The sequence below is a fragment of the Reyranella sp. genome (assembly GCF_017305915.1).
Lineage (GTDB): Bacteria > Pseudomonadota > Alphaproteobacteria > Reyranellales > Reyranellaceae > Reyranella.
Window position 1 is genome coordinate 1 of record NZ_JAFKJN010000016.1, and the last position, 111,446, is coordinate 111,446.

Consider the following 111,446-nt stretch of genomic DNA (forward strand, 5'->3'; position numbering starts at 1 on the left):
TCGACCCTGGGGCCGACGAAGTCGTAGCCGATCATGCCGCCGGCCGCCCAGCCGATGTCGGGATAGATCGTTCCGTTGCCCAGCGGGGTGCCCGTGCTGGTTTGGAACATCCAGGTCCCGCCGCCCTCGGCGCCGATGTAGAAGCCCGGGTACTGCAGGGTCTGGGCCTGCGTCACCACCGGCAAAGCCACCAGAACGGCCGCAGCCGCAAAAGCTTTCTTGATCACCGTCGTGTTCTCCCTCTTTCTGAGCAAGCCCTGCCTGCCCCGCGGTCGCGACTATAGGCGATTCCGTGGCGGACTTGTGAAACTTCAGGTGGTTAAAACCTCTGTTTGATCTCAAGTGTGGCATACAAGCCACAAAAAGGGCGGCCAGAGCCGCCCTTTAGTTTCTTCATAGGACTAGCATATTACTGGATGACGATCTCGACACGGCGGTTCTGCGGCTCGCGCACGCCGTCGGCGGTCGGGACCAGCGGCTGGCTCTCGCCCTTGCCGACCACCGAGATCGCCGTCGCCGGCACGCCGTTGCGCACCAGGGCATCCTTGACCGCGTTGGCACGGCGCAGCGACAGCGCCATCATTGCCGGTCGCCTTGAACTGGTCCGAGGCCTGCTTGATCGTGTTCAGGGCCTGCTGCGACAGGTTCGAGCGGTCCCAATCGAAGAACACCATGAACGACTTGACGTCGGCCGGACGGCTCGGCGGCACCGGCAGCGGGGCCGCCGGGGCGCCGAAGCGGACCTGGAGGCTCGCCAGCAGGCTGATGTTGTTGTTCTGCGGCGAGCCGGTCACGTTGAACGGCGTGCCGCCGACGTTGCCGTTGTAGGTGAAATTCGGGGTCGACGTGCCGTAGTAGCGGCCCTCGAGGTTGATGCGGAACATCGGATCGATGTTGTAGCCGACGCCCAGGATCGCCTGGTAAGCGAACTGGGTGCTGTTGGCCGAGACGTTCAGCAGGTTAGTGTTCAGGAACGCAATACCCGCACCGGCGCCGATATACGGCACGATCGTGCCGCCGGCGTTGAAGTCGTACAGCAGGTTGGCCATCACGGAAATCTGGTTGAAGTCGACGCCGACGCGGCCGATCGTGCCGGTGTTGTCGCGGTAGATGCCTTCGAGCTCGACGCGCGGCCCGAGGAAATCGTAGCCGATCATGCCGCCCGCGGCCCAGCCGGTGTTCCAGTTGGAATTGGCCGTGCCCGACACGAAGGCACCCGGGACCGCGGCCGACAGGTTGAACGAGTTGTTGAACATCCAGTTCACGCCGCCGATCGCGCCGACGTAGAAGCCGGGGTACTGCACCCCCTGGGCCTGCGCCGCCATCGGCAGGGCCACCAGAACGGCGGCCGCCGCAAAAGCTTTCCTGATCACCGTGCTCTCCCTGATTCCATGGGCAAAAGCTCTCGCACCCCGTGCGGGGATTATAGGCGATAACGCCCAGTTTGGTGCCATTTCAGACAGTTAAGCGCCTTGATTCGCCCAGCCTGTGACTTCGTCGCCACAGTTGGCTCCGCCTGACCGCTCGTTGCGCGAAGGGGCGTGAACGCCGGATCAGCGGGGCAAGGTCGAACTGCCCATGAGGCTTTCGTCGATCGACCGGGCGCACTGGCGGCCCTCGCGGATCGCCCAGACCACCAGGGACTGGCCGCGCCGCATGTCACCGGCGGCGAACAGCTTGGGCACCGAGGTCCGGTAATCCTTCACGTTCGCTGCAACGTTGCCCCGCGGATCGAGCGCGACTCCGGCCTCCTCGAGCATGCCCGGCTGGCGGGGGCCAACGAATCCCATGGCGAGCAGGACCAGGTCGGCCTTCAGCGGGAAGGCGCTGTTCGGCACCTCCACCATCTGCCCGCCAGCCCAGGTGACGCGCACGCACTCCAGCGCCTCGACCTTGCCGTTGCTGCCGACCGCCCGCCTGGTCAGGACGGCGAAGTCGCGGTCGGCGCCCTCCTCATGGCTCGACGAGGTCCGCATCTTGAGCGGCCAGTCGGGCCAGGTCAGGGCCTTGTTCTCCTTCTCGGGCGGCTCGGGCATGACCTCGAGCTGGGTGACCGAGGCGGCGCCCATACGGTTGGAGGTGCCGACGCAGTCCGAGCCGGTGTCGCCGCCGCCAATCACCACGACGTGCTTGCCGTTGGCGCTGATCGTGCCCTTGGGGGCGGCGCGCGCCTCGTCGTCGCCGGCGACGCGCTTGTTCTGCGGCACCAGGAAATCCATCGCGAAGTGGATGCCGTCGAGCTCGCGGCCCGGCACCTGCAGGTTGCGCGCCGCCTCGGCGCCGCCGGTCAGCGCCACGGCGTCGTAGCCTTCGAGCAGCGACTTGACCGACAGGGTCGCGCCGACCTCGACTCCGGTGCGGAACTCGACGCCTTCCTGCGCCATCTGGCGCATGCGGCGGTCGATCAGGTGCTTCTCCATCTTGAAGTCGGGGATGCCGTAGCGCAGCAGGCCGCCGACGCGGTCGGCCTTCTCGAACAGGGTCACCGCATGGCCGGCGCGCGCGAGCTGCTGGGCGCAGGCGAGGCCGGCCGGCCCCGAGCCCACGACCGCGACGCGCTTGCCGGTCTTCTTCGCCGGCAGCAGCGGCTGGATCCAGCCCTCCTCCCAACCGCGATCGACGATGGCGCATTCGATCGATTTGATGGTCACCGGGTTGTCGTCGATGTTGAGCGTGCACGACGCCTCGCACGGGGCGGGGCAGATCCGGCCGGTGAACTCGGGGAAGTTGTTGGTCGAGTGCAGCACCTCGAGCGCGTCGCGCCAGCGGTCGCGGCGCACCAGCTCGTTCCATTCGGGGATGATGTTGTTGACCGGACAGCCGCTGTGACAGAACGGGATGCCGCAATCCATGCAGCGCGCACCCTGCTTGCTCACCTCGGCCGGCGGCAGCGGATGGACGAATTCCTTCCAGGTCTTCAGGCGCGCCTCGACCTTGTCGTACGGCCGTTCCTTGCGCTCGATCTCAAGAAAGCCCTTTACGAGGCCCATAACGTCGACAACTCCCCTTATTTGTCATCCTGAGCGTAGCGAGGGATCTTTCCTGCGGCAGATCCCTCGCAAAAGCTCGGGATGACGGCCACGGGCCGTCACTCTGCCGCGACCGCCTTCGCCGTCGCTCGCTCGCGAGCCTGCAGCAGCGCGCGCTTGTAATCCTTCGGCATCACCTTGACGAAGCACGACACCGCGCGATCCCAGTCCTCGAGCAGCTCGCGCGCCCGCGCGCTGCCGGTGTGCAGATGGTGGCGCTCGACCAGGATGCGCAGCCGCTCGGCGTCGAAGCGCAGCAGGTCGCCCATGCCGTTGTCCTCGACGTCCACGCTGCGCTGGCGCGGCCGGCTCGGATCGCTGCCAGCATCGTCGAGCGGCTCGCTCGACAGGCCGCCGACCTTCTCCATCTCGACCATCGCCGGATTGCACAGGTCCTTGAAGCGTCCGCGCGGGTCGTAGACGTAGGCGACGCCGCCCGACATCCCGGCCGCGAAGTTGCGGCCGGTATCGCCCAGCACCACGACCACGCCGCCGGTCATGTACTCGCAACCGTGATCGCCGGTGCCCTCGACGACGCAGACCGCGCCCGAGTTGCGCACGGCGAAGCGCTCGCCGGCCACGCCCTCGAAGTAGGCCTCGCCGCCGATCGCGCCGTACAGCACGGTGTTGCCGACGATGATGTTCTCCAGCGGATCGCGATGCGCGCCGGACGGCTGGCGCACCACGACGCGGCCGCCCGACAGGCCCTTGCCGACATAGTCGTTGGCGTCGCCCGACAGCTCGAGCGACACGCCGTGCGCCAGGAAAGCGCCGAAGCTCTGGCCGGCGGTGCCGGTGAGCCGCACCGAGATCGTGTCCTCGGGCAGGCCGGTATGGCCGTAGCGCCTGGCGACCTCGCCCGACAGCATGGCGCCGACGGTGCGGTTGACGTTACTGACCGGCAGCTCGACCTGCACCGGCTGCCGGCTGTCGAGCGCGGGCTGCGCCGCCTCGATCAGCTTGTGGTCGAGCGCCTTGTCGAGACCGTGGTCCTGCCGCTCGCTGTTCCAGATCGCCACGCCCGGCTTGGCCGGCGCCTGGTAGAGCAGCCTGGAGAGATCGACGCCGCCCGCCTTCCAGTGGTCGACGGCACGGCGCATGTCGAGCCGGTCGACCCGGCCGATCATCTCGTTGAGCGTGCGGAACCCCAGCCGCGCCATGATCTCGCGCAGCTCCTCGGCGACGAAGAAGAAGTAGTTGATGACGTGCTCGGGCTGGCCGGTGAAGCGCTTGCGCAGCACCGGATCCTGGGTCGCCACGCCGACCGGGCAGGTGTTGAGGTGACACTTGCGCATCATGATGCAGCCGGCGGCGATCAGCGGCGCGGTGGCGAAGCCGAACTCGTCGGCGCCGAGCAGCGCGCCGATCGCGACGTCGCGGCCGGTGCGCAGGCCGCCGTCGACCTGAACGGCGATGCGGCCGCGCAGGCCGTTCAGCACCAGCGTCTGCTGCGTCTCAGCCAAGCCGATTTCCCACGGCGAGCCGGCATGCGTCAGCGACGTGAGCGGCGATGCGCCGGTGCCGCCCTCGAAGCCCGAGATCGTGACGTGATCGGCGCGCGCCTTGCTGACGCCGGCGGCGACCGTGCCGACGCCGACCTCGGAGACGAGCTTCACCGACACGCGTGCGCGCGGGTTGGCGTTCTTGAGATCGTGGATGAGCTGCGCCAGGTCCTCGATCGAATAGATGTCGTGATGCGGTGGTGGCGAGATCAGGCCGACGCCGGGCGTCGAGCGCCGCACACGGGCGATGTTCTCGTCGACCTTGTGGCCGGGAAGCTGGCCGCCCTCACCCGGCTTGGCGCCCTGCGCCATCTTGATCTGCAGGTCGTCGGCATTGACCAGGTACTCGGCGGTGACGCCGAAGCGGCCCGAGGCGACCTGCTTGATCGCCGAGCGCATCGAATCGCCGTTGGGCAGCGGCTTGAAGCGGTCCGCTTCCTCGCCGCCCTCGCCGGTGTTCGACTTGCCGCCGATGCGGTTCATGGCGATGGCGAGCGTGGTATGCGCCTCGCGGCTGATCGAGCCGAACGACATCGCGCCGGTCGCGAAGCGCCTGACGATGCTGGCGGCGGGCTCGACCTCCTCGATCGGCAGCGACGCATCGGCCCACTTGAGCTCCAGCAGGCCGCGGATGGTGAGCAGCCGCTCGTTCTGCTCGTTGATCGTCTGGGCGAACGCCTTGTACTCGTTGGAGTTGTTGCCGCGCACGGCGTGCTGCAGCTTGGCCACGCTCTCCGGCGTCCAGGCATGGTCCTCGCCGCGCAGCCGGAAGGCGTAGTCGCCGCCCGGGTCGAGCATGTTGCGATAGATCGGATTGTCGCCGTAGGCGTCGCGATGGCGGCGCACCGTCTCCTCGGCGATCTCCTGCCAGCCCGCGCCCTCGATGGTGGTGGCGGTGCCGGTGAAATACTTCTCGACGAAGCCGGAATGCAGGCCGACGGCGTCGAAGATCTGGGCGCCGCAATAGGACTGGTAGGTCGAGATGCCCATCTTGGACATGACCTTCAGCAGTCCCTTGCCGACCGCCTTGATGTAGTTCTTCTGGACCTCGTAGGCCTTGAGCGGCAGGCCGTTCTGGACCCGCAGCCCCTCCAGCGTCTCGAAGGCGAGATAGGGGTTCACCGCCTCGGCGCCGTAGCCCGCCAGGCAGCAGAAGTGATGGACCTCGCGCACCTCGCCGGATTCGACCACCAGGCCGGTCTGGGTGCGCAGGCCGCGGCGGATCAGGTGATGATGCACCGCCGCCGTCGCCAGCAGCGCCGGGATCGGCACGCGGTCGGCCGATACCGCGCGATCGGACAGGATCAGGATGTTGCGGTCGGCGAGCACGCAGTCGGTCGCCTCGGCGCAGACCCGGTCGAGCGCCTCCTCGAGGCCCGCCGCACCTTCCGACGCCGGCCAGGTGCAATCGATGGTTGCAGTGCGGAAGGCGCCGTCGAGCAGCTCCTCGATCGAGCGGATCTTCTCCAGCTCGGCGTTGGTCAGCACCGGCTGGCTGACCTCGAGCCGCTTGTGGGTGCCGGCATGCTGGCCGAGCAGGTTGGGCCGCGGGCCGATCATCGACACCAGCGACATCACCAGCTCCTCGCGGATCGGATCGATCGGCGGGTTGGTGACCTGGGCGAAGTTCTGCTTGAAGTAGTTGTAGAGCAGCTTCGACTTCTTCGAGAGCACGGCGATCGGCGTGTCGGTGCCCATCGAGCCGACCGGATCGTCGGCCTCGCTGCTCATCGGCTCGAGGAAGAACTGGATGTCCTCCTGGGTGTAGCCGAACGCCTGCTGACGATCGAGCAGGGTCGAGGGATCGTTCGACGGCGCCGGCGTCGGCGCCTCGGGCATCTCGCTCAGCTCCTCGAGCTTGTACTGCGTCTCGCGCAGCCATTCCTCGTAGGGCTCGGCCTCGGCCAGCGTGCGCTTCAGCTCCTCGTCCTCGACGATGCGGCCCTGCTCGAGGTCGATCAGCAGCATCTTGCCGGGCTGCAGGCGCCACTTGCGCACGATCTTCTCTTCGGGGATCGGCAGCACGCCCGCTTCCGAGGCCATCACCACCATGTCGTCGCTGGTCACCAGGAAGCGCGCCGGACGCAGGCCGTTGCGGTCGAGCGTAGCGCCGATCTGGCGGCCGTCGGTGAAGGCGATCGAGGCCGGGCCGTCCCACGGCTCCATCAGCGCGGCGTGATACTCGTAGAAGGCCTTGCGCTTGGCATCCATCAGCGGATTGCCGGCCCACGCCTCCGGGATCAGCATCATCATCGCATGGCTGAGCGAGTAGCCGCCGGCTAGCAGCAGCTCGAGCGCGTTGTCGACGCAGGCGGTGTCCGACTGGCCGTGCGGGATGATCGGCCACATCTTGTCGAGATCGGCGCCGATCAGGTCGGATTCCATGGTGCGGCGGCGGGCATACATCCAGTTGACGTTGCCGCGGACGGTATTGATCTCGCCGTTGTGGGCGATGAAGCGGTAGGGATGCGCCAGCTTCCACGACGGGAAGGTGTTGGTCGAGAAGCGCTGATGGACCAGGCAGAGCGCCGACTGGGTCAGCGGGTTCTGCAGGTCGGTGTAGAAGCTCTCGACCTGGCCGGCGAGCAGCAAGCCCTTGTAGACCACGGTGCGCGTCGAGAAGGACGGCATGTAGAGCTGCGACAGGCCGGGCAGCTTGTGCTTCTTCTCGAGATCGACCAGCGGGTTCTGGGTCTGCTTGCGGATCGCCAGGATCTTGCGCTCGAAGGCGTCCTGATCGGCGAGCTTGGGGCTGCGGCCGACGATCGCCATCTTGATCACCGGCATGCGCTCGATGACCGCGGTACCGAGACCGGTGGTGTCGGTCGGCACGTCGCGCCAGCCGACCAGCTTCTGGCCCTCGACCTTGATGAAATGCTCCAGCCGCTTGACCGCGAAGGCGCGCGCCTTCTCGTTCTGCGGCAGGAAGCACATGGCGACGGCGTAGTGGCCGGGTTCTGGCAGGTCGACACCGGTCTTGCGCGCCCAGTCGCGCAGCAGGGCATCGGGCGTCTGGATCATGCAACCGGCGCCGTCGCCGACCAGCGGATCGGCGCCGACCGCGCCGCGATGGTCGAGGTTCAGGAGAATCTGCAGGCCCTGGCGGATGATGTCGTGCGACTTGCGGCCCTTGATGTTGGCCACGAAGCCGACGCCGCAGGAATCGTGCTCGTTGCGGGGGTCGTATAGTCCCTGTTTCGGCGGCAAATCGGTCAAATTCACAGGCTGCCCGCTGCCGGACAGCTCCCCCCAACGAAGCTTCGGTATGGGCCTTATTAGCCCGGCTGTTCGGCCGGGGCAAAAGCGATTGTTGCTCCGCAGGAGGCCCTGTAGGGTGCCCCCGCAAAGCGTCCGTTCGGGGGTTTTCGATGGTGAGATGGTCGGTTTTGGCAGGTCTTGGCCTGATCGTGGCCGCGGGTGGCTGCGCCAGCCGGACCGGGCAAGTCGCCTACACCACGCCGGGCTGGTACCTGGAGCGGCCGCGCTTCATGCTGGTGACCGGCCCCGAGGTCTTCGCCGGCCCCTTCACCTACGAGCAGTGCGAGGCCGAACGGGTCAAATTCCCGGACGAGACCGCCAAAAGCCTGCTGTGCATCCAGGAGAAAACCCGGCCCGGACCGTATGGCCCATTCGACAAGATCCAGGCGGACAAAAAACCTAGCCAATCGTCATAAGGCTGGCGTTGCCGCCGGCCGCCGCCGTGTTGACGCTGAGCGAGATCTCGTCGACCAGAGCCTCGCGGCGCCAAGGCGCGAGATGCAGCGGCACGATCGGACCTTCGCGTTCGGCCAGATGGCGGGCGAGCGCCAGCAGCGCTTCGCGGCTGCCGGCGAACAGCGCAGCGCCGATATGCGGGTCGTCGACATCCTGGGTGACGCGATTGCCGGTCGCGCGGACGGTCTCGACCTGGGCCTGCAATTCCGCCGGATCGTCGGCGACGCAGAGGATCGTGCCCTTGGGCCGCAGCCGGTAGCTGTTGCGCTCACCGACCGACCCCGGCAGCTCGCGCGCCAGCCCCTCCAGCGGTAGCGGCGGCACCTCGGCCAGCAGGCGACGCACATAGAGCGGCCCGCCGGCTTTCGGTCCGGTGCCGCTGAGGCCGTGGCCGCCGAACGGCTGCACGCCGACCACGGCGCCGATCACCGTGCGATTGACGTACTGGTTGCCGGCGGCGTTTGTCTCGGTCGCGCGGTCGATCGTCTCGTCGATGCGGCTGTGCACGCCGAAAGTCAGACCGAAGCCGGTGGCGTTGGCCTCGCGGATCACGCGGTCGAGGCCCTCGCGCGGATAGCGCAGCACGTGCATCACCGGCCCGAACACCTCGCCCGGCAGCTCGGCGATCGAGTCGATCTCGATCAGGGTCGGCGGCACGAACAATCCGGCCGGCGCCGGCGTCTGCGTCACCCGGCGGCCCTTGGCGCGCATCGCCGCGATATGGTCGAGCAGCCGTTGCTGCGCCTCGGCGGTGATCACCGGGCCGACATCGGTCGACAGCAGCGCCGGATCGCCGACGCTGAGCTCGGCCATCGCCTCCTTGAGCATCGGCAGGACGTGGCCGGCGATGTCCTCCTGCAGGGCCAATACGCGCAGCGCCGAGCAGCGCTGGCCCGCCGAATCGAACGCCGAGGTCAGCGCGTCGTTCACGAGCTGCTCGGGCAGCGCCGAGGAATCGACCACCATCACGTTCTGGCCGCCGGTCTCGGCGATGAACGGCACGACCGGCCGCTTCGCCAGCGTGCGATTGATCGACTGCGCCGCCTGCGTCGAGCCGGTGAAGACCACGCCCTCGATCGCCGGGTTGGCGACCAGCGTCGCGCCAACTTCGCCGTCGCCGATCACCAGCTGCAGCACCTCGGCTGGCAGCCCGGCGCCGCGGAACAGCGCGACCGCCTGGACGGCGATCTTCGGCGTCTCCTCGGCCGGCTTGGCGACGACGCCGTTGCCGGCCGCCAGCGCGCCCGCGATCTGACCGGTGAAGATCGACAGCGGGAAGTTCCACGGGCTGATGCAGGCGACGATGCCCAGCGGCACGTGCGTGTCGTTGCGCCAATCGCGCACCTGCGCTGCGTAATAGCGCAGGAAGTCGGCCGCCTCCCTCACCTCGCCGACGGCATTCGCATAGGTCTTGCCCGCCTCATGCACGATGGTCGGGATCAGCTCCAGGCGGCGTGCCTCGAGCACATCCGCGATCCGCGTCAGGCAGGCTGCGCGTTCCGCCGGTGACGCTGTCCACGGCCGCGCGTTCCGGCAGGCATCATCGACCTCGACGCCAGCAACCTCGACCGTGGGCACAGCCGCCATCGCGGCCGACAGCTCGGCGAGGCGATGCTCGTTGCTGATGTCGAAGCCCGTCGAGTTCACGCGCTCCTCGAACAGGGCGCGCGGCAGGGCGATGCGGTCGTGCGGCCGGCCGACCGGCTGCAGCATCCTGGCGCGCTCGACCGGATCGGCCAGCAGCTTGTCGATCGGGACGTCCGGATCGGCGATCTGGTTGACGAACGAGGTGTTGGCGCCGTTCTCCAGCAGGCGGCGCACGAGATAGGCCAGCAGCGTCTCATGCGTGCCGACCGGCGCGTAGATGCGGCACGGCACGTCGAGCCTGTCGCGGCCGACCACCTCCTCGTAGAGGCTCTCGCCCATGCCGTGCAGGCACTGGAACTCGTATTGGCCTTTCGGCGCGATGCCGTAGAGCGTCGCGAGCGTCAGGGCGTTGTGCGTCGCGAATTGCGGAAACACCCGATCGGTCGCGGCGAGCAGCTTGGCTGCGCAGGCGATGTAGGAAACGTCGGTGTGGATCTTGCGGGTGAAGACCGGGAAGCCCTCCAGGCCATCGAGCTGCGCGCGCTTGATCTCGCCGTCCCAGTAGGCGCCCTTGACCAGCCGCACCATCAGGCGATGACCGCTGCGCCCGGCCAGATCCACCAGCCAGTCGATCACGTGGGGGCAGCGCTTCTGGTAGGCCTGGACCACGAAGCCGATGCCGTGCCAGCCGGCGAGCTCCGGCTCGAAGCACAGCCGCTCCAGCAGGTCGAGCGAGATCTCCAGCCGATCGGCTTCCTCGGCATCGATGTTCAGGCCGATATCGACCGAGCGCGCCAGCACCGCCAGCACCTTCAGCCGCGGATAGAGCTCGGCCTGCACGCGCTCGAGCTGGCTGCGCGTGTAGCGCGGATGCAGCGCCGACAGCTTGATCGAAATGCCGGGCCCTTCGTAGATGCCGCAGCCCGCCGACTCCGCGCCGATCGCTCGAATGGCCTTCTCGTACTCCGCGACGTAGCGGTCGGCCTGCGCCATCGTCACCGCCGCCTCGCCCAGCATGTCGTAGGAATAGCGGAAGCCTTTGCGTACCCACGGCCGGCCGTTGGCGAGCGCCTCGCCGATCGTCTGGCCCGACACGAACTGCTCGCCCATCAGGCGCATGGCGATGTTGACGCCGGCGCGGATCAAGGGCTCGCCGCCCTTGGCGACCAGCCGGGTCAACGCCGAGGTGAGGCCGCGCTCGCTGTGCGTGCTGGTCAGCCGGCCGGTCAGCAGCAGGCCCCAGGTCGCGGCATTCACGAACAGCGACGGGCTGTGGCCGAGATGCGCCTGCCAATCGCCGCCGCCGATCTTGTCGCGGATCAGCGCATCGCGCGTCTCGTCATCGGGAATGCGCAGCAGCGCCTCGGCGAGGCACATCAGCGCCACGCCCTCCTCGCTCGCGAGCGAGTATTCGTGGATCAGCCCCTCGACGCCGTAGCCCGGTCCCTTGGCACGCTGCCGCTCGACCAGCCGCCGCGCCAGCGCCGTCGCACGCGCCATGGTCTCGGCCGGCAAGGCGGCGGCGGCGAGCAGCGGCGGCAGGCACTCGGGCTCGGGCCGCCGATAGGCCGCGGTGATCGCGTGGCGCAGGGACATGCCCTAACATAGGGGCATGACAGCCCGTTTGCGCCTGCTGATCGCGGCGCTCCTGCTGGCAGCACTGCCGGCACAGGCCCAGACCTGGCCGCAGAAGGGCGTGCGCATCATCGTGCCCTTCCCGGCCGGCGGCTCGAACGACACGCTGTGCCGCATCGTCGCCGACAAGCTTTCGAGCGAGTGGAAGCAGCCGGTGATCGTCGACAACAAGGCCGGCGCCGGCGGCAATATCGGCGCGGAGATCGCCTACCACGCCCCGGGCGACGGCTTCACGCTGCTGTGCGCTCCGCCGCCACCCCTGGCGATCAATCACAATCTTTACAAGACGCTGCCCTACGACTGGTCGAAGTTCGTGCCCATCACCGTGCTGGCGCTGACGCCCAACGTCATCACCGCGCGCAAGGACCTGCCGGCCGACACGGCGCAGGAGCTGATCGCCTACGCCAAGGCCAATCCCGGCAAGGTGACCTATGCCAGCCAGGGCAACGGCTCGACCTCGCACCTGTCGGCGGCGATGCTGGCGAGCCAGACCGGCATCCAGATGGTCCATGTGCCCTACAAGGGCGAGGGACCGGCGCTGGTCGACATCACCGCCGGCCGGGTCGACATCTTCATCGGCAACATCTCGGCGGCGCTGCGCTTCGAGAAGGCCGGCCAGGTGAAGTTCCTCGGCCTCGCCGCCACCAGCCGCAGCCCGGTGGCGCCGAACGTGCCGGCGGCGGCCGAGATCGGCCTGCCCGACCTGATCGCCTCGGCCTGGTTCGCCATCGTGGCGCCTCCCGGCACACCCAATGCAGTCGTGCAGAAAATCAACCGGGACGCCGCCGCCGCGCTGACCCTGGGCGACGTGCGGGCGAAGTTCCTCGACCAGGGCGCCGAGCCGGTCGGCAGCACACCGGCCGGCACCGCCGCCTTCATCAAGGACGAGGAAATGCGCTGGCGCGACGTGATCAAATCGGCCAACGTCGCCTTGGAGTAAGGAGGTCGCCATGGACGTCCGTTACGAAGAACAATCGACGACGGTATGGCCAGAGGACTCGCTCGCGCGGGTGCCCTACTGGGTCTACCAGGACACGCCCAACTACAAGCGCGAGATGGAGCGGCTGTTCGAGGGCGCGACCTGGAACTTCGTCTGCCTCGAGGCCGACATCCCGAACAAGGGCGACTACCGCACCAACCAGCTCGGCGACATGCCGGTCATCGTGGTGCGCGACGCCAACGGCGCGATCAACTGCTTCGAGAACCGCTGCGCCCATCGCGGCGCCCTGATCGCCTTCGACGACGGCGGCAACGTCCAGAACAACTTCAAGTGCATCTATCACGCCTGGAGCTACGACCTCTGCGGCAACCTGAAAGGCATCGCCTTCGAGCGCGGCATCAACGGCCCTGATGGCGTAATGAGGGGTGGCATGCCGGCGGGCTTCGAGCGCGACCGCTTCAGCCCGCGCAAGCTGCGCACCACCACATTGTGCGGCCTGGTGTTCGCGACCTTGTCGCCCGAGACGCCGCCGATCGAGGACTATATCGGCGCCGATGTTCTCGGCCGCATCAAGCGCGTGCTCAACCGGCCGATCCGGGTGATGGGCCGCTTCGTGCAGCCGCTGCCCAACAACTGGAAGCTCTACGTCGAGAACGTCAAGGACACCTATCACGCGAGCCTGCTGCACACCTTCCTGACGACCTTCCGCATCTCGCGCCTGACCCAGGGCGGCGGCGTGCTGGTCAGCCCCGACGGCGGCAATCATTCGAGCTACACCATCGGCATCCCCGAGGGCGCCAATGCCGACGCCTACAAGCAGCAGCAGATCCGCACCGACCAGGACGGCAAGTTCGCGCTGGCCGATCCCAGCGTGCTCGATTCGGTCGAGGAGTTCGGCGACCACATCCAGCTCCAGATCCTGTCGGTGTTCCCGGGCTTCATCCTGCAGCAGATCCACAATTGCCTGGCGGTGCGCCACGTCGTGCCGCGCGGCGTCGACAAGATGGACCTGGTGTGGACCTACTTCGGCTTCCAGGACGATTCGCCCGAGATGAACCGGCGGCGGCTGAAGCAGCAGAACCTGGTCGGGCCGGCCGGCTTCATCTCGATGGAGGATGGCTGCGTTGGCGGCTTCGTGCAGCGCGGCACGCTCGCGGCGGCCGACCACGTGTCGGTGATCCAGATGGGCGGCAGCACGGCCGAGAGCCAGGAGACGCGCGCGACCGAAGCCTCGGTGCGCGGCTTCTGGAAGGCCTACCGGCGGCACATGGGCTATTGAGACCGGCACGATGGATCTGGCGCGTATCGTCGAGTTGAACGCCGTCTACGCGCGCGTCATCGACACCGAGCAGTTCGAGGAATGGCCCAAGCTGTTCCACGATCCCTGCCTCTACAAGCTGACCACCGCCGACAACGTCGCCAAGGGGCTCGAGGGCGGGCTGATCTACGCCGACACGCGCGGCATGCTGGAGGACCGCATCTCCTCGCTGCGCAAGGTCAACATCTACGAAGGCCAGCGCTACCGCCACATCGTCGGCCTGCCGGTCGTGCTGGGCGAGAAGGACGGCGAGACCGAAACAGAGACGCCGTTCCTGATCGTGCGCATCATGCGCGAGGGCCAGATGGACGTCTTCGCCACGGGCTGCTACCGCGACAAGATCAAGCCCGATGCGTCCGGCGCGCTGCGCTTCCACGAGCGCATCGTGGTCTGCGACGGCCGCCGCTTCGACACCCTGGTGGCGATCCCGTTTTAGCTAATCCTCCCCATTCATATGGGGAGGTGCCCGCGTCTTACGCGGGCGGAGGGGTCATGAGTCACGTCACGCGGCTCATGACCCCTTCGTCGCGGATAGGGCACTTTCACGCGGAGCGTGAAAGTGCCGACGCGCCACCTCCCCATATGAATGGGGAGGAATTCTGAGCTACTTGTACGACGACACCTCGATCAGGTTGCCGTCGGGATCGCGGCAATAGACCGAGATGATAACGCCCATCGCGCCGTTCTTCTCGCCGGGGCCCTCCTCGATGGCGACGCCGCAGCTCCTGAAATGATCGGCCACCTGCTGCGGCGTCGACTTCGTCAAAAAGCAGAGATCGTCGCTGCCCGGCGCGATCGCACGGCCGGTGAACCATTGCTTCTGCGTCGCCGTCTCCGGCCGCAGGTTGATCTTCTGTCGCCCGAAATGCATCGATGTCACCTTGCGGCCGGGACGCGGCTCGGTGACCGCGCGCTTCATGCCGAGCACGCGCTCGTACCAGGCCGCCGCGGTCTCGACGTCCTTCACGTTCATGACGAGATGATCGAGGGCTTCGACAGCAAGTGGCATGGCGGCTCCTTCAGAACGCGGAAAGCCTGTGGATAGCGGCTACTGGCAGAGTCGCATTATGGGCAATGGACCGCGATTCGACCCGCATAAAACGCGGCCGGATCATCGAACCATTGCCCATAATAGGTGTGCAGCGCGCGGTCGTGCAGTGTGGTGCCCATGATCGTGGTGGCATTGCGTTATCTGAGGCTGGGACTCCGCAAAGTCTTGCGGGGGGATTTCCGTGCAAAATTTTTTGAGACTCGCAGGCCTTCGACGCCGATACCATCGGCATCGAAGCCGTCCCACGGCCGCTTGGGACGGATGGGACTAAAGCTTGGTCACGCGCGCGTGGAGGACGGCCGAGCGGCCCTCCTTGAGCGCGGCGAGGCAGCGGACGATGGCGCCCTCGACCGCATCGGAGTCGCTCACCAGCTCGCCATGCGCGCCGGCAGCTTCGGCGACCTTGGAGAAGTCCATGTCGGGCGCCAGCACCGAGCCGTAGTCGGCGGCGGCCTTGGCCTCGCCGTCGGGATAGACGCGCAAGGTCGCCTCCTTCACAGCGGCCCAGCCGGTGTTGTCGAGCACGACGGTGAGCACCGGCAGCTTGTATTGCCGGCCGACCGCCAGGGTCGATTGCGGGTTGGAGAAGTAGAAGGTGCCGTCGCCGACCACCTGCACGACGGTGCGCTCGGGCCAGGCGAGCTTCAGGCCGAGCGCCATGCCGCCGGAGAAACCGAGCCCGCCGCCCGACAGGCCGACCAGCGAGCCCGGTGTGGTCCGCGGCATCTGCTGCATCACCACCGGGCCGTTGCGGATCGCTTCGTTGAGCACGACGGCGTCGGAGGGCAGCGCCTTGGCCAGCGCCGCGCAGAGATAATGCGGGCTGATCTCGCCCGGCTTGCCGCGATTGGCGGCCGCCTTGGCCGCCTGCTCGCGGCGGGCCGCGCCCTCCGCCGCCAGCGTCTTCACGCGCTCGGCGGCGCGCGTCTTGAAAGCATCGTCAGCGCGCGCCTTCAGCACCGCGAGCAGGTCAGACAAAATGCGATGACTGTCGCCGGCCATCCTGAGGTTGCCGGGGAAGGTCCAGATCGGGAAGTTGCGCTTCTCGGCGTCGACGTCGATATGCGCCCACCAGGTCGCCGGATTGTCCGGCATGTCGCTCGGGATCCACGGCACGTCGACATCGACCAGCAGGCCGACATCGGCCTCGGCCAGCGCCTTGGCCGGCATGAAGCCGCCATGGCACGGTGAGTCATGAGGCAGGTTCACGTAGAGCGGGTTGAACTCGACGACCCGGATGCCGGCGAAGCGCGCCAGCTCGTCGAGCACTGCGACGGTCGCATGATTACGCCCGGCATAGGCGCTGATCAGCAATGGCCGCTCGGCGGCGAGCAGGCGATTGGCCAGCAGCTCGATCGACCCGGCATCGACGCCGCGCGCCGCGACCGCGCCGAACCGCTCGGCGGGATAGGAGCGGATCTGGCCCTCGCTCCAGCTGTCGGTCAGCGTCTCGCGCGGGAAGGTCAGATAGACCGGCCCCTTGGGATCGCTCTCCATCACCGTGTGGGCGCGGCGCAGCGCTTCCTTGGCGATCACGCCGGACGGCAGGTTGTATTCCCACTTGGTGTAGGGCCGCACGATGCTCGCCTGGTCGAACGGCTCCTGCACGAAATGCACGTAGGTGTCGCGCGTGCCCAGCAGCTCGCCGCGCGTCGTGAACGGCGCCTTGCCGGCCATCAGCATCACCGGCACGCGGGCGCGGCAGAGATTGTGCAGCGCCATCGCCGAATTGGCGGTGCCGGCATCGACATGCACCATCACGCCCTGGCCGCGGCCGGTGGCGATCGCGTAGCCCGCCGCCATGTGCACGGCGGTGTTCTCGTGCGGGCACAACACCGTCGCGGGCAGCTTGCGGCCGTCGCGGCGGAACTGCGCCATCGCCTCGATCAGCGGCGCATGGTCGGTGCCGAAGTTGCAGAAGAGATAGTCGAAACCGATCTCGTTCAGGCCTTCGAGGAAGTAGTGGGCCGTCGCGTGGCGAGCCTCGTTGGTGTCCATGGGGCCTCAGTCGAGCTTGATGTTGGCTTTGTCCGCGACCGCCTTCCACCGCCCGATGTCGCGGACGATGAGGTCGCGGAACTCCTTGCTGCTGGTCGAGCGCGGGTCGACGTAGATCGCCTCGAGCGCGGTGCGCACCGCCGGCTGCTCGACCGTGTCCTCGATCACGTCCTGCAGGCGCTCGACGACGTCGGGCGGCGTGCCGTTGGGCGCCACGACGCCGGTCCACAGCTCGATCTCCATGTCGGAGATGCCCTGCTCGGTGAAGGTCGGCACGTCGGGAAAAGCCGGCGGCCGCTTCGCTGTGGTGATGCCGAGCGCGCGCAGCTTGCCGGCCTTGAGCGGTCCGGCGATGGGGCCGGAATCGGCGATGGTCATCAGCACCTGCCCGGCCAGCACGGCCTGCACGGCATCGCCGCTGCCGCGATAGGGGATGTGCTGGAACTGGGCGCCGGTGCGCTGGTTGAACAGCTCCGAGGCGAGCTGGAAGGGCGTCGCGCTCGAGGCGTAGTTGGCGAGCTTGGGATTGGCGCGGCCGTATTCGACTAGCTCCTTGATCGTCTTCGGCGGCTGGTCGGCCCCGACCACCAGCAGCAGCGGGAACTCGGCGAGCAGCGAGATCGGCACGAAGTCGCGCAACGGGTCGTAGGGCAGCTTGCTGTAGACCGCGGGGTTGATGGTCATCGGCCCGCTCGGCGCGACCAGCAGGGTGTGGCCGTCGGGGGCTGCCTTGGCGACGATCTCGGCGGCGACGATCGATTGCGCACCGGGCTTGTTGTCGACCACCACTGGCTGGCCGAGCTTGTCCTGCAGCTTGGCCGCGACGATGCGCGCGATCAGGTCGTTGCCGCCGCCGGCCGAGTAGCCGACCACCAGCCGGATCGGCTTGGTGGGGAACGTCTGTTGCGCGCGCGCCCTGCCGATCAGCGGCAGGGCGGCGCCCGAGGCGAGGAGCGATCGTCTAAGCATCGCGGCCAGCGTAGATCACTTGCTCGCGGTTCAGCCAGAGCGGCGAGTTGGCCAGATCGATGAACTTCGCCTCGTCCTCGAGCAGCAGCCGGCCGGCCTCGCGGCCCTCGGCCGTGCGGCCCGACGCGCGGAAGGCCTCCTCGCTTTCCCACGACAGCTCGGCGACGCCGTCGTACGGATCCGGCGCGCCGCGTACCTTGGCCATGCCCACGCCGAGGTCGTCGTCGCGGCGATGGACCTGCACGTAGCGCGCCATGCCCAGCGCCGGCTGCAGGCGGCGGACCAGCGGCCCGTGCCTGTTCAGCCAGTAGTCCTGGAACTCGGCCAGCGACAGGCCGGGCTTGCGGCGCAGGCAGAAGGTGAGCTTGAGCACGCGAGTCCTCCCTCGATTTGGACCGATTTTGGCCGATCATACGGTATAAGCGCCGCGCCATGGATGCCCTTCCCGTCGACGAGGCCCTGCCACGCCTGAAGGCCGTGCTGGCGGAGCGCCCGGCCGCGGTGCTGGTCGCGCCGCCCGGCGCCGGCAAGACGACGCGCGTGCCGCTGGCGCTGCTCGATGCGGCGTGGCTGGTCGGGAAGAAGATCATCATGCAGGAGCCGCGGCGGCTGGCGGCACGCGCGGCGGCGCGGCGCATGGCGGCGACTCTCGGCGAGGCGGTCGGCGAGACCGTCGGCTATCGGGTGCGGCTCGACAGCAAGGTCGGCCCGCGCACCCGCATCGAGGTCGTCACCGACGGCCTGTTCCTGCGGATGCTGCAGGACGACCCATCGCTCGACGGCGTCGGCTGCGTGATCTTCGACGAGCTGCACGAGCGCGGGCTGGAGACCGACCTCTCCTTCGCCCTGGTCCGCGAATCGCAGCAGGCCTTGCGCGAGGACCTGCGGGTGATCGCGATGTCGGCGACGCTCGATCCCGGCCCGGTCTCGGACCGGCTGGGCGGCGCCCCGGTGGTCGACTCAGCCGGCCGCATGTTCCCGGTCGACACGCGCTATCTCGACCGCGAGGCGAGCGGCCGCTTCGAGGACATGGTCGCCGGCGCCGTGCGCAGCGCGCTGACGCAGGAGAGCGGCAGCGCGCTGGTCTTCCTGCCCGGCGTCGGCGAGATCCGCCGCGTCGAGGAACGGCTGCAGGGGCTCGCCGCCAATGTCGATGTTGCACCGCTCTACGGCGACCTGTCGCCGGCCGATCAGGACCGTGCGATCTCGCCGTCGCCGGCCGGCCGGCGCAAGGTCGTGCTGGCGACCTCGATCGCCGAGACCAGCCTGACCATCGAGGGTGTGCGGATCGTGATCGATGGCGGGCTGATGCGCGTGCCGCGCTTCTCGCCGCGCTCGGGCATGACGCGGTTGGAGACAGTGCGGGTGAGCCAGGCCTCGGCTGACCAGCGCCGCGGCCGCGCCGGGCGGCTCGAGCCCGGCATCTGCTTCCGGCTGTGGACCGAGGAAGCGCAGCGCGGCCTGCTGCCTTTCACGCCGCCCGAGGTCCTCGACGCCGATCTGGCGCCGCTGGCTTTGGAGCTCGCCGCCTGGGGCGTGACCGACGCGAGCACCCTGCCCTGGCTGACGCCACCGCCCGCATCGGCGCTTGCTACCGCCCGGTCGCTGCTGCTCGACCTCGGGGCGATCGACCCTTCGACTGCGCTCAGGGCAGGTGCGTCCGGCGCGATCACACCGCACGGCCGCGCCATGGTGCGGCTCGGTCAGCATCCGCGCCTCGCCCATCTCGTCCTCAAAGGACGCGACCTCAAGCAGGGCAAGGTCGCCGCCTTGATCGCCGCCATCCTCGGCGAGCGCGATTTCCTGCGCGAACGCGACGTCGACCTGCGCCATCGCGTCGACATCGCCTTGTCCGGCCGTGCGCCGCGGCTGGTCGCCGAATCGGCGCGGCGCCTCACGCCACGCGAGGCCCGCGACGAGACTCCCGATCCGTCGATGACCGGGGCGCTGCTGGCACTCGCCTATCCCGACCGCATCGGCCGCCGCCGTGCGGGCACCGCCAACCGCTACCTGCTGTCGGGCGGCCGCGGCGCGGCGCTGCCCGAAGGCGATCCGATGTCGAACGAGGAATTCCTGGTGGTCGCCGACCTCGACGGCGCGGCGCAGGACGCGCGGGTCTTCCTTGCCGCGCCGATCGCGCTTGCCGAGATCGAGGAGCTCTACGGCGAGCGCATCGTCGACGAAGAGGTCGTCGAATGGCGCGACACTGTCGTCGCGCGGCGGCGCCGGCGCTTCGGCGCGCTGGTGCTGGAAGACAAGCCGATCAACAGGCCCGATCCGGAGAAGGTGAAGGCGGCGATGCTGGCAGGCCTGCGCCAGCGCGGCCTGCCCTGGACGGACGAGCTGCGGGAGTGGCGGCAACGCATCGCCTTCCTGCGCCAGCTCGACGCCCACTGGCCCGACCTGTCCGACGAGGCGCTGCTGCGATCGCTCGACTGGCTCGAGCCGTTCGTCGACGGCACGGCGCGGCGCATCGACTTCGCCGCGGCGGTCAAGGCGCTGGTGCCGTGGGACCGCCAGCGCCAGGTCGATGCTTTGGCTCCGACGCATATCGAGGTGCCGAGCGGCTCGCGCCTGCCGATCGACTACACGAACCCGGCCGAGCCGACCCTGGCGGTGCGGCTGCAGGAGATGTTCGGCCTCACCGACACGCCGCGCATCGCCAACCGGATCCCGGTGACCATCCATCTGCTGTCGCCGGCGCGCCGGCCGGTGCAGGTGACGCGCGATCTCGCGAGCTTCTGGAAGACCACCTATCGCGACGTGAAGGCCGAGCTGAAGGGCCGCTACCCCAAGCACTACTGGCCGGACGATCCGCTGATCGCCGAGCCGACCGCCCGGGCCAAGCCGCGACGCTAGCCGGCGCGATGCACGGTGAGCCACACTGTCGGCGGCTCGGCCTGTGTCCATTCGACCCGATGGCGGACGTGCGCGGGAATCTCGACCCAATCGCCGGGCTTCAAGTCGAGGGTCACGTCGTCCGTCTCGACCCGCAGCCGCGCTGCACCCGAGAGCAGCACCACGAACTCGGCGTCGGGCTGGTCGTACCAAGAGCCGGGCGGGCTCGCCTGGCCGGTCGAGACGATGCGCTCGATGCGAACGGTCGGGCTGTCGATCAGGCGCTCGACCTGCTCTTCCGCCTGGGGCGAGGGCAGGCCGTGCAAGAGGCTGCCATGGGCCAACGGCTTCTTCACGGTGGGCGGTACAATATGGTACGGCCTTGGGATGTCCAACGCCCTGCCCTTCCAGACCGCGAAGCAACTGGCCGCCGCGATCCGCAAGAAGAAGATCGGCTGCGTCGAGCTGCTCGATCTCTACCTGAAGCGCATCGAGACGCACAATTCGGCACTCAACGCCATCATCGCCATGGATGTCGAGGGCGCGCGCAAGCGGGCCAAGGCGGCGGACAAAGCGGTCAAGGCCGGCAAGAAGCTCGGCCCCCTGCACGGCGTGCCGATGACCCTGAAGGAGTCCTACGACATCGCGGGCTACCCCACGACGTGGGGCAATCCGGCGTTCAAGGACAAGAAGGTCGAGAAGAATTCCTTGGCGACGCAGCGGCTGCTCGATGCCGGCGTCACCCTGTTCGGCAAGACCAACGTGCCGCTCAATCTCGCCGACTGGCAGAGCTACAACGAGGTCTACGGCGTCACCAGGAATCCCTGGGACTTGTCGCGCACGCCGGGCGGATCGTCGGGCGGCTCGGGCGCGGCGCTGGCCGCCGGCCTGACCGGGCTCGAGGCCGGCAGCGACATCGGCGCCTCGATCCGCAACCCCGCGCATTATTGCGGCGTGTTCGGCCACAAGCCGACCTGGGGCGTGGTCTCGCCGCGCGGCCATGCGCTGAACGGCAACGTGGCGCAGGCCGACATCAGCGTCTGCGGCCCGCTGGCGCGCGGCGCGGCCGATCTCGAGATCGCGATGGACGTGATGGCCGGCCCCGACGACATCGACGGCCGCGGCTGGAAGCTCGCTCTGCCGCGCTCGAAGAAAAAGAAGTTGCGCGACTTCAAGGTCGCGGTGGTGCTGTCCGATCCCAACTGCGAGGTCGACCAGTCGGTGCAGGGCTGTATCCAGCAGCTTGCCGACTTCCTCGGCAAGAACAAGGTCAAGGTCAGCGACAAGGCGCGGCCGGCGATCGACACGGCCGAGCAGAACGACGTCTACATCCGCCTGCTGCGCGCCGCGACCTCGGGCCGGATGACCGACGAGGTGTGGACGCAGGCGGCGCGCGACGCCGCGGCGATGCCCGATTCGGACATGAGCTACTTCGCCCAGATGCAGCGCGGCAACTCGCTGTCGCATCGCACCTGGCTGCAGCTCAACGAGAAGCGGCACCGCATGCGGATCGCCTGGGATGCGTTCTTCAAGGACTACGACCTGGTGCTCTGCCCGGTGGCGGTGACGGCGGCCTTCCCGCACGACCACAAGGACCCGCGCCACGAGCGGCTGATCGTGGTCAACAACAAGCAGGTGCCGGTGGTCGACCAGATCTTCTGGGCCGGCTACTCGTGCGTTACCTATTTGCCGGCCTCGGCTGCGCCGATCGGCCAGTCGAGCGACGGCCTGCCGATCGGCGTGCAGATCGTCGGCCCGCAGTACGGCGACTACGACTGCATCCAGTTCGCCAAGCTGCTCGAGCAGGAGTACCGCAGCTTCGTGCCGCCAGCCGCCTACCCGTAAAGGACTTGCATGAATCTCAAGGACCACATCCGGTCGATCCCGGACTTCCCCAAGCCGGGCATCCTCTTCTACGACATCTCGACCCTGCTGGCGCATCCCAAGGCGTGGCACGCGACCATCGAACGACTCGCCGACCTCATCCGGCCACACAAGCCGGACGTGCTGGCCGGCATCGAATCGCGCGGCTTCCTGCTGGCGGCCCCATTGGCTCTGGCGCTCGGCACCGGCTTCGTCATGCTGCGCAAGCAGGGCAAGCTGCCCGGCATCACGGTGCGCCACACCTACGCGCTGGAGTACGGCACCGACACGATCGAGATCCAGGCCGACGCCATCGACAAGGGCAAGCGCGTGGTGCTGGTCGACGACCTGCTGGCCACCGGCGGCACCATGGCGGCGGCAATCACGCTGCTCGAGCAGGTCGGCGCCGTCGTTCCCTCGGCGGCCTGCATCATCGAGCTGACCTTCCTCGAGGGCCGTCAGAAGGTGCCGGTGCCGATCGAGGCCCTTCTGCAGTACGACAGCTAGACGCGCTATCGCTGCTCGCTGGCGAGCCTGAGGCCGAGCGCGACCAGCGCGGCACCGGTTGCCGCCTCGATCAGGCGTCCGACCGGACCGCGGCGCAGGTAGTCGCCGGCGCGCGACAGCACGCAGGCGTAGCCAGTCAGCCAGAGCAGGGTCATCGCGCCGAACAGCAGCCCGTGCAGCACCAGGCCGGCAAAATCGTCGGCGAACTGCGGCAGCATGCTGGAGAAGAACACCGCCATCTTCGGGTTGCCAAGGTCGCTCAACAGTCCCTGGCGGAAGGCCGCCGCCGGTGTGAGGCGCGTCTGCACGACGCCGATCTCGCGCCGCATCGCACGGCCGCGCCACGCCGACCACAACGACGCAGCGCCGAGATAGAGCAGGTATGCCGCGCCCAACCAGCGCACGGCCTCGAACACCATCTCCGACGCCATCAGCAATGCCACCAGACCGAGCGACGTGCCGAGCGCCCAGATCGCCTGTCCGGCGGCGATGCCCAGCGCCGTGAAGCCGCCGCCGCGCCGGCCGCCGATCAAGGTGTTGCGCACCGTCAATGCAGTATCCGGCCCCGGCGTCGCGATCACCAGGAACGACACCGCCAGGAATGCCCATAGGGAGGCCATCGTCATCTCCGCCATCCGCTCGCGCCCGCAGCCATGCTAGAGCACATTCCGTCCGGCTGGAATCAGCCGGACGGAATGTGCCCTGTGAGACAGCATCGCCCATGCGCGCATTTCCGAGTAGATGGAATCGCGCGCGGTTCCATCTACTCGGAAATCGCTCTAGCATCGCGCGGGAGGCGTTTTGTATGGTTTCGATTCCGGCTTGTTTTTCCGAGAGCTACGCCGAGGCACGCGCCAAGTTCTGCCGCGCTGCCGCGGAGGCTGGCGGCGCGATCCGCTCATGGCTCAACCCCAACGCGCTCGGGCCCAGCGGTGAGCGGCTCTACCTCGACACCGCGCGCTTCGGCCCGGCCGACGCGCCCAATATGCTGGTGCTGATCTCGAGCACGCACGGCGTCGAGGGCCATTGCGGCTCGGGGGCGCAGATCGCCTGGCTGGCGACCGGCGGCCCGGCGAAGCTGCCGAAGGGCACCGGCGCGCTGATCGTGCACGCGATCAACCCCTACGGCTTCGCCTGGACGCGCCGCGTCACCGAGGACAATGTCGACCTCAACCGCAACTTCGTCGACCACGACAAGGCCTATCCGAGGAACGACGGCTATCTCGCGATCGCCGAAGCGATCCTGCCCGGCGAGTGGAGCGAGGACAGCCGGGCCGCGACCCAGCGCGTGTTCGACTCCTACGCCCAGAAGCACGGTGCCTTCGCCCTGCAGGGCGCGCTCAGCAGCGGCCAGTACAGCCATCCCGACGGCATCTTCTTCGGCGGCGCGCGGCCGACCTGGAGCAACCGCACGATCCGCCAGATCGCCCGCGAGGAGCTCGGCCGCGCCCGCCGCGTCGGCATCATCGACTTCCACACCGGCCTCGGCCCGTTCGGCCATGGCGAGCTGATCTGCGCCGTGCCGCCGACGGCCAAGTCCTTCCCGCGGGCGCGCGCCTGGTACGGCGACGAGATGACCTCGCCCGAAAGCGGCACCTCGACCTCGGCGATCGTCGTCGGCATCATGACCGACGCCTTCCCGCAGGAGCTGCCCGATGCCGAGGTCACGCCGATCGCCATCGAGTACGGCACCTACTCGGTGCCCGAGGTGCTGGGTGCGGTGCGCGCCGACAACTGGCTGCATCATCGCGGCGATCTCGCCTCGCCGCTCGGCCGCACGCTCAAGGCCGACATGAAGGAACGCTTCTTCCCGGCCGGCGACAAGTGGCGCGAGATGGTGTGGCAGCGCGCCGACCAGACCATCGGCTGGGCCCTCGCGGGCCTCAGCGCGGGATGAGCCCCGGGTGAGCATCGTCGAGCCCGACCGGGACTCGGCCCGCCTGCGTCTCAGGCGGGCGCTGTTGCTCGCGCCGCTGTTCGCCGATCTCGACACCAACAGCATGGCGGCGGTCGAGCGCGAGCTGGTGCCGATGACGCTGCCCGGCGGCGCACCGCTGTTCCACCAGGGCGAGGCGGCCGATGCCGTCTACCTGGTGACCAGCGGCTGCCTCGGCGTGTTCCGCCACGACGACGAGGACGTCGCCGAGGGCGGGCCGGCGCTGATCGCCGAGATCACGCCAGGCAACATCGTCGGCGAGATGTCGCTGCTCAGCCACGGCAAGCGCACCCGCAGCGTCGCCGCGCTGCGCGACAGCGAGGTCTGGCGGCTGTCGCAGGAAAGCTTCGACATCCTCACCGCGCACCATCCCGAGGTGTTGCCGGCGCTGATGCGCAACGTCGCGGCGCGCAACGCCATGGGCCCGGCCAAGCGCCGGCGCCAGCCGCGCACCTTCGCCCTGCTGCCGGCCGGCGCCGACGTGCCGGCCGGCCGCTTCTCGGTGCTGTTGGAAGCCGCCCTCGCCCGCCTCGGCGAGGTGCAGGTGCTCGGGCAGAGCTCGCTGATCCAGGATCCGGACTGGTTCGCGCGCTGCGAGCTCGACAACGCCTTCGTGCTGTACCGCGCCGATCCCGGCCTGACGCCGTGGACCGAGCTCTGCCTGCGCCAGGCCGACTGCCTGATCGTGGTGCGCAACGCCGGCACCGGAGAGCCGACCAAGCTGCCGTTCGAGATCGAGACGGCGCAGCCCGGCGCGGTCTTCCATCGCCGCCGCGAGCTGGTGCTGCTGCACGAGGGGCACGATCCCAAGCCCGGCAGCACGGCCGGCCAGCTCGCCGGCGGGCTGTACGGCCAGCACCATCACGTGCGGCTCGACCTGCCGTCGGACTTCGACCGGCTGGCGCGGCTGATCACCGGCCACGCGGTCGGCATCGTCATGGCCGGCGGCGGCGCCCGCGCCTTCACCCATATCGGCGTGATCAAGGCCCTGCGCGCCTCCGGCGTGCCGGTCGACCAGGTCGGCGGCACCAGCATGGGCGCGGTCGTCGCCGCCGCGATCGCCGCCCGCTGGAGCGACGAGGAGCTCGTCGCGCGCTTCCGCCGCTCGTTCGTCGCCGCCAATCCGCTCGGCGACTACACCCTGCCGTTCGTGTCGCTGTTCGGCGGCCGGCGCGTCAGCGCGCTGCTGCGCTCCGCGTTCGACGACATGGACATCGAGGACCTCGTCCTGCCGTACTACTGCGTCACCGCCAACCTCACGACCGCCAGCGCCGACACTCATACCACCGGCAAGCTGTGGCGCTGGCTGCGCGCCTCGGTGTCGCTGCCCGGCGTGCTGCCGCCGGTCAACGACGCGGGCCAGGTCCATGTCGACGGCGGCGTGATCGACAACCTGCCGGTGCGGGCGATGCGCCGGCAGCGCCGCGGCCTCACCATCGCGGTCGACATCGACACCGGCGGCGCGCTGGCGGCCGGCGCCGGCGTCGAGGAATCGTGGTCGGCCTGGGAGTTCTTCCGCCGCCTGGTGTGGCGGCGCGAGGAGACGCTGCCGATCCCGTCGATCGTGCGCATCCTGCTGCGCTCGGCGCTGGTCTCGAGCGCCGCGCACGCGATCGAGGACCGCGCCGCCGCCGACCTGCTGATCGTGCCGCCGATGAAGCAGATCGACCTGCTCGACTGGACGAGCTTCGACCGCGCGATCGGCGTCGGCTACGACGCCACCATGCAGGCGCTCGACAAGGCGCGCAGCCTGCCGATCGGCGCGCGCATCTTCATCGGCTAGAGCAAGGTCCGCGCAGGTCGACGCGTGCGCCTTCGGCCTGCCCACCCCCGTCCCAAACCGTCGCATTCCCGTGGACGGGTAAGATGCCGATGGCATCGGCATCGGAGGCCTGTCAGTCCCGGAATCCCGGAGACCCCCGCCCCCTCCTGCATGTTTTTTCGCTATGGGCGTCATCATGGACGCCACCCTGCAGCAACCAGCGCCAACCTCCCAATAAGGGCAATGGCCGCGATTTTTCGCCAAGGAAATCAGGGGGAGATTCGCGGTCCATTGCCCAGAATGGGTGCGCCCATATCGGCTTATCCACAGCCACGCTCCTGCGCGACGGCGTCAGGACAAGAACTTCAGGCCATTGACCACTTTGTCGACGGTCTTGCGCGGGCCATGGATGCCGATGCCGACGAAGTCGAGCGCATCGACCGGCGCGGCGGCGAAGGCAGTGCGGTTGTCGGCATCGTTGGTCGTTGTGAACATCGCCTCGATGTAGACGGCCGGCACCAACTCGCGGCTGAGCGCGCGCTGGTGGGTGCGGCGCAGCTCCTCGATCGTCCCGCCATAGACGAACACCGGCTCGCGGATCAGCGCGGTGTAGGCGCGGCCGGTGACGTCCTTGTAGGGCTCGCCCATCATGTGGCCGTGCGTGCCGGCCAGCCCACCGGCCAGGAAGGCCGCGACATTGGCCATCTGCCAGCCGGCCAATTCGCGGCGGAGCACCAGAGCGGTCTTGGTCTCGTAGATCATGATCCCCATATCGGGCAGGATGGCCCCATCGTCTTGAACGTTTGTGCATGGCTTCTCAAGACCACATCCACTTCGACCGGACCGACAACCTGCAGCGGCTGGCGGCGCGCTTCGGCGGCCATGCCTACGACCTGCACCGCCACGAGACCTATGCGGTCGGCCTGACCATCTGGGGCGCCCAGTCGTTCCATTATCGCGGTGGTCTGCAGACCAGCGCGGCCGGTCAGGTAATGGTGATCCACCCCGACGAGGTGCATGACGGCCACGCCGGCGTCGACGAGGGCTTCGCCTATCGCATGCTCTACATCGACCCGGCCGCGGTGAACGCCGCGCTGGGCACGGCGTCGACGCCGTTCGTGCCCGACGTCGTCGCCGACGATCCGGTGCTGGCCGGGCTCCTGCGCGAGGCCTTCGCCGACTTTCCGAGACCGCTCGAACCGATCGCCGCCGACGCCATCGTCGGCCACGTTGCGGAGCGACTGTCGGCGCGCTGCGATTCACCCGTGCGGCCGCGCAAGCAGCCGGCGGCTCATCGCGCTGTCACCCAGGTGCGCGATTTCCTGGTCGCCGAGGCACCGCGCACCGTCGCCTCGGAAGAATTGGAGAAGGTAAGCGGCCTCGACCGCTTCGCCATCGCCCGCCACTTCCGTGCCGCTTACGGCACCTCGCCGCACCGCTTCCAGGTCGGCCGGCGGCTGGTCCGCGCCCAGGCGATGATCGCCGCGGGCACGTCTCTATCGGAGGTGGCGGCGGCGACCGGCTTCGCCGACCAGAGCCACCTCACCCGTCACTTCGCCGCCCGCTTCGGGCTGACGCCCGGACGCTGGGCGTCGCTCGTCACAGACCGCCGTTCACGACCAGGCACTGGCCGCTGACATAGTCGCTGTCGGGGCTGCAGAAGAGGTAGACCGAGCCCGCGGCCTCGGTCGGCAAGCCGCCGCGGCCGAGCGGGATCATCTGGTTCATGGCGGCGATGCGACCACCCTGCACGCCGATCTTGACCTTGCGGCCCTGCACCTCGATCTCGCCGTCCTCGCCCTGCGCCAGCGGCTTGGTCAGGCGGGTCTGGATGTAGCCGAACGCCACCGCGTTCACGGTGACGTCGTAGCGGCCGAACTCCTTGGCCAGCGTCTTGGTGAGGCCGACGATGCCTGCCTTGCCGGCCGAGTAGTTCGACTGGCCGGCATTGCCGTTGACGCCCGAGGTCGACGAGATGTTGACCACCTTGCGCACGACGCGCACGCCCGCCGAGCGCTCCTTCTCGACGGCCTGGCGGAAATGCTGCTGGAAGGCACGCAGCACGCGGAACGGCGCCGTCAGGTGGACGTCGAGGATGGCGTACCACTGCTCGTCGCTCATCTTCTGGATGACCGAGTCCCAGGTGTAGCCGGCGTTGTTCACCACGACATGGCAGTCGCCGAAGGCGTCGACCGCGGTCTTGACGATGCGGTCGCCGAAGTCGGGCTTGGCGACGTCGCCGTTGCACATCACGGCCTTGCCGCCCATCGCCTCGATCTCGGCCACGGTCTCCTTGGCTGGCGCGTCATCGATGTCGTTGATCACCACCTTGGCGCCGTCGCGCACCAGGCGCAGCGCGATTTCCTTGCCGATACCGCGGCCCGAGCCGGTGACGATCGCCACCTTGCCATCCATCTGACCCATCTTGTCTCTCCTTTTGCGCCATGGGACCGCGCCACTGGAGTGGCGCGGTCCTCCGAGTCCTAGTTCAGCGCGACCGTGGCGTTGCCTTGCAACGTGTCCTGGCCGTTCTGGTTGGTGCATCTCACCTCGAGGTCGACCAGCTTCTCGCCGTTCTCCTCGCGCTTGCCGGTGACGGTGCCGCTCACGGTGATGACGTCGCCCACCCAGGTGATCGAGGTGAAGCGCGTGCCGAGATTGCGCACCCGCGCCTGCGGCACGAACGAGGTCACGAGGCGGCCGAGGAACGCCATCGACAGCATGCCGTGGGCGAACACGTCCTTGAACCCGAACTTCTTGGCGAAGTCGATGTCGACGTGGATCGGATTGTGGTCGCCCGAGCCGCCGCAATAGAGCGCGAGCTGGTGACGGCTGATCGGCGGCAGCACGATCGGCTTGATGGCGTCGCCTACCTTGACGTCGGCGAACTTCGGAGCAGTGACAGCAGCCATGATCCCCTCTCCTACTTCTTGCCGGCGTCGGGATTGCGCACGACGGTGATGCCCTTGGCCTTGGCCACCGGCTTGCCCGCCTGGTCCTTGAGCTCGGTCTCGGAGACCACGAACCACAGGGCGCCGCCCTTCTTGTCGTAGATGTCGACCACCCGCTGCTGGCAGGTGATCTTGTCGCCGACATGCACCGGCGCGAGATACTCGTAGTGCTGCTCGCCGTGCAGGATCAGGCCGATATCGACGTTGAGCAGCCGCAGCAGGCCGCCCTTGTCGGGATCGTCATTGGTGACGGCGGTGAGATAGGTCGGCGGCGCGGGGATCGCGCGATAGCCGGCCTTCTTGGCGGCGGCTTCGTCGACGTAGATCGGGTTCTCTTCTCCGATGGCCTTGCAGAACAGCCGGATCTTGCCGGCCTCGACCGTCGTGGTGAAGGCGTTGAACTTGTGGCCGATCAGGCCTTTGTCGAGCTGCATGCTCGTTTCCTCCCTCTTGCTGATGGCACACCCCACCCTGCCTCCCCCGTCAGACGGGGGAGGTGGCCGAAGGCCGGAGGGGGAGAGCTACGCGATGACTATTCGTAGCGGCCGACGATGGCGACGCTCGACACGTTCTCGCGCGGCGCGCCGCCGAGATTGTGGGTCATGCCGATCTTCGGGTCCTTGAGCTGACGCGCGCCGGCACGGCCCTGGAACTGCAGGTACATCTCGTAGAGCATGCGCAGGCCCGAGGCGCCGATCGGATGGCCGAAGCACTTGAGGCCGCCGTCGATCTGGCAGGGGATGGTGCCGTCGGCATCGTAAAAGCCGTCGAGCACGTCCTTCCAGCCCTGGCCGGGCTGGCTGATGTGCAGGTCTTCCATGGTGACCAGCTCGGTCACCGAGAAGCAGTCGTGCACCTCGAACATCGAGACTTCCTTGCGCGGATCCTTGATGCCGGCCTCTTCATAGGCCTTCTTCGAGGCGATGCGCGTGGTGTGGAAGTAGCTGCCGTCCCACGAGTTGTGGCCCGACTCCGAGCCGTTCGAGACCGAGAGTTGCAGCGCCTTCACCGAGACGATGTTCTGCTTGCCCATCGCCTTGGCGATCTCCGGCGTGGTCACGATCGCCGCGGCCGCGCCGTCCGACACGCCGCAGCAGTCGAACAGGCCGAGCGGCGAGGCGATCATCGGCGCGTTCAGGATGGTCTCCATCTCGACCGCCTTCTGCAGATGCGCCTTGGGATTCTTGGCGCCGTTCTGATGGCTCTTCCACGAGACGTGGCCGATCGCCTTCTTGAGGTCCTCGCCCGAGACGCCGTGCGCGGTCATGTAGGCGGTGGCGAGCTGGGCGAAGTTGCCCGGCGCCGTGCCGTTGGCGCTCCACAGCGCCTGCAGCGGGCCGCCGCGGCCGCCCGGCAGGCCGCCGTAGCCGGTGTCCTTCAGCTTCTCGACGCCGAGCGCTATGGCGATGTCGGCCGCGCCCGAGGCGACGGCGTAGCAGGCGCCGCGGAAGGCCTCGGTGCCCGAGGCGCACATGTTCTCGACATGCGTCACCGGGATATTGGGCAGGCGCAACGTGGTCGACATCGGGATGCCCGACTTGCCGACATGCACCTCGTCGATCGCGGTCGAGAACCAGGCGGCGTTGAGCTGGTTGGGATCGATGCCGGCGTCGGCGATCGCTTCCTTGTAGGCCTCGAGCATCAGCTCCTCGGCGCCGCTGTCCCAGCGCTCGCCGAACTTCGAGCAGCCCATTCCGAGAATTGCGACCTTGTCCTTGATACCCCGTGCCATGTTGGACTCCTTGGTCGAGAGAGTGGAACCTTGAGAAATCTTACTCCTCTCCCCCGCCAGGGGGAGAGGCGGGGAGAGGGGGTTACACACACCGCCTCCAGCCCCCTCACCTAGCCTCTCCCCCTGGCGGGGGAGAGGAATCTGACGTCAGACCGGCGCCGCCTTCCAAAAATAGCGCTTGAAGCCGCCGCGCATCGTGTCGTTGTCGCGGATGCGAAAGGTCATGCGCATCTTGGCGCCGACCTTGACCTGTTCCTTGTCGCTGTCGGTGAAGTCGGCCATGAAGCGGCCGCCCTCGGGGAAGGTGATCATGCCGTAGTAGGCCGGCGGGTCCGGCGAGTAGGTGAGCGAGTCCGCCGTGAACGACATCACGTTCGCCTCGAGTCCGGCCATGCGATACGGCTCCTGGCTGTCGATCGCGTGGCAGTTCGGATTGACGCAGACCTGGCTGCGCGGGAACTGCACGGTGCCGCACACCTTGCACTTGCCGCCGACCAGCCCGTAGATCATGTCGCGCTTGCGCCACAGGACCGAGAGCGCGGTCTTCTTGTCGAACTCCGCGCGCATGCCCTTGTCGATCGGCAGCATCTCGTTGAAGGCGAGGAACTTCATGTAGTTCTTCTCTTCCTTGCGCCGCGCCATCCAGCCCGACAGCCCCTTGCGCTTGGGCAGCTTGGCGTTCTCGGCGGTGACCTCGAACACCAGCACGTCGGCGCCCTGGCCGAAGGCGACGACCATGATCTTGTCGCCTTCCTTGGCCGTCTCGAGCGCGTCGACCAGCATGACCAGCGCGTGTGCCGCGCCGGTGTCGCCGAGCGTGGCGCCGAGCAGGTCACGCACCGCGCCGTCGGCGATGCCGCAGGCCTTGGCCATCTGCTTGGGCACTGCCGGCATCAGGCTCGGCATGATGAAGTGGGTGATGTCGCTGCCCTTCAGCTTGCAAGCGGCGAGCGCCGCCTTGATCGCCGGCGGCACGATCTTCGAGTAGCCCTCGTCGCGGATCCAGCGCTCCTCCCAGCCGTAGTCGAAGTCGGTCTCGTCGCCGCGGAAGTGGTCGACGAAATCCATCGACACCGAGTGGTGGCCGACCAGCTTGGCGATCACGTTCTCGGTGCCGCACAGCAGCGCCGCGGCGCCATCGCCGTAATTCAGCTCGTTCGCCGAGGCGACGCGGGTCAGGCGCTTGTCGGCGGCAGCGACCAGGGAGGCGCCGCCGTTCTTGACGGCATTGAGGCCGGCGACCAGCGCCTGGGTGCCCGCCTTCAGCGAGCCCCCGACATCGGAGGCCGAGAGGTTCTGCTCGATCGACAGCGCCGTGCCGATCACGCCGGCATTCTGGCGATCCTTGAACGGATGCGTGGTCGAGGCGAAGTAGATGTTGCGGACGTCCTCGGGCTTGTGGCTCGTCAGGCAGTCGCGCGACGCCTCGACCGCCATGGTGATCGAGTCCTCGTCCCAGTTCGCCATCGAGCGCTCGCCCTTGGCGAGGCCGCGCAGTCCGGCGGCGAACCACTTGTTGGCGTCATACACGGCCTGACGGCTGAGACGCAGGCGCGGCACGTAGGCGCCATAGGCCACGATTCCGACCATGCTCGTCGATCCTCCCAACAATAAACGCTCGTTCACCAACCCTTAGCGCGCCAGCCCGGACAGGGCAAACGGAACGTCCGTCAACCGGAATTATCGACCGGCCTGCGGAACCGACTGCGGCAGCTCGCGGAAGAGATTGCGATACCCCGCATCCGGCGGGATGTGCAGGAAGCGCTTGCCGTCGCGCTCCTCGACCCACGGCTGGACGGTGATGACCTTGCGCCGGCTGGCCTGCGACAAGGCCTCGGCCACGGTCTTGGCCTCGGCCAGCAGTTCGAGGTTCTTGGTCGTGGCGTGCACGAGGGTGCGTCGGCCGGCCTTCGCCTCGTCGACCGCCGCCTGCGCGCCGATCCACACCGAGTCGACCGACTCGGAGCCGTCGTGCAGCGCGATCTGGTCCTCCGGTGCCTCGGCGATGAAGAACCAGGTGTCGAAGCGCTTGGGCGCGAAGGTCGGCGTGATCCAGTGCGCGTAGGGCGTCATCAGGTCGGTCGCGAGCTCGAGGTTCTCGGCCTCGACCAGGTCGACGATGCTCGCCTCGTCCTCGGCGAGCTTCGCCCGCCAGCGCTGCTCGATGCCCTCGAGGTCGCTCGCGCCGATCAGCGCGCGCTGCCCGGGCTTGCGCGCCAGCAGGATGCCGCACTCCTCGAACGCCTCGCGCACGCCGGCGACCCGGAACTTCAGCTCTTCGGCCGAGATCTTGTCGGCACCGCCGCAGCGGGCCACCAGCCGCGGATCGCCGTCGGCCTCCTCGAGCTTGCCGCCGGGGAAGACCAGCGCGCCGGAGAATGCGTCGATCTGCTGATGGCGCACCACCATGAAGACTTCGAGCGGAGAGCCGGCATCGCCCGGCCTGGAGGGGCGGACGAGGAGGACGGTGGTGGCCGGTCGCGGTACCGGGGCCTTTTTCGGAGCTTCAGTCATGCAACGATTGTCACACACGCGATGGGACGGCGCCACGCGACGGGCCTACACTGTGGAAGCGCCATTCCGCAGTGAAAGGGCACGACCATGAGCACCACCGACAGCACCGGCCCGCACAGTCTCGGCGAGGGCATCCGGGCCCTCCGCTCCAAGTGGGGCTGGATCCTCGCCTTCGGCATCTTCTCCCTGATCGCGGGCGTGGTCGCGCTCGGCGGCAGCACGATGTTCGCGACCGCCACCGCGGTCTACATCGTCGGCTTCATGATGCTGTTCGAGGGCGTCGCCGAGATCGTCGCGGCGTTCAACGCCAGGGACTGGGGCCATCGCCTGATGTGGCTGCTGCTCGGCGCGATCTATGTCTTTGCCGGCTTCGTCTGCCTCCAGGATCCGTTCCAGGCGGCGACCATCCTGACCCTGCTGCTGGGCATCGCGCTGATCCTCGGCGGCCTGGTGCGCATCTTCCTGGCGACGCGGATGCGGCAAGGCACGCCGTGGGGCTGGGTGGTGTTCTCCGGCCTGATCAGCGTCTTGCTCGGCCTGATCATCGTCTCGCACTGGCCGGTCTCGAGCTTCTTCGTGCTCGGCATCTTCCTCGGCGTCGACCTGATCTTCATCGGCAGCGGCTGGATCTCGGTCGCGCTCGCGCTCAAGAAGCATGCGGCTTGAGACGACGGGGCTCGAGACGACGGGCTGCGGCGCTGCTGCTGGCCCTGCTCGTCGCCGCGCCGGCCTTGGCCATGACCGAACGGGACCGCGCCCTGCTCGACGCCACGCGGCGCAACGACATCGAGGCGGCGCGCCGGCTGATTGCCGACGGCGCCGACGTCAACGCCCAGGATGAAGGCCGCGACAGCGCCTTCCTGCTGGCCGGCGCCGAGGGCCGGCTCGAGATCCTGAAGCTGACGCTGGCGGCCGGCGCGGATTTGGCGAGCACCAACCGCTATGGCGGCACGGCGCTGATCCCGGCCTGCCATCACGGCCATGTCGAGACGGTGCGCGAGCTGCTGAAGACGGCGATCGACGTCAACCATGTCAACCGGCTCGGCTGGACGGCGCTGCTCGAGGTCGCGATCCTGGGCGACGGCAGCGCGCGCTACGTCGAGATCGCCGACCTGCTGATCGGCCGCGGTGCCGACCTGAACCTCGCCGACCGCGAGGGCCTCACGCCGCTTGCGCATGCCCGCCAACGCCGCCATGAAGCGCTCGCCGCGCGGCTGGAGAAGGCCGGCGCACGCTGAAGGGGACGATGACACGGACGTATTTCTGCCTGCCCGGCGCCTGGATGGGCGCCTGGACCTGGCAACTCGTGCTCGAGCGCCTGACGGAAGCGGGCCACGGCGCGACGGCGCACAGCTTTCCCGGCGTCGGCGAGCGCGCGGCCGAGCTGTCGCCGGCGCTCGACAACGACGTCTTCCTCGCCGACACGCTGCAGCGGATCGAGCGTGAGAACCTCAGGGACATCGTTTTGGTCGGCCACAGTTTCGGCAGCCTGATCGCCCAGATGGTCGTCGACCGGATGCCCGAGCGCATCGCGCATCTGGTGATCATCGACGGCGGCATCGCCCAGGACGGCCAGTCGATCTTCGGCCGCATCCCCTCGCACATCGTCGCCAAGCGCAAGACGCTGGTGCAGACGGTCAACGGCACCGAGGTGCTGCCCTTCGCGCCGGTCGGCAGCCTGATCATCGACGATCCGGCACTCGCGGCCTGGACGCACCGCCAGCTCACGCCGCATCCGCTCGCCTGCTACACCAAGCCGATCCCGCTCGGCCATCCCGCCGGCAACGGCCGGCCGATGACCTACATCGCCTGCACCAAGCCGCGCTATCCGGTGTCCGCCGGCATGCACGAGAAGGTGCAGGCCATGCCGCATATCCGCTTCCGCCCGATCGAGGCTGGCCACAACTGCATCCTGTCGGCGCCCGGCCTGGTGGCGAACGAGTTGCTGGAGATCCCTGCATGAGCGAGCAGCTGATGATCCTGGTCGCCGGCCCCTATCGCGGCGGCACCAACGACGATCCCGTGCTGATCCAGCGCAATGTCGAGGCGATGGAGGACATGGCGCTCAAGGTCTTCCGCCGTGGCCATCTGCCGGTGATGGGCGAATGGTTCGCCCTGCCGCTCCTGAAACACGCCGGCTCGGAGAAGATCGGCGATGCGGTGTTCGACGAGATCTTCCATCCGGTGGCGCGCGAGCTGATCGGCAAGTGCGATGCCGTGCTGCGCATCGGCGGCCCCTCGACCGGCGCCGGCGACATGGTCGCGACCGGCCGGAAGCTCGGCAAGACGATCTTCCGCTCGCTCGACGAGATCCCTAGAGCATATTCCGTTCGGCTGGAATCAGCCGAACGGAATATGCCTGCTGCAACAACAACGCCCGTGCGCGCATTTCCGGGCAGATGGAACCGCGAGCGGTTCCATCTGCCCGGAAATCGCTCTAGCCGAGCGCGCTGAGGAAGCCGTCCGCCATCCGATCGATGGTGAAGTGCGCGGCGACGTGCGCGCGGCCGGCCGCGCCAAGCCGCTGCCGCAGGTCGCGGTCGAGGATCAGCCGCTCGAGCGCGCGGGCGAGGCCGCCGACATCGCCGGCTTCGAACATCAGGCCGGTGACCTCCTCGCGCACGATCTCCGGGAAGGCGCCCGAGCGCGCCGCCACCACCGGCAGGCCATAGGCGCCCGCCTCCGGCACCGTCAGGCCGAACGGCTCGTCGATTGCCGGCGCCGCCAGGATGTCGAGGCCGCCATAGAGCGCGTCGCGGTCGGCGACGAAGCCGGCCCAGCGCACGACGTCGCCCAGCCCGCGTCGCGCAATCCGCGCCTCGACCTCGCGGGCGTAGGCGCCGGTCCGCTCGCCGACGATGTCGAGCGTGAAAGCGCCGGGCAGCCGCTCCTTCAGGACGACGCAGGCCTCGAGCAGCACCAGGTGCTGCTTGCGCTCGTCGAGCCGGCCGACGATGCCGATGCGCACCGGGTTCGCTGCGCGCTCGACCGGCTCCCGCGGCTCGACCCCGTTGTAGGCGACCGCCCGCTTGCGCGGATCGACCGGCAGACCGCGGGCGATGAACTCGGAGACGCCGACGAAGCGGTCAATCCGCCGCTCGAGCGCGCGTCGCGACCAGGCGTGGTGCATCAGCCGGCCGGGCTCGGCCTGCAGGTACATCGCGCGCTTGGTCGGCAGCAGCGACGCGGTCAGCAGCACCATCTGCGGCTCGCTGTAGATCACCCAGTCGGGTCGCAGCTCCTGGAACAGACGGCGCAAGTGCCGGCGCGCGGCCGGCATGCGCCACAGCGTATGCCAGGTGAAGTAGGGATTGGTGAGGTAGAGCCGGCCGAGCCGCACCTGATGGTACGGCAGGCCCGCCTGCTCCAGCCGCTCGGGCACGAGGCCGTCGGTCCAGCCGCAGACGATCGCCGTCGCGTCGTGGCCTCGGGCGCGCAGCCCCTTCATCAACGAGAGATACGCCGTCTCCAGCCCGCCGAAGCTCCAGCCGCCGACGAAGAGGAGGAAGCGCATGCCTCCAGTCTAGAACGTCTCCTTGTACGGTCGAAGGTCGATCTCGTGCGTCCAGGCGCTGCGCTGCTGGGTGTGCAGGTGCCAGTAGTTGTCGACGATCGGCTCGACCTTGAGCAGGCCGTCGGAGCCGACCTGCGCAGCGCGGTCGGGCATGCGCGACAGCAGCCGGTCGCCCTCGATGCCGCCGTCGATGATGACATGCGCGACATGGATGCCCTGCGGCCCGAACTCGCGCGCCATCGACTGCACCAGCAGGCGCAGGCCGCCCTTGGTGGCGTTGAAGGCGGCAAAGCGGGGTCTGCCGCGCATAGAGCCCGAGGCGCCGGTGAAGATCACCGTGCCGCGGCCGAGCGGCGCCAGCCGGCGCATCGCCTCGCGGCCGAACAGGAATCCGGCGAAGCAGCCGACCCGCCAGGAGTCCTCGAAGTGCTGCGCCGTCATCTCGCGAAAATCGACGGCGGCGTTGTTGCCCATGTTGAAGACGAAGAGATCGGCCGGGCCGGCGTCGTCGTCGGCCATCGCCGCATCGAACAGGCGGATCACCTCTTCCTCTTTGGTACCGTCGACGGTGTAGGCTTGGGCCGAGCCGCCCTCCTTGCGGATGGCATCGACCACCGCTTCGATCTTCTTCGGCGTCCGACCGGCGACCAGCACGTGGTAGCCCTCTTTCGCAAAGCGGCGACTGGCCGCCCCGCCGATGCCGCGCAACGCGCCGACGCCGAGCACGACGGCCTTGGGTTTCTTCGCCATGGCAGATCCTCGCTCTCCCCCTCCCCGCCTCCCCGTCAGACGGGGGAGGTGCCCGAAGGGCGGAGGGGGTGGGCAACACTTGCGATTCAGCCGGCGGCTTCGCTACGGTCCGGCCGCATGAAATTACCTCCCTACCCCATGATCGAACCCGACTTGGGCGCGCCGCTCGATATCCATCGTGCGACGGTGCTGCCCAAATGGATCGACTGGAACGGCCACATGAATGTCGGCTTCTACGTGGTGGCCTTCGACAAGGCGACCGACACGCTGTGCAACCAGCTCGGCGTCGGCTGGGAATACACGCGCGAGAAGATCGGCATGACCTTCGTGCTCGAGGCGCACGTCACCTACGACCGCGAGGTCAAGGAAGGCGACCCGCTGCGCATCACCACCCAACTGCTCGACCACGACGCCAAGCGCGTGCACTACATCCACGCGATGTACCACGCGACCGAGGGCTATCTGGCGGCGACCAACGAGCTGATGCTGATGAACATCGACTACGCCACCCGCCGCTCGGCGCCGTGGCCCGACTGGGCGATGCAGCGCATCGAGAGAATGACGACCAACCACAGGCATCTCACGAAACCGGCACAGGCCGGCCGCCTCATCGGCATCAAGAGGAAGTAGCGTATGTCCGTCATCCTGCCTTACGAGATGCCGGCGCTGGTCACCACGGCGCCGCTCGACATCCATCGCGGCACCGTGCTGCCCGAATGGGTCGACTGGAACGGTCACATGAACGTGGCGTTCTACGTCGCCGCCTTCGACCAGGCGTCGGGCGCCTTCATGCGCAACATGGGACTGGGCCGCCGTTACGTCGACGGCAAGCACGGCATGACCTTCGTGCTGGAGACCCACGTCACCTACGACCGCGAGATGAAGGGCGGCGCGCCGATGCGCTTCACCACCCGGCTGCTCGACCGCGACGCCAAGCGGGTGCACCTGTTCCACGAGATGTACCACGAGGGCGAGGGCTACCTCGCCGCGACCAACGAGACCATCGTGATGAACATCGACTTCGCGAGCCGCCGCTCGGCCGCGTGGCCGCGGCAGGCGGAGGAGCGGCTGGAGGCGGTATGGACCGCGCACCAGCACCTGCCCCGCCCGGCCAAGTCCGGCCGGGTGATGGGACTCAAGAAGAAGTAGCTGACACGCTCACCAGCTTGTCCAGCGCCTCGCCGCTGAGCCGATAAGGCAGCCAGTTCCGGATCCAGCGGAAGCCGATCTTCTCGTAGAAGCCGCGGGCAGGATTCCAGTCGAGCACGTTGAGGTCGATGCGCCTGAAGCCCTTGGCCTGGCATTCCCGAGCCAGCGCGACCATCAGGGCGCGCGCCACGCCGCCGCGGCGCTGCTCGGGCACCACCCAGATGTCCTCGATGAAGATGCCGCGCGCCGCCGTCCAGACCGAGTAATTGAAGGTGTAGAGCGCGAAGCCCACCGGCTTGCCTTCGCGTTCGGCGATCAGGGCGGCGAACTGCGCCTTCTCGCCGAAGCCGTCGCGCGCCAGCGTCTGCGGCGTCGAGGTGACGGCCTGCGGCTCGTCCTCGTAGGCAGCGAGATCGACCGAGAAGCGGTGCAGCAGCTCGACATCGTCGACCGTCGCCGCGCGCACAAGAATATCGCCTGCCAAAGTGGCCCCCGTCACGAACTGCCGTCTATATAGCAAGCATGACCGGCACCGTCCGACCGTTCCTCATGTTCCAGGGCGGCGAGGGGTCCGCCGCGCTCGAGTTCTATCTCTCGCTGTTCCCCGACGCGAAGATCGATGCCATCGAGCGCTACGGCGCGGGCGGGCCGGGACCGGAAGGCACAATCAAAGTTGCCAGCTTCACAATAGGCAGCCAGTCGGTGATGTGCAGGCGACAGCTTCGTGCGGCGGGGAACTGATGCCCGTGGGCAACTACGGCTTCAGCACGCTGTTCGCCTGGGTCGCGGACCGCTTCGGCGTGTCGTGGCAGATCAACTATCCCTGATCAGACACCGAGATAGCCGCCATCGACCGGCAGGATCGCACCGGTGATGTAGCTCGCCGCGTCGGAGCACAGGAACACCACCGGCCCGGCCAGCTCCTCCGGCTCGCCCACCCGCTTCATCGGCACATGCGCCAGGAAGGCTTCGAGCCGCTTGGGATCGGCGCGCGTCGGCTCGGTCATGGCGGTGGCGATGATGCCGGGCGCCAGCGCGTTGACCCGCACGCCCGCCGGCGCCAGCTCAGCGGCCAGCGCGCGTGTGAACTGCGCCAGCGCGCCCTTCGACACGGGGTAGGCGCCGCTGCCGGCCTGCGCCACGTAGGAATTGATCGAGGCGATGTTGACGATCGTGCCTTGCGTCAGCTTGAGCTGCTCGACGAAGGCCATCGTGACGTTGAAAGGCCCCTGCACGTTGACCGCCATGGTCTGGTCCCAGCGGTCGCGGCCGTCCTCGGCCACCAGGTTGCCGCGCAGGAAGATGCCGGCATTGTTGACCAGGATGCGGATCGGCCCGACCAGCAGCGAGACGTCACGCGCAAGCGTGCGGCAGCCTTCCTCGTCGGTGACGTCGAGGAAGAAGCCGCGCGCCTTGCCGCCTTCGGCGACGATCGAATCGGCGATCGTCCGCGCGGCGTCCTTGTCGATGTCGGTGACGATCACCTCGGCGCCGGCGGCCGCCAGCCCGCGCGCGATCGCCGCCCCGTTGCCGCGGCCGGCGCCGGTCACCAGGGCGAGTCGGCCGAGCAGCATGTCCTTCATGGCACTGCCGCTTCCTTCAGCGCCTCGCGGATCACGTCCTCATCGCCAATGTGGTTGACCAGCAGCAGGATCAGCCTGGCGTCGAAGACGCGGCACTGCTCGTCGCTCAGACCCTTATGGGCATCGACGACGGCGTTGTAGATGTCATCCGGCCGCGCCAGGTTCAGCGTGCGTCGCAACGCGCCATCCATTGCCGCCTCCTATCGTCCGGTCGCCCGCGCCAGCGCCGCGCCGACCGCCTCCTTGTCGAACCGCCGCCAGCGCGCCGCGACGTAGCGGTCGGGCCGGATCAGATAGACCGTGCCCGGTCGCGCGTCGTAGCGCTTGGCCAGCAGCCCGCTGCACGCCACCGCCACCGACGTCACGCCCGGCAGCGCCGCGACGGGATCGCCGAAGCTCAGCAGCGTGAACTCCGGTCCCAGCCCGTCGATCAGCCAGCCGTCGCCGACCGGCGCATCCAGCATCGCCCGGCCCGGCGCCGGCCCGCCGACCCAGTCGTCGCCGGAATCGGGCGTGTCGAGCGTCGAGCCGGTATGCGCCGTCGGCACCGACAGCCGGCCGCTGTTGATCAACGCACGAGCGAACGGAAAGTCCCGCGCCAGGGCGAGCGTGGCATCGCGAAAAATGCGCGAGGCCTCGAACTTGGGGGTGATGAAGTCGGTGCTGCGGGTCGATTGCCGGATGTTCTCCTGCGACGCCATCCGCCGCTCGCGGCAATAGCTGCCGAGCAGACTGGCGGGCGAGCTGCCGGCGATCACGCGGGCCAGCTTCCAGGCCAGATTGTCGGCGTCGGCTACCGCTGCATTGCCGCCGCGGGCGCCGAACGGCGAGACGACATGGGCCGCGTCGCCGGCGAAGATCACGCGGCCGACCACGAAGCGCTCCATCATGCGGCAGGTGAAGGTGTAGACGCTCGACCATTCGTGCTCCCAGCGCACCTCGGGCCCGAACATCTGGCGCAGCCGGCGGTCGATGGTCTCGGGTTTCTTCTCCTCGTCGGGATCGGCGTCGCGGCCGAGCTGGAAATCGACCCGCACGACGTCGTCGGCCTGGCGGTGCAGCAGGACGGAGTTGGTCGGATGGAACGGCGGGTAGAACCAGAAGCGCCGCTCCTTGGGCAGGTCGCCCTCGAGCCGGATGTCGGCGATCAGGAAGCGGTCGTTGAAGATCTCGCCGGGATACGGCAGGCCCAACATGTGGCGGACGGGACTGCGCACGCCGTCGCAGGCGACCACCCAGTCGGCCGCTGTCTCGTATCGGCCGTCGGGCGTCTCGACCGTGAGAGTCACGCCATCGTCGCGCGATGCCACGCCGACCACCTTGTTGAGGGGCCGCATCTCGATCGGCGCCTCCGACGCGCAGCGCTCGTACAGGTACTCCTCGACGTAATACTGCTGCAGGTTCACGAAGGCCGGGAACTTGTGACCGGGCTCGGGTGTGAGGTTGAAACGGTAGATCGCCTGGTCGCGGAGATAGACCTCGCCCTGGTCCCAGGTGATGCCCTTCTCGACCATGCGCTTGGCGATGCCGAAGCGATCCCAGACCTCGAGGCTGTGCTTGGCCTGGCAGATCGAGCGGCTGCCGAGACTGACGGTGTCGTCGTCGTCGAGCAGCAGCACCGGCACGCCGCGCGTCGCCAGCGACAGCGCCAGCGTCGGCCCCGCGATGCCGGCGCCGACGATGACCACCGGCCGGCGCTTGCCCGGCGCGTCGAGCTCCGGCGGCCGGACGTAGGGATAGTGCCGGTAGGTAAAGGAACTCATCGCTGCGCGATGCTGCGTGCGACGCGGTCGATGGCATCGACCTCGCCGGGCGATTCCACCAGCGACTTGGCTTTCTCGGGACTGACCCAGATCGCCTGGTCGTGCTCGTCCGACGACACCAGCTCGCCCCCGCGATAGCGGCACCAGAAGGTGATGCCGATCAGCTCCTCACTGGCCGCGCCGCGATAGAAGTGAAAGGTCGCCACCGGCCCCATGATCTCAACCTGCAGCCCGGTCTCCTCGCGCACCTCGCGATGCACGGCCTCTTCGGGATGCTCGCCGGCTTCGACGCGTCCTGACCCTGTCTCCCAGCGGCCCGGCGCAAAGTCCTTCGCCGGGCTGCGCCGCAGCATCAGGATGGCGCCATCCCGTTCGATGATGAAGGCGACTGCGACGATGAATTTGGCCGACATGCGCCGGCGTCAGCCCGCCTTCTCCAAGGCGGCCCACATCTCGATGTCGCGCTCGGCGGTCCAGATGCGCGGATGGTCGAGGCCCTTGGCCTCGTCGTAGGCGCGAGAGACGTCGAACGGCATGCAATGCTCGAAGATCACCCAGTTGCCGTAGCGCGGCTGCAGCGCCGCCATCGCCTTGTCGTAGGCCTGCTTCAGCGAATCGCCCTTCTCCGCCGAGGCCTGCACCACCTTGTAGAGCTCGGACAGGAACTGCTGCGTGCCGGCGAGGCCCTCCTCGACCGGGCCCTCGCCCATCAGCGCGTCGCCGCGGCCCGGCACCAGCGCGAGCGCCCTGAGGTCACGCAGCTTCTGCAGCGTCTCCGGCCAGTCCTTGTAGTGGGCATCGCCGCAATAGGGCGTGGCGCCGTACTCGACCAGGTCGCCGCTGAACAGCGTGCGCTCCTCGGGCAGCCAGACGATGGTGTCGCCCTTGGTGTGGCCGCGGCCGGCATGGATGATCTCGACCTGCAGCTTGCCCAGCCACAGGGTCATGCGGTCGCCGAAGGTCATCGACGGCCAGGTCAGCCCCGGGATGGTCTCGGCGGCCTGGAACAGGCGCGGGAAGCGCTGCAGCTCCGACTTGTAGTCCTGCTGGCCGCGCTCGACGATCAGGTCGCGGGTGGCCTCGCTGCAGATGACGTGCTCGGCGCCGTAGCCCGAGGCGCCCAGCACGCGCACCGCGTGATAGTGCGACAGCACCACGTACTTGATCGGCTTGTCGGTGACGGTGCGGATGTACTCGATCACCGTCTGCGCCATCTTCGGTGTCGCCTGGGCATCGATCACCATGACCGCGTCGTCGCCGACCACGATGCCGGTGTTGGGATCGCCCTCGGCGGTGAAGGCGTAGGCGTGCTCGCTGAGACGGCTGAAGGTGATCTTCTTCTCCGCCAGGTCCGCCTGCGAGGCGAAGGCTCGTGCCATTTTCTTGTTCCTTGGTCGTGCTGGCTCGTCAGGAGCCGTACTTGTGGTAGCTCGCGCGGTCGCCGGTGCGCACCGTGACCTCGAAGGCGTCGTTGTCGCGCTCCATGCGCAGCATGATCGCGGTGCCGGCGGGACCGCTCGCCCACAGCTTCCTGTAGAAGTCGGCGACGTCGTCGAGTACCTCGCCGTTCAGCGCCTGCAGGATGTCGCCGCGCTTCAGCCCCGCGCGATCGGCCGGGCCGCCATCGGAGGTGCCGCCGACCATCAGCTGGCCCATGTGCTCGACGGTGTAGAGGCCGAGCCACGGCCGGGCCGGCGTCGAGAGCTTGCCGCGCTCGACCAGCTCCTCGAACACCGGCTTCAGCCGGTTGATCGGCACGTACATGTTGCCCGGGAAAGCCGGTGCGCCCGGGCCGAGCGCCTCCTGCACCAGCAGCGAGCCGACGCCCAGCAGGGTGCCGTCCATGCCGACCAGGGCCGAGCCGCCCCACAGCGGGTAGGCCGGCACGGTGAAGATCGCGTTGTCGAGCAGATACTCCCAGTAGCCGGCGAACTCGCGGCGGCCGGCGACCTTGACCTTGAGCGTCGCCTTCTCGCCGCCGACGCCGGCGACATAGGCCTCGCTGCGCAGCACCAGTGAATCGGAATCGCCGAACGGCATCGGCTTGACCGGGAACGGCCGGCGGCTCCGCACCAGGCCGAAGCCGCTCTCGTAATCGTAGCCGATGATCGTCGCCTGCACCGAGCGGCCCTCGCCGTCGGTCACCATAATCTCCGACGCCTCCATGATCAGGTAGCCGATGGTCACGACCAGGCCGTCATCGTCGATCACGATGCCGTGGCCCTCGCGCTCCGAACCCAAGGTCTGGGCCGAGCGGCGGTCCTCGGGGATGGTGGTGTGCAGGCCGACCACGGCAGGCAGCACGTCGACGACCTCGGACGGCAGGTTGCTCTCGCTGCCCGGCCGGCGGGCTTCGACGCCCCGCTCGTTGCCGTGGAACTGGCTCGAGCCGTTCGCGGAACCGTTCAATCCTCGGGCCATGCGAAATCCTCCGCGTGCTGGCGTCCAAGATAGGCGTTGAGGCTGACGATTGCTATATGATGTGTATGGCGCCTCCCGCCGACCCGTTTGAAATCACGGACGATCCTGAGCCTGGGCCCGTTCCCGGCCCGCAGCCTGCAGGAACGCGTGCGGTTGCGTCCGCGGCTTATCTCGACGGGCTGAACGAGGAACAGCGGCTGGCGGTTATCCACCAGGGCGGGCCGCTGCTGGTGCTGGCGGGCGCCGGCACCGGCAAGACGCGCGTGCTGACCACCCGCATTGCGCACCAATTGATCACCGGCCGCTCCCGGCCCTCGCAGATCCTGGCCGTCACCTTCACCAACAAGGCGGCGCGCGAGATGCTGGAGCGCGTGGCGCAACTGATCGGCGGTGCGGCGGACGGCATGTGGCTCGGCACCTTCCATTCGGTCGGCGTGCGGGTGCTGCGCCGTCATGCCGAGCTGGTCGGACTGAAGAGCAACTTCACCATCCTCGACACCGACGACCAGACGCGGCTGATCAAGCAGTTGCTGCAAGCCGAGGGCATCGACGACAAGAAATGGCCGGCCCGCGTGCTCTCCGGCATCATCCAGCGCTGGAAGGACCGCGCCCTCGCCCCCGACAAGGTGGCGAGCGACGATGCCGGCGACTTCGCCAACGGCAAGGCGGCCGAGATCTACAAGCAGTACCAGGCGCGGCTGGCCGAGGTGAACGCGGTCGATTTCGGCGACCTGGTGATGCTGTGCGTCATCCTGTGGCAGCAGCATCCCGACATCCTGGCGCAGTACCACCGCCGCTTCCGCCACATCCTGGTCGACGAATACCAGGACACCAACGTGGCGCAGTATCTGTGGCTGCGCCTGCTGGCGCAGGGCACCCAGGACGTCTGCTGCGTCGGCGACGACGACCAGTCGATCTACGGCTGGCGCGGCGCCGAGGTCGGCAACATCCTGCGCTTCGAGAAGGATTTCCCGGGCGCGACCATCGTCCGCCTCGAACGGAACTACCGTTCGACACCGCACATTCTCGCCGCCGCGTCTCACCTGATCGCCCACAACGAGCGGCGGCTCGGCAAGACGCTGTGGACAGAATTGAAGGACGGCGAGCGCATCTCGCTGCGCGGCGTCTGGGACGGCGACGAGGAGGCCCGCCAGATCGGCGAGGAGATCGAGGCGCTGCAGCGCGACAAGCACCCGCTCGCCCAGATCGCCATCCTGGTGCGCGCCGGCTTCCAGACCCGCGAGTTCGAGGAGCGGTTCATCACATTGGGCCTGCCCTATCGGGTGATCGGCGGGCCGCGTTTCTACGAGCGCATGGAGATCCGCGACGCGCTGGCCTACTGCCGGGTCACGGTGCAGCCCGACGACGATCTTGCCTTCGAGCGCATCTACAACACGCCGCGGCGTGGTCTCGGCGAGTCCGCCCTCCGGACGCTGCGCATCATCCAGCGCGCCCAGAAGGTGTCGCTGTTCGAGGCGGTGCGGCGGGCGCTCGAGACCGACGAGCTGAAGGGCCGCCAGCGCAAGGCGCTGGGCGACCTGGTCCAGAGCTTCGACCGCTGGCGCTCGATGCTGGAAGGCCTGAACCATATCGAGGTGGTCGAGACCATCCTCGACGAGTCCGGCTACACCGACATGCTGCGCGCCGACCGCTCACCCGAGGCCGAGGGCCGGCTGGAGAACCTGAAGGAGCTGACCAACGCCCTGCAGGAGTTCGATTCCCTGCCGGCCTTCCTCGAGCACGTGGCGCTGCTGACCGACAATGCCGAAAACGCCGGCAGCGACATGGTGAGCGTCATGACGCTGCACGCCGCCAAGGGCCTGGAGTTCGACACCGTGTTCCTGCCGGGCTGGGAGGAAGGCCTGTTCCCCAACCAGCGCGCGCTCGACGACAAGGGCCTGGCCGGCCTCGAGGAGGAGCGGCGGCTCGCCTACGTCGGTCTCACGCGGGCGCGCAAGCGGGCCTATGTCTCCTTCGCCGCCAACCGCCGCGTGTTCAATCAGTGGCAGGCGGCGATCCCGTCGCGCTTCCTGAAGGAGCTGCCGACCGACCGGCTCGCCGAGTCGAGCGACGCCGGCCTCTACGCGACCTACTCCGCGGGCCATCACGGCGGCCTGCGCGACCAGGCGAGCGGCTTCGACTACGAGAGCCTCGGTGTCACCCACATGGGGCGCGCCCGCACCCGCTGGCGAGACGAGACCACAGCCGACCGCCACGCCGTCGACGGCGACAAGCCCGACCTCAGCGTCGGCCAGCGGGTGTTCCACCAGAAGTTCGGCTACGGCCGCATCGTCGCGGTCGACGGCAACAAGCTCGACATCGAGTTCGAGAAGGCGGGGCCCAAGAAGGTGCTCGATAGCTTCATTGAAGCCGCCTGAAGAAACATGAGCAGCGGCTGGACGGCCTGGCGCGACGTTTCCGCCAACGAGCGTCTTGCCAGCGAGCAGGCCCTCGAGCATCTCGCCGAGGACGGCTTCGTCGTCACCAGCCGCGAGCTGTCGCGCGACGGCCCGTGGCGCCTCTCGATCTTCGGCGAAGGCGAGCGGCCGACGCTGCACGGCGACTGGACCTGGGAAGAGCTGCCCGACAAGGATTGGGTCGCCGAGAACCAGCGCTCCTTCCAGCCCTTCCAGGTCGGTCCCTTCTGGGTGCATCCCTCGCACAATGCGGAAGGCATTCCGGCTGCCTCCATTCCCTTGCGAATTGACGCCGGCTTGGCCTTCGGCACCGGCACGCACGCGACGACCAGCGGCTGCCTCGAGATGCTGGCGACGCTCGATCCGGACGAGACCTCGAATGCCGTCGATGTCGGCTGCGGCAGCGGCATCCTCGCCATCGGCATGGCCAAGCTGTGGAAGCGCCCGGTTCTGGGCGGCGACAACGATGCCGAGGCCGTCGAGGTCGCGATCGAGAACGCCGAGCGCAACGGCGCGGCGGCGCTCTGCCGCTTCTTCACCTCGATCGGCCTGCGCGCGCCCGAGCTGGCCACCCGCGCGCCCTACGACCTGATCGTCGCCAACATTCTCGCCGGCCCGCTGATGGAGCTGTCGGAGTCGTTCGCCGCAGCCGTGCGCACCGGTGGTCGCGTGCTGCTGAGCGGCCTCCTGGTCGAGCAGGCCGACATGATCCTCTCGACCTACAAACGCCGCGGCTTCGTCTTCGAGCGCGCGATCGACCGCGAGACCGGTGGCGCCGACTGGCGCACGCTGCTGCTGCGCAAGGCCTAGGATGCGCGCAAACAAAAAGGGCCGGCAACAGCCGGCCCTTTCGTACTCTACGCTTACGCTTACGCTACCAACTCGCGTTACGCCGCGCGACGCACGTTATGGTTCGCGGGGGTAGCATGACCGGCGACGGCGTCGAACTGCGGCATGACGCCCTCCACGGTCTCACGTACCGCGAAGGCAATGTCTGCACGGCACAAGCCGAGATCGGCGAGCTCGCGATCGCTCATGCGATGGAGCTGGGCTTCCGCAGCGCGCAGCTTGAAGTCGGCTTTGACGGCCGCGACGGCGCGCTTGATCAGGCGCACCAGCCAGATGCCTGCGTCGATCATGAAGATCGCCCGGGCATAACGGGCCTCCTGCTCGAGACGCCGGCGGTCGGCGTGACGGAAGCCGTAGGGCGCGTAGTCGCTGTCGTTTCCCCTCGCCGTTTCGCTGGTCAGATTCTGGAACGTCTGAATCGGCTGGGTCATCATGGACATCTCCTTCGATTGTGCGTTGCCGCATTGGATGCTGCAACTGCACAAAGCAAATATAGAGCCTTGAGATATAACGATAAGTACGGTTCCGAGGGCCCTGCTATGCACTGAATGCATGAGGCCAATAAACCGTCATTTCGCGTCTGCGAAAGAACAATTATTGCGCAGATTGCTTGCTTGCACGACCGCACTTACGTTCCGAGCCTATGAGCTCCGCCCCCGACGACGTCCTTCACCTGCTGCGCCAGCGCGGCCGCTCGCCCGACCCTGCCGCTTTGGAGGGCTTGATGCGCGGTGTGGTGGCAGCGCCCGAAGGGCTGGCCGGGCCGGAATGGGTCGAGCTGTTCGACCCCCAGCCCGACGCCGCGCTGACCCAGGCGCTGACCGCGTGGCGTGCCGAGATGGCGAAAGCCGACGACGGCTTGCATGCCTCCCCTGCACCAGCCGGGCGGCTTGCGGACCTCCGTGCAGAACTGAAGCGCCGCGGACTCGACGGCTTCGTCGTGCCGCGCGCCGACGAGCACCAGGGCGAATACGTGCCGCGCCGCTCGCAGCGGCTGGCCTGGCTGACCGGCTTCAGCGGCTCGGCGGGCCTCGCGATCGTGCTCGCCGACAAGGCGGCGATCTTCATCGACGGCCGCTACACCCTCGCGGTGCGCGCACAAGTCGACACCGACGCCTTCGTGCCGCATCAGATCCCCGAGGAGTCGCCCGACGTCTGGATCGCCGCCAACCTGCCATCCAAAGGAATAAGTGGGGGCGGCAAACTCGGCTTCGATCCCTGGCTGCAGACCGTCGACGGCTACGAGCGCTTCGCGCGCGCCGCACAACGCGCGGGCGGCAGCTTCGTCGCCGTCGAGCAGAATCCCATCGATGCGGTGTGGACGGATCGCCCGGCGCCGCCGCTTGCGCCGGTCCTGCCGCATCCCGTCGAGTTCGCCGGCGAGACCAGCGAGCAGCGCCGCCGCCGCATCGCCGACATCGTCGCTGCGAAGGGCGCCGACGTGGCGCTGCTGACCGCGCCGGATTCGATCGCCTGGCTGCTGAACGTGCGCGGCGGCGACGTACCGCGCACGCCGTTCGCGCTGGGCTTCGCGCTGCTGCACACCGACGGCCACGTCGACCTGTACATGGACCGCCGCAAGGTGCCGGACCGCACCGTCGCCTGGCTGGGCAATGCCGTGACGCTGGCGCCGCCGGAGGAACTGGGCGCCGCGATCGACACGCTGGGCAAGGTCGGCAAGAAGGTGCTGATCGAGACCTCGACCGCGCCGGTCTGGGCGGCGACGCGACTGCACGCCGCCGCCGTCACCATGGTACGCGATGCCGACCCGGTGGCGCTGCCCAAGGCCTGCAAGAACGCCGTCGAGCTCGAGGGCATCCGCACTGCCCATCGCCGCGACGGCGCGGCGGTGACGCGCTTCCTGTCGTGGCTGGCGCGCGAGTCCAAGGATGGCCGCCTGCGCGAGATCGAGGTCTCCGACCGCCTGCAGGCGCTGCGCCAGGAGACCGGCAAGCTGCGCGATCTCTCGTTCGATACCATCTCCGGTGCGGGCCCGAACGGCGCCATCGTGCACTATCACGCGACCGACGCGACCGAGCGCACGCTCGAGCCCGGCTCGCTCTATCTCGTCGATTCGGGCGGCCAGTATCGCGACGGCACCACCGACATCACCCGCACCGTCGGCATCGGCACGCCGACGCCCGAGATGAAGGACCGCTTCACCCGCGTGCTGAAGGGCCATATCGCGCTCGGCACCGCGCGCTTCCCGGCCGGCACCACGGGCTCGCAGCTCGATGCGCTGGCGCGCACGGCGCTGTGGCAGGTCGGGCTGGACTACGACCACGGCACCGGCCACGGCGTCGGTGCCTATCTCTCGGTGCACGAGGGGCCGCACCGCATCTCCAAGGTCGCCAACACCGTGGCGCTGCAGCCCGGCATGATCGTCAGCAACGAGCCCGGCTACTACAAGGCCGGCGCCTACGGCATCCGCATCGAGAATCTGGTGGCGGTGAAGGAGGCGCAGATCGAGGGTGCCGACCGGCGCTATCTCGAGTTCGAGACGCTGACCCTGGCGCCGATCGATCTCACCTGCGTCGATGTCGGCCTGCTCACCGCGGCGGAGAAGGCGTGGCTCAACGCCTACCACGCCCGCGTGCGCGAGGTCGTGGCGCCGCAGGTCGACGAGGCGACGCGCGCCTGGCTCGCCGAAGCGACGCGCGCCATTTAACGCCATTTTCTCCATTTTCCGCCATTTTTCGCCGCTCGCGAAAATGGTGGGAGCAACTGCTTCGCATGACATCGCCAGCAGGATACGCGGCCTGCTGCGCCGGACCTATTCTGGGCAATGGCGGCGAATTTTCGCGTGGAGAATCAAGGGGCGTTGGCCGTTCCATTGCCCCTAATGAGACGCCGGAAGTGCGTCACTCCAGTGCCGCTCGGGCTCACGACCCGCACTTACTGAGGAATCGCGTCGGCATCGGCTGCCGGATTTTCTTTCGCCCAAAAGAAAAAATGAGCGGTACTGGAGTGCCGCACTCCCGGCGAGGCTACGTCGTCGCGATCAGCAATTCTTCGGCATTGATCGGCGGACGCAGGCCGTCAGGCCGGTTCTTGAGCCTCGCACGCCATGGCCATGATCTCGGCCGGCCTGAAGAAGCTGATGAACGGCGTGCCGCTCGCCCCCGCGCCCTTCGCCGCCCATGCCCAGGCGCACCGCAGGCTCCGCTATCTCCAGGGGCAGCAGGAACGACATGGCAAAGGTCGTTCCTGGCGCCAGCGCCGCGACCTCGCGCAGCAGCGCCAGGATCGCCTCGCGCGTGAGGTACATGCTGACGCCGGTCGAGGTCACCACCGCCGGACGGCTGGCCTCGAAGCCGGCGGCCACCAGCTTCTGCCGCCAGGAATCGCCCGCCTCGAAATCGACCGGCACCAGCTTCAGCGACTCGGGCATGCCGTAGCCGGTCTCGACCAGGCGCTGGCGCTTCCAGGCCTGGGTGCCCGGCTGGTCGACCTCGAACACGCCGAGCCGCGCGGCGACCTCCGGCCGGCGCTGCACGAACGTATCGAGGCCCGCGCCGAGCAGCACGTACTGATCGACGCCGCGGGCCAATTGCTCGACGACTAGGTCCTCGATGAAGCGGGCGCGGGCGACGATGGACGCGCGGAACAGCCGCGTGGCTTCGGGGTGCATGTCTCCCCACTGCCGCCAGCCCACCTCGGGTGCCGCCAGCGCGAGGCCGATCGTGTCCTCGAGCACGTGCGGCGGCGCGTCGACCTCGACATGCAGGGCGCGCCACAGCGCGACGCGCACCGCCGTGCTGTCGGGGGCGCCCGTCGCCATGGCTTTGTCAGTCCTTGAGGACCGTCCGGCCGAGCACGACGTCCTCGTAGACGTGCAGCGACGGCAGGCCGCCGGTATGGATGAACAGCACCTTCGCGTTCGGCTTGAAGTAGCCTTGGCGCGCCAGGCCGATCAGGCCGGCCATGATCTTGCCGGTATAGACCGGATCGAGCAGCACGCCTTCGGTGCGCGCCAGCATCTGCACGGCCTCGACCATCTTGGCGTTGGGCACAGAGTACTTGGGCTGCCAGAAGCCACCGACGCTCTTCACCGCCTCGCGCGGCACCCTGCCGATGCCGAGCAGGTCGGCGACGGCCTGCGCCTCCTTCAACACCAGCGGCTCCTGGTCGGCAGGATCGCGGCTCACGCCGATGCCGATCAGCGGGATCTTGATGTTGTTGCCGTAGAAGCCCGCAGCCATGCCGCCATGGGTGCCGGAGCTGCCCGAGCCGACCACGACGGCATCGAACGCCACGCCCATCTCCAGCCACTGCTGCTGCATCTCCTGCACGCAGGCGACGTAGCCCAGGCCGCCGATCGCGTTCGAACCGCCGCCCGGGATGATGTAGCCCTTGCGGCCGAGCGAGGCGACTTCCTGCGCGATCCTGGACATCGCCGCGCCAATGTCGGAGCCGCCGGGCACCACGGTGATCGCCTCGACGCCCATAAGCTCGAACATGAAGTTGTTGCCGCCGGCTTCCTTCTTGTAGGAGTTCGGCACGCGCTCCTCGATCACGAAGCGGGCCTTCAGCCCTTCCTTCACGGCCGCCGAGAGCGTGATGCGGCAGTGGTTGGACTGCGGCGCGCCGCAGGTGATCAGCGTGTCGCAGCCCTGAGCCAGCGCGTCGCCCGCAAGGAACTCGAGCTTGCGCGTCTTGTTGCCGCCCGGGAACAGGCCGAGCATGTCGTCGCGCTTGATCCAGATCTCGGGGCCGACGCCGCCCGGGCAGGTCGCGGCGAGGGCCTTGGTGAAGTGCGGCAGGAGCTCGATCGGGGTGGGGAACGGGGTGTAGCGACGACGCGGAAAACGGGCCAAATCCATTGCGATCGAACTCCGGCGAGAGACTGCGACTGAGCGATGCAAGCCTCTAGCACTCCCCCGGGCTGCGAGGAAGCCATCCGCCCCTCCTAGCTCCAGCGCTCACCTCGGATGAAAGCGCAGGTCCGTTCGACGGTGTCGAAGTTCGCCAGACGGTCGGGGACGAGCTGTACCGAGACTTCGAACTCGCCGAACGGCCATAGGACCAGTCCGCGGCCAGCGTCGGACATCTCTTCAGGTTCTCTTCCATCGGCTTCGCGGCGGTCCGCCGCGCCCAAGTGAAGCCGCATCCGGCATGCCAGAGGATCGTCTCCGCAAAATCATAGGAGGTGCCGGCCGGAATGTGCAGCGCGACCAAGGGTGAGACATCGCGCCAGTCGGCCCGGTTTCCGACCGGGAGAGTCCGGTAGGCCTCGTCGATGGCGTGGCGGACCAACTCACCCTTCGCATGCGCGTCGGCGGACGGTTCACCGGCGCGGCTGCTCCACGCGCTGCGCAGCGCGACCGCGCCGAGGGCAAGCGAACCGATCAGCGCAGCCGCTCCTGTCACGATTGCCCGTCGCGATGGCGGACCAGCGTCCTTCACCGAGCCTCTCCTCACCTGTCCGTCTCGCCGTTCTTATGAGCCAGCGCGTCGGGGGAAAAGCGTTCAGGCCGACGGTGATGCGGAAGATACGAAATCGTGCGCTCAGTACAGCACCGACGGCAGCCCGCGTCGGTGGGCTCGTTGTAGAGGCCGACGGTCATCAGCGTCATCTGGTAGACGAGCCGGAGTCCGCCCTTCAGGCACCAGGTGGAGACCTCGTGGTTGCGGGTCGGCACCAGGAAGCCCGGGCGGCCGAAATCGGTCGCGGCGCCGATCAGCGCCATCAGGTCGACTGGCGTGGCCGGGCGTACATCATGGCCGGCGATCTTCTGGTTCAACGGCGCGCCCTGCAGGATCGATATGGGCTCGCGCGTGCGGAAGCCGACCAGGGAATAGAAGCAGAGCGAACGGTTGTGGAAACCCGTCTGCAGCAGGCGCACGCCGGCCGCCTGCCGGCTGGCCGCGCGATCGAGCATGTGGCGCATGAGCTGTCCGCCGGTGCCGCGATTCTGCATCGCCGGATCGACCGTGATCGGACCGATGCCGTAGATCGGCGCCCGCTCGTCCATGAAATCGCTGCCGACGATGCGGCCATCGAGCTCGGCGACGACGGAATGATGGCCCGGATGGGACAGCAGCATCGCCATGAGCTCGCGTCCCTCTTCGGCCGAGGCGAAGTCCGGCGGGAAGTTGTGCGCCGAGTTGACCGACTTGAACGCCTCGTAGCAGATCGTGCCGCACGCCGCGGCGTCGGCGGCGGTGCCCGACCGCAACTCGATCGACATGAACCGTCTCCCCGGGTTCACGGCCAGCGTCGCGTCGGCCGGATCGGTAGAGGTACAATGGCGGTCCGGGCGCGGCCACGAAGATTCAGCGATAAGACGAGCTCGCTCGATCCACTGGACGGCGCGGGCTGACCATCCCTAGAATCCGCGCGTTCGACCGGGGGAACGGCATGCCCAGTTTTCCGGGAGATTCCATTCGCACTTTTCGAGCCGACACAGTTCGTAGCCGGGCGTAACCGACCGCGCGCGCAGCTTTCGTGCGCGCAACGATCGGCGTTCAACCATCTCAGCAGAGACGGAGGAAACCGATGGGCATTTGGCTCAGCGAACGCGAACAGCGCCTCGTCGCAGGCGCCGAGACGGCATCGGCGGCAACGCCGATTCCCACCCAGATCGTCTCCAACGGCGAGTATCTGCCGCCGAGGCAAAGCGCCACCCAGAAGCGGGTCGAGGCGCGGATCAACCAGCTCGCCGACACCAACGCCCGGCGGCTGGGCCTGAACCGCCGGCAGTTCTTCCGCACCGGTTGCGGCATGGCGGCAGCGTTCGTCGCCATGAACGAGATCTACGGCGGCAACGTCTTCCAGGTCACGCCGGCCGAGGCACGCGAGCCCGAACTGGTGCAGGCCCGCGCGCAAGGCCTCGCCGGACAGGTCATCTTCGACGTCCAGACCCACTTCGTGCGCGACGACTTCGACCACAAGGAGCTCCTGGACCTCGCCAAGTTCGCCAAGGCCAACTGGAACCCCAAGCTGGACGATGTCGCCTCGCTCGCCCGCTTCAAGTTCCAGAACTTCGTGAAGGAAATCTACTACGACAGCGACACCAGCCTGGCGCTGCTGAGCGGAGCGCCGTTCGACGACCCGACCTGGTGGTTCCTGTCGAACGAGCAGATCGTCAAGGCGCGCGAGCTGCTGAACGACTTCGCCGGTTCCAAGCGCCTGCTGGCGCACAGCGTCATCACGCCCAAGCAGCCCGGCTGGATGGACGAGGTCGACAAGGCGATCGCGGTCTACAAGCCCGATTCCTGGAAGGGCTACACGATCGGCGATCCGCTCAATCCCTCCAAGTTCCCGTGGCGGCTCGACGACGAGGCGCTGATGTACCCGTTCTACGAGAAGGCGGTGAAGGCCGGCATCACCACGATCTGCATTCACAAGGGGCTGCTGCCGCCCGACTACGAGAAGGCGTTCGCGGGCGTGTGGGAGTACGCCACCGCGTGGGACATCGGCAAGGCGGCCAAGGATTGGCCGCAGATGAACTTCGTGATGTACCACGCCTGCCTGCGCCCCGCCTTCGAGCTGCCCGACCAGGCCTGGTCGGAGTTCGAGCAGACCGGGCGCATCCGCTGGGCCAGCGACCTGGCGGAGATCCCGCAGAAGTTCGGCGTCACCAACGTCTATGCCGAGCTCGGCACGGCGTTCGCCAATTCGGCGGTGGCACATCCGAAGTTCTGCGCTGCGCTGGTCGGCACGCTGGTCAAGGGTCTCGGCGCCGACCACGTCCTGTGGGGCACCGACACCTTGTGGTACGGCTCGCCGCAATGGCAGATCGAGGCGATGCGCCGGCTCGAGATCCCGGAGGACATGCAGAAGAAGTACGGGTTCGCCGCCCTCGGCGACGCCAACAGCGCCACCAAGCAGCAGATCTTCTCCGGCAATGCCGGGCGCATGTACAACATCGCGGTGAAGAAGGCCGAAAATACCCGAATGCCGGCCTTCTCCGAGGACCGCTTCGCGGCCCTCAAGAAGGAGTACACGCGGGCCGCCGCCGGACCCTCCAACCTGCGCTACGGTTACGTCCGCGCCGACTGACGCAGCAGGCGGCTTCATACTCAGAGGAGCGCGCCACTCCCGTGGCGCGCTCCTCTGACTATCCTGAAAGCTTGACCCACTCCTCTTCGGTCAGCGTCTGGACGCCGAGCTCGGCGGCCTTGCGGGCCTTGGAGCCGGCATTCTCGCCGACCACGACCAGCGACGTCTTCTTCGACACCGAGTCGGTGACCTTGGCGCCGAGCTCCTCGGCACGGGCCTTGGCGGCGTCGCGCGTCATCGTCGAGAGCTCGCCGGTGAAGACCACGATCTTGTCCTTGAGCGGCGCGTCGGCGGCGATCACCCGGCGCTTCACCGCCTCGACGGTGAGCTGCTTGCGCAGGTCCTTGATGATCTCGACATTGTGGCCTTCGCTGAAGAAGGCGCACATGGCGTCGGCCGTGGTGACGCCGATCTGCTCGACGTTGCAGAGGCGGCCGTAGCTCCCGCCGACCTCGGCAGCGGCCTTCTCCTTCCTGACGTCGTCGGGCTGCTTCTTGCGCTCCTTGGCGGCGGCCAGCATCTCGGCCAGCCAGTCGTCGGCGTCGCCGTACTCCTGCGCCAGGATCTTGGCGGTCGCCTCGCCGATCAGCGGGATGCCGAGCGCGTTGATGTAGCGGTCGAGGGTGATCGTCTTGCGCGCTTCGATGGCCGCCAGCAGGTTCCTCACCGAGAGGTCGCCCCACCCCTCACGCTTCTTGATCTCGGCTTCCTTGCTCTTCAGCCGGAAGATGTCGCCCGGGATCTTGAGCAGCCCGTCGTTGAAGAAGTTCTCGATGTGGGTGCCGCCCAGCCCCTCGATGTCGAAGCAGTTGCGCGACACGAAGTAGCGCAGCCGCTCGACCTGCTGGAACGGGCATTCCAGCCCGCCCGAGCAGCGCCGCACCACGCCTCCGTCCTCACTCTTCACCGGCGTCTTCAGTGGGCACGGGCAGTGGTCCGGGAAGTGATATTTCTTCGCGTTCTTCGGCCGCTCTTCCGGCACGACGCCCAGAACCTGAGGGATGACGTCACCGGCGCGCTGGATCGTGACCATGTCGCCGACCCGCACGTCCAGCCGCTCGATCTCGTCGGCATTGTGCAGGCTGGCGCGCCCGACCATCACACCGCCGACATTCACCGGCTCCAGCTCGGCGACCGGGGTCAGCGCGCCGGTGCGCCCGACCTGGATGTTGATGCCGTTCAGCCGCGTGCGCGCCTGCTCGGCCGGGAACTTGTGGGCGATCGCCCAACGTGGCGCGCGGCTGACGAAGCCCAGCCGCTCCTGCCAGTCGATGCGATCGACCTTGTAGACCACGCCGTCGATGTCATAGGGCAGCGTCGGCCGTTCGACGCCGATCTCGCGATAGAAGGCGCGCACCTCGTCCGGCGTCTTGCAGAGCCGGGTGAGCGGATTGGTCTTGAAGCCCCACTCCTTCAGGAGCCTGAGGTACTCGCTGTGGGTCTTCCACGGGCGCGGCTCGGCCTCGCCCCAGGCATAGGCGAAGAAGCGCAGGGGCCGGGTCGCCGTGATGTCGGAGTCGAGCTGGCGCAGCGAGCCGGCGGCGGCGTTGCGCGGGTTGGCGAAGACCTTCTCGCCCGCCGCCTCCTGGCGCTTGTTCATCTCCTGGAACGCCTTGCGCTCCATATAGACCTCGCCGCGCACGTCGAAGGCCTTCGGCACGCCTCTGCCCTTCAGCTTGTGCGGGATGTCCTTGATGGTCTTGAGGTTGGGCGTGACATCCTCGCCGGTCGTGCCGTCGCCGCGCGTGGCGCCCTGGATGAACTCGCCATCCTCGTAGCGCAGGCTGATCGACAGGCCGTCGATCTTGGCTTCGCAGCTGAAGGCGATCTCGTCCTCGGGCTTGAGGTCGGTCTCGCGCTCGAGGCCCCGGCGCACCCGGTCGAGAAAGCCCAGCAGCTCCTCGTCCGTGAAGGCGTTGTCGAGCGACAGCATCGGCTTCAGGTGCCGGACCTTGGCGAAGGCGGTGCTCGGCGTCGGCGCGACCTGCTGGGTCGGGCTGTCGGGATCGACGAGTTGCCGGAACTTCGCCTCGATCGCCTTCAGCCTCACGCGCAGCTTGTCGTAGTCGGCGTCGGAGATCTCCGGCGCATCCTTCTCGTGGTAGAGCACGTCGTTGGCGCGAATCTCGTCGGCCAGCCGCTTGTGCTCGGCCTTCGCCTGGCGCTGGGTGAGATCGTCGACCTTCAACGCGGCGACAACTTTGGCAGCTTTGGACATGGCGGGATTTTAGTGCGCCGGGGACATTTTTCCTCCCCATTCATATGGGGAGGCGCCCCGTCATACGGGCGGAGGGGTATAGGCCGCATCACGACTGTGACTCATGACCCCTCCGCCCGCGATTACGCGGGCACCTCCCCATTTGAATGGGGAGGAAGCGCTCTCGTTACCCCGCCGTCGCCAGCAGCCGGTCGGCGGCGGCGCGCGCCTCGGCCGTGACCTCGGCGCCCGACAGCATGCGGGCGATTTCCTCTCGCCGGCCCTTGGCGTCAAGCGACAAGACATCGGTGCTGGCGTTGGTGCGCGTGGTGGTCTTGCGGATCAGCCAGTGCCGATCGGCGATCGCCGCGACCTGCGGCGAATGCGTCACCACCAGCACCTGCACCTCTTTCGCGAGCCGCTTCAGCCGCTCGCCGACCGCGGCGGCTGTAGCGCCGCCGATGCCGGAATCGACCTCGTCGAACACGATCGTGGGGGCGTCGCCGACCTTGGCGAGGCAGACCTTGAGCGCCAGCAGGAAGCGCGACAGCTCGCCGCCTGAGGCGATCCTGCCGATCGGCGCCGGCGGCGTGCCGGGGTTGGTGGCGACGGTGAACTGCACGCGATCGGTGCCCGACTCGGACCAGTCGGCTTCGGCGAGCGGCGTCAGCTCGGTCACGAACTTCGCCTTCTCGAGCTTGAGCGGGCCGAGCTCGGTCGAAACCGCCTTGTCGAGCCGCGCCGCGCCCTTGCGCCGCGCCGCCGCCTGCGCCTCGGCTGCCGCGACATAGGCCGCCCGCGCCGCGTCAGCCTTCTCGGCCAGCGTCTTCAGGCCCGCTTCGCCGTCGTCGAGCGCGGCAAGCTGCGCCGTCATCTTCTCGGCCAGCGGCGCCAGCTCGGCCACGGTCACGCCATGCTTGCGGGCGGCGGCGCGGAGCGCGAACAGCCGCTCCTCGATCTTCTCCAGGCGCGTCGGGTCGAACTCCAGCGACTCTTGTGCCGTCTCGAGCTGCGCCTGCGCCTCGGTCGCCTCGCTCAACGCCTTGTCGAGCGCCGTCAGCGACGCATCGAGGCGGCCGGCGGCCTTATCGACGTTGCGCTCGATCAGGCGATGCGCCGCGCGCAGGGCGGCGACCGCACCACGTCCCTCTTCCAGCTCACCCAATGCCTGGGCCACCGCCTCGCCCAGCGCGGTGCCGGCGCGCAAGAGCTGCCGCTCGGCGGCCAGCGTCTCCTCGTCGTCGGCCTTGGGCGCCAGCGTTTCGAGCTCCTTCACGGCATGGCGCAGGAAATCCTCGTCGCGGCGCGCAGCGGCGGCAGCGGCCTCGGCCTCGGCGCGCGCCTGCTCGGCCTCGCGCCAGCCGCGCCAGGCCCCGCGCACGGCGGCCGCCTGCTTCTCCAGCCCGGCAAAGGCGTCGAGCGAGGCGCGGTGCGTCGCCATGTCGAGCAGGCCGTGCTGCTCCATCTGGCCCTGGATCTCGACCAGCGTCTCGCCCAGCCGCCGCAGCAGCGCCACCGAGGCCGGCTGGTCGTTGACGAAGGCGCGGCCGCGGCCGTCGGCGCCGATGGTGCGGCGGAGCGTCAGCACATCCTCGTCGTCGAGCCCCTGCTCGCTGAGGATCGCGTGCGCGGCGTGGTCCTTCGGCAGGTCGAACGACGCCGCCACCGACGCCTGCGCCGACCCGCGCCGGACCGCGCTCGATTCGGCGCGGGCGCCGAGCGCCAGGCCCAGCGCGTCGATCAGGATCGACTTGCCGGCGCCGGTCTCGCCGGTCAGGGCGCCGAGGCCCGATTGGGAGGCATGGGTGAAGCTGAGATCGAGCTTTTCGATCAGCACGAAGTCGCGGATCGAAAGCGAGAGAAGCATGTCGGCCGGTCAGAACAGTCCGAAGAACCAGCCGCCGCTGCCGCTGCCGCCGCTCTTGTCGCCGATGCGATAGTCCTCGCCGGTGAGCAGGAAGTAGCTGTCGGCGTACCAGTCGCTGCCCGGGAAGTTGTGGCCGAGCACGGCTGCGGTCTCCTTGGCCTCGCTCTGCACGCCCAGCGCCAGGTAGCTCTCGACCAGGCGGTGCAGCGCCTCCGGCACGTGCGTGGTGGTCTGGTAGCGCTCGATCACCGTGCGGTAGCGGTTGATGGCGCCGATATACTGGTGCTGCTTCTGGTAGTAGCGGCCGATGTCCATCTCCTTGCCGGCGAGATGGTCGATGGTCAGCTCGACCTTGAGGCGGGCGTCGCGGGCATAGACCGAATCGGGGAAGCGCTTGGCGACGTCGGACAGCGCATCGAGCGCCTGCTGGGTCATGCGCTGGTCGCGGCCGACGTCGGAGATCTGCTCGTAGTAGCAGAGGCCCTTCAGGTAGTAGGCGTACGGGATGTCGCGATGGCCGGGATGGAGCTGGATGAAGCGGTCGAGCGCGATGATGGCGTCATCGTACTTGTTCGACTGGTAGTAGGTGAAGGCGGCCATGATCTGCGCCTTGGTCGCCCACACCGAGTAGGGATGCTGGCGGTCGACCTCCTCGAACTCCTTGGCAGCGAGCTTGTATTCCTGGCGGCCGAGATCGTCGAGCGCGCGGTTGTACAGCACCTCGACCGGCTGCTCGTTGTAGGTCTCGTCCTTGTCGGAGCTGAACCAGCCACAGGCCGACAGCGACATCGCCAGCAACGCCACAGGGGCAAACGCCAATGCGGGGCGCGCGCGGTTAAAGATCGACGCTTTCGACATATCCCATCCGTGAAGCCGGTTCGCGGTTTTTATATCACGCCGACGCCGAAAAAAGAGAGGGGCCAAAGGCCCCTCAAGAAGATGCATGGAGAACGCTACACAGGCCTGCAGTCAGTTGGCTTGGCGCCTCAGGAAGGCCGGAATCTGCAGGTCGTCGTCATCGCGCGCCGGCTTGGCGCGCTCGGTGACGTCGAGGGTCATCGACGGCTGCGCCGGCGCCGGCCGCGGCGCGGGCTTGGGCGCCACCGCCACGACGTTCTCCGGCTGAGGGGCAGGCGCGGACGCGCGTGCCACCGACGGCTCGACCGGCGCCATCGGAGCGGCGGGCGCGGCCTTGGGTGCCGAGAAGGCGCCGGTGATGCGCTGGAACAGGTTGGGCGCGCGATCGCCGCCGACAGGCCGCGCGACCGTCGGGCGCGCCACCGGCTCGTGGGCCCGCACCATCGGCCGGGTAGCCGGGCGCGTGACCCGCCAGTCGTTCTCGTCGACCAGCGGCTTCTGCGCCGCAGGCGCCGCAACGGGCGCGGGAGCCGGCGCGATCGTGGCCGCGATCGGCGCGGGAGCCGGCGCTTCGACTGCCGCGACAGCGGGCGGCGCGATGGCGACGGGCTCCGGCGGCACCTCGGCGACGACCGGCACGGGGGCTTCCATCATCACCTGTACCGGCGCTGCGATGGGCGCGGGCGGCGGCGCGACCGGCGCCACGACCGGCTGCGGCATCACCGGGGCGGGCGGCGGAGTCGGGATCGGCGCGGCAACCGCCGCGGCCGGCATGGCGACGCGGCCAACCGGCGGCGCGGTCGGACGGCTGAGCGCCGGCTGGCCGGTCTGGATCGGCCGGGTCATGTCGAGGTTGAGGTAGTTCGGCGCCGGCGCCTGCGCCGCCAGCGCGGCGATGCCGGTGGCGACGACCGACACGCGCATGCGGCCCTGCATCGAGGCATCGAAGGTCGAGCCGAAGATGATGTTGGCGTCCTGGTCGACTTCCTCGCGGATGCGGTTGGCCGCCTCGTCGACCTCGTGCAGCGTCATGTCGAGGCCGCCAGTGATGTTGATGAGCACGCCCTTGGCGCCCTTCATCGAGTGATCTTCCAGCAGCGGGTTCGAGATGGCCGATTCGGCCGCGACGCGGGCGCGATCCGGACCCTCGGCCTCGCCGGTGCCCATCATCGCCTTGCCCATCTCGCCCATCACGGTGCGGATGTCGGCGAAGTCGAGATTGATCAGGCCGGGCATGACCATCAGGTCGGTGACGCCGCGCACGCCCATGTGCAGCACGTCGTCGGCCATCTTGAAGGCGTCGGCGAAGGTCGTCTTCTCGTTGGCGATCTTGAACAGGTTCTGGTTCGGGATGACGATCAGGGTGTCGACCACCTTCTCGAGCTCGGTGATGCCCTGCTCGGCCGACTGCATGCGGCGGCGGCCCTCGAAGTGGAACGGCTTGGTGACGACGCCGATGGTCAGGATGCCCTGCGCGCGCGCCGCCTCGGCGATCACGGGCGCCGCACCGGTGCCGGTGCCGCCGCCCATGCCGGCGGTGACGAACACCATGTTGGCGCCGTCGAGCAGCTGCAGGATCTCCGGCAGCGCTTCTTCGGCGGCCTGGCGGCCGACCTCGGGCCGCGCCCCGGCGCCGAGGCCCTGGGTGATGGTGATGCCGAGCTGGACGCGGCGGTCGGCGAGCGACTGGCCGAGCGCCTGGGCGTCGGTATTGGCAACGATGAACTCCACGCCTTCCAGCGCGGCACTGATCATGTTGTTGACGGCGTTGCCGCCCGCGCCACCGACACCGACGACGGTGATGCGCGGCTTAATCTCGGACTCCTTCTGAGGGAGGCTGAGGTTGATGGTCATACGGCGCTCTCCACGCAAACGAGGGGGTTATCTGCTCGGAGCGGCAGCGTGAGCCTGTGTTTTGGGTAAGCCCTTACACTGCCACCGGCTTTTTCTTGGTTATCTCTACAGCCTGTGGGAATTGCCACTTCCCACACAACATATTGCCTAAAAATTTTCCCTTATCCAACTGCCAATCCGCCCAATTCGACTCGAAGGCGCTTCGCTGACGGCGGGTTGCGCCTGGACGACGACGTGATGCTGCTGCGCGAAGGCGAGCAGGCCCGCCGCCGCGGAAAAGGCCGGTCCGCCGGTCGAATCCGCGAGCCCGGCGAGGCGCAACGGCCCGCCGGTGCGTACTTTCTTGTTGAGGATCGCGCTCGCGACCTCGGGCACGCCGTCGAGCTGGCAGCCGCCGCCGACCAGAACGGCGCGGCCGCCGGCCAACTTATCCACACCTGAGGCCTCGAGGCGGCTGCGCACCAGCTCGAACGTCTCCTCGACGCGCGGGCGAATGATTCCCACGAGAATCGACCGAGGGATGTGGTTGGGCCGGGTCCGGTCCTCCTCGCCGATCAGCGGCACGTCGATGATGTCGTACTCGTCGTTAGGCTTGGCGACGGCGCGGCCGATCTGCGTCTTCATGCGCTCGGCATGGGCGACCGGCGTGGAGAGGCCACGGGCGATGTCGCGGGTGACGTGCTCGCCGCCGACCGGGATCGAATCGACGTGGACGAGGTTGCCTTCATAGAAGACGGCGATCGAGGTCGTGCCGCCGCCCATGTCGATCAGGGTGACGCCGAGGTCACGCTCGTCGGCAACCAGGGAGCTGAGGCCGGCGGCGTGGCTCGCCACCACCCGCTCCGAGATCTCGAGATGGGCGCGGCGAACGCAGACCTGGAGGTTGCGCATCGAGCCGCTGGCCGCGGTGACCAGGTGGACGTCGACGCCCAGCCGCTCGCCGAACATGCCGCGGGCGTCGCGCACCGGCGTGCCGTCGACCGAGTAGCCGATCGCCGCCGAGTGGATGATGTCGCGGTCGGCGGTCTCGGCCGGGAGCGCGATGTGCTGCTGGACGCGGCGGACGTCGCGCTCGCCGATCTCGTGATGGCCGATCGCCACTTCGAGGTTCTGGTTGTGCGACGAGGGCGAGCCGCCGCTGACGCCGACGATGACCTCGCGGACATGCTCGCCGCACATCTCTTCCGCCGTCGACACCGCCGAGGAGATGGCGCGGGTCGCCGATTCCATGTCGACGATGTTGCCCGACCGCATGCCGAGCGCCGGCTGGTGACCGATGCCGACCACCCGCAGCCCCTGCCCGTCGACCCGGGCGACGAAGCAGACCACCTTGCTGGTGCCGATATCGAGAGCGGCGATCACCCCGTTTCTTGTCTTAGCCACGATGTATCCCCGTGCTTGTACGCTTACGTTTCTGCGTTTCTAGACAGGTCCGTTCGGCGGAGGGTCGCCGGCCGATGCCCGTTTCCTGAGATAGAGTTTGTCCGGCAGCCGCAGATCGACGACGCCGAACTCGCGCGACAGCAGTTTATCCGAAGCTTCGAGTTTGGCCATGCGCTGGAGAGCCGCGACCGCATCTTCTTCCGGCAACCAGATCTCGGTGTCGTTGGTCAGCACCAGATTCCAGCGGCGCTGGCCGACCCACACGGCGGCGCGCAGCTGGTTGGCGATGCTGGGCTCGTAGGCGAGCAGTAGCAGCAGCTCGCCGACATGCTCGGGCGCGCCTGGGCCGCCCAGCAGCAGCAGCTTCTCGGCGCCGGGCGGCATCCGGCTCGCCTTCACGGTGCGGCCGTTCTTGTCGATCAGCGTGTACTCGCTGCCGTTCTGCCAGATCGCGACGGCGCGGCGCTCCTTCAGCGTTACGTAAAGGGTGTCCGGCAGACGACGCTCGACGGTCGCGCTCGACACCCAGTCGATTGCCTCCAGTCGTTTGCGAGCCGCCTGCAGGTCGATGCCGAGCAGCGAATCGCCCGCCTGCACATTGAGTGCGGCCAGGATGGCGTCGCGCTCGACATACTCGCGGCCTTCGACCGTGACGTCGCTCAGCTTGAACGGCGTGATCGCCGCGATGACGGCGTGGAAGGCGCCATCGACCTGGGCCTGGGCCTCGACCAGCCAGCCCTGCTTCCACGCATACCAGCCGCCGCCGCCGCCGAGGCCGAGCAGCAGCACCGACAGCCCCAGCATCATCGGCTGGCGCCAGATCGGCCGGCCGATCTTCTTGATGGCCGCGCGCGTGCGGCGCTTGCGGCGATCGTAGTCTCGGCGCGGCGGCTGTCCCGGCTTGGTGGACGGCGCCTTGCTCATCGCATCTCGCTCATGAGGGCCGCCGCGCATGCTCGACCATCCAGGTCATGAGCTGCGACCACGAGATGCCCGCCCATTTGGCCTGCTCGGGCGCCAGCGACAAGGGCGTCATGCCGGGCTGGGTGTTGAGCTCGAGCACGACCAGGCCGTCGGTGCCGGGCTTGCTATCGTCCCAGCGCAGGTCGGCGCGCGTGAGGCCGGTGCAGCCCAGCGCCTGATGCGCCATCAGCGCCCATTCCTTGGCCTTTTCGTAGACCTCGGCCGGGATCGGCGCGGGCACCAGATGCTCGGTGACGCCATCGGTGTACTTGGCTTCGTAGTCGTAGAAGCGGGTGCGTGGGCGCAGCTCGGTCACCGCGACGGCCTTGTCGGCCATGATCGCAACGGTGAGCTCGCGACCGGGCACGAACTGCTCGATCAGGACTCTCTCACCGAACTGCGCTTCAGCCGCTTCCACGACGGACAGATTATCGCCTTCGCGAACGATGTGCACGCCGACACTCGATCCCTGGTCGATCGGCTTCACGACATAAGGCCGCGGCATCGGATCGCCCGATGCAAGAGAGCGCCGCTCGACGACCTTGCCGAGCGCGACGCGGATGCCGATCGAGGTGAAGACGTGCCGCGCCATCGGCTTGTCCATGGCGATCGCCGAGGCGAGCACGCCGGAATGCGTATAAGGCACCGCCAGGATCTCGAGCACGCCCTGGATGCAGCCATCCTCGCCGTACTTGCCGTGCATTGCGTTGAACACGACATCGGGTCCGCCGCCGCCGGCCGGCCGCAGGAAATCGACCAGCGCCCGCAGGTCGCGCTTCACGTCATACTCGATGACCGTGTGGCCGCCGTCGCGCAAGCCCTCGGCGCAGGCCTTGCCGCTGACCAGCGAGACCTCGCGCTCGGGCGACCAGCCGCCCATCAGCACCGCGACCGTGGTCATTTCTTCTTCCCGAGGCGGCGGATTTCCCACTGCAGCAGGACGTCGGACTGCTTGAAGACGCGGCTGCGCACTTCCTCGCCCAGCGACTCGATGTCGGCCGCCGTGGCGTCGCCAAGATTGATCAGAAAGTTGCAATGCTTCTCGGAGACCTGGGCGTCGCCGATGCGCAGGCCGCGGCAGTCGGCGCGGTCGATCAGCTCCCACGCCTTGAGGTTCGGCGGGTTCGCGAAGGTCGAGCCGCCGGTGCGGCTGCGCGGCTGGGTCTCGGCCCGCGCCGAATCGATCTCGGCGATGCGCTGCGCGATGGTCACCTGGTCGCCCGGCGTCGCGCGCAATCTAGCCGACGTAAAAATCCAGTCTTCCGGCGCCTTGCTGTGGCGGTAGCTGAGGCCGAGCTCGGCCGGCGTCACGGTGCGGATGGCACCCTTGCGATCGACGGCCTCGGCCGAGATCAGCACGTCCACCAACTCGCTGCCATAGGCGCCGGCATTGGTCGGGAAGGCGCCGCCGATCGTGCCGGGGATGCCGCTCAGGAACTCCAGCCCCGCCAGCGAATGATCGCGCGCGGTCAGGGCGACGTTGAGGTCGAGCGCGCCGGCGCCGGCCACGACCTCCGTCCCTTCAACCGCGATGCCGGTGAAGCCGCGCATCAGACGGATCACCACACCTTTGATGCCGCCGTCGCGCACCAGCAGGTTGGAGCCCACGCCCAGCACCGTCACCGGAACATCGGCCGGCAAGGCCTTGAGAAACGCCGCCAAATCCTCGGCGTCGGCCGGCCGAAACAGGATCTCGGCCGGACCGCCGGTGCGGAACCAGGTCTGCGCGCCGAGCGGCGCATCGGCCGTCAGTCGGCCACGCGGCTTGACCAGCCGGTCGATCAGATGCGCATGGGACGATTCGAGCGCCATCATGCCGCGGTCCCGGGATCGTTGCCGTTGGCAATCGCGCGCGGACCGGCCTGCTCGGACGCGATCTGCTGCAACTGGCCCGGCAGCGCGTGCGCCCAGGCCGTAATGTTGCCGGCGCCAAGGCAGACGACAACATCGCCGGGCCGTGCGATTTGCCAGATCAACCCCGGCAGCTCGCCCGGGCTCTGCAGTGCGTGCACGTCGCGATGGCCGGCCTTGCTCACCAGGCCGACCAGCATGTCGCGATTGACGCCCTCGATCGGCGCCTCGCCGGCGGCATAGACGTCGGCAACCAGAACAGTGTCGGCATCGACAAAGCACGCCGCGAACTCGTTCTTGAGCGAGCCAAGGCGCGTGTAGCGGTGCGGCTGCATGACGGCGATCACGCGACCGGTGCCGCCATAGCTCTGGCGCGCGGCGCGCAGGGTGGCGGCGATCTCCACCGGATGGTGGCCGTAGTCGTCGATCACGGTGATGCCGTGCGCCTCGCCGGTCTTGGTGAAGCGGCGCTTCACGCCGGCGAAGCCCGACAGGGCCCGGCGGATGGTCTCGTCGGGCAGGCCCATCTCGGCGGCCACGGCGACGGCGGCCAGCGCGTTCAGGACATTGTGCTGACCGAACATCGGCAGGCGCAAGTCGACGATGGTGCGCGAGCTGTTGGTGGCGCGGTTGGCGACCTGGACGTCGAAGTCGGCGCCGCCGCGGTCGAGCTTGAGGTTGAGCGCACGGACGTCGGCGTTCACCCCCAGGCCGTAGGTGACGATGCGCCGGTCGGCGACCCGCGGGATCAGCGCCTGGACCTCGGGATGGTCGGCGCACAGTACGGCGAAGCCGTAGAACGGGATGTTTTCCACAAAGCGGACGAAGGCGTCGCGCAGGGCGTCGAAGGTGCCGTAGTGGTCGAGATGCTCGGGATCGACGTTGGTGACGATGGCGATGGTCGCCGGCAGGCGCAGGAACGAGCCATCGGATTCGTCCGATTCGACCACCATCCAGTCGCCGCTGCCGATCCGGGCGTTGGTGCCGTAGGCGTTGATGATGCCGCCGTTGATCACCGTCGGGTCGAGCCCGCCGGCGTCGAGCATCGAGGCGACCATCGAGGTCGTGGTGGTCTTGCCGTGCGTGCCGCCGACCGCGATCGACCATTTGAGCCGCATCAGCTCGCCCAGCATCTCGGCGCGGCGCACCACCGGCACGAAGCGGGCGCGCGCCGCCAGGACCTCGGGATTGTCCTTCTTGACGGCCGACGAGACGACGATGACCTGGGCGTTGCCGACATTGTCGGCGCGATGACCGATATGGACCTTGATCCCGAGATCGGCGAGACGGCGCGTGTTGGCGCCGTCGGCGAGGTCGCTGCCCTGCACCTTGTAGCCGAGATTGTGCAGGACCTCGGCGATGCCCGACATGCCGATGCCGCCGATACCGACGAAATGGATGAGACCGATATCCAGCGGTAGCGCCCTCATGCGGCGACTCCTATGACCAAATCTGCAAGACGTGACGCAGCATCCGGCCGGCCGGCGGCGCGCGCGGCGGCAGCCATGACGGACATGCGCTCGGGCGCCTCGAACAGCGCGCGAAGATGGCCGGCGAGAGCCGGCGCGGTGAATTCGGCATGCGGGATGACGATGCAGGCGCCGGCGGCCTCGAAGGCGCGGGCGTTGGCGGTCTGATGGTCGTCCGCGGCGTAGGGATAAGGAACCAGGATCGAGGGCCGGCCGATGGTGGCGAGCTCGGCGACCGTCGAGGCGCCGGAGCGGCCGATCACCAGGTGCGCGCCGGCGAGCCGCTGCGGCAGGTCGGCGAAGAACGGCGCCAGCTCGGCCACGATGTTGGCCTTCTCGTAGCGGGCGCGGACCTTTTCGAGATCCTCGGGCCGGCACTGCTGCACGATGCGCAACCGCGCCCGCATGGCCTGCGGCAGCGACAGGATCGCCTCGGGAATGACCTGGCTGAACGACGCGGCACCCTGGCTGCCGCCGAACGCCAGCAGGTCGATCACGCGATCCGGGCCGGGCGCGCGATAGGTGCTGCCGCGCAGGGCGCGGACCGGCTCGCGCACCGGATTGCCGACCAGATACGCGCGGTCGTCGACGAAGCGCGTGCGGGCAAAGGAGGTCGCGACCTTGGACACGCCGCCCAACACCAGGCGATTGGCCCTGCCCAGCACGGCGTTCTGCTCGTGCACCATCGCCGGCATGCGGCGCAGGCGGGCCGCGATCATGGTGGGGACGGACGCGTAGCCGCCGAAACCCACCACCGCGGCGGGAGAGAGGCGGCCGAGCGCGCGCCAGGCGTCGAACAGGCCGAGGCCAAGCAGCAGCAGCGCCTGCAGGCGCTTCGCCAGCGAGCCTGAGGGGCTGGCGGAATGGATGTAGTGGATCGGCCGGCGCGCCAGCGCGCCCTGCCATTGCCGGCCGCGCGAATCGGTGACCAGCGCGAACGGCACGCCGCGCGCCTCGAGCTCGCCCGCCAGCGCCTCGGCGGGGAACACATGCCCGCCGGTGCCGCCGGTCGCCAGGACGACTAGCTTGGAGATGGGCGGGCGTTCGGCCATCACACCGCCTCTCTGAGGCCGGCATGCTCGCGGGTCAACGACAGCATCATGCCGACGCAGATCGCCATCGCCAGCGCCGACGAGCCGCCATAGGAGATGAACGGCAGGGTCATGCCCTTGGCGGGGATGAGCTGGATGGTCGAGGCCATGTTGATCGCCGCCTGCAGGCCGAACTGCACGCCGAGGCCGGTGCCGGCCAGGGTGATGAACAGGCTGGTCTCCTTGGAGGCGCGCGACAGCGCCCGCAGGGTGACGAAGGCGAACAGGGCCAGGATCAGCAGGCAGACGATGAGGCCGAACTCCTCGCCCGCCACCGCCATCACGAAGTCGGTGTGGGCGTCGGGGAGCTGCGCCTTGACGGTGCCCTCGCCCGGGCCGCGGCCGAACAGCGAGCCGTTCTGGAAGGCCTCGAGCGCGGTGTTGACCTGGTAGTTGTCGCCCGACGACGGGTCGAGGAAGCGGTCGAAGCGGCTGCGCACGTGGTTGAAGGTGAAGTAGGCACCGACCATCGCCGCCGCGCCGCCGAGCACGCCGAAGCCCGCCACCCACATCGGCAGGCCGACGACGAAGAGCTGCGCCGCCCACACCGCGGCGACGACGATGCTCATGCCGAGGTCGGGCTGCAGGATCAGCAGCCCCAGCACGCCGCCGACCAGCAGGGTGCAGAGGAAGTAGCCCGGCATGCGCCGCTCGACCCGGCTCTGCGCCAGCAGCCAGGCCGAGATCACCGCCAGGCTGGGCTTCACGAACTCCGACGGCTGCACGCTCGACAGGCCCGGAACCGAGATCCAGCGCCGCGCGCCCTTGATCTCGACGCCGATCACGAAGGTCGCGGCGAGCAGCACGACGCTGCCGCAGAACACCAGCAGCGCCAGTCGCCGGATATGACGCGGCGAGGCGAGCGAGATGCCGAGCATCAAGGCCAGCGCCAGAGGCAGGAACAGGAACTGGCGCTTGGCGAACATGAAGGAGTCGGCGCCGATGCGTTCGGCCGCCGGCGGCGACGCCGCCAAGGTCAGCATCACGCCGAACGCCATGATCGCCAGGATCGCACCGAGCGCCCAGCGGTCGACCGTCCACCACCATTGCCCGATCAGGCTGCGGTCGTCGCGCGGAACCTGGATCATGCCGCTCTCCCCACCGTCTCGGCGCCCGGCAGGGCGCGCGCCATCGCGCGAAAGGCATCGCCGCGATGCTCATAGCTCTTCCACTGGTCCCACGAGGCGCAGGCCGGCGACAGCAGCACCACCGCGGGCTCAGTCGCCTCGGCTTGCGCGCGGGCGTGAGCGGCGTTCAGCGCCGACTGCAGGTCGCCGCAGCGCTCGAACGGCAGCTTGCCCGCGAGCTGGGTCGCGAACAGGTCGGAGGCCTCGCCGATCAGGAAGGCATGGCGGATACGGTCGAAGTATGGTTCGAGCGGTGCCACGCCGCCCTCCTTCGCCTGGCCGCCGATGATCCAGTAGATGTTGCGGTAGGACGAGAGCGCACGCGCCGCGGCATCGGCGTTGGTCGCCTTGCTGTCGTTGACGTAGGTCACCCTGCCCAGCGCCGCGACCCGCTCCTGGCGGTGCGGCAGGCCGGGATAGCTCTCGAGTCCGCCAAGGATCGCCTCGCGCCCGATCTGCAGCCAGCGGCAGGCCGCCCAGGCGCAGGCCGCATTCTGCGCGTTGTGATCGCCCGGCAGGGTGGCGACGTTGGCGAAGTTGGCGAGATAGCCGTCGGCATCGATCAGCGTGCCGGCACGGAACGAGATGCCCGCGGCGATCGGCCGATCGAGCGCCACCGGCACGGCGCCGATGCGCGGCCGCTTGGACACCTTGTCGAACATGGCGCGCGAATAGTCGTCGTCGACGCCCATCACGGCGCAGTCGCCCTCGCGCTGGCGATCGAAGATGTGCTCCTTGGCGGCGACATAGCCCGCCATGTCGCCGTGGCGATCGATATGGTCGGGCGTGATGTTGAGCCACACCGCGACATGGGCGCGGAAGGTCGCGAGCAATTCGAGCTGGTAGGACGAGAGCTCCAGCACGTAGATGCCGTCGCGGCCGAGCGGCGCCAGGTCGAGCGCGCCGCGGCCAATATTGCCGCCAACCTCGCAGGCCGCGCCGGCCTTCTCGAGGATGTGGCCGATCAGCGCCGTGGTGGTCGACTTGCCGTTGGTGCCGGTGACGGCGACATAGCGGTTATTCGGCTGGGCACGGGCCAGCAATTCGACGTCGCAGATCAGCGGCTTGCCGGCCGCGCGCGCCGCAGCGGCCACCGGGTGCGGCTTGGGCAGCAGGTTGGGAATGCCGGGGCTGATGACCAGCGCGGTGACCTTGCTCCAGTCGATGGTGGCGGGCTCGACCAGCTTGGCGCCGATCTTCGCAGCCTGATCGCGCGACGCCTCGTTGTCGTCCCAGGCGACGCAGTCGATCCCCGCGGCCACCAGGGCGCGCACCGTGGTCAGCCCGGAGCGCGCCAGCCCCAGCACCACGTACGACGAACCCTCGAGGACGGAGAGATCGATCATCGCTACCTCAGCTTGAGGGTGGCGAGGCCCACCATCGAGAGGATGGCGGCGATGATCCAGAAGCGGAAGACGATGGTGGGCTCCGCCCAGCCCTTCTGCTCGAAGTGATGATGCAGCGGCGCCATCCGGAAGATGCGCTTGCCGGTCAGCTTGAAGGACATCACCTGCACGATCACCGACACGGTCTCGAGCACGAACAGGCCGCCGACGATCGCCAGCACGATCTCGTGCTTGGTGACGACCGCGACGCCACCCAGCGCGCCGCCGATCGACAGCGAGCCGGTGTCGCCCATGAACACCATGGCGGGCGGTGCGTTGAACCACAGGAAGCCCAGCCCCGCGCCGACCAGCGCCGACAGCAGCACCGCGAGCTCGCCGGCGCGCGGCACGTGATGGACGTAGAGGTAGTTGGTGTAGATCACGTTGCCGACGACATAGGTGATCAGCGCGAACACGCCGGCCGCCATGATCACCGGCCCGATCGCCAGGCCGTCGAGGCCGTCGGTCAGGTTGACGGCATTGGACGTGCCGACGATGACCACGACCGAGAACAGCAAAAAGCCGACGATGCCCAGCGGCACCAGCACATCCTTCAGGAACGGCAGCGCGAGAGTGTAACGCAGGCCGGGCGGCGAGCCCTGGGCGATGAACCAGGCGGCAACGCCCGCGATCACCACGGCCAGCACGAACTTGGTCCTGCCGGGCACGCCCTTGGGATTGCGCTTGGTGACCTTCAGGAAATCGTCCCACAGGCCGATCGCGCCGAACGTCACGGTGATGCCGAGCACGCACCAGACGTAGCGGTTGGTGAGGTCGGCCCACAGCAGCGTCGCCACCGACAGCGCGATCAGGATCAACAGGCCGCCCATGGTCGGCGTGCCCTTCTTGGTGACGATGTGCGTCGCCGGGCCATCCTCGCGGATCGGCTGGCCATGGCCCTGCTTGCTGCGCAGCCAGCGGATCAGGGCGCCGCCGATCAGGAAGCTCAAGATGAGCGCCGTCAGGAACGCCGCGATCGAGCGGAACGTCAGGTAGCGGAACAGGTTGAATGGGCTGAAGACGTCGGCCAGCGGGTAGACGAGATTGTAAAGCATCCTTCAGCGTCCGGTTTCGCCGTCGCTTGCCGCCAGCACGGCATCGACGACAACTTTCATTTTTGAGCCCAGCGAGCCCTTGATCGCGATCACGTCTCCCGCCTTCAACGCCTTCGCGACCTCTCCCGCCAATGCAGCCGAATCCGGCCGGTGAACCCCCTTCTGCGCCGCGGCCAGCTTGTGCCACAGCGCCTCCATGTGCGGGCCGCACAGGAAGACCTGTGCCGCCCCGCTCGCCGCGACTGCGTCGGCCAGCCCGGCATGCAGCGCATCGGCGTGCTCGCCGAGCTCGCGCATGTCGCCCATCACCAGCAGGCGACGGCCGCCCGGCGCGGTCTCGGTCCGCGCCAGCACCGCCAGCATCGCCCGCATCGACGCGGGGTTGGCGTTGTAGCTCTCGTCCAGCAGCTCGACTTTTCCAGCCTCGCTCCCTTGGCCGAATTTGAGCCACCGCCTTGCGCCGCGTCCCGGCGACGCCTTGACCTCGGCGAGCGTCGCCGCGGCCTTGGCTGTTTCGGCGCCGAGCGCCTCGGCGACGGCCAGCGCCGCCAGGCTGTTCAGCACCCAGTGTTCGCCCGCCGCTCCGAGGCGATACTCGATCCGCCTGTTACCGATCAAGGCTTGGACGTCGCTGCCCGAATCCTGCAGGTCGCACGCGAGGAGCCGCGCATGGGCTTCGGCGTGCCGGCCGAAGCCGACGATCGTCTCGACCCCGAACTTGCGCGCATGGCGCACCAGCCGGTCGTAGTGGCGATTGTCGCGGTTGAGCACGGCCACGGCGCCCGGGCGCATGCCGGCGAACAGGCAGGCCTTCTCGTCGGCAATCGCCTCCTCGCTGCCCATGTGACCAATATGTGCCGCCTCGACGTTGGTGATCACGCCGACATCGGCCTCGACCTGGCGGGCCAGCGGCTCGATCTCGCCGGGATGGTTCATGCCGATCTCGAAAACGCCGTAGCGTGCCTCGCGCGACAGCCGGGCGAGGCTGATCGGCACGCCGACATGGTTGTTGTAGGAGGCCGCACTGGCCACGGTCGGCGCCTGGGCCGACAGGATGGCGCGGAGCGCGTCCTTGGTGCTGGTCTTGCCGACCGAGCCGGTGACGGACGCGATGCGCGCGCCGCTCCGGACACGGCCGGCGCGGCCGAGATCGACCAGCGCTTTCATGGTGTCCGGAACACGGATCAGGTTGCCGGAGGCGCCGGGCACATCGCGCGAGACGACGGCAGCGGCAGCCCTGCGCGACAGGGCTTCGGTGACGTACTGATGGCCGTCCGTCGTCTCGCCGGCCAGCGCGAAGAAGATGTCGCCTTTGCCGACGGCGCGGCTGTCGAAGGTGACGCCGGTCGCTTCGAACGCACCGGACATCGCGATCGGCGACAAGGCCTTCGCCACTTCGTCGGAGGTCCAGAGCGCGCTCACTTAAGCACCTTCGGAGGGGCGGGCGAGCTCCCGCGCCACCTCGGCGTCGTCGAAGGGATGGGTCACGCCCTTGATGGTCTGGCCGGCCTCGTGGCCCTTGCCGGCGATCAGCAGCAGGTCGTCCGCGGAGGTGAGCGCCGCCATGCCCTGCTCGATCGCGGCGTGGCGATCGGTACGGATCTCGGCCCAGTTCTTCCGATCGGCGGGGATGCCACGCACGATCTCGGCACGGATCGCTTCGGGCTCCTCGCTGCGCGGATTGTCGTCGGTAACTAGGGTGAAGTCGGCCAGGCGCGTCGCGATTTCGCCCATCACCGGCCGCTTGCCACGGTCGCGGTCGCCGCCGCAGCCGAACACCACGACCAGCTTGCCCCTGGCGAACGGCCGCAAGGTCGCCAGCACGGTCTCCAGCGCCTCGGGCTTGTGGGCGTAGTCGACATAGACCGGCGCGCCGCTCCTGTGGCGCGCCACGAGCTGCAGCCGGCCCGGTGCGCCGGTCAGCGTGCCCAGCGCCGCGACTGCACGCGCCGCATCGCCGCCGGTTGCGACGACGAGACCGAGGGCGGCCAAAGCGTTCGAGGCCTGGAAGCCGCCGACCAGCGGCAGCTCGACCTCATGGCGCGTGCCCAGCACTTCGACGACCAGATGCTGGCCGTTCGGCGTCGGCTGGTCGCGCAGCAGCCGCAGCTCGCGGCCCTTGGCGCCGTAGGTCCAGAAGCGCACGCCGCGCCGCGCGCAGATTTCCCCAAGCTGCGCCGCGCGGTCGCTGTCGGCGTTCACGACGGCGGTGCCGTTCGCCGGCAGCAGCGTCTCGAACAGCCGTGCCTTGGCCGCGAAGTACGCATCCATCGTCGGGTGATAGTCGAGATGCTCGTGCGTCAGGTTGGTGAAGGCCGCGGCCGAGAGCTTGAGGCCGTCGAGCCGGTGCTGGTCGAGACCGTGGCTCGACGCCTCGATCGCGAGATGGGTCACGCCCTCGCGTGCCAAGGTCGCGAGATCGGCATGGAGCTGTACCGGGTCGGGCGTGGTCAGGCCGGCCTCGCGGGTGAAGCCGGGCGAGACGATGCCGAGCGTGCCGACGCTGGCCGCCTCGAGCCCGAGGGTCGCCCAGATGTGGCGCACGAAGTGAACGGTCGAGCTCTTGCCGTTGGTGCCCGTGACGGCGGCGATGGTCGTGGGCTGCACGCCGGCGAAGGTCGCGGCCATCAGGGCGATGCGGCGGCGCGGATTGTCGTCGCGCAGCACGACGATGCCCTGGGAGAGCGGCGGCAGGACGGCGTCGGACGCGGCCAGGATCGCGGTGGCGCCACGCTCCAGCGCATCGCTGACGAAGGTGGCGCCGTCGGCCTTGGAACCGGTCAATGCGGCGAAGAGGAAACCGGGCTGAACCTTGCGGGAGTCGAGGGTCAGGCCGGCCACCTCCAGATCGTGTGGCAAGGCGCGGCCCATGAGCTCACTCAGCCGCAACGTGGCGCACTCCGCCGGAAACCGGTCGCGCGGACAGGGCCTTGCGCTCGACCCCGCGGCCGCGGCTGACCGCGGTGACCACCGGCGCCTCGGGCAGCCTCGCCGAAGCGATCGGCATCGATGCGATCTCCAGCGGCGTCTGGCTCCAGTCGCCGGGCAGGATGCCGTAGAGGGCGATGATGTTCTCGATGATCGTCTTGACGCTGGGCGCGGAGACCATGCCGCCGGTGGCGTAGCCGCCGGTCTCCTTGGTGCCGTGCGGTTCGTCGAGCGACACGAGGACGAGGAACTTGGGCTCGCTCATCGGAAACATGCCAACAAACGAACTGATTAGGGCTTTTTGGCGGTAGCCGCCGCGACTGGCCTTTTCCGCCGTGCCGGTCTTGCCGCCGACCTCGTAGTTCTTGACGTCGGCGTTCTTGCCGGTGCCCTCAACGGCGTTCAATCGCAGCAGCTGGCGCATGTACTGGGAGGTCTTGGCCTGGATGACGCGCTTGCCGGCCTCGCCCCCGGCGGTGCGCTTCACGAAGCTCGGCTGGTATAGGACGCCACCGTTGACCATGGCAGCCGAACCGATCGCCAGATGCAGCGGCGTCACCGAGATGCCGTGGCCGTAAGCGATGGTCATGGTGTTGATGCGCACCCAGTGGCGCGGCCACAGCGGTGCCGCCAGCTCGGGAAGCTGGGTGGTCAGCGGCTTCAGGAACCCGATCTTGTCGAAGAAGGCCTTCTGCGCCTCCGGCCCCATGACGTCGGCCGCCATCTTGGCCGAGCCAATGTTGGACGAGTACTTGAAGATCTCGGGCACCGTCAGCGGCCGGCGCTGCGGATGGTCGTCGTTGATCGTGAAGCGATCGATCTTGATCGGCGAGGTCGCGTCGAAGACGCTGGTCATCGTCACCTTGCCGCTGTCGAGCGCCATCGCGGTGTTGAAGATCTTGAAGGTCGAGCCCTGCTCGTAGACGCCGAGCGTCGCGCGGTTGAACAAGGCCTCGTTGGTTATCGTCTTGGCCTTGTTGGCGTCGTAGGTCGGCAGCGACGCCATGGCGAGGATCTCGCCGTTGGTCACGTCCATCACGATCGCGGTGGCGCCGATCGCCGAGAACTTCTGCACCGCCTTGGCGATCTCGTCCTCGACCATGCGCTGCAGGCGCAGATCGATCGAGAGCTGCACCATCTCGCCGCTCTGCAGGCGCTGGTCGAAGTAGCGCTCGACGCCGGCGAGGCCGGAATTGTCGATGCTGTCGTAGCCCACGATGTGCGCGCCGGTCGAGCCCTGCGGATAGATGCGCCGCTCCTCGGCCTGGAACTCGAGGCCGGGGATGCCGAGGCGGTTGACCAGGAAATGCTCGCGTGGGGAGAGGCCGCGCTTGATCCAGACGAAGCTCTTGTCGGCCTCGAGCTTCTCCTTCATGTCCTCGTACTTGAACTCGGGCAGCACCGCGACGATCTTGCGTGCCGCCTCCGGCGGGTCGAGCAGCAGGTGCGGATTGACGAAGGCCGACATCACCGGCACCGAGGTCGCCAGCACCACGCCGTTGCGGTCGACGATGTCGGCGCGCTCCGACTGGATGGCGCCTCCGCGCGCCGCCATGCGCTGCGTCGGCTCGGTACTGTCGCGCATCAGCGACACCCACGACATACGCAGCGCGACTGCGCAGAACACCATCGCAAACAGGGCCGAGGCCACGACCAGGCGCTGGCGTGCAAGCTCCTGCACGTCGCCCTTGAGTCGCTCCTTTTCGGACCCGTAACGCGCGCCGGCCGCCGCGGGGGACGCGGCGGCCGGTTCGGGCTGGCCAGATTTTCGCCACAGCCTCACCGACGTTCCCCTTCCTTACGTGAGAGGATTTCGTCGATGGATGTTGCGGCGACCTGGCCGTCGCCAACCGGACCCGTTGTTGCCGGCTCTTGAATCAAAGCCGGTCGAGGGGGCGTCGTGGGTCCGGTCGTTATGCGCCCTGAAGAGGGTGCGGAGGCCGGCGAGGGGCTGCCGGCCTCCGCGGAGACGCGACCACCACCGGGCAAGCTCGACGAGGGGACGTCGCTGCCCGTTCGTGGGGGGGAAGGAAGTGGTGAGTCGCGCCTTTGCTGATTCTGATTCGCTTGCAGGTTCGGTTGCGGGTTGCTCGTCTCCGGTTTGAGCATGTCGAGCCGGGCGACCTGCTTGATCCCGGCCTGCTCGAGCTTGAGATACTTCTGCGCCAGCTTCTCGATGCGCTCGGCCTCGTTGAGATGCGCCCACTCGACCTTGAGGATGTGGGTCGCCTGCTGGCTGGTGATGATCTTCTGGTTGGTGCGGTCGATCTGCTCCTCGAGGTCCTGCACCTTGTACTTGACCCCGAACAGGCCCACCGCCGTGGCGACGGCGGCGATCGACCAGAACAGGAGGCCGCGATGGATCATGCGGTCACCTTCTCGGCGACGCGCAGCCGCGCCGAGCGCGCCCGCGGATTGGCGGAGACTTCTTCCTGCGACGGCGACACCGGCTTGCGCGTCACCTCGCGCAGGGTCGCGGCCTGCTCGGCGGCGCGCGGCGGCGCATGGCGCGACGGCGACGGCGTGCGGCCGGCATGGGAACGCACGAAATCCTTGACCGCGCGGTCCTCCAGCGAATGGAAGGACACCACGGCGAGACGGCCGCCCGGCGCCAGCACCTGCTCGGCCGCGACGAGACCGCGTTCGAGCTCGCCCAGCTCGTCGTTCACCGCAATGCGCAGAGCCTGGAAGGCGCGCGTCGCCGGATCGCTCTCGTCCTTGGCCGAGGGGCCGACGGCGCGGCGCACGATCTCGGCGAGCTCTCCGGTGGTCTCGATGCGCTTGTCGCGGCGACGCTCGACGATCGCCTTCGCGACGCGGCGGCTCTTCCGCTCCTCGCCGTAGCGCCACAGGATGTCGGCCAGCTCCTTCTCGTCGCTGTCGTTGACGAGGTCGGCGGCCGACGGGCCATTCTTCTCCATGCGCATGTCGAGCGGGCCGGAGGCGCGGAAGGAGAAGCCGCGCTCGGCCTGGTCGAACTGCATCGACGAGACGCCAAGATCGAGGGCCACGCCGTCGACTGCCGACACGCCTTCGGCACTCAACAGCTGCTCCATGTCTCCGAAGCGGCCCTCGATCAGGCGCAGGCGCGGCGCATAACGCTGGACCAGCGCCTCGCCTGCGGAAATCGCGTCGGGATCGCGGTCGATCGCAATCACCTCGCAGGCAGCACGATCGAGGATCGCGGCGGTGTAGCCGCCGCCGCCGAACGTGCCGTCGACATAGCGGCCGCCGTCGCGCGGCTGCAGCGCGTCGACCACCTCGGTGAGCATCACGGGGACATGACCGCTCATGCGTCGCCTCCCGTGAGGCCGCGCACGAAGGCTTCCATCTTGGCGCGGTCGGCGTCGCGGCGGGCCTGCCAGCGCTTGGGATTCCACAGTTGGAACTTGTCGCCCTTGCCGACCAGCATCACGCCGTCCTCGATCTCGAGGACCTGCGCGAACTCGGCCGGCATGGTGAAGCGTCCATCGGGCTCGAGCGGGATGGTGCGGGCCGACGCCGAGAGATAACCCGCCGGATCGAACGCCTCGTCGTCGAGCGCCACCTTGAGCGAGCCCTTGGGGCCGAGAGCTTCGGCGCGCAGACGATCGAGCATGCCATCGAAGCCGGCGCGGGAATTGCCGTTCACGACACCAGGCACGTTGGGCGAGTGGTAGAGCACGAAGGCACCGCGATCGTCGGAAGGCAGCTCGTCACGGAAGGCGGCGGGCAGCAGGGCTCGTCCTTTTTTGTCCAGCTTGATCAGGATTTCGGACCGGAATGCCACCGGGCCTCTCCCCTTGATCCCGCCGTCGGTGCCCCACGCCCCGCGTCCATCGGGATGATATGGGATAGCATGGGATTTTCAGGGATGCAATGATCAAGCCCGGGAATCGCGCTGGAATCTGAGGGAGTTACGCACAGGACTTATTGTGCGCCGTTGACGAAACTGCGCAAGGTCTAGTGGGTAGGGCGTGATATAGAAAGATGGGAAGAATCGCCCCAAATGCCGGCCCTGCAGTGTTTTCGGTTTCCCACGCGCGTGGGAAACAGCGTAGCGTCCCGGGATGGGGGTGCGGGCAGGCGTTGAACGGAATGGCGGCCGCGGCAGAGACTCCGGTCCGCGGAACCGTTCGCTGGGCGCCGGCGAAGTCTCTCTGGATCGGCGGCATGGCGGCGGGCGCCGGGCTTGCGCCATTTTGCGCCTCCTGGGACGCGGCCATCCTCTTCCTCGCCACCACGGCGGTCACCTTGTGCTTCGGGCACTCGGTCGGCATGGACCGGCGGCTGATCCATCGCAGCTTCGCCTGCCCGCTCTGGCTCGAGCGGCTCTCCGTCTATCTCGGCACGCTGGTCGGCATGGCCGGCCCGATCGGCATGGTCCGCCAGCACGACCTGCGGGACTGGGCGCAGCGGCAGGCCGATTGCCACGACTATCTCCGTCATCGTCGCGGCTTCTGGCAGGACGCTGGTGGCAGCTCCATTGCGAGCTGGCGCTCGACCATCCGCCGGCCTTCACGCCCGAGCCTGCGATCTCGCGCGACCGCTTCTATGCGTTCGTCGAACGCACCTGGATGGCGCAGCAACTGCCTGCGCATCGCCGTGTCGGTCACCGGCCACTGGCTGGTCGGCCACTTCGCGCATCGCCGCGGCGGGCAACACTGGATTGTCGAAGGCACGGCAGCGCAGGGCTACGACATTGCGGTCGCCGGGCTGATCAGCATGGGCGAGAGCTGGCATAACAATCACCACGCCTTTCCCGGCTCGGCGAAGGCTCTTCCCCGGCCAGGTCGATCCCGGCTGGTGGCTGATCAAGACATTCGAAGCGCTCGGCCTCGTACGGGACATCAAGCTGCCCAGCGACCTCCCTGCAAGACTTGAGCTGCGATCGTGTCGCCTCATCGCGGAATGAAAGGGTCAGACGGCCTGTAAGCCGGGTTCTGTCCACGCCCTCCCAAGCGAACCTGGGCGAGCGATGGATGGCCATTCCTCTGGGACGCCCGTTGCCGAGCGCCTCGCGCGACCGACCCGGGCGGCGGCGCGGAAACACCGCTTGCCGGTTGCCCGGCGTGCCGCCCCTATTTGGTCTTGCTCCCGGTGGGGTTTGCCGTGCCGCTTGCGTTACCGCTCGCGCGGTGGGCTCTTACCCCACCGTTTCACCCTTACCTCGCTGGCGAACCAGCTTGGCGGTCTGTTCTCTGTGGCACTTTCCCTGGGGTCGCCCCCGCCGGCCGTTAGCCGGCACCGTGTCTCCGTGGAGCCCGGACTTTCCTCACCCCGCGGTTGCCCGCGAAGCGCAGCCATCCAGCCGTCTGACCCGCAGGCTTGACTAGAGCGCTCCCCCCAGCGGGTCAAGCAGGCCGGCCAGCAAGGTCCGCGTCTCGGGGTCGGCCATGCCGTCGACTCTGGCCGGGCGGAAGTGGCGCTGGAAGGCCTTTACGATCTCCCGCGGCGGGACGGCGATCGGCGGCGCGTAGCCGTAGCGTCGCAGGGCGGCATGGAGGTCCCCGTCGAGCGGCCGCCCGCCGGCCCTTGGCCACAGCCCGATGCCGGCGTCCGCCAGCGTCTTCCAGGGGAAGCGCCGGCCGGGATCGATCTTGCGCTGCGGGGCGATGTCGGAATGGCCGACGACGTTGCGCGGCTCGATCGCGGGATGACGCGCGAGGACATCGCGGCAGAGCTCGATCAGCGCCGCGATCTGCGTCGCCGGATAGTCGTGCCGGTCGCCGTGCAGGTTCACGATCTCGATGCCGATCGACGTGGCGTTCAGCGCCTCTCGGCCGCGCCATGACGAGCGGCCGGCGTGCCAGGCGGTGCGCTCCTCGGGCACCAGGCGATAGGCAGTGCCGTCCTCGGCCAGCACGTAGTGCGCGCTGACCCGGCCTTCGCGTTTGTCGTCGCTCAGGATGTCGAGCGAGGCCTGCAGCGGCAGCTCGGTGTAGTGCAGCACCAGGATGTCGACGATCGTCCCCTCGGGCCGCGGCGCTGAATTGGGCGACGGCCGATCGACGATGTTCATGAGCGAGGGGTCACGTCAGGCGGCTTCCAGTCCGCGCTGCCGGCGCAGGCGGTCGTAGGCGTCGTTGATCAGCGCGAGCTTGCGGTTGGCGACCCGGATCGCCTCCTCGGGCAGGCCCTGCGCGATCAGCCGGTCGGGATGATGCGCCTTGACCTGGCGCAGCCATGCCTCGCGGATCTGCTCGTCGGTCGCCAGCGGATCGATGCCCAGCACGATGCACGGCTCGCACTCGGCGACGCCAAGCGCGGCGGCGCGCGCCCGCTCGAAGCGCTCGCCGCTGAGGCCGAAGATGGCCGCGACCTTGCCGAGGTACTCGGCCTCGGCGGCGCCGACCTTGCCGTCGGCCTTGGCGATGTCGAACAGACCCTCGAGCACGTTCTCCAGGATCTCGGGCGCGTCGGGGAACAGCGCGGCGACCTGCCGCGCATAAGGCTCGAAGCCCGCGGCATCGCGCTTGGCGAGGTCGAAGAAGCGCTCGACGTTCTTCTCCTCGCCCGGCGGCACCTGGAAGAACGAACGGAACGCCTCGACCTCGGAGCGCGTCACCTCGCCGTCGACCTTGGCAATCTTGGCGCCGAGCGCGATCACGCCGATGGTGAACGCGATCTCGCGCAGGCCCGGATGGTCGTTCGGATCGACCGGCGTGGCGACCGTCATGTCCGAACCGGCGCTCTGCTCGACGAACTGGTCGAGGGCATGGCCCGCCATCACGCCCAGCAATGCCGCGATCGGCCCGCCCAATGCGAAGCCCGCGGTGCCGCCCACGATCTTGCCCCAGATCTTCATGCCTGTTCGCTACCCGGCCCGCGTTACAGGATCAAGGACCCGATCGCCACCGCGACCAGAAGGCCGAGCGCGAGGCGGCGGTAAAAGGCCTCGCTGGCCAAGGGGAATAGCTTCTCGCCCAACAACCCGCCGGCCACCACAGCGGGTGTGAGGGAAAGTCCGAGAACGGCCGTGTCCCAATGCACCAGGCCGCGGCCGAGGAACACCAGCAGTGCCGCAAAATCGACAAAGACGAAGTAGGCCGTGAGATTGGCGCGCACCCGCGTCGCCGTCTCGTTACCGGCCAGGTAATAGAAGGCGATCGGCGGCCCGGCCATGCCGCTCAAACCATTGAGGAAGCCGCTGGTCGCGCCGATGCCCAGCGTCACCGGCGCGCGCCACTGGCCATGGAACCGCCAGCCACTCGCCAGCAGCGCCACCGCCGTCAGCACGATCGCCGAAATGGCCCAGCGCATCGGCTCGGGAGAAACCTGGGTGAGCACGAGGTTACCCGCGGGCGCGCCGATCACCGCCGCGATCATCAACAGCCCGATGCGCCGCCAGTCGACGTACTGGATGGCCCGCGGCAGCAACGGCAGGGCGACCGCGATCTCCAGCAGCAGACAGAGCGCAACGCCGATCCCGGGCCCGTAGAGGGCCGAGAAGACCGGGGTCATCACCATGGCGGCGCCAAAGCCCGCGAAGCCGCGCACCATGCCGGCCACGACCGCGACCACCGCCGCGGTCAGGAAGGAAACTGTCAGGAATTCAGGCATCAAAGGGGCGGCAGGCTAGCATTGCGGGGCAGTCTCCCGGCCCTCATATAATACGGCCCATGCCCTCGAAGAATTTGGCCGTTTCAGCCCAGCCGCTCGACATGCCGTACATCCAGCGGCGGCCGGTGCTCGAAGGCGTGACCCCCAGGCCGTTCAAGCTGGTCTCGGACTACGTGCCGGCCGGCGACCAGCCCGAGGCGATCCGCCAGCTCAAGGAAGGCGTGTCGGCCGGCGAGCGCGACCAGGTGCTGCTGGGCGTCACCGGCTCGGGCAAGACCTTCACCATGGCCAACGTGATCGCGTCGCAGACGCGGCCGGCGCTGGTGCTGGCGCCCAACAAGACGCTGGCGGCGCAGCTCTACGGCGAGATGAAGGGCTTCTTCCCGGACAACGCGGTCGAGTACTTCGTGTCGTACTACGACTACTACCAGCCCGAAGCCTACGTGCCGCGCACCGACACCTACATCGAGAAGGATTCGTCGATCAACGAGCAGATCGACCGCATGCGGCACTCGGCGACGCGGGCGCTGATGGAGCGCGACGACGTGATCATCGTCGCCTCGGTGTCGTGCATCTACGGCATCGGCCCGCTCGAGAACTACCAGGCGATGACCTTCCGCCTGCACAAGGGCCAGAAGATCGACCGCAGCTCGCTGCTGCGCCGCTTCGTCGAGCAGCAGTACAAGCGCAACGACAACGCCTTCCAGCGCGGCACCTTCCGGGTGCGCGGCGACACCATCGACCTGTTCCCGGCCCACTACGAGGACAAGGCCTGGCGCTTCGAGATGTTCGGCGACGAGATCGAATCGATCACCGAGTTCGATCCGCTGACCGGCGAGAAAGCCGTGACGCTGAACGACATCATCGTCTACGCCAACAGCCACTACGTGACGCCCAAGCCGACGATGAACAAGGCGATCGACCAGATCAAAACCGACCTCAAGCAGCGCTTGGCCGAGTTCAACCGCGCCGGCCGCCTGCTCGAGGCGCAGCGGCTGGAGCAGCGCACCCTGTTCGACATCGAGATGCTGGAGACCACCGGTGCCTGCGCCGGCATCGAGAACTATTCGCGCTACCTCACCGGCCGCAAGCCGGGCGAGCCGCCGCCGACCCTGTTCGAGTATTTCCCGACCAACTCGCTGCTGATCGTCGACGAGAGCCACGTCACGGTGCCGCAGATCGGCGGCATGTTCCGCGGCGACTTCAACCGCAAGAGCGTGCTCGCCGAGTTCGGCTTCCGCCTGCCCTCGGCGATCGACAACCGGCCGCTCAAGTTCGAGGAATGGGAGACGCTGCGCCCGCAGACCACCTTCGTCAGCGCCACGCCCGGCCCGTGGGAGATGGAGCGCACGCAAGGCGCCTTCATCGAGCAGGTGATCCGGCCGACCGGCCTGATCGATCCGGCGGTGATCGTGCGGCCGGTCGAGAAGCAGGTCGACGACCTGATCGCCGAGTGCAAGGACTGCGCGAAGAAGGCGCAGCGCGTGCTGGTCACCGTGCTGACCAAGCGCATGGCCGAGGACCTCGTCGAGTACCTGCACGAGGCTGGCATCCGCTGCCGCTACCTGCACTCCGACATCGACACCCTGGAGCGCATCGAGATCATCCGCGACCTGCGGCTCGGCGCGTTCGACGTGCTGGTCGGCATCAACCTGCTGCGCGAGGGCCTCGACATCCCCGAATGCGCGCTGGTAGCCATCCTCGACGCCGACAAGGAAGGCTTCCTGCGCTCGCCGACCTCGCTGGTGCAGACCATCGGCCGCGCCGCGCGCAACGTCGAGGGCCGGGTCATCCTCTACGCCGACAAGCTCACCGATTCGATCAAGTACGCCATGAGCGAGACCGATCGGCGGCGCGCCAAGCAGGTCGCCTACAACGAGGAGCATGGCATCACGCCGGCCTCGGTGAAGAAGAACATCGCCGAGATCCTGCAGTCGACCGCCGAGCGCGACCACTACACGATCGACACCGGCGTGTCGGGCGACGTGCACCTGGTCGGCCATAACCTGCGCACCCACATCGCCGAGCTCGAGAAGCGCATGCGCGACGCCGCCGCCAACCTCGAGTTCGAGGAAGCCGCGCGCATCCGCGACGAGATCCGGCGCCTCGAGGCCAACGAGCTCGAGCTGCCGGGTCAGGCGGCGAGCGCCAATGTCGGCGTCCATCTCGGCAAGATGCAGAACAGCCGCGTCTTCCGCGGCGTGCGCACCGGCTCGGGCGGCCGCGGCAAGCAGGCGCGGCGCAGCGGACGCTGAGAGCGTGCACCGGCTCGTCGAGCTTGCCGGGACACTGCCGGGCTTCCTCACCTATCTCGCCGTCCTGCTGGGGCTCGGCGGATTGGCGGCCTGGGAGATCGTGCGCGGCAAAGGCGGCCGCGCATTCGGCTGGGTGGTCGTCCTCCTGCTGGCGAGCCTGACCTTTCGCTTCGGCGACGACACCGGCCATCACGTCTATCGCATCGCCGTGCTGGCCGAGCAGCTGCGCCGCGGGACGCCGAGCCTGCTGGTGACCAACCCCGTCACCGGCGAGACCTTGCCGATCTTCGTCTACTACAGCTTCGTCCCCTACCTGCCGGCGGTCGCGCTCGACCTCGTCGGGTTCACCGCGCATGTCGCCTTCCGTCTGGCCATGGGCCTGTCCCTGGTCGTGCTGGCGCTCGGCCTGGTGCGGCTGATCCGCCTCGCCCGCGGCCGCGAGGCGCACGCGGCATTCCTGGCCGCGATCCTCTTCCTCTGCAGCAACTACGTCTACAATCTCTGGCTCTCGCGCCAGGCTTACGCCGAGATTTGGGTCTATTGCCTCATCCCGTGGCTGACCCTGACGCTGATCCAGACGCGCGCGCTCACGCCGCTTGTCGTCCTGCTCTTCCTGCAGATGACCGGCCATCCGCTCGTCTTCCTCCAGGCCTTCGCCTGCTCCCTGCTGATGGCCTTGGCCCTGTCCGATGAGTCGCCAGCCGCCCTGCTGCGCCGCTATGCCGGAGCGACGGTGCTCGCGGTGCTGCTCGCCCTGCCGTTCTGGCTGCCGCAGGCGCTCTGGCAATCGCTGATCCAGGGACCGGCCGCCCTGCCGGCGCGCTTCGCCGACACCTTCCTGTCGTTCCGCGAGCTGGTCGACTGGCGCTTCCTGTTTGGGCTGGGTTTCGCCCTGCCGATCGCCGTCGTGCTGGCGGTCGTGCTTACGCGCGCGCGGCTGTCCGGGCGTGCCTGGATGCTGGCCGCCGCCCTGCTCGCCGCGGTGGCGATCCAGACCCAACCTCTGCGGCCGCTGGCCGAACGTCTGCCGCTGCTGCCGACTTCGTTGTTCGTCTGGCGGCTGATGCTGCCGGCGGCCCTGCTGGCCTTCGTCTTCCTCCTTGTCGCCTGGCCGTCGTGGCCGCGGCGCGACGCCGTGCTGGCGGCGCTGGCGCTGCTGTCGCTCGCCAGCATGGGCGCGATGCTGGTCGTGCGCGCGCCGGACGGGCTGCAACGTCTGGCCGGCCGCGCGCCCGACGACACGGCCTGGATACGCACTTACGCAGCGACCGAGACGGTGTGGGGCCGCAGCGAGTTCCTGCCCAACTATAGGGGACTGCCGCAACGCTGCGGCGATGCCCAGGCCGTGTCCTTCGGCGACCTGCAGCGGGGCATCCACGTAACGTCCGATTACCTCTCCGTCCGCGCCGCACCGCTCGCTGGCCTGGAATATTCACCCAACGAAGCGCGGGTCGCGCCGACCGCCTGCGGCAAGGATCTGACGCTCGGGCCGTTCCGGCCAGGCCTGATGCTGCAGGTGAACGAATCCAAGCTGACGAGGATCCTGTACGCGCGAATTGCCGCCCTGGTCCTGTGCGCGACAATCGCCGGCCTGTGGTTTGGCCTGCACCGCCGCGCGGTCACGCGGCTGGCCGCTTGACCGTCCACACCGGCATCGGCAGCGAGCCGGTAATCGCCGGAGCGCACGCAGCATTTCGCTGGATCTTCTTATGCTCTACGCTGCTCCCAATGCCACGAGATCCTTCGCTGTGCCCCGGGCAACGGAAAGCGGAAAGCGTGTTACCGGCAGCGCAGCCACTCGACGATGCCCGTCGGGATGAGCGAGAAGCGCATGCACGACGCCGCGGCCAATCTTGAGTTCGAGGAGGCCGCGCGTGTCCGAGATGATATCCGCGGGCTCGAGACTAACGAGCTCGAGCCGTTGGGCCAGGCGGCCTTAGCCATGGCCGACATTAATCCCGCCCGAATGCAAAACAGCGGCGTCTTACGGCGCGCTCACCGGCTCGGGCGACCACGGCAAGCAGGCCCCGCGTAGCGGGCGTTGAGATGGTGCAGCAGATCACCGAGTTCCTGGCCACGCCGGGCATCGCGATCTATTTCGTCAGTCTAGTCGTGATGGGGGGACTCGCCGCCCTCGAGATCGTCCGGGGCAAAGGCGGCCGCGCCTTTGCCTGGGTGGTCGCCATCGTGCTTGTGGCGATTTCCTTGCGCTTCGGTCAAGATTTCCTGCACCATCTCTATCGCATCGACCTACTGGCTGAACAGGTGCGCAGTGGCACGCCCAGCCTGCTCGTGACCAATCCGACCACGGGCGAAGCGCTGCCGCTCTTTGTCTACTACAGCTTCGTGCCGTACTTGCCGGCGGTCGCGCTCCAGGTCGCGGGACTGCCCGCTTATGTGGCGATGCGGCTGACGATGGGGCTGGCGCTGGTCATTCTGGCCCTTGGCCTGACGCGGCTGATTCGCCTCAACCGACACAGCGAAGACACCTATGCGGCGTTCCTGGCCGCGATCCTCTTTCTCTGCACCAACTATGTCCACAACCTCTGGATCGTGCGCCAGGCCTATGCCGAGATCGGGGTCTACTGCCTGATCCCCTGGGTGACGCTGACGCTGTTACAGCGGCGCGAGATTGTGCCGCTGACCGCCCTGCTCTTTCTGCAGATGACAGGCCATCCGTTGGTGTTCGCCCAAGCCTTCGGATGCTCTCTGTTGATCGCCTTGTCTCTGACGAGGGAAGCCCCGGTCAAAATCCTGAGCCGCTACGCCTGGGCAACGATCATCGCCCTCGTACTCGCGACGCCGTTCTGGCTGCCGCAGGTTCTGTGGCAGTCGCTGATCTTGGGGCCAACGGTGCTGGCGCGTTTCGCCGACGGGTTCCTGTCGTTCGGCGACGTCGTCAACGGGTTTCATGCGCAAGGTATGGGCTACGCGCTGCCGATCGCGCTGGTCTTGACGGTCGTGTGGTCGCGCGGCCGCCTGCCGGCGCGGGCGTGGATGCTGCTTGTCGCAGTCCTCGCCTTGGTGGCAATCCAGACCCGGCCCCTCATTCCGATCGCCGAGCATCTGCCGCTGCTGTCCACCTCGCTGTTCGTCACGCGTCTCATGCTGCCGGCGGCTCTGCTCGCGTTCGCCCTGCTGCTGGTGGCCTGGAAGCCGCAGCCGACGCGCAATACCGTCCTGGCCGGGCTGACGCTGCTGTCCCTCGCCACCTTGGAGTTGGCGTTGGCGGTGCGCGCACCGCCCAGCCTGCGAGCGCTCGGGACTTTTTCCGAGGCCGAGTGGATACGGGGCTACCGGCGGGAGCATGGATGGGGCCGGCTCGAGTTCCTGCCCGACTACGCCGGCCTACCTCAACGCTGCGCCGAGGCGCAAAAGGTGTCATTCCAGGAGTTGCAGCACGGCGTGCGCGCCATCTCAGCCTACATCGCCATCCCGGCGGCGCCGCTCGGCGGCGTCGACTATTCGGTCGACAGCAAGCCGGCGCCGCTCGCCGCCTGCGACGAAGCCCTCGTAATCGGTCCCGTCACCCCAGGCGCGGATGTGCAAGTGTCCGACGCGACACTCGTCCTTGTTCTCTACGCACGGCTCGTCGCGCTGGCGATCTGCGTCATCGGCTGGCTGGCCTGGATGTATGCCGCGGACGGGCAGTCAGGCCGCGGGCGCGGAGGAGAAGCCAGCGGAAAGGACTCTCTCGGCACGAGTTCCTTGGGCAATGGCCGGCGACTCGCTCCTTAATCGCCGAGCACATTCTTGCGCCACTGCGCGCCAGCGCTACCCCATCGTGCTCTCGCTCGTACAGCCGTAACAATTTTCGAAATTTTCTGCTCGCAGGCGGCTATGCCGCCGGAAGCTTAAGGTCGAGCGTCGCGGTCCACACCGGCATCGGCAGCGAATTGCCGGCGGCGAGGTTCGCCGGCAGGCGGGCGCGGTCGGTCTCGCGCTTGAACGGCAGCACCAGCCCGCCGCGCACGCCGAACACCGCATCCCGGTCGAGATACTTGTCGTCGTCGGGGAAGAACTCGGTGATCAGCGGCGTCCGGCCCGGCGCGTGGATGATCATGTGCAGATGCGCCGGCCGCCAGGCATGGCGGCCGAGCGCGCGCAACATGTCGCCGGCCGGCCCGTCGTCCGGCACGGTGTAGGAGACCGGCCGCACCGTCGAGAAGGCGAAGGTGCCGTCGTCCGCCACCTTGAGCCGCGCGTGATAGTTGGTCGGGCTCTGGCTCGCGTCCTGCTGGGCGTACATGCCGTTGCCGGAGTTCTGCCACAGCGCCAGCACGGTGCCCTTGGCCGGCGCGCCCCTGTCGTCGGCGATCTTGCCGCTCACCACCAGCGGCTCGCCGACCTGGTTCTTCCAGAGGTCGCCGCCGTTGGGCAGCTCGGGCGCGCCCTCGATATGGAACGGCCCCAGCACCGACGACGGCGTGCCGGACTTGGCCGCGTTCACCATGTCGACCAGTGACGACACGCCGAGCAGGTCGGAGAACAGGATGTACTCGTTGCGCTTGTCGTCGGTGAACTTCATCGCCCGGGTGAGCGCGTCGATCGCAGCGCCCCATTCGGCCTGGGTGAGCTTGTTCTCGCGCACGAAGCTGTGCAGATGGCCGGCGAGGCTGACCAGCAGCTCGCGGGTGCGGGCCGAGGGCGCGTTCTTCGCGTACTCGGCGAAGGCGTCGGTGATGGTGGTGGGCGTCAGATTGCGCATCAGCGACTCTCCCGGAGTATCGCGTCGTAGTCGGCGCGCAGCAGCGCGAACAGCAGGTGGTCGGCCCATTGGCCGTTGATCCTGAGATACTGCCGCGCCAGCCCTTCCTCGTGGAAGCCGGCCTTTGCCAGCACCGCCTTCGAGGGCTCGTTGTGCGGCAGGCAGGCGGCCTCCAGCCGGTGCAGGCGCAGTTCGTCGAACACGAAGGGCAGCATCGCCCTGAGCCCGTCGGTCATCAGCCCCTGCCCGGCGTAGGGCTGGCCCATCCAGTAGCCGACCGACGCGGCCTGGGCGACACCGCGGCGCACGTTCGAGAGATTGATGCCGCCGACCAGCCGGCGCTTGTCGTTGAGGAAGACGAACAGGCCGTAGGCCTCGCCCGCGCGCCATTCGCGCACCTGCTGGCGCAGGCGGCGGCGAAAATGGTCGCGGCCCAGCGAATCGTCGGGCCAGGTCGGCTCCCAAGGCGTCAAGAAGGCGCGGCTGCGGGCCCGCAGTTCTGCCCATTCCGGCCAATCCTCCATGGTGGGCGCGCGCAGGAAGACGCGCCTACCCTGGATCCGGGTCATGCCCGAAAGCGAGATCGGAACGTCAGCGAAGCGAAACATCTGCCCCTGAGTGTAAGCCCTGTGTGCAGAATTGTTACATGATTTCCGGGGCTTGGGGTAAGATTTTACCTCTATTCCCTGTACCCCCGCGTCAAATCTCTGTCTTGAAAACAGCGCGTTGACGTAAGAAGTTCCCCGCCTGAATTGGACAGCAGGTCACCCCCGCCCATGCAAGCCAGTGATACTCCCGGCATCGGCCAGAAAGGCCGTTTTTACCTGACCAAGCACATCTGGGTGCCGCAGGAGCCGATCGAAAACTTCAATCTGCGCATGTCGGACATGATCCTGCGCCGCATGCCCAAGCTGCCGCTGGGCGGCGAGGACGCGATCCGGAAGTTCCCGGTGCTCGGCGAACTCAAGAAGAGCCACGACAAGATCAAGGCCGACCTCGAATACCTGCTGAGCCATCACGACGAGATCCCGGCGCTGCACGAGGTCCATCCGCGCGACCTGTACGTGCATGGTCGCGCCTGGCGGACCTTCCTGCTGAAGATCTGGGGCCACGAGATCAAGGAAAACACCGCGGCGGTGCCCGATACCTACGAGGCGATCTCGCGCATCCCGGGCGTCCACACTGCCCTCTTCTCGATCCTGCACGGCGGTGCCGAGATCACGCCCCACCGCGGCTCAGCAGCGGGCGTCATCCGCTTCCACTATCCGCTGATCGTGCCGAAGGAGCCGGAGAAGTGCTGGATGGAGGCCGGCGGCCACCACTTCTTCTGGGAAGAAGGCGTACCGATAGTATTCGACGACACACGCGAGCACTGGGTCAAGAACCAGACTGAGGAAACACGCGTCGTGCTGATCATCGACTTCGACGCCAACATGCCGTTCCCGGTGAACCTCTTCACCACGCTGCGCTACAACCTGATCCGGCACTCCACCGAGGTGCTCGCGGTCAGGGAGCGCGCCGCCATCGGCGTGCCGCCGCGGCCCAAGTCGCCCTCGCCGACGGTCTCACAGGGTGTGATCAGCATGGCGAGCCACACGACCACCCCGGTCTCGGTCGAGAAAAAGTAGATTCATCGGACCGCGGACCTCCAGGTCCGCCTTTTGTCATCCTGAGCGCAGCGAAGGATCTCATGCCGGTTGCAAGCGGCGACGAGGTCCTTCACTTCGCTCAGGACGACAGAGCCTAAGCCGCCAGACGCGCGGCGATCTTTTCCAGCGACTCGAGCTCTTCGATCGGGCCCAGCGCGGCGAGTGTGAGCTTGCCTTGCAGCAGGCGGCGGGCGACGCGGCGCACGGCGTCCTGGTCGACCGCCTCGATGCGGGCGACGATCTCGGCATAGGGAATCGGCCGATTGTGGATCAGCAGGTGGCGGGCCGCCTGCTCGCAGCGTGAGCCGCTCGATTCCAGGGCCATCAAGGTTCCGGCCTTGATCTGGTTGCGGGCGCGGATCAGCTCCTGCTCGCTGAGCGAGTCGGCGACGCCGACGAATTCCGCGCACACCGCCGGGACCAGCTCGGCGAGGTCGTCTTCGCCGGTGCCGGCATAGATGCCGAACAGGCCGCCATCGGCGTAGGCCGCGTTGAAGCAGTGGATGCCGTAGACCAGCCCCCGCTCCTCGCGGATGCGCTGGAACAGGCGCGAGGACATGCCGCCGCCGAACAGCGTCGAATAGATCGCCGTCGCGTAGTAGTCCGGATCGCGATAGCCGATGCCCTGGCAGCCCAGCACCAAGTGCGCCTGCTCGAGCGCCCGCGCCTCGCGGCCGTCGCCGCCGACATAGGCGAGCGGCACCGGCCTGTCGGCATTGGCGGCGGTGCGCGGCACCGAGCCGAAATGCTTCTCGGCGAGGTCGACGATCTGCGCGTGCTCGACCCGGCCCGCCGCCGACAGCACCATGTTGCCGGCGGTGTAGTGGCGCGCCAGGAAGGCGAACAGGTCCTGCCGGCCGATCGTCTCCACCGACTCAGCCGTGCCCAGCACCGGCCGGCCGAGCGGCTGGTCGGGCAGCGCGGTCTCCTGGAACTGGTCGAAGATCAGGTCGTCGGGCGTATCGAGCGCCTGGCCGATCTCCTGCAGGATGACGCCGCGCTCGCGCTGCAGCTCGTCGGGATCGAACACCGAGTTGCGCAGGATGTCGGCCACCATCTCGACACCGAGGCCGACGTCCTCCTTCAGCACCGAGGCGTGGTAGGCGGTGATCTCGCGGCCGGTATAGGCGTTGAGGCTGCCGCCGACATTCTCGATCTCCTCGGCGATGGCGCGCGCCGAGCGGGTCTTGGTGCCCTTGAAGGCCATGTGCTCCAGCATGTGCGCCATGCCGTTGAGCTCGGCCGACTCGTGGCGCGTGCCGCAGGCGACCCAGATGCCGAGCGAGGCCGATTCGACCTCGGGCATCTCGTCGACCGCGACCCTGAGGCCGTTGGCGAGGGTGGTGACCTTGACGCCGCTCATGTGCGCACCCGCGGACGGCTCTCGAGCGCGGCCATGCGATCGTCGATCAGCTCCTTCAGCGCCGCGACGTCGTTGGGGAGGCCATCGACCCGCTCGGTGCGCTGATAGAGATCGGCCAGCCGGGGCGGCAATACCGGCCGCTCGCCGGTCGCCTTCTGGACGGCGTCGGGGAACTTGGCCGGATGCGCCGTCGCCAGCACGACCATCGGCACGCTGGGATCGCGGCGGTGCTGCTGCGCCACCGCGTAGCCGACGGCGGTGTGCGGATCGAGCGTCTCGCCGTAGCGCTTGCGGCAGCTGGCGATGGCCGCCAGCGTGCCGTCGTCGTCGAGCCGGCCGGCGTCGAAGACCTCGCGCACATTGCCCAGCGCATTGGCGCCGACCTTGAGCGTGCCGGTGGCACGGAAGGCGGTCATGGCGTCGGCCAGCGCCCTGCCGTCGCGGCCGTAAAGGTCGAACAGCAGCCGCTCGAAGTTGCTCGAAATCTGGATGTCCATACTCGGGCTGTAGGTCGGCACGACTTCGGAGGCGGTCATCGTGCCGGTCTCGAAGAAGCGCGCCAGGATGTCGTTGGTGTTGGTGGCGATCACGAAATGCGACACCGGCAGGCCCATCTGCTTCGCGGCGTAGCCGGCATAGACGTTGCCGAAATTGCCGCTCGGCACGGCGAAGGCGACCGGCTTGTCCGGCGCGCCGAGCTTCAGCGCCGCCCAGAAGTAATAAACGATCTGCGCCATCACACGGGCGAAGTTGATCGAGTTGACCGCCGTCAGCGCATGGCGGTCGCGGAAGTCGAGATCGTTGAAACAGGCCTTGGCGAGGTCCTGGCAGTCGTCGAACGTGCCTTGCACCGCGATGTTGTGCACGTTGGGCGCCAGAACGGTCGTCATCTGGCGGCGCTGCACCTCGCTCACCCGGCCGCGCGGATGAAGCATGAAGATGTCGATGGTGCGCCGGTCGCGTACCGCCTCGATCGCTGCCGAGCCGGTGTCGCCCGAGGTCGCGCCGACGATGGTCGCATGGGCGTGGCGTTGGCTCAGCGTGCGGTCGAGCATCAGGCCGAGCAACTGCAGCGCCACGTCCTTGAAGGCGAGCGTCGGGCCGTGGAACAGCTCGAGCAGATGCAGGTTGTCATCGAGCGGCTTCAGCGGCGCCACGTCGGCCACGTCGAACGAGGCGTAGGCCTCGGCGATCAGCCGGCGGAAGGTCATCTCGTCGAAGGTGTTGCCGACGAAGGGCTGCATGACGCGATAGGCCACCTCGCGGTAGGGCTTGCCCTTGAGCGCGGCGATCTCGGCTTTGGAGAACAGCGGCCACTCGGCCGGCAGGTAGAGGCCGCCGTCGCGCGCGAGGCCGGCGAGCATGATGTCCTCGAAGCCGAGCGGCGCCGGGCTCCCGGCCCCTCCAGCGGCAGAGCCATGCCGTGTGCTGATGTAGTTCATCGGATGCCTAGGCAACCTGCTTGCAGGCGGCGTGGTCCTTATTCACCCGTTTGGTCGAGGCCGGATACTTGGCCAGCATGCGCTCCGGCCGGGTCGGCCGTTTGACCAGGTCGCCGCCGCAGTTGGGGCAGGCGCCACCCAGCCGGCCGTTGGCGCAATCCGCGCAGAACGTGCATTCGAAAGTGCAGATCAGCGCGTCCGGAGCGCCGTTCGGCAGGTCCTTGTCGCAGCATTCGCAGTTGGGGCGGAGGTCGAGCATGGGTCCCTCTTACGCCGACAGGTAACGGGATTCCAGATGCGCCTTGAAGGCCGCGGTGCTGAGCGGCGCACCGGTCGCCTGTGACAGGATGGTGTCGGTGTCGGCAATCGATCCCTTGCCGTGCACATTTGCGCGCAGCCAGCCCAGCAAGGGTGCGAAATCGCCCTTGCCGATGGCCCCCAGCAGGTCCGGCACCGCTTTGCGCGCTGCAGCAAAGAGCTGCGCCGCCGCCAGCGCGCCCAGGGTGTAGGTCGGGAAATAACCCCACGCGCCGTCCGGCCAGTGGATGTCCTGCAGGCAGCCGAGCGAATCGTTCGGCGGCCCGACGCCGAGCAATTCCTTCATGCCATCGTTCCAGGATCCCGGCAGGTCGGCCAGCGCCAGGTCGCCGCCCAGGATCGCCCGCTCGAGGCGATAGCGCAGCATGACGTGCAGCGGATAGGTCACCTCATCGGCATCGACGCGGATGAAGCCCGGTGCAACGCGCGTGTAAATGCGATGGATGTTGTCGGTCTCCCACGCCGGGCCCGACTTGCCGAAGACGGCGCGGATGCGGCTCGAGGCGAAGGCCACGAAAGCGTCGGAGCGGCAGGCCTGCATTTCCATCAGCAGCGACTGGCTCTCGTGAAGCACCATGCCGCGCGCATTGCCGACCGGCTGGCGGCGCCAGTCGCGCGGCCGGCCGACCTCGTAGAGCGCGTGGCCGGTCTCGTGCAGCACGCCCATCAGCGCGCGGGTGAAGTCTTCCTCGTCGTAGCGCGTGGTGATGCGCACATCGTCGGCGGTGCCGCCGGTGAAGGGATGCGCCGAGACGTCGAGCCGGCCGTGATGGAAGTCGAAGCCCAATGTCTTCGCCATCTCGAGGCCGAGCTGGCGCTGCGCCTCGACCGGGAACGGCCCATCGAGCGGCAATGGTGCCCCTGCCCGCTTCTGCGCCTCCATCACCTTCTGCAGCATCGCCGGCAGGAAAGCCTCGAGCTCGGCGAACAGCGCGTCGATGCGGGCCGAGCGGCCGCCCGGCTCGTACTCGTCGAGCAGCGCGTCGTAGAGCGGCAGGCCGAGCGCCGCGGCCTTGGCCTCGCCGACCCGCTTGGTGATGGTCACCACTTCGGTCAGCGTCGGCAGCAGCGCCTTGAAGTCGGCCTTCTTCTTGGCGTCGCGCCAGACCATCTCGCAGGCCGACGACGCCCGCGTGCGCGCCTCGACCAGGTCGGACGGCAGCGCGTTCTCGTGGATCCAGGCATGGCGCATCTCGCGCAGATTGGCGGCACGCCAGGGATCGAGGTCGGCCTTGCCGTCCTCGGCGCGCGACAGCAGCTCGGCCATGTCGGGTGCCACCATCATCTCGTGGCCGATCACGCCCAGCGCCGCGAGCTGGTCGGCGCGGTCCTCGCTGGCGCCGTCCGGCATCATGGTCGAGCGGTCCCAGTTCAGGATGGCGCCGGCGCGGCTGACCGCGCTCATGCGTGCGAAGCGGCGCTCCAGCTCGGCGTAGGGATCGTTGGCGATCATGGGCTCTTCACCTTCGTGCGGCCGTTCACGGTGAGCCGGCCGTTCTCCCAATGATAGGCGAGATAGACGCCGAGGCCTGCCAGCGCGATCAGGAACCAGGTGATGGCGTACTGCAGATGGTCGTTGGGGATGTCGAGCCGCGTCTGGCCGCCGATCGGGACGCCGCCCGGGTTGGGCGTAGCGTCGGCCTCGAGGAAGAAGATGTCGAGCACCGGATCGGGCTTGCCGCCCGCCATCTGGCGCATCAAGGGCACGTCGACATGGAACCAGAAGTTCTTGGCCGGGTCGTTGTCGGGCGCGAACTGCCGTTTCACCTGGCTGCGCCGCACGATGCCGGTGAGGTCGAGCTTGCCGGGCACCTGGCCCTCGGCGCGCTTGGCCGGGTCCTTCTTCTCCGACGGGATCCAACCGCGGTCGAACAGGATGATCGTGCCGTCGTCGAGCCTGAGCGGCGTCACCACCTGCATGCCGACCTTGTCCTTGAGGCTGCGGGCAGCGAGGTAGAACTCCTTGTCGTGCAGGAAGGTGCCCGAGACGCGCACGCGGCCGTACTCGCGGCGCAGCGGGTCGCCCGTCACCAGCTCGTCGAACGGCATCGGCGCCGCCGCCTGGTTGACGGCGATGAGGTCGAGGATGCCGCGCTTCCATTCGCGCCGGTCCATCTGCCACACGCCCAGCCCGAGCGAGAACAGGATGATCGGCAGCATGATTGCGGTGGGCCAGAAGATCGGCCGCAGCCTCAGCATTGGCAGGGCTCCAAAAGACGAACCGCCGGGGGAAGGCCCGGCGGTTCCGATGATAGACGTTCGCGCCGGCTAGTGGGCGGCGATCGGGGCGTTGCCCGAGCCCCACCAGTAGATGCAGAAGAACAGGAACAGCCAGACCACGTCGACGAAGTGCCAGTACCAGGCAGCGGCCTCGAAGCCGAAGTGCTGCTCGGGCTTGAATTGGCCCTTCATCGCCCGGAACAGGCAGACGAGCAGGAAGGTGGTGCCGACCAGCACGTGGAAGCCATGGAAGCCGGTCGCCAGGAAGAAGGTCGACGAATAGATGTTGTCCCGGAAGCCGAACGGCGCGTGGAAGTACTCGAAGGCCTGGATGGCGGTGAAGCAGGCGCCGAGGATCACCGTCAGCAGCAGGCCGCGGACGGCGTCGCGCTGGTTGCCCTCGAGGATCGAATGGTGCGCCCAAGTGACCGTGGTACCCGAAAGCAGCAGGATCAGCGTGTTCATGAACGGCAGGTCGAATGGCGCGATGACGTGCACGCCCTTGGGCGGCCACATGCCGCCGTTGGCCTCGGTGCGCAGCGGCATCTCGGCCGCCGAGTGGAAGATCGAGGCGTCGAAGAAGGCCCAGAAGAAAGCGGCGAAGAACAGCACCTCCGAGGCGATGAACAGGATCATGCCGTAGCGCAGACCGAGCTGGACGACTGCGGTGTGGTACTTGCGCGATTCGACGATGACGTCGCTCCACCACCAGTACATCACCGCGAAGATGATCAGGAAGCCGGGGGCGACGACCCACCAGTTGACCGCCTCGACGAGCTTCTTGCTGAAGTCGCCGAGCATGTCGGGATGCATGCCGATTGCGGCGCCCATGGCGAGCAGGAAGGCACCGAGCGCGCCCAATGCCGGCCACGGGCTGGGATCGACGAGATGGTATGGATGCTTCGGTGCGCCGTGCGAATCGGCCATGGATCAGCCCCCTTTTCCGGTTCCGTTGTTGGCGGACAAGCCGCCGAGCAAGGTCTTCGCCCGCTCCGTCTTCGCTTCGTAGAAAGTGTAGGACAGCGTGATGGTGCGGATGTCGTCGTAGCGCCGGTCCTTGTCCATGTCGGCGTCGACGAAGAACACGACCGGCATGTCGACCGACTGCCCGGGCTGCAGCAGCTGCTCGGTGAAGCAGAAGCACTGGATCTTGTTGAACCAGCCGGCGGTGCGCTCGGGCGTGACATTGTAGGTCGCAGTGCCGACGATCGGCCGCTGCGAGACGTTGGTGGCGCGGAAGAAGACCAGCCTCTCCTCGCCCAGCTTGACCTTGATCTCGCGCTGCACCGGCTCGAAGCGCCAGGCGAGGTTGGGATCGACGTTGGAATCGAAGCGCACCGTGACGGTGCGGCCGATCACCGGCCGCTCGCCTTCCTGGGCAACCAGCGGCGTGCCGCCGAAGCCGGTGGCCTTGCAGAACGCCTCGTAGAGCGGCACCGCGGCATAGGCCAGCCCCAGCATGCCGCCGACTACGGCGACCAGCGTCCAGGCAATGCGGGCGTTCTTGTCCATCAGCCCTTGCCCCCCATGCGCACGATGGTGAGGCCGAAGAAGATCGCGGCGAGGCCGAGCAGGCAGAAGAACATGAAGAGGTTCTTGCTCCGCTGCTGGCGGTGGCGGTCGCTGTCGCCGGGACGGCGGTTGTCGTCAGCCATGACGCTCATCCCACGAGCAGCCGGTCGAGCGGCAGCGCCGCGAACAGCACGGCGAGATAGAGCAGCGAGAACTTGAACATGCGCTTGGCGGCGGCATGGCCGCGGCGGTCGTCGGCGGCCCGCCACACCGTGACGGCATGGGCGATGAAGCCGGCGCTGAGCACGACCGCGATCGCACCATACAGCCAGCCGACCGCGCCGAGCAGGGTCGGCGCAAGCGCCACCGGCACCAGCACCAGGGTGTAGACCAGCATCTGCTTCTTGGTCTCGCGCGGGCCGGCTACCACCGGCAGCATCGGCACGCCGGCGCGGCGATAGTCGTCGCTGCGATAGAGCGCCAGCGCCCAGAAGTGCGGCGGCGTCCACAGGAAGATCAGCAGGAAAAGCGACAGGCCGACCAGCGAGACGTCGCCGGTCGCGGCGGCCCAGCCGATCATCGGCGGGAAGGCGCCGGCGGCGCCGCCGATCACGATGTTCTGCGGCGTGCGGCGCTTCAGCCACATCGTGTAGACGAAGACGTAGAACAGGATCGCGGCGGTGAGCAGCGCGGCGGCGACGAAGTTGGTCGCCAGCGCCATCAGCAGCACCGAGAAGATCGACAGCAGGACGCCGAGGCCCAGCGCATCGTCGGGCTCGACCCGGCCGGCCGGCAGGGGCCGGTTGGCGGTGCGCGCCATCAGCGCGTCGAGGTCGCGCTCGTACCACATGTTGATGCAGCCGGCCGCTCCCGAGCCCAGCGCGATCGCCAGCACCGCCAGGAAGACCTCGAACGGATGGATATGCACCGGCGCGATCATCACGCCGATCAGGCCGGTGAAGACCACGAGCGACATCACGCGCGGCTTCAGCAGGTCGACATAATCGCGCACGCGAGCGGGCGCGGGGGCGGTCGTCCAGAGAGTCTGTGCGGTGTCGGTCATGCCCTATTCAAGACGAGGGCGCCGCTGGGGCGCCCTCGCTCCGATCCTAGTGGTGAGCCGTCGGCGAGATGTGCGGCAGCTCTTCGAAGGTATGGAACGGCGGCGGCGAGGCCACGGTCCATTCCAGCGTCGTGGCGCCCTCGCCCCAGTAGTTCGCGCCGACCCGGCGGCCGGCGAACATTGTGCCGAACACCACGAAAATCAGCCAGAAGATGGTCGCGCCGAACGAGATGAACGCGCCGATCGACGAGATCAGGTTCCAGTGATGCATGGCGTCGGGATAGTCGACGTAATGGCGCGGCATGCCGGCGAGGCCCGAGAAGTGCATCGGGAAGAACGTCAGGTTGACGCCGATGAACATCACCCAGAAGTGCACCTGAGCCGCCCACTCCGGATATTGCCGGCCGCACATCTTGCCGAACCAGTAATAGAAGCCGGCGAACATGCCGAACACCGCGCCGAGCGACAGCACGTAGTGGAAGTGCGCGATCACGTAGTAGGTGTTGTGGAGCGCGTAGTCGACGCCGGCATTGGCCAGCACCACGCCGGTCACGCCGCCGACGGTGAACAGGAAGATGAAGCCGATCGCCCACAGCATCGGCACCTCGAGGCGGATCGAGCCGCCCCACATGGTGGCGATCCAGGAGAAGATCTTCACGCCGGTCGGCACCGCGATCACCATGGTAGCCGCGACGAAGTAGGCGCGGGTGTCGACGTCCATGCCGACCGTGAACATGTGGTGCGCCCACACGACGAAGCCGACGACGCCGATCGCCACCATCGCGTAGGCCATGCCCAGATAGCCGAAGATCGGCTTCTTGGAGAAGGTCGAGACGATGTGGCTGACGATGCCGAAGGCCGGCAGGATCATGATGTACACCTCGGGATGGCCGAAGAACCAGAAGAGGTGCAGGAACAGCGTCGGGTCGCCGCCGCCGGCCGGATCGAAGAAGTGGGTGCCGAAGTTGCGGTCGGTCAGCAGCATGGTGATCGCGCCCGCCAGCACCGGCAGGGCGAGCAGCAGCAGGAACGCCGTCACCAGGATCGACCAGGCGAACAGCGGCATGCGATGGAGCGTCATGCCCGGCGCGCGCATGTTGAAGATGGTGGTGATGAAATTGATTGCGCCCAGGATCGAGCTGGCGCCCGCGATGTGCAGCGAGAAGATCGCGAGATCCATGCCCGCGCCCTGCTGGATGGTGAGCGGCGGATAGATCGTCCAGCCGGTGCCGACGCCGCCGCCGACGATGGCCGACAGCAGCAGCAGGATGAAGGCTGGCGGCAGCAGCCAGAAGCTGATGTTGTTCATGCGCGGGAAGGCCATGTCGGGCGCGCCGATCATCAGCGGCACGAACCAGTTGCCGAATCCGCCGATCAGCGCCGGCATGACGACGAAGAACACCATGATCAGGCCGTGCGCGGTCACCACCGTGTTCCACAGATGGCCGTTGGGCGTGCCGTCGCCGGCGTTGAAGTACTGCACGCCGGTGTCCATCAGCTCGAGCCGCATCACCACCGAGAAGGTGGCGCCGATGAAGGCGGCGATGATCGCGAACACCAGGTACATCGTGCCGATGTCCTTGTGGTTCGTGCTGTACAGCCAGCGGGTGATGCCCGACGGCGTGTGATGGTCGTCGTGATGGGCGTGGGCGTGGGCGGAGGGCGCGGTGGCCATTGATCTCTCCGAAAGCGCTGGGCGGTTACTTGGTCAGGGTCGGGTTGGCGGAAGCGACGCTCGTCGCGGGCAGCAGCCCGGCGGCCTTCTTCTTCTCGGCGACCCACTTGTCGAAGTCGGCCTTGGACACGACGCGCACCGCGACCGGCATGTAGGAGTGCGCATTGCCGCAGATCTGCGAGCACTGGCCGAAATAGATGCCTTCCTTCGGCACGTCGATCCAGCCCTCGTTGAGGCGGCCGGGGATGACCGTCTTCTTGATGCCGAAGCCCCACACCGTCCAGCCATGCATCGAATCGGCGGCGGTGCCGATGATGCGGACGACGGTGTTGGCCGGGATCACCATCTCCTCGTCGACCGCGAGCAGGCGCGGCTGGTCGGGCTTGAGCTTGGCCCGGTCCGCCTCGGCCAGGATGCGGCTGTCGATCGAGAAGTTGCCCTGGTCGGGATATTCGTACTGCCAGTACCACTGGTGGCCGGTCACCTTGACCGTCATCGCGGCGTCGGTCGCCTTGTCGCCGTAGTACAGCAGGCGGAAGGACGGGATGGCGATCACCACCAGGATCAGGATGGGGATGATCGTCCAGGCGATCTCCAGCACGGTGTTGTGGGTGGTCGTGGTCGGTACCGGGTTGCGCGAGGCGTGGAAGCGCCACATCACGTAGAGCAGCAGCGCCAGCACGAACAGCGAGATCAGGGTGATGATCACCAGCAGCAGGTCGTGCAGCGACGCCACGTGCTCCATGAGCAGCGTGTAGGAGGCCGGGAAGCCCATCTGCCAGTCGTGCGGGACGCCCACCACGGGAGTCTTCGCCTGCGCGAAGGCGCCCCCGGCGAACCCGAGGGCTGCCAGCAGCGATCCGAAAACAATGCCCAACCACCGCGTGCCGATCATACGATCTTCCCCTCGAGCCCCGCTTCGTTCTTGAGGATTCCGACTCGCAAAATCCCCCGCAATTCAAAGCGGTTAGTACCAGATATAGGAGTGCGTGGTAACGGGTTTTCGACGGCGGTCGGTATGTGGCGGCCGGTCGCAGCCGATCCCTTTTATCCCGCAGGTTCGCGGTTACGCGAACAGTTTGGCGAGCGATTCTCCAAGACCGCGCGCCTGCAGGGTGGCGGCAAATGCCGGAGCGCGGCCTGCAAAAGCCGGCACACCGGCGGCATCCTCGACCGCCACCACGCGGAACGTGCCGTCGACGCCGTCGATCCGCACGACCAGCTCGGCCGAGCGCGCCAGCGCCGCCGACATCACCTCGGGCTCGATGGTCGCCAGGGTGCCCGGCGCCCCACGCAGCAAACGCTCGCTGAGCGCCGCCACGTCCGCGAGCTGCACGCCGTCCAGCACCAGCAGCCCGGGCTCGAGCCGCGCGGCGGCGCTGATCAGGGTCGCGAACGGCACCTCGGCCGAGGCAACCAGCTCGACTTTGGACGCCATCGGCCATCGGAACTCGCGATGGCCTGCCACCGTCACCACGCGCTGCGCCGGATCGAGATCGCGGATCAGCGCAGCGAGCAGCGCCGTCTTGCCGCTGCCGCGCGGGCCGCTGACCAGCATGTTGAGCCGCCCGCGGGCGCACAGCCGCAGCAGCTTGGCCGTCGGCCGGTCGAGCAGGCCTTTCGTCACCAGCCCGTCGAGCGTCGCCTGACCCGGCTCGGCGCGACGCACGGTCAGCACTGGGCCCGCCGGCGCGGCGGGCGGGAAGATCGCAACGCCGGCCGAGCCGTCAGGCAAGGCGAAGCCGGCGACGCCATTTTCCGGCCGTCCGGCCAGCCGCGTCAGCCAGTCGATCAGCTGCGCCTCGTCATCGAAGCCTTCGTCGACGGCCTGCAGCGCACCCTCGCGCTCGACGAACACCTGGTGCGGGCCATTGACGAAGATCGCCTTGACCGCACGGTCCGACCACAAGCGATCGATCGGGTTCGGCTTCGCCTCCTCCGCCGGCGGCTCCGGCGGCGGCAGTGGCGGCGCGGGCGGCTCGCTCGCCACCGGCCTCGCCGGCACGTCGGCAGCGGCGTGCGCGACCGGAGGGTCGGTTGCGAGTCGGCCCTTGGCAAGATCCATGGCGCGGGCGAGCAGGCGCTCGAGGGGCGCTACGGATTCGCGCGGCGTCGGCTCACGCGGCGTCACCGTCACGATCGGTGACGGCGGCGGCTCGAGCGCAGTGTCGGACACACGCGGCGCGCGTGGCGCCGCCGGCACATCGCCCGGCCACGGCATCTTCGGCGGCTCGCCGTCGAAGGCTACGACCGGTTGTGCCTTGGGGGGGTGCGGCTCGGTTGGCGGCGCCGGCCGTGGCTCCGCGGGGGGCGGCTCATGCCCCTCCTCCGCCGGCCCGTGCAAGGCCAGCAGCTCGGCAACCAGCCGGCGCAGCTCGTAGCTCGTCAGGGTCACGCCGCGAGTGCGGAAATGGTTGTGCAGCAGCTCGCCCAGTTGATAGGCGATCTCGGGCGGCGAGCGGCCGGTCGCCAGCACACCGCGCACCGCTTCCAGCCGGTCGCGGCAGAAGGAGCGCCACGTCGACTGCATCTCGCGGCCGCGATTGGCATCGCCGCGCAGCGGGAAGATCTGGTCGAGCGGACGCGGCTGGGCCGGCCCGCCTTCCACAGGCAGGTCGCTTCTGGCGCTCAGAGGATTGGGATGGCCGTTGGGCCGTCCCCCACCGCTGAAAGCGGTCATCGCGAGACCCGGTTAGGTGGCACCCAGTCGTCGGCTCCGACATGCACCCACACTTGCCAAGAGCCGGTCACACTCTAGCCACGGCCCGACGACCGGCGCCACGGCAATCCTTTGCCGTCGCCATGTGGAAACATTCGCTGCTTGTGTTTCGAGGGACCGCCAGTAAGGTCGCGCGGCCCAACGCCCCAATTCAAGGGGCCCGATCCGAGGAGCCGCGATGCGTCCGGCGTTGACCGCCTTTTCCCTTCTGCTGCTGGCTTCGGCGAGCGCCTTGGCCGCGGACAAGGACAACACCCTCTACATCGACCTCAAGGACAACTGCCGCGTCGTCATCGAGATGCGCCCCGACCTCGCGCCCAAGCACGTGGCGCAGATCAAGAAGCTGGCGCGCGAGGGCAAGTATGACGGCATCGTCTTCCACCGCGTGATCGACGGCTTCATGGCCCAGACCGGCGACCCGCAGGGCACCGGCATGGGCGGCATGGGCGACAAGCTGCCGGCCGAGTTCAGCAAGGAGCCGCACGTCCGTGGCGTCGTCTCGATGGCGCGCACCAACGATCCCAACAGCGCGCAGAGCCAGTTCTTCATCGTCTTCAAGGACTCGCCCTTCCTCGACGGCAAGTACACCGTGTGGGGCAAGGTCACCCAGGGCATGGAATGCGTCGACAAGATCAAGCCCGGCGAGCCGCCCACGAACCCCGACAAGATGATCCGGGTCCGCGTCGCCGCAGACGTGAAGGAGTAGGAATCATGGACAAGGAAAACACGCTCTACATCGACCTCAAGGACGGCCGCGTCGTCATCGAGATGCGCCCCGACCTCGCGCCCAAGCACGTGGCGCAGATCAAGAAGCTGGCGCGCGAGGGCAAGTACGACGGCGTCGTCTTCCATCGCGTGATCGACGGCTTCATGGCGCAGACCGGCGATCCCGACGGCACCGGCATGGGCGGCATGGGCGAGCGCCTGCCGGCCGAGTTCAGCAAGGAGCCGCACGGCCGCGGCGCGGTCTCGATGGCCCGCACCAACGACCCCAACAGCGCCCGCAGCCAGTTCTTCATCTGCTTCAAGGACGCGAACTTCCTCGACGGCCAGTACACCGTCTGGGGCAAGGTCACGTCGGGCATGGAGCACGTCGACAAGATCAAGAAGGGCGAGCCCCCCTCGAACCCGGACAAGATGGTCAAGGTCCAGGTCGCCGCCGACGCCAAGGACTAAGGGACGACCTTCCCAGAGGCTTCCCACCTTCGTGGGAAGCCTTGGATGCCGATTCCATAAGGATTTTGGCGATTCTTCCCACTTCCCCAGCCCCCCTTTCGCGAAGCTGGGGATAACTGGCCTAGGTGAGCGCCGCGCAGGCACGCTGGATGCGGCGGCCCGCCTCCTCCAGCAGCTCGGTCGCGGTGGCGTAGGAGATGCGGAAGGCCGGGCCCTGGCCGAACGCCGAGCCCTGCACCACCGACAGGCCCTCGGACTCGAGCAGGTAGTTCACGAAGTCGGTGTCGTCCTTGATCACCTTGCCGTCCGGCGTCTTCTTGCCGATCGCGCCGGCGCACGACGGGTAGACGTAGAACGCGCCCTCTGGCCGCGGGCACTTCAGGCCCTTCGACTGGTTCAGCATCGACACGATCAGGTCGCGGCGCTGCTTGAAGATCGCGACGTTCTTCGGGATGAAGTCGGTCGGGCCGTTGAGCGCCGCCACCGACGCCGCCTGGCTGATCGAGGAGGCGTTGGAGGTGCTCTGGCTCTGCACCGTGATCATGGCGTCGATCAGCTTCTGCGGACCGGCCGCGTAGCCGATGCGCCAGCCGGTCATGCTGTAGGCCTTCGACACGCCGTTCATGGTCAGCGTTCGGTCGTATAGCCGCGGCTCGACCTCGGCCGGCGTCGCAAACTCGAAGTCGTCGTAGACGAGCTTCTCGTACATGTCGTCGGTCAGGATGTGGACCTGCGGATGCTTCAGCAGCACGTCGCACAGCGCCCGCAGGTCGGCCTTGGTGTAGGCGGCACCCGTCGGGTTGCTGGGCGAGTTCAGAATGATCCACTTGGTCTTGGGCGTGATCGCCCGCTCGAGCGCTTCGGGCTGCAGCTTGAAGCCCGTCGACTCCGGGCAGTTCACGATCACCGGCGTGCCGTCGCCGAACATCACCATCTCCGGATACGACACCCAGTACGGCGCCGGGATGATGACCTCGTCGCCCGGGTTCAGAGTGGCGAGCATCGCATTGAAGATGATCTGCTTACCGCCCGAGGTGACGACGGTCTGGGAGGGCTTGTAGTCGAGGCCGTGGTCGCGCTTCATCTTGGCGACGATCGCCTGGCGCAGCACCGGCGTGCCGGGCACCGCGGTGTACTTGGTGTCGTTGTTGCGGATCGCCTGGATCGCCGCTTCCTTGATGTGGTCGGGCGTCGGCATGTCGGGCTCCCCCGCCGCGAGGCCGATGACGTCTTTGCCCGCCGCCTTCATCTCCAGGAACTTGCCCTGCGCGGCATTGGTCGGAGAGGGCTTGATGCGGCCAAGACGGTCGGCAATGAACGCCATAACGCAGACGCCTCCTTCAGGCGGGTGACAAAACGGGCGCGAACCTACTGGCGCAAGGCTTATCCCGCAAGGCGAGCGGGGGCTATTTCTCGTCGGGCCGGAGCCAAATTTCGCTCAATAAGGCAGGTCGTCCGGGGCGATTCCGACATGATCCGGTGCCGGATCCTCGGCGAACCGCTTGGCCGGCAGGCTGTCCAGATTCAGCAGCGGCGCCCTGGCCACGCGGTGCATGCCGTCCATCACCCGCCCATCCGCAGACAAGATGATGGGAAAGCGCACGTCCACGTCCTGGATCAGCCGGGCATGTTCGGCGACGGCACGGCACGTCGGCGCATAGCCGTGGTCGAACCAGTACGGCTCGTCGAGCTCGCGAATCGCGGCGAGCGGCATTTGGATGACCGGCAGCGACCCGGCCAGCGCGATGAGGCGATGGATGTCCCAGGCGCGCAAACCGTCGGGTCCGGGTCGGAAGTGATACTGCTTGCGCAGGCCTTCCATTCAGCTCGCCCGTCGCGGCGCGCCTGCCGGCGGCTCGGTGCGCACGAAGCTCGACCGCTGCGCATGCCGCTCGTAGTAGGCGCTGAGGTTCTTGGCGCCGGCGAGCGCTGCGGCGCCTTCCGGAGGAATCTTCAGGCGATGCAGCAACGGCATCAGATTGATGTCGGCGAAAGTGAATTGATCGCCGACCAGATGCCCCGTCGCCGCCACCGCCTTGTCGAGCACCGCGACCTGCTGTTCGAGTGCCGGCATCACTGCCTCGATGGCGGCGCGGTTGGGCGAACCGTCGGGCGTGCCGGGCGCGATGTAGGCGAAGAGATAGGTGCGGATGACGGTGCGATCGATCAGCGTGTTGACCAGCGACACCCATTGCTCGGTGAGCGCCGCCAGAAGCGGCTCGGCCGGCAGCACGAACGGTGCCGGGAAGACGCGGTCGAGATAGGTGGCGATCGCCTTGGATTCGAACAGCTCGACATCGCCGTGGCGCAGCACCGGCATCTTGCCGAAGGGATGGATCGCCGCGAGCTCGGGCGCGCCGAGCCACACGTCGGTCAGCGTGTGGTCGATGCCCTTCTCCTCGCAGACCATGCGCACGACGCGCGTGTAGGTCGAGCGCGTCGACCCGATGATCTCGGGCTTCATCCGTCGACCGCCCGTACTGCCGCTTCGACCGTCATTTTGGCATCCCCGAAGCCGACGCGCCGGCCGCTCACCGGCGCGGCGTCGCGATAGTCGAGCCCGATGGCGACCCTGAGACTATCGCCGCGCGGCGAGATGCCGTTGGCTGGATCGAAACCGACCCAGTCGAGCCCCGGCACCCAGGCCTCCGCCCAGGAGTGGCTGGTGCGGCCGACATGCAGCTCCGGATCGTCGTTACGCAGGTAGCCGCTGACATAGCGCGCCGGCACGCCGAGCCGCCGGCAGGCCGCGATGAAGACATGCGTGCTGTCCTGCGCCACGCCGGCGCCGCGCGCCAGCGCCTCGACCGCCGTCGTGTCCACGGTCGACACGCCGGTCTTGTAGGCGATGCGCTCGCCGACCCGCTTCATCAGCTCGTGCAGCACCATCACCCGCTGCGTCGGCTCAGAGGCGCCCTCGCTCAACTCCGCGATCAGCGGATCGAACGTCTCGTCGTGCTTGGCCATGCCGGTGTTGCGCAGCCAGAACGGCGGCGGCAGCGTCGGCGTCTCGGCGTAGCGCAGCCACTGGTCGGCGCCGCTGTATTCGTAGAGCCCGTGCACCTCGATCTCGACCGCGTCGTGCGCCTGCGCCACCGAGAAGGTGGTGACCTGGTTGCCGTGTCCGTCGGTCCATTCCGAGCGCTTGCCCGGCCCGTCGATGCGCCACGAGAGCACCCGCTGGCCGCCCGCCGGTATGGGCTTCAGCCGCACGTCATGGATCGAATGGCCCGACGGCTGGTCGAACTCGAAGCGCGTGAGATGGTGGACCGAGAAGCGCATCGTTCAATCCAGCAGGAACTGCTTGCCGATGGTGTCCGACAGCGCCGCGATATCGTCGCGCACACCGCCCAGGTATTTGTGCAGGCCGACCTCGTAGACCTTGTCGATGCGGGCATAGCGCAGCCTTGCATGCAGCTCGCCGGCCAGCCGATCGGCCTCGCCGCGTGTGCCGTAGGCGTCGGCCAGCTCGCGCATGTTGAGGTCGACCATCCAGAGGCAATGGTGCACCGAGCGCGGCACGTCCCGGCGCAGCATCATCAGCTCGGCGATCTTCATCGGGTCGAGCGAGCTCCTGTAGATGCGCCGGTAGGTGCGCACCGCGCCGATGCAGGCCAGCACCTCCGACCAGGCGAAGTAGTCGAGATGCTCGGCATGCGGGCGGCCGTCCGGCATCAGGCGATGGTACTTCACGTCGAGGATGCGGGCGGTGTTGTCGCCGCGCTCGAGGAAGGCGCCGAGCTGGAAGAAGTTGTAGGCCTCGTCGCGCAGCAACGTCACTTGCGCCGCGCCGAAGATCATCACCGCCTGCTTCTTGACCGATTCGATCAGCGCGCCGCGGTCGAGGCTGGCGCGGTTGCCGCGCAGCTTGGCGCTGAGCTCCAGCCACAGCCCGTTCAGGCTCTCCCAGACGTCGACCGTGATGTTGTTGCGCTCCTCGCGGGCGTTGCGCCGCGCCTGGCCGATCGAGGAGACGATCGACGACGGGTTGGTCTCGTCGAAGGCGAGGAAGTCGACCAGGTCGACCAGCCGGCCGCCGCCTTGGCGTTGGGTTTGGCCCTGGCTTTGATGCTGCTCCTGGCTGTGGCGGAACTCGTCCTCCATGCCGAAGATCGCGACCACGTTCTCGGCTTCCTTGCCGCTCGACTGCAGCGCCATGCGCTGCGTCGCCTCGATCAGCCGCGCCGTCGTCTTGGCCCGCTGCAGGTAGCGGCCCATCCAGTAGACGTTCTTGGCGGTCGAGCTCAGCATGGGCGCACGCTGAGCATTCCTCCCCATTCAAATGGGGAGGTGGCCCGAAGGGCCGGAGGGGTCATAAGCCACGCGACGGGACTGGGGCTCATGACCCCTCCGCCCGCTGCGTGGGCACCTCCCCATCTGAATGGGGAGGAGTTTGACCATCGGGCGCCAAGACCCAGGTGTCCTTGGTGCCGCCGCCCTGGCTCGAGTTGACCACCAGCGAGCCTTCCTTGAGAGCAACGCGGGTGAGGCCGCCGGGCACGATGGTGATCTTCTTGCCGGAGAGCACGAAGGGACGCAGATCGACATGCCGCGGCGCCACGCCCTGCGCCACGAAGGTCGGGCAGGTCGAGAGCGCCAGCGTCGGCTGGGCGATGTAGTTCTCCGGCCGCGCCTTCACCAGATGCGAGAACTCCTCGATCTCGGCCTTCGACGAGGTCGGGCCGACCAGCATGCCCTTGCCGCCCGAGCCGTGGACCTCCTTCACCACCAGCTCGCCGAGATGCTCGAGGATGTATTTGAGGTCGTCGGCGCGGTCGCCGCGATGGGTCGGCACGTTCTGCAGGATCGGCGCCTCGCCGAGATAGAAGCGGATCATCTCGGGCACGTAGGTATAGGTCGACTTGTCGTCGGCAACACCGTTGCCCAGGGCATTGACGATGTTCACCCTGCCCGCCCGCAGCGCGCCGAGAAGCCCCGCGACGCCGAGCCACGAATCCGGCCGCATCGCCAGCGGATCGAGGAAGCCATCGTCGACCCGGCGGTAGATCACGTCGACCCGCTGCGGCCCGCGCGGCGTGCGCATGTAGACGCGGCCCTCGTCGACGAACAGGTCGCTGCCCTTGACCAGCTCGATGCCCATCTCGTCGGCCAGGAAGGCGTGCTCGAAGTAGGCGCTGTTGTAATGGCCGGGCGTCAGCAACACGACGTTGGGCTCCGCATCGTCGCTGAACGACACCGAGCGCAAGGTCGCCAGCAGCTCCTCGGTGTAGTCGGCAACCGGCAGCACCCGCATCGCCGAGAACAGCTCGGGCGCCAGCCGCATCATCACCTCGCGGTTCTCCAGGACGTACGAGACGCCCGAGGGTGTGCGCACATTGTCCTCGAGGACATAGAAGTCCTTCTCGCCGACCCGCACCAGGTCGATGCCGGCGATGTGGGCATGCACGTCGCCTGGCAGGCTGAGGCCCTGCGCCATCGACACGAACTCGGCGTTCATCAGGATCTGCGCCTCGGGGAC

General features: G+C 68.1%; 102 protein-coding genes, 1 other RNA gene and 2 pseudogenes (1 of these 105 running past the window's edge). 29 read left to right on the top strand and 76 right to left on the bottom strand.

Going from position 1 to position 111,446, the window contains the following annotated elements; all coding sequences use genetic code 11:
• From J0J01_RS14515 to gltB, 5 genes and pseudogenes are all read right to left on the bottom strand, one after another.
• Positions 1–227, bottom strand: a pseudogene (locus tag J0J01_RS14515) (hypothetical protein); the annotation flags it as partial.
• Positions 228–409: 182 nt separating this feature from the next.
• On the bottom strand, positions 410–583 hold the full coding sequence (locus J0J01_RS32725) for an OmpA family protein (RefSeq protein WP_365737219.1): 174 nt from the start codon (positions 581–583) through the stop codon (positions 410–412).
• 205 nt (positions 584–788) lie between these two features.
• Positions 789–1,454, bottom strand: a pseudogene (locus J0J01_RS32730) (P44/Msp2 family outer membrane protein); the annotation flags it as partial.
• A 99-nt stretch (positions 1,455–1,553) separates the two neighbouring features.
• Positions 1,554–2,990, bottom strand: coding sequence for a glutamate synthase subunit beta (locus J0J01_RS14525; protein WP_296381746.1), 1,437 nt, complete (start codon positions 2,988–2,990; stop codon positions 1,554–1,556).
• Between the two features lie 98 nt (positions 2,991–3,088).
• Positions 3,089–7,747: a glutamate synthase large subunit gene (gltB, locus tag J0J01_RS14530; RefSeq protein WP_365737066.1), complete on the bottom strand. Its 4,659-nt coding sequence runs from the start codon at positions 7,745–7,747 to the stop codon at positions 3,089–3,091.
• A gap of 152 nt (positions 7,748–7,899) precedes the next feature.
• Between gltB and J0J01_RS14535 the strand changes: the two genes are divergently transcribed.
• Entirely contained in the window at positions 7,900–8,205 is a 306-nt protein-coding gene (locus J0J01_RS14535; protein WP_296381747.1) for a hypothetical protein, read from the top strand.
• Here the strand turns inward: J0J01_RS14535 and J0J01_RS14540 are convergent.
• Positions 8,189–11,428 carry an L-glutamate gamma-semialdehyde dehydrogenase gene (locus tag J0J01_RS14540; protein ID WP_296381749.1) on the bottom strand — a complete coding sequence of 1,080 codons (3,240 nt, stop codon included), beginning with the start codon at positions 11,426–11,428 and terminating at the stop codon, positions 8,189–8,191. The genes J0J01_RS14535 and J0J01_RS14540 overlap by 17 nt on opposite strands.
• 16 nt (positions 11,429–11,444) lie before the next feature.
• Here J0J01_RS14540 and J0J01_RS14545 point away from each other — a divergent pair, with 16 nt between their 5' ends.
• From J0J01_RS14545 to J0J01_RS14555, 3 genes are read left to right on the top strand one after another with little or no spacing between them, the layout of a single operon-like run.
• A complete protein-coding gene (locus tag J0J01_RS14545) occupies positions 11,445–12,407 on the top strand; it encodes a tripartite tricarboxylate transporter substrate binding protein (RefSeq protein ID WP_296381751.1) in 963 nt (320 codons plus the stop codon).
• 10 nt (positions 12,408–12,417) lie between these two features.
• Entirely contained in the window at positions 12,418–13,686 is a 1,269-nt protein-coding gene (locus J0J01_RS14550; RefSeq protein WP_296381753.1) for a Rieske 2Fe-2S domain-containing protein, read from the top strand.
• Between the two features lie 10 nt (positions 13,687–13,696).
• Entirely contained in the window at positions 13,697–14,161 is a 465-nt protein-coding gene (locus tag J0J01_RS14555; RefSeq protein ID WP_296381755.1) for an aromatic-ring-hydroxylating dioxygenase subunit beta, read from the top strand.
• A gap of 168 nt (positions 14,162–14,329) precedes the next feature.
• Here the strand turns inward: J0J01_RS14555 and J0J01_RS14560 are convergent, their stop codons facing one another.
• The 4 genes from J0J01_RS14560 to J0J01_RS14575 all read right to left on the bottom strand — a co-directional run bounded on the left by J0J01_RS14560 (position 14,330) and on the right by J0J01_RS14575 (position 18,116).
• A complete protein-coding gene (locus J0J01_RS14560; RefSeq protein WP_296381757.1) occupies positions 14,330–14,734 on the bottom strand; it encodes a VOC family protein in 405 nt (134 codons plus the stop codon).
• Positions 14,735–15,043: 309 nt separating this feature from the next.
• Positions 15,044–16,774 (bottom strand): thiamine pyrophosphate-requiring protein, encoded by a 1,731-nt coding sequence (locus J0J01_RS14565; RefSeq protein ID WP_296381759.1) that lies wholly within the window; start codon positions 16,772–16,774, stop codon positions 15,044–15,046.
• A gap of 6 nt (positions 16,775–16,780) precedes the next feature.
• A complete protein-coding gene (locus tag J0J01_RS14570; RefSeq protein ID WP_296381760.1) occupies positions 16,781–17,743 on the bottom strand; it encodes a tripartite tricarboxylate transporter substrate binding protein in 963 nt (320 codons plus the stop codon).
• Entirely contained in the window at positions 17,736–18,116 is a 381-nt protein-coding gene (locus tag J0J01_RS14575) for an EthD domain-containing protein (RefSeq protein WP_296381762.1), read from the bottom strand. Before J0J01_RS14575 ends, J0J01_RS14570 begins: the two co-directional genes overlap by 8 nt.
• Before the next feature lie 59 nt (positions 18,117–18,175).
• On the opposite strand from J0J01_RS14575, the gene hrpB reads away from it, so the two are divergent.
• Positions 18,176–20,602, top strand: coding sequence for an ATP-dependent helicase HrpB (gene hrpB, locus J0J01_RS14580; RefSeq protein WP_296381763.1), 2,427 nt, complete (start codon positions 18,176–18,178; stop codon positions 20,600–20,602).
• Here hrpB and J0J01_RS14585 read toward each other — a convergent pair.
• Positions 20,599–20,937: a cupin domain-containing protein gene (locus J0J01_RS14585; RefSeq protein ID WP_296381765.1), complete on the bottom strand. Its 339-nt coding sequence runs from the start codon at positions 20,935–20,937 to the stop codon at positions 20,599–20,601. The two genes, hrpB and J0J01_RS14585, sit on opposite strands and share 4 nt — an antisense overlap.
• Positions 20,938–20,968: 31 nt before the next feature.
• On the opposite strand from J0J01_RS14585, the gene J0J01_RS14590 reads away from it, so the two are divergent.
• Both J0J01_RS14590 and J0J01_RS14595 read left to right on the top strand, forming a co-directional pair.
• Positions 20,969–22,426 (top strand): amidase, encoded by a 1,458-nt coding sequence (locus J0J01_RS14590; RefSeq protein ID WP_296381767.1) that lies wholly within the window; start codon positions 20,969–20,971, stop codon positions 22,424–22,426.
• A 9-nt stretch (positions 22,427–22,435) separates the two neighbouring features.
• Entirely contained in the window at positions 22,436–22,951 is a 516-nt protein-coding gene (locus tag J0J01_RS14595) for an adenine phosphoribosyltransferase (protein WP_296381769.1), read from the top strand.
• A gap of 5 nt (positions 22,952–22,956) precedes the next feature.
• Here J0J01_RS14595 and J0J01_RS14600 read toward each other — a convergent pair whose 3' ends face one another.
• Complete coding sequence (locus tag J0J01_RS14600) at positions 22,957–23,571, bottom strand: LysE family translocator (RefSeq protein ID WP_296381771.1); 615 nt, start codon at positions 23,569–23,571, stop codon at positions 22,957–22,959.
• A 185-nt stretch (positions 23,572–23,756) separates the two neighbouring features.
• On the opposite strand from J0J01_RS14600, the gene J0J01_RS14605 reads away from it, so the two are divergent.
• Entirely contained in the window at positions 23,757–24,848 is a 1,092-nt protein-coding gene (locus J0J01_RS14605) for a M14 family metallopeptidase (protein ID WP_296381773.1), read from the top strand.
• Between the two features lie 7 nt (positions 24,849–24,855).
• The gene (locus tag J0J01_RS14610; protein WP_296381775.1) at positions 24,856–26,670 is read left to right on the top strand and encodes a cyclic nucleotide-binding and patatin-like phospholipase domain-containing protein; all 1,815 of its coding nucleotides are present in this window, start codon (positions 24,856–24,858) and stop codon (positions 26,668–26,670) included.
• Positions 26,671–27,000: 330 nt separating this feature from the next.
• Here the strand turns inward: J0J01_RS14610 and J0J01_RS14615 are convergent, their stop codons facing one another.
• Positions 27,001–27,411, bottom strand: a complete 411-nt coding sequence (locus J0J01_RS14615; RefSeq protein ID WP_296381777.1) for a DUF2000 domain-containing protein — start codon at positions 27,409–27,411, stop codon at positions 27,001–27,003.
• A 47-nt stretch (positions 27,412–27,458) separates the two neighbouring features.
• Here J0J01_RS14615 and J0J01_RS14620 point away from each other — a divergent pair, with 47 nt between their 5' ends.
• Positions 27,459–28,286, top strand: coding sequence for an AraC family transcriptional regulator (locus J0J01_RS14620; protein ID WP_296381778.1), 828 nt, complete (start codon positions 27,459–27,461; stop codon positions 28,284–28,286).
• Here the strand turns inward: J0J01_RS14620 and J0J01_RS14625 are convergent.
• The 6 genes from J0J01_RS14625 to J0J01_RS14650 form a co-directional block, all read right to left on the bottom strand.
• Entirely contained in the window at positions 28,249–29,073 is an 825-nt protein-coding gene (locus J0J01_RS14625) for an SDR family NAD(P)-dependent oxidoreductase (protein WP_296381780.1), read from the bottom strand. The two genes, J0J01_RS14620 and J0J01_RS14625, sit on opposite strands and share 38 nt — an antisense overlap.
• Positions 29,074–29,132: 59 nt before the next feature.
• Positions 29,133–29,561, bottom strand: coding sequence for a MaoC family dehydratase (locus J0J01_RS14630; protein ID WP_296381782.1), 429 nt, complete (start codon positions 29,559–29,561; stop codon positions 29,133–29,135).
• A gap of 11 nt (positions 29,562–29,572) precedes the next feature.
• The gene (locus tag J0J01_RS14635; RefSeq protein ID WP_296381783.1) at positions 29,573–30,034 is read right to left on the bottom strand and encodes a MaoC family dehydratase N-terminal domain-containing protein; all 462 of its coding nucleotides are present in this window, start codon (positions 30,032–30,034) and stop codon (positions 29,573–29,575) included.
• Positions 30,035–30,132: 98 nt separating this feature from the next.
• Positions 30,133–31,332, bottom strand: coding sequence for an acetyl-CoA acetyltransferase (locus J0J01_RS14640; RefSeq protein WP_296381784.1), 1,200 nt, complete (start codon positions 31,330–31,332; stop codon positions 30,133–30,135).
• A gap of 147 nt (positions 31,333–31,479) precedes the next feature.
• Positions 31,480–32,922: an OB-fold domain-containing protein gene (locus J0J01_RS14645; protein WP_296381785.1), complete on the bottom strand. Its 1,443-nt coding sequence runs from the start codon at positions 32,920–32,922 to the stop codon at positions 31,480–31,482.
• 90 nt (positions 32,923–33,012) lie between these two features.
• Entirely contained in the window at positions 33,013–33,846 is an 834-nt protein-coding gene (locus J0J01_RS14650; RefSeq protein ID WP_296381786.1) for an NUDIX hydrolase, read from the bottom strand.
• An 87-nt stretch (positions 33,847–33,933) separates the two neighbouring features.
• Here J0J01_RS14650 and J0J01_RS14655 point away from each other — a divergent pair, with 87 nt between their 5' ends.
• From J0J01_RS14655 to J0J01_RS14670, 4 genes are read left to right on the top strand one after another with little or no spacing between them, the layout of a single operon-like run.
• The gene (locus J0J01_RS14655) at positions 33,934–34,512 is read left to right on the top strand and encodes an HdeD family acid-resistance protein (RefSeq protein WP_296381789.1); all 579 of its coding nucleotides are present in this window, start codon (positions 33,934–33,936) and stop codon (positions 34,510–34,512) included.
• Positions 34,513–34,544: 32 nt separating this feature from the next.
• A complete protein-coding gene (locus J0J01_RS14660) occupies positions 34,545–35,084 on the top strand; it encodes an ankyrin repeat domain-containing protein (RefSeq protein ID WP_296382322.1) in 540 nt (179 codons plus the stop codon).
• Between the two features lie 8 nt (positions 35,085–35,092).
• Positions 35,093–35,809: an alpha/beta hydrolase gene (locus tag J0J01_RS14665; RefSeq protein WP_296381791.1), complete on the top strand. Its 717-nt coding sequence runs from the start codon at positions 35,093–35,095 to the stop codon at positions 35,807–35,809.
• Complete coding sequence (locus J0J01_RS14670) at positions 35,806–36,300, top strand: DUF4406 domain-containing protein (RefSeq protein WP_296381793.1); 495 nt, start codon at positions 35,806–35,808, stop codon at positions 36,298–36,300. The genes J0J01_RS14665 and J0J01_RS14670 overlap by 4 nt, the downstream gene beginning before the upstream one ends.
• Here the strand turns inward: J0J01_RS14670 and J0J01_RS14675 are convergent.
• Both J0J01_RS14675 and J0J01_RS14680 read right to left on the bottom strand, forming a co-directional pair.
• Complete coding sequence (locus tag J0J01_RS14675; RefSeq protein ID WP_296381795.1) at positions 36,284–37,360, bottom strand: glycosyltransferase family 4 protein; 1,077 nt, start codon at positions 37,358–37,360, stop codon at positions 36,284–36,286. The genes J0J01_RS14670 and J0J01_RS14675 overlap by 17 nt on opposite strands.
• 9 nt (positions 37,361–37,369) lie before the next feature.
• Complete coding sequence (locus tag J0J01_RS14680; protein ID WP_296381797.1) at positions 37,370–38,110, bottom strand: SDR family NAD(P)-dependent oxidoreductase; 741 nt, start codon at positions 38,108–38,110, stop codon at positions 37,370–37,372.
• A gap of 138 nt (positions 38,111–38,248) precedes the next feature.
• Between J0J01_RS14680 and J0J01_RS14685 the strand changes: the two genes are divergently transcribed.
• Positions 38,249–38,740, top strand: a complete 492-nt coding sequence (locus J0J01_RS14685; RefSeq protein WP_296381799.1) for a thioesterase family protein — start codon at positions 38,249–38,251, stop codon at positions 38,738–38,740.
• A gap of 3 nt (positions 38,741–38,743) precedes the next feature.
• Positions 38,744–39,259, top strand: a complete 516-nt coding sequence (locus tag J0J01_RS14690) for a thioesterase family protein (protein WP_296381801.1) — start codon at positions 38,744–38,746, stop codon at positions 39,257–39,259.
• On the opposite strand, the gene J0J01_RS14695 is transcribed toward J0J01_RS14690, so the two are convergent.
• Positions 39,246–39,758 (bottom strand): GNAT family N-acetyltransferase, encoded by a 513-nt coding sequence (locus J0J01_RS14695; RefSeq protein WP_296381803.1) that lies wholly within the window; start codon positions 39,756–39,758, stop codon positions 39,246–39,248. The genes J0J01_RS14690 and J0J01_RS14695 overlap by 14 nt on opposite strands.
• A gap of 23 nt (positions 39,759–39,781) precedes the next feature.
• Between J0J01_RS14695 and J0J01_RS14700 the strand changes: the two genes are divergently transcribed.
• Positions 39,782–40,000 carry a VOC family protein gene (locus J0J01_RS14700; protein WP_365737084.1) on the top strand — a complete coding sequence of 73 codons (219 nt, stop codon included), beginning with the start codon at positions 39,782–39,784 and terminating at the stop codon, positions 39,998–40,000.
• A gap of 86 nt (positions 40,001–40,086) precedes the next feature.
• Here the strand turns inward: J0J01_RS14700 and J0J01_RS14705 are convergent, their stop codons facing one another.
• From J0J01_RS14705 to J0J01_RS14730, 6 genes are read right to left on the bottom strand one after another with little or no spacing between them, the layout of a single operon-like run.
• Positions 40,087–40,842 (bottom strand): glucose 1-dehydrogenase, encoded by a 756-nt coding sequence (locus J0J01_RS14705; protein ID WP_296381805.1) that lies wholly within the window; start codon positions 40,840–40,842, stop codon positions 40,087–40,089.
• Entirely contained in the window at positions 40,839–41,033 is a 195-nt protein-coding gene (locus J0J01_RS14710; RefSeq protein WP_296381807.1) for a DUF2783 domain-containing protein, read from the bottom strand. The genes J0J01_RS14705 and J0J01_RS14710 overlap by 4 nt, the downstream gene beginning before the upstream one ends.
• A gap of 9 nt (positions 41,034–41,042) precedes the next feature.
• Positions 41,043–42,605 (bottom strand): FAD-dependent oxidoreductase, encoded by a 1,563-nt coding sequence (locus J0J01_RS14715; RefSeq protein WP_296381809.1) that lies wholly within the window; start codon positions 42,603–42,605, stop codon positions 41,043–41,045.
• Positions 42,602–43,018, bottom strand: coding sequence for an NUDIX domain-containing protein (locus tag J0J01_RS14720; RefSeq protein ID WP_296381811.1), 417 nt, complete (start codon positions 43,016–43,018; stop codon positions 42,602–42,604). Before J0J01_RS14720 ends, J0J01_RS14715 begins: the two co-directional genes overlap by 4 nt.
• A gap of 9 nt (positions 43,019–43,027) precedes the next feature.
• Entirely contained in the window at positions 43,028–43,984 is a 957-nt protein-coding gene (locus tag J0J01_RS14725; RefSeq protein WP_296381812.1) for an MBL fold metallo-hydrolase, read from the bottom strand.
• Between the two features lie 28 nt (positions 43,985–44,012).
• A complete protein-coding gene (locus J0J01_RS14730; RefSeq protein ID WP_296381814.1) occupies positions 44,013–45,026 on the bottom strand; it encodes a S1C family serine protease in 1,014 nt (337 codons plus the stop codon).
• A 65-nt stretch (positions 45,027–45,091) separates the two neighbouring features.
• Between J0J01_RS14730 and J0J01_RS14735 the strand changes: the two genes are divergently transcribed.
• Positions 45,092–47,404, top strand: a complete 2,313-nt coding sequence (locus tag J0J01_RS14735; RefSeq protein ID WP_296381815.1) for a UvrD-helicase domain-containing protein — start codon at positions 45,092–45,094, stop codon at positions 47,402–47,404.
• A 6-nt stretch (positions 47,405–47,410) separates the two neighbouring features.
• Positions 47,411–48,253, top strand: coding sequence for a 50S ribosomal protein L11 methyltransferase (locus J0J01_RS14740; RefSeq protein WP_296381817.1), 843 nt, complete (start codon positions 47,411–47,413; stop codon positions 48,251–48,253).
• 77 nt (positions 48,254–48,330) lie between these two features.
• On the opposite strand, the gene J0J01_RS14745 is transcribed toward J0J01_RS14740, so the two are convergent.
• Positions 48,331–48,726, bottom strand: coding sequence for a DUF1127 domain-containing protein (locus J0J01_RS14745; protein ID WP_296381819.1), 396 nt, complete (start codon positions 48,724–48,726; stop codon positions 48,331–48,333).
• Positions 48,727–48,935: 209 nt separating this feature from the next.
• On the opposite strand from J0J01_RS14745, the gene J0J01_RS14750 reads away from it, so the two are divergent.
• A complete protein-coding gene (locus J0J01_RS14750; RefSeq protein WP_365737092.1) occupies positions 48,936–50,960 on the top strand; it encodes an aminopeptidase P family protein in 2,025 nt (674 codons plus the stop codon).
• A gap of 333 nt (positions 50,961–51,293) precedes the next feature.
• Here the strand turns inward: J0J01_RS14750 and J0J01_RS14755 are convergent, their stop codons facing one another.
• From J0J01_RS14755 to J0J01_RS14770, 4 genes are read right to left on the bottom strand one after another with little or no spacing between them, the layout of a single operon-like run.
• Positions 51,294–52,073, bottom strand: coding sequence for a class I SAM-dependent methyltransferase (locus J0J01_RS14755; protein WP_296381821.1), 780 nt, complete (start codon positions 52,071–52,073; stop codon positions 51,294–51,296).
• A gap of 7 nt (positions 52,074–52,080) precedes the next feature.
• Positions 52,081–53,115: a D-cysteine desulfhydrase gene (locus tag J0J01_RS14760; protein ID WP_296381823.1), complete on the bottom strand. Its 1,035-nt coding sequence runs from the start codon at positions 53,113–53,115 to the stop codon at positions 52,081–52,083.
• 46 nt (positions 53,116–53,161) lie between these two features.
• On the bottom strand, positions 53,162–53,698 hold the full coding sequence (locus J0J01_RS14765) for a hypothetical protein (protein ID WP_296381825.1): 537 nt from the start codon (positions 53,696–53,698) through the stop codon (positions 53,162–53,164).
• A gap of 11 nt (positions 53,699–53,709) precedes the next feature.
• The gene (locus J0J01_RS14770; RefSeq protein WP_296381827.1) at positions 53,710–54,483 is read right to left on the bottom strand and encodes a GNAT family N-acetyltransferase; all 774 of its coding nucleotides are present in this window, start codon (positions 54,481–54,483) and stop codon (positions 53,710–53,712) included.
• Positions 54,484–54,791: 308 nt separating this feature from the next.
• Here J0J01_RS14770 and J0J01_RS14775 point away from each other — a divergent pair, with 308 nt between their 5' ends.
• Positions 54,792–56,297 carry an amidohydrolase family protein gene (locus J0J01_RS14775; protein WP_296381829.1) on the top strand — a complete coding sequence of 502 codons (1,506 nt, stop codon included), beginning with the start codon at positions 54,792–54,794 and terminating at the stop codon, positions 56,295–56,297.
• 58 nt (positions 56,298–56,355) lie between these two features.
• Here J0J01_RS14775 and ligA read toward each other — a convergent pair whose 3' ends face one another.
• The 19 genes from ligA to J0J01_RS14870 form a co-directional block, all read right to left on the bottom strand.
• On the bottom strand, positions 56,356–58,515 hold the full coding sequence (gene ligA / locus J0J01_RS14780; protein ID WP_296381831.1) for an NAD-dependent DNA ligase LigA: 2,160 nt from the start codon (positions 58,513–58,515) through the stop codon (positions 56,356–56,358).
• Positions 58,516–58,681: 166 nt separating this feature from the next.
• Positions 58,682–60,361, bottom strand: coding sequence for a DNA repair protein RecN (gene recN / locus J0J01_RS14785; RefSeq protein WP_296381834.1), 1,680 nt, complete (start codon positions 60,359–60,361; stop codon positions 58,682–58,684).
• Between the two features lie 9 nt (positions 60,362–60,370).
• Positions 60,371–61,180: an outer membrane protein assembly factor BamD gene (locus tag J0J01_RS14790; RefSeq protein ID WP_296381835.1), complete on the bottom strand. Its 810-nt coding sequence runs from the start codon at positions 61,178–61,180 to the stop codon at positions 60,371–60,373.
• A gap of 150 nt (positions 61,181–61,330) precedes the next feature.
• Positions 61,331–63,073 carry a cell division protein FtsZ gene (ftsZ, locus tag J0J01_RS14795; RefSeq protein ID WP_296381837.1) on the bottom strand — a complete coding sequence of 581 codons (1,743 nt, stop codon included), beginning with the start codon at positions 63,071–63,073 and terminating at the stop codon, positions 61,331–61,333.
• A 147-nt stretch (positions 63,074–63,220) separates the two neighbouring features.
• On the bottom strand, positions 63,221–64,456 hold the full coding sequence (gene ftsA, locus J0J01_RS14800) for a cell division protein FtsA (protein ID WP_296381839.1): 1,236 nt from the start codon (positions 64,454–64,456) through the stop codon (positions 63,221–63,223).
• A gap of 39 nt (positions 64,457–64,495) precedes the next feature.
• On the bottom strand, positions 64,496–65,380 hold the full coding sequence (locus J0J01_RS14805; RefSeq protein WP_296381841.1) for an FtsQ-type POTRA domain-containing protein: 885 nt from the start codon (positions 65,378–65,380) through the stop codon (positions 64,496–64,498).
• 10 nt (positions 65,381–65,390) lie between these two features.
• A complete protein-coding gene (locus J0J01_RS14810) occupies positions 65,391–66,320 on the bottom strand; it encodes a D-alanine--D-alanine ligase (protein WP_296381843.1) in 930 nt (309 codons plus the stop codon).
• Complete coding sequence (murB, locus tag J0J01_RS14815; protein WP_296381845.1) at positions 66,317–67,234, bottom strand: UDP-N-acetylmuramate dehydrogenase; 918 nt, start codon at positions 67,232–67,234, stop codon at positions 66,317–66,319. Before murB ends, J0J01_RS14810 begins: the two co-directional genes overlap by 4 nt.
• Positions 67,231–68,700: a UDP-N-acetylmuramate--L-alanine ligase gene (gene murC / locus J0J01_RS14820; RefSeq protein ID WP_296381847.1), complete on the bottom strand. Its 1,470-nt coding sequence runs from the start codon at positions 68,698–68,700 to the stop codon at positions 67,231–67,233. Before murC ends, murB begins: the two co-directional genes overlap by 4 nt.
• Positions 68,697–69,791 carry an undecaprenyldiphospho-muramoylpentapeptide beta-N-acetylglucosaminyltransferase gene (gene murG, locus J0J01_RS14825; RefSeq protein WP_296381849.1) on the bottom strand — a complete coding sequence of 365 codons (1,095 nt, stop codon included), beginning with the start codon at positions 69,789–69,791 and terminating at the stop codon, positions 68,697–68,699. Before murG ends, murC begins: the two co-directional genes overlap by 4 nt.
• Positions 69,791–70,918, bottom strand: a complete 1,128-nt coding sequence (locus J0J01_RS14830; protein WP_296381851.1) for a putative peptidoglycan glycosyltransferase FtsW — start codon at positions 70,916–70,918, stop codon at positions 69,791–69,793. Before J0J01_RS14830 ends, murG begins: the two co-directional genes overlap by 1 nt.
• The gene (murD, locus tag J0J01_RS14835; protein WP_296381853.1) at positions 70,915–72,303 is read right to left on the bottom strand and encodes a UDP-N-acetylmuramoyl-L-alanine--D-glutamate ligase; all 1,389 of its coding nucleotides are present in this window, start codon (positions 72,301–72,303) and stop codon (positions 70,915–70,917) included. Before murD ends, J0J01_RS14830 begins: the two co-directional genes overlap by 4 nt.
• Positions 72,304–72,305: 2 nt before the next feature.
• Positions 72,306–73,397, bottom strand: coding sequence for a phospho-N-acetylmuramoyl-pentapeptide-transferase (gene mraY, locus J0J01_RS14840; protein ID WP_296381854.1), 1,092 nt, complete (start codon positions 73,395–73,397; stop codon positions 72,306–72,308).
• A 3-nt stretch (positions 73,398–73,400) separates the two neighbouring features.
• A complete protein-coding gene (murF, locus tag J0J01_RS14845) occupies positions 73,401–74,819 on the bottom strand; it encodes a UDP-N-acetylmuramoyl-tripeptide--D-alanyl-D-alanine ligase (protein WP_296381856.1) in 1,419 nt (472 codons plus the stop codon).
• Positions 74,820–76,268 carry a UDP-N-acetylmuramoyl-L-alanyl-D-glutamate--2,6-diaminopimelate ligase gene (locus tag J0J01_RS14850; protein WP_296381859.1) on the bottom strand — a complete coding sequence of 483 codons (1,449 nt, stop codon included), beginning with the start codon at positions 76,266–76,268 and terminating at the stop codon, positions 74,820–74,822.
• A gap of 4 nt (positions 76,269–76,272) precedes the next feature.
• Positions 76,273–78,006, bottom strand: a complete 1,734-nt coding sequence (locus J0J01_RS14855; RefSeq protein WP_296381860.1) for a penicillin-binding protein 2 — start codon at positions 78,004–78,006, stop codon at positions 76,273–76,275.
• Positions 78,007–78,104: 98 nt separating this feature from the next.
• Entirely contained in the window at positions 78,105–78,692 is a 588-nt protein-coding gene (locus J0J01_RS14860; RefSeq protein ID WP_296381862.1) for a hypothetical protein, read from the bottom strand.
• Positions 78,689–79,618, bottom strand: coding sequence for a 16S rRNA (cytosine(1402)-N(4))-methyltransferase RsmH (gene rsmH, locus J0J01_RS14865; protein ID WP_296381864.1), 930 nt, complete (start codon positions 79,616–79,618; stop codon positions 78,689–78,691). Before rsmH ends, J0J01_RS14860 begins: the two co-directional genes overlap by 4 nt.
• Positions 79,615–80,094, bottom strand: coding sequence for a hypothetical protein (locus J0J01_RS14870; protein ID WP_296381866.1), 480 nt, complete (start codon positions 80,092–80,094; stop codon positions 79,615–79,617). The genes rsmH and J0J01_RS14870 overlap by 4 nt, the downstream gene beginning before the upstream one ends.
• 308 nt (positions 80,095–80,402) lie before the next feature.
• On the opposite strand from J0J01_RS14870, the gene J0J01_RS14875 reads away from it, so the two are divergent.
• The gene (locus J0J01_RS14875) at positions 80,403–81,188 is read left to right on the top strand and encodes an acyl-CoA desaturase (RefSeq protein ID WP_296381868.1); all 786 of its coding nucleotides are present in this window, start codon (positions 80,403–80,405) and stop codon (positions 81,186–81,188) included.
• Positions 81,189–81,220: 32 nt separating this feature from the next.
• On the opposite strand, the gene rnpB is transcribed toward J0J01_RS14875, so the two are convergent.
• The 4 genes from rnpB to J0J01_RS14895 form a co-directional block, all read right to left on the bottom strand.
• An RNA gene (gene rnpB / locus J0J01_RS14880) (RNase P RNA component class A) lies at positions 81,221–81,623 on the bottom strand.
• A gap of 13 nt (positions 81,624–81,636) precedes the next feature.
• Positions 81,637–82,326, bottom strand: a complete 690-nt coding sequence (locus J0J01_RS14885; protein ID WP_296381870.1) for an N-acetylmuramoyl-L-alanine amidase — start codon at positions 82,324–82,326, stop codon at positions 81,637–81,639.
• Between the two features lie 15 nt (positions 82,327–82,341).
• The gene (locus tag J0J01_RS14890) at positions 82,342–83,112 is read right to left on the bottom strand and encodes a TerB family tellurite resistance protein (RefSeq protein WP_296381872.1); all 771 of its coding nucleotides are present in this window, start codon (positions 83,110–83,112) and stop codon (positions 82,342–82,344) included.
• A gap of 23 nt (positions 83,113–83,135) precedes the next feature.
• Positions 83,136–83,867 (bottom strand): sulfite exporter TauE/SafE family protein, encoded by a 732-nt coding sequence (locus J0J01_RS14895; RefSeq protein ID WP_296381874.1) that lies wholly within the window; start codon positions 83,865–83,867, stop codon positions 83,136–83,138.
• A 101-nt stretch (positions 83,868–83,968) separates the two neighbouring features.
• Here J0J01_RS14895 and uvrB point away from each other — a divergent pair, with 101 nt between their 5' ends.
• The 4 genes from uvrB (at position 83,969) to J0J01_RS14910 (ending at position 89,860) form a co-directional block, all read left to right on the top strand.
• Entirely contained in the window at positions 83,969–86,122 is a 2,154-nt protein-coding gene (uvrB, locus tag J0J01_RS14900) for an excinuclease ABC subunit UvrB (protein ID WP_296382327.1), read from the top strand.
• A 4-nt stretch (positions 86,123–86,126) separates the two neighbouring features.
• Positions 86,127–87,761: a hypothetical protein gene (locus tag J0J01_RS14905; RefSeq protein WP_296381876.1), complete on the top strand. Its 1,635-nt coding sequence runs from the start codon at positions 86,127–86,129 to the stop codon at positions 87,759–87,761.
• Between the two features lie 192 nt (positions 87,762–87,953).
• Positions 87,954–88,157 carry a UvrB/UvrC motif-containing protein gene (locus J0J01_RS32735; protein WP_365737224.1) on the top strand — a complete coding sequence of 68 codons (204 nt, stop codon included), beginning with the start codon at positions 87,954–87,956 and terminating at the stop codon, positions 88,155–88,157.
• A gap of 11 nt (positions 88,158–88,168) precedes the next feature.
• Positions 88,169–89,860 carry a hypothetical protein gene (locus J0J01_RS14910; protein ID WP_296381879.1) on the top strand — a complete coding sequence of 564 codons (1,692 nt, stop codon included), beginning with the start codon at positions 88,169–88,171 and terminating at the stop codon, positions 89,858–89,860.
• A gap of 100 nt (positions 89,861–89,960) precedes the next feature.
• Here the strand turns inward: J0J01_RS14910 and J0J01_RS14915 are convergent, their stop codons facing one another.
• Complete coding sequence (locus tag J0J01_RS14915) at positions 89,961–90,830, bottom strand: dioxygenase (protein ID WP_296381881.1); 870 nt, start codon at positions 90,828–90,830, stop codon at positions 89,961–89,963.
• The gene (locus tag J0J01_RS14920) at positions 90,830–91,399 is read right to left on the bottom strand and encodes a GNAT family protein (protein WP_296381882.1); all 570 of its coding nucleotides are present in this window, start codon (positions 91,397–91,399) and stop codon (positions 90,830–90,832) included. The genes J0J01_RS14915 and J0J01_RS14920 overlap by 1 nt, the downstream gene beginning before the upstream one ends.
• 207 nt (positions 91,400–91,606) lie before the next feature.
• Here J0J01_RS14920 and J0J01_RS14925 point away from each other — a divergent pair, with 207 nt between their 5' ends.
• A complete protein-coding gene (locus J0J01_RS14925) occupies positions 91,607–92,458 on the top strand; it encodes an aspartyl/asparaginyl beta-hydroxylase domain-containing protein (protein WP_296381884.1) in 852 nt (283 codons plus the stop codon).
• 115 nt (positions 92,459–92,573) lie between these two features.
• Here the strand turns inward: J0J01_RS14925 and J0J01_RS14930 are convergent, their stop codons facing one another.
• From J0J01_RS14930 to J0J01_RS14985, 12 genes are all read right to left on the bottom strand, one after another.
• Positions 92,574–93,842: a pitrilysin family protein gene (locus J0J01_RS14930; protein WP_296381887.1), complete on the bottom strand. Its 1,269-nt coding sequence runs from the start codon at positions 93,840–93,842 to the stop codon at positions 92,574–92,576.
• A complete protein-coding gene (gene thrC, locus J0J01_RS14935; protein ID WP_296381889.1) occupies positions 93,839–95,284 on the bottom strand; it encodes a threonine synthase in 1,446 nt (481 codons plus the stop codon). The genes J0J01_RS14930 and thrC overlap by 4 nt, the downstream gene beginning before the upstream one ends.
• A 7-nt stretch (positions 95,285–95,291) precedes the next feature.
• On the bottom strand, positions 95,292–95,543 hold the full coding sequence (locus J0J01_RS14940; protein WP_296381891.1) for a DUF1272 domain-containing protein: 252 nt from the start codon (positions 95,541–95,543) through the stop codon (positions 95,292–95,294).
• Between the two features lie 9 nt (positions 95,544–95,552).
• Complete coding sequence (locus tag J0J01_RS14945) at positions 95,553–97,055, bottom strand: carboxypeptidase M32 (RefSeq protein WP_296381892.1); 1,503 nt, start codon at positions 97,053–97,055, stop codon at positions 95,553–95,555.
• On the bottom strand, positions 97,052–97,801 hold the full coding sequence (locus J0J01_RS14950) for an SURF1 family protein (protein WP_296381894.1): 750 nt from the start codon (positions 97,799–97,801) through the stop codon (positions 97,052–97,054). The genes J0J01_RS14945 and J0J01_RS14950 overlap by 4 nt, the downstream gene beginning before the upstream one ends.
• A gap of 69 nt (positions 97,802–97,870) precedes the next feature.
• Positions 97,871–98,749: a cytochrome c oxidase subunit 3 gene (locus J0J01_RS14955; RefSeq protein WP_296381896.1), complete on the bottom strand. Its 879-nt coding sequence runs from the start codon at positions 98,747–98,749 to the stop codon at positions 97,871–97,873.
• A 3-nt stretch (positions 98,750–98,752) separates the two neighbouring features.
• On the bottom strand, positions 98,753–99,334 hold the full coding sequence (locus J0J01_RS14960) for a cytochrome c oxidase assembly protein (RefSeq protein ID WP_296381898.1): 582 nt from the start codon (positions 99,332–99,334) through the stop codon (positions 98,753–98,755).
• On the bottom strand, positions 99,334–99,477 hold the full coding sequence (locus J0J01_RS14965; RefSeq protein WP_296381900.1) for a hypothetical protein: 144 nt from the start codon (positions 99,475–99,477) through the stop codon (positions 99,334–99,336). The genes J0J01_RS14960 and J0J01_RS14965 overlap by 1 nt, the downstream gene beginning before the upstream one ends.
• A 5-nt stretch (positions 99,478–99,482) precedes the next feature.
• Positions 99,483–100,397, bottom strand: a complete 915-nt coding sequence (locus J0J01_RS14970) for a heme o synthase (protein ID WP_296381901.1) — start codon at positions 100,395–100,397, stop codon at positions 99,483–99,485.
• Between the two features lie 46 nt (positions 100,398–100,443).
• Positions 100,444–102,072: a cytochrome c oxidase subunit I gene (ctaD, locus tag J0J01_RS14975; RefSeq protein ID WP_296381902.1), complete on the bottom strand. Its 1,629-nt coding sequence runs from the start codon at positions 102,070–102,072 to the stop codon at positions 100,444–100,446.
• 25 nt (positions 102,073–102,097) lie between these two features.
• Complete coding sequence (gene coxB / locus J0J01_RS14980; RefSeq protein WP_296381904.1) at positions 102,098–102,967, bottom strand: cytochrome c oxidase subunit II; 870 nt, start codon at positions 102,965–102,967, stop codon at positions 102,098–102,100.
• Positions 102,968–103,138: 171 nt separating this feature from the next.
• Entirely contained in the window at positions 103,139–104,752 is a 1,614-nt protein-coding gene (locus J0J01_RS14985) for an ATPase, T2SS/T4P/T4SS family (RefSeq protein WP_296381905.1), read from the bottom strand.
• Positions 104,753–104,969: 217 nt separating this feature from the next.
• Between J0J01_RS14985 and J0J01_RS14990 the strand changes: the two genes are divergently transcribed.
• A complete protein-coding gene (locus J0J01_RS14990) occupies positions 104,970–105,497 on the top strand; it encodes a peptidylprolyl isomerase (protein WP_296381906.1) in 528 nt (175 codons plus the stop codon).
• A 5-nt stretch (positions 105,498–105,502) separates the two neighbouring features.
• Positions 105,503–105,967 (top strand): peptidylprolyl isomerase, encoded by a 465-nt coding sequence (locus J0J01_RS14995; RefSeq protein WP_296381908.1) that lies wholly within the window; start codon positions 105,503–105,505, stop codon positions 105,965–105,967.
• Between the two features lie 121 nt (positions 105,968–106,088).
• On the opposite strand, the gene J0J01_RS15000 is transcribed toward J0J01_RS14995, so the two are convergent.
• From J0J01_RS15000 to J0J01_RS15025, 6 genes are all read right to left on the bottom strand, one after another.
• Positions 106,089–107,291, bottom strand: coding sequence for a pyridoxal phosphate-dependent aminotransferase (locus J0J01_RS15000; RefSeq protein WP_296381910.1), 1,203 nt, complete (start codon positions 107,289–107,291; stop codon positions 106,089–106,091).
• A 114-nt stretch (positions 107,292–107,405) separates the two neighbouring features.
• Positions 107,406–107,789, bottom strand: coding sequence for a hypothetical protein (locus J0J01_RS15005; protein WP_296381912.1), 384 nt, complete (start codon positions 107,787–107,789; stop codon positions 107,406–107,408).
• Entirely contained in the window at positions 107,790–108,431 is a 642-nt protein-coding gene (locus J0J01_RS15010) for a glutathione S-transferase family protein (RefSeq protein ID WP_296381914.1), read from the bottom strand.
• Positions 108,428–109,249, bottom strand: a complete 822-nt coding sequence (locus J0J01_RS15015) for a transglutaminase family protein (protein ID WP_296381915.1) — start codon at positions 109,247–109,249, stop codon at positions 108,428–108,430. The genes J0J01_RS15010 and J0J01_RS15015 overlap by 4 nt, the downstream gene beginning before the upstream one ends.
• 3 nt (positions 109,250–109,252) lie before the next feature.
• Positions 109,253–110,218 carry an alpha-E domain-containing protein gene (locus tag J0J01_RS15020; protein WP_296381917.1) on the bottom strand — a complete coding sequence of 322 codons (966 nt, stop codon included), beginning with the start codon at positions 110,216–110,218 and terminating at the stop codon, positions 109,253–109,255.
• Between the two features lie 88 nt (positions 110,219–110,306).
• Positions 110,307–111,446: the 3' portion of a circularly permuted type 2 ATP-grasp protein gene (locus tag J0J01_RS15025; RefSeq protein WP_296381919.1), read on the bottom strand. It continues 336 nt past the right edge of the window; only the last 1,140 of its 1,476 coding nucleotides appear in the window; the start codon falls outside the window, past its right edge; it ends in the stop codon at positions 110,307–110,309.

Excerpts from the sequence above, each read along its gene's own strand:
- J0J01_RS32725 (WP_365737219.1), bottom strand. The coding sequence starts at position 583 with ATGATGGCGCTGTCGCTGCGCCGTGCCAACGCGGTCAAGGATGCCCTG.
- J0J01_RS14525 (WP_296381746.1), bottom strand. The coding sequence starts at position 2,990 with ATGGGCCTCGTAAAGGGCTTTCTTGAGATCGAGCGCAAGGAACGGCCG.
- J0J01_RS14535 (WP_296381747.1), top strand. The coding sequence starts at position 7,900 with ATGGTGAGATGGTCGGTTTTGGCAGGTCTTGGCCTGATCGTGGCCGCG.
- J0J01_RS14540 (WP_296381749.1), bottom strand. The coding sequence starts at position 11,428 with ATGTCCCTGCGCCACGCGATCACCGCGGCCTATCGGCGGCCCGAGCCC.
- J0J01_RS14545 (WP_296381751.1), top strand. The coding sequence starts at position 11,445 with ATGACAGCCCGTTTGCGCCTGCTGATCGCGGCGCTCCTGCTGGCAGCA.
- J0J01_RS14550 (WP_296381753.1), top strand. The coding sequence starts at position 12,418 with ATGGACGTCCGTTACGAAGAACAATCGACGACGGTATGGCCAGAGGAC.
- J0J01_RS14555 (WP_296381755.1), top strand. The coding sequence starts at position 13,697 with ATGGATCTGGCGCGTATCGTCGAGTTGAACGCCGTCTACGCGCGCGTC.
- J0J01_RS14560 (WP_296381757.1), bottom strand. The coding sequence starts at position 14,734 with ATGCCACTTGCTGTCGAAGCCCTCGATCATCTCGTCATGAACGTGAAG.
- J0J01_RS14565 (WP_296381759.1), bottom strand. The coding sequence starts at position 16,774 with ATGGACACCAACGAGGCTCGCCACGCGACGGCCCACTACTTCCTCGAA.
- J0J01_RS14570 (WP_296381760.1), bottom strand. The coding sequence starts at position 17,743 with ATGCTTAGACGATCGCTCCTCGCCTCGGGCGCCGCCCTGCCGCTGATC.
- hrpB (WP_296381763.1), top strand. The coding sequence starts at position 18,176 with ATGGATGCCCTTCCCGTCGACGAGGCCCTGCCACGCCTGAAGGCCGTG.
- J0J01_RS14590 (WP_296381767.1), top strand. The coding sequence starts at position 20,969 with ATGTCCAACGCCCTGCCCTTCCAGACCGCGAAGCAACTGGCCGCCGCG.
- J0J01_RS14595 (WP_296381769.1), top strand. The coding sequence starts at position 22,436 with ATGAATCTCAAGGACCACATCCGGTCGATCCCGGACTTCCCCAAGCCG.
- J0J01_RS14600 (WP_296381771.1), bottom strand. The coding sequence starts at position 23,571 with ATGGCCTCCCTATGGGCATTCCTGGCGGTGTCGTTCCTGGTGATCGCG.
- J0J01_RS14605 (WP_296381773.1), top strand. The coding sequence starts at position 23,757 with ATGGTTTCGATTCCGGCTTGTTTTTCCGAGAGCTACGCCGAGGCACGC.
- J0J01_RS14615 (WP_296381777.1), bottom strand. The coding sequence starts at position 27,411 with ATGATCTACGAGACCAAGACCGCTCTGGTGCTCCGCCGCGAATTGGCC.
- J0J01_RS14620 (WP_296381778.1), top strand. The coding sequence starts at position 27,459 with ATGGCTTCTCAAGACCACATCCACTTCGACCGGACCGACAACCTGCAG.
- J0J01_RS14625 (WP_296381780.1), bottom strand. The coding sequence starts at position 29,073 with ATGGGTCAGATGGATGGCAAGGTGGCGATCGTCACCGGCTCGGGCCGC.
- J0J01_RS14630 (WP_296381782.1), bottom strand. The coding sequence starts at position 29,561 with ATGGCTGCTGTCACTGCTCCGAAGTTCGCCGACGTCAAGGTAGGCGAC.
- J0J01_RS14635 (WP_296381783.1), bottom strand. The coding sequence starts at position 30,034 with ATGCAGCTCGACAAAGGCCTGATCGGCCACAAGTTCAACGCCTTCACC.
- J0J01_RS14640 (WP_296381784.1), bottom strand. The coding sequence starts at position 31,332 with ATGGCACGGGGTATCAAGGACAAGGTCGCAATTCTCGGAATGGGCTGC.
- J0J01_RS14645 (WP_296381785.1), bottom strand. The coding sequence starts at position 32,922 with ATGGTCGGAATCGTGGCCTATGGCGCCTACGTGCCGCGCCTGCGTCTC.
- J0J01_RS14650 (WP_296381786.1), bottom strand. The coding sequence starts at position 33,846 with ATGACTGAAGCTCCGAAAAAGGCCCCGGTACCGCGACCGGCCACCACC.
- J0J01_RS14655 (WP_296381789.1), top strand. The coding sequence starts at position 33,934 with ATGAGCACCACCGACAGCACCGGCCCGCACAGTCTCGGCGAGGGCATC.
- J0J01_RS14665 (WP_296381791.1), top strand. The coding sequence starts at position 35,093 with ATGACACGGACGTATTTCTGCCTGCCCGGCGCCTGGATGGGCGCCTGG.
- J0J01_RS14670 (WP_296381793.1), top strand. The coding sequence starts at position 35,806 with ATGAGCGAGCAGCTGATGATCCTGGTCGCCGGCCCCTATCGCGGCGGC.
- J0J01_RS14675 (WP_296381795.1), bottom strand. The coding sequence starts at position 37,360 with ATGCGCTTCCTCCTCTTCGTCGGCGGCTGGAGCTTCGGCGGGCTGGAG.
- J0J01_RS14680 (WP_296381797.1), bottom strand. The coding sequence starts at position 38,110 with ATGGCGAAGAAACCCAAGGCCGTCGTGCTCGGCGTCGGCGCGTTGCGC.
- J0J01_RS14685 (WP_296381799.1), top strand. The coding sequence starts at position 38,249 with ATGATCGAACCCGACTTGGGCGCGCCGCTCGATATCCATCGTGCGACG.
- J0J01_RS14690 (WP_296381801.1), top strand. The coding sequence starts at position 38,744 with ATGTCCGTCATCCTGCCTTACGAGATGCCGGCGCTGGTCACCACGGCG.
- J0J01_RS14700 (WP_365737084.1), top strand. The coding sequence starts at position 39,782 with ATGACCGGCACCGTCCGACCGTTCCTCATGTTCCAGGGCGGCGAGGGG.
- J0J01_RS14705 (WP_296381805.1), bottom strand. The coding sequence starts at position 40,842 with ATGAAGGACATGCTGCTCGGCCGACTCGCCCTGGTGACCGGCGCCGGC.
- J0J01_RS14710 (WP_296381807.1), bottom strand. The coding sequence starts at position 41,033 with ATGGATGGCGCGTTGCGACGCACGCTGAACCTGGCGCGGCCGGATGAC.
- J0J01_RS14715 (WP_296381809.1), bottom strand. The coding sequence starts at position 42,605 with ATGAGTTCCTTTACCTACCGGCACTATCCCTACGTCCGGCCGCCGGAG.
- J0J01_RS14720 (WP_296381811.1), bottom strand. The coding sequence starts at position 43,018 with ATGTCGGCCAAATTCATCGTCGCAGTCGCCTTCATCATCGAACGGGAT.
- J0J01_RS14725 (WP_296381812.1), bottom strand. The coding sequence starts at position 43,984 with ATGGCACGAGCCTTCGCCTCGCAGGCGGACCTGGCGGAGAAGAAGATC.
- J0J01_RS14730 (WP_296381814.1), bottom strand. The coding sequence starts at position 45,026 with ATGGCCCGAGGATTGAACGGTTCCGCGAACGGCTCGAGCCAGTTCCAC.
- J0J01_RS14735 (WP_296381815.1), top strand. The coding sequence starts at position 45,092 with ATGGCGCCTCCCGCCGACCCGTTTGAAATCACGGACGATCCTGAGCCT.
- J0J01_RS14740 (WP_296381817.1), top strand. The coding sequence starts at position 47,411 with ATGAGCAGCGGCTGGACGGCCTGGCGCGACGTTTCCGCCAACGAGCGT.
- J0J01_RS14745 (WP_296381819.1), bottom strand. The coding sequence starts at position 48,726 with ATGATGACCCAGCCGATTCAGACGTTCCAGAATCTGACCAGCGAAACG.
- J0J01_RS14750 (WP_365737092.1), top strand. The coding sequence starts at position 48,936 with ATGAGCTCCGCCCCCGACGACGTCCTTCACCTGCTGCGCCAGCGCGGC.
- J0J01_RS14755 (WP_296381821.1), bottom strand. The coding sequence starts at position 52,073 with ATGGCGACGGGCGCCCCCGACAGCACGGCGGTGCGCGTCGCGCTGTGG.
- J0J01_RS14760 (WP_296381823.1), bottom strand. The coding sequence starts at position 53,115 with ATGGATTTGGCCCGTTTTCCGCGTCGTCGCTACACCCCGTTCCCCACC.
- J0J01_RS14770 (WP_296381827.1), bottom strand. The coding sequence starts at position 54,483 with ATGTCGATCGAGTTGCGGTCGGGCACCGCCGCCGACGCCGCGGCGTGC.
- J0J01_RS14775 (WP_296381829.1), top strand. The coding sequence starts at position 54,792 with ATGGGCATTTGGCTCAGCGAACGCGAACAGCGCCTCGTCGCAGGCGCC.
- ligA (WP_296381831.1), bottom strand. The coding sequence starts at position 58,515 with ATGTCCAAAGCTGCCAAAGTTGTCGCCGCGTTGAAGGTCGACGATCTC.
- recN (WP_296381834.1), bottom strand. The coding sequence starts at position 60,361 with ATGCTTCTCTCGCTTTCGATCCGCGACTTCGTGCTGATCGAAAAGCTC.
- ftsZ (WP_296381837.1), bottom strand. The coding sequence starts at position 63,073 with ATGACCATCAACCTCAGCCTCCCTCAGAAGGAGTCCGAGATTAAGCCG.
- J0J01_RS14805 (WP_296381841.1), bottom strand. The coding sequence starts at position 65,380 with ATGAGCAAGGCGCCGTCCACCAAGCCGGGACAGCCGCCGCGCCGAGAC.
- J0J01_RS14810 (WP_296381843.1), bottom strand. The coding sequence starts at position 66,320 with ATGACCACGGTCGCGGTGCTGATGGGCGGCTGGTCGCCCGAGCGCGAG.
- murB (WP_296381845.1), bottom strand. The coding sequence starts at position 67,234 with ATGATGGCGCTCGAATCGTCCCATGCGCATCTGATCGACCGGCTGGTC.
- murC (WP_296381847.1), bottom strand. The coding sequence starts at position 68,700 with ATGAGGGCGCTACCGCTGGATATCGGTCTCATCCATTTCGTCGGTATC.
- murG (WP_296381849.1), bottom strand. The coding sequence starts at position 69,791 with ATGGCCGAACGCCCGCCCATCTCCAAGCTAGTCGTCCTGGCGACCGGC.
- J0J01_RS14830 (WP_296381851.1), bottom strand. The coding sequence starts at position 70,918 with ATGATCCAGGTTCCGCGCGACGACCGCAGCCTGATCGGGCAATGGTGG.
- murD (WP_296381853.1), bottom strand. The coding sequence starts at position 72,303 with ATGATCGATCTCTCCGTCCTCGAGGGTTCGTCGTACGTGGTGCTGGGG.
- mraY (WP_296381854.1), bottom strand. The coding sequence starts at position 73,397 with ATGCTTTACAATCTCGTCTACCCGCTGGCCGACGTCTTCAGCCCATTC.
- J0J01_RS14850 (WP_296381859.1), bottom strand. The coding sequence starts at position 76,268 with ATGGGCCGCGCCTTGCCACACGATCTGGAGGTGGCCGGCCTGACCCTC.
- J0J01_RS14860 (WP_296381862.1), bottom strand. The coding sequence starts at position 78,692 with ATGATCCATCGCGGCCTCCTGTTCTGGTCGATCGCCGCCGTCGCCACG.
- rsmH (WP_296381864.1), bottom strand. The coding sequence starts at position 79,618 with ATGAGCGGTCATGTCCCCGTGATGCTCACCGAGGTGGTCGACGCGCTG.
- J0J01_RS14875 (WP_296381868.1), top strand. The coding sequence starts at position 80,403 with ATGGCGGCCGCGGCAGAGACTCCGGTCCGCGGAACCGTTCGCTGGGCG.
- J0J01_RS14885 (WP_296381870.1), bottom strand. The coding sequence starts at position 82,326 with ATGAACATCGTCGATCGGCCGTCGCCCAATTCAGCGCCGCGGCCCGAG.
- J0J01_RS14890 (WP_296381872.1), bottom strand. The coding sequence starts at position 83,112 with ATGAAGATCTGGGGCAAGATCGTGGGCGGCACCGCGGGCTTCGCATTG.
- J0J01_RS14895 (WP_296381874.1), bottom strand. The coding sequence starts at position 83,867 with ATGCCTGAATTCCTGACAGTTTCCTTCCTGACCGCGGCGGTGGTCGCG.
- uvrB (WP_296382327.1), top strand. The coding sequence starts at position 83,969 with ATGCCGTACATCCAGCGGCGGCCGGTGCTCGAAGGCGTGACCCCCAGG.
- J0J01_RS32735 (WP_365737224.1), top strand. The coding sequence starts at position 87,954 with ATGCACGACGCCGCGGCCAATCTTGAGTTCGAGGAGGCCGCGCGTGTC.
- J0J01_RS14910 (WP_296381879.1), top strand. The coding sequence starts at position 88,169 with ATGGTGCAGCAGATCACCGAGTTCCTGGCCACGCCGGGCATCGCGATC.
- J0J01_RS14915 (WP_296381881.1), bottom strand. The coding sequence starts at position 90,830 with ATGCGCAATCTGACGCCCACCACCATCACCGACGCCTTCGCCGAGTAC.
- J0J01_RS14920 (WP_296381882.1), bottom strand. The coding sequence starts at position 91,399 with ATGACCCGGATCCAGGGTAGGCGCGTCTTCCTGCGCGCGCCCACCATG.
- J0J01_RS14925 (WP_296381884.1), top strand. The coding sequence starts at position 91,607 with ATGCAAGCCAGTGATACTCCCGGCATCGGCCAGAAAGGCCGTTTTTAC.
- J0J01_RS14930 (WP_296381887.1), bottom strand. The coding sequence starts at position 93,842 with ATGAGCGGCGTCAAGGTCACCACCCTCGCCAACGGCCTCAGGGTCGCG.
- thrC (WP_296381889.1), bottom strand. The coding sequence starts at position 95,284 with ATGAACTACATCAGCACACGGCATGGCTCTGCCGCTGGAGGGGCCGGG.
- J0J01_RS14940 (WP_296381891.1), bottom strand. The coding sequence starts at position 95,543 with ATGCTCGACCTCCGCCCCAACTGCGAATGCTGCGACAAGGACCTGCCG.
- J0J01_RS14945 (WP_296381892.1), bottom strand. The coding sequence starts at position 97,055 with ATGATCGCCAACGATCCCTACGCCGAGCTGGAGCGCCGCTTCGCACGC.
- J0J01_RS14950 (WP_296381894.1), bottom strand. The coding sequence starts at position 97,801 with ATGCTGAGGCTGCGGCCGATCTTCTGGCCCACCGCAATCATGCTGCCG.
- J0J01_RS14955 (WP_296381896.1), bottom strand. The coding sequence starts at position 98,749 with ATGGCCGATTCGCACGGCGCACCGAAGCATCCATACCATCTCGTCGAT.
- J0J01_RS14960 (WP_296381898.1), bottom strand. The coding sequence starts at position 99,334 with ATGGACAAGAACGCCCGCATTGCCTGGACGCTGGTCGCCGTAGTCGGC.
- J0J01_RS14965 (WP_296381900.1), bottom strand. The coding sequence starts at position 99,477 with ATGGCTGACGACAACCGCCGTCCCGGCGACAGCGACCGCCACCGCCAG.
- J0J01_RS14970 (WP_296381901.1), bottom strand. The coding sequence starts at position 100,397 with ATGACCGACACCGCACAGACTCTCTGGACGACCGCCCCCGCGCCCGCT.
- ctaD (WP_296381902.1), bottom strand. The coding sequence starts at position 102,072 with ATGGCCACCGCGCCCTCCGCCCACGCCCACGCCCATCACGACGACCAT.
- coxB (WP_296381904.1), bottom strand. The coding sequence starts at position 102,967 with ATGATCGGCACGCGGTGGTTGGGCATTGTTTTCGGATCGCTGCTGGCA.
- J0J01_RS14985 (WP_296381905.1), bottom strand. The coding sequence starts at position 104,752 with ATGACCGCTTTCAGCGGTGGGGGACGGCCCAACGGCCATCCCAATCCT.
- J0J01_RS14990 (WP_296381906.1), top strand. The coding sequence starts at position 104,970 with ATGCGTCCGGCGTTGACCGCCTTTTCCCTTCTGCTGCTGGCTTCGGCG.
- J0J01_RS14995 (WP_296381908.1), top strand. The coding sequence starts at position 105,503 with ATGGACAAGGAAAACACGCTCTACATCGACCTCAAGGACGGCCGCGTC.
- J0J01_RS15000 (WP_296381910.1), bottom strand. The coding sequence starts at position 107,291 with ATGGCGTTCATTGCCGACCGTCTTGGCCGCATCAAGCCCTCTCCGACC.
- J0J01_RS15005 (WP_296381912.1), bottom strand. The coding sequence starts at position 107,789 with ATGGAAGGCCTGCGCAAGCAGTATCACTTCCGACCCGGACCCGACGGT.
- J0J01_RS15010 (WP_296381914.1), bottom strand. The coding sequence starts at position 108,431 with ATGAAGCCCGAGATCATCGGGTCGACGCGCTCGACCTACACGCGCGTC.
- J0J01_RS15015 (WP_296381915.1), bottom strand. The coding sequence starts at position 109,249 with ATGCGCTTCTCGGTCCACCATCTCACGCGCTTCGAGTTCGACCAGCCG.
- J0J01_RS15020 (WP_296381917.1), bottom strand. The coding sequence starts at position 110,218 with ATGCTGAGCTCGACCGCCAAGAACGTCTACTGGATGGGCCGCTACCTG.